The following is a 115,343-nucleotide window of genomic DNA, read 5'->3' on the forward strand; positions in this document are numbered from 1 at the left end:
AGTACCCCTTACCAATCCTGACGGGACACCGATTGTAGACCCTGATAGCGGTGAACCGGTAATGGGTCAGGTGCCAACTGAAGTTACTCGTGAGTTTAAGGCGCATTTTGCTCTGAAACGATAGGTCTTTATACTTTCTTAAATTGATGCCGCAGCATGCTGCGGCATTTTTTTAATATTATTAGTTTTAAATTACCAACCTAACGCAAAAATTTATATATTTGACCGCTATGCAAAAGCAAATGCAATAAATATTGCTTTCATAGAGTTATGATATTGGAAAAGATGCAGTAATAATGTTAATAAGTGGTATTTTTTATCCACACTGCTCGATAGAAAAGCGTATTTCTCATTAAACGATAAGCTTAACATGAATTTTAAAAAGATTTATTTAATTTTTGGACTTTTAGCGGCTCAGCTTTCTTTTTCTCAGGAAGGTATAGCTGTTTATTCCGATTATTTATCAGATAATTATTATTTACTGCACCCTTCTATGGCCGGAGCTGCAAACTGTGCTAAAGTAAGACTTACAGCACGTCAGCAATGGTTTGGTCAGGATGATGCACCTCAATTACAGACATTAAGTTTTAACGGTAGTGTAGGTCCTCAATCAGGTATAGGTGTAATTGCTTTTAATGATAAGAATGGTTACCACTCTCAAACAGGTGCAAAACTTACTTATGCTCACCACATTCGTTTCTCGAGAAGTGATTATGATTTAAATCAGCTATCATTTGGTATGAGTGCAGGTTTGATTCAAAGTCGTCTTGATGAGTCTGAGTTTGGTCCTGAATTTGACCCTATTGTTGATGGGGGAATGAAGCAAAAAGATTCTTATTTTAATATTGATATAGGTGCATCTTACCATTATCTTGACTTCTATGCACACTTTACTGTTAAGAATGCTATAGCTAGTAAGCGTGATCTTTATACGGATATTGAAAGTGATAACTTAAAGAAATACCTTTTAAGTGCAGGATATGTGTTTGGTTATAATGATGGTTTACAATGGGAGCCTTCTATTATGTTCCAGGCTGTTGATGAGACTAAAGAGAAAACAATTGATATTAACCTTAAGTTATATAAAGAATTAGACTTTGGTAGACTTTGGGGAGGATTATCCTACAGAAGAAGTTTAGATGGTGCTCAATATGTTGATAATGACGGTGGTGCTGTTGACCAAAACTTACAATACTTTACACCTATAATTGGTGTTAACTATAAAAACTTTATGTTTGCTTATACTTACTCATACTTAACGGGAGATGTTAAGTTTGATAACAGTGGTTTCCACCAAATTACTTTAGGTGTTAACTTATTCTGTAAGAGAGAGAAATATGACTGTAATTGTCCTGCAGTTAACTAATTATAAAGTAGATATTATTAATTCTGTCCCGATTTATTATCGGGACTTTTTTATTTCATAATGTTATGGTAATTAGAGAAGTAAATGGAAAATTTCCGCAAATACCTGATGATTGTTTTGTGGCTGAAAATGCTACAATTGTTGGTAATGTTACTTTAGGTGCTGAATGTAGTATATGGTTTAATGCTGTAGTAAGGGGAGATGTTAACTATATTAAGGTTGGTGACAGGGTGAACATTCAGGATGGTGCTGTAATACACTGTACTTATGAAAAGCATCCTACCGTTATAGGTAATAACGTTTCTATAGGGCATAATGCTATTGTACATGGTTGTACGGTTAAGGACAATGTACTTATAGGTATGGGGGCGATTGTGATGGATAATTGTGTAATTGAGAGTAATAGTATTATAGCAGCAGGTGCTGTCGTAACTCAAAATACTGTAGTGGAATCAGGAGCTATATATGCAGGTGTTCCTGCTAAAAAAGTTAAGAATATTGATGAGTCTGATTTTGCAGGTGAGATTAAGAGAATATCAGGTAACTATGTTATGTATTCTTCCTGGTTTAAATAAAGCCGGGCGAGACTAGAAATCTTTTTTTTCTGCAATGTATTCCTTGTCTAATATATTACTTAGTACTTCGGGACTACTGTTAGTATAAAATATGTTTTTTGCAGGCGTGTTACTATTATTAAGTAAGTTGTGTTTTTCTAAAACTGCTTTTGTTTGTCTTGCAACAGCTAAGCCTGAATCAATTATTTTAACGCTCTCCGGAAGTATTTTTTTTATTTGTGGTATAAGGTAAGGGTAGTGGCTGCAACCAAGCACCAGGCAGTCTATATTTGCCTGTATCATCGGGTTTAAATACTCTTCCAGTAAATCATCTATTTCTTTACTTCCTATTTTACCTTCTTCAATAAGCTGTACTAGATTATAACCAACCTGCTCTATGATAGTGATGTCTTCATAGTTGAGAACAGTGTTGTGGAATAACTCACTGTTAAGTGTACCTTTTGTGGCTAATATACCTATTGTTTTGGTTTGAGTTTGTAATGCTGCTGGCTTTATAGCCGGTTCTATACCTATAAATGGAATATTATATTTTTCTCTTAGTTCTTTTATGGCATTTGTTGTGGCAGTATTGCAGGCAATAACTATTATTTTACAATTTTGTTCTAATAAATACTCAGTATTTTTAATACTTAGTTCCAGTATTTCCTCTTTAGTTTTTTGTCCGTAGGGTGCGTTTTTACTGTCTGAAAGATATATAGTATTTTCTGATGGAAGGAGAATGTTTATCTCTTTCCATATTGATGTCCCGCCCAGTCCGGAGTCAAATAAACCAATTGGTTTTATACTGTTGTGCATTAAACAAAAATAATAAAAAAACGGCTCTGTATGGAGCCGTTTTTGTTATAGAGATTATAATCTTTCTTAGAAACCAAGTTCCTTTTTAACGTCAGCCATAAGGTCCGGACCGTCAGCAACTAAAACCCCGCTACCTACTGTGCTGTCAAGAACATAAAGGTAACCTTTAGCTCGTGCTACTTTTTGTATAGCAGCTTTAGCTTTTTCAAGAATTGGCTTTAAAATTTCTTCTTGTTTTTTCTGCATTTCCTTAGAAGCAGTTTGTTGGTACTCCTGTATTCTGTTACCCATTTCCTGTACTTCTCTGGTACGTGTTTCGTTTATCGCATCGCTTACAGTAGCAGCCTCCTGGTCGTATTTTTTTATTTTATTTTGGTATTCTTCTACCATTGCTCTGTACTCATTATCAAAAGTCTTTCCGTAGTCCTCTAATTGCTTATTAGCAGCCTTCATGTCCGGCATTGCACCCATAAGCTCAGTTACATTAATATGTGCTACTTTAGATTGTGCCGAAACAGCTTGAGTCATTCCAACAAAAAGTACTGCAGCGATTAATAAAGATTTTAAATGTTTCATCATTTTGAAGGTGTTAATATTAATTTTTGTTTTTGTATTTATTTTTATTCTTCGTTTGTGGTTTCGCTATTATTTTGTCTTTCTTCAATAGCTTTTTGCCTTTGCTCTTCGCGAGCTTTTCTGGCAGCTTCTCTTTCAGCTAATATTTTTTCGCGCCTTTCCTCTGCCGCTTTTTTACGCTCTTCAGCTTTCTTAATTCTTTCCTGACGTGCTTTTTCGGCAGCAGTCATTTTAGTATCGGTTTCAGCATCTCCTACTTCAGGCTTTTCAGTAGCAGTAGTTTTTACTTGTGTACTGTTTTCGCCCGGTACTGTTTGTTCATCATCTGTTGTATCAGGGGTTCCTGCTGCAGGACGGTTGCTTTTCTCGTTATTATCTTCTTCTGCATCATCAGTAGAAGTATTTCTGTTTCCTGATCTTGCCGCCTCACGTGCTGCTTCTCTTTCTCTGCGTTTTTGCTCTCTTTCTTCCAGTAGCTTAGCACGTCTTTCTTCGTATTCTTTTCTTTTAGCTTCTCTGGCAGCTTTGCGGTCTTCTAAAAGTTTTTCTCTCTGCTCTTGTCTTTCCTGAAGCTTCTCCTGTCTTGCTTGGTAGGCAGGGTCTGCCTCTAAATCTTCCTGAGCTTCTTGCTTTTCCAGTTTTTGTAGCTGCTTGTTTGTCATACGCTCTCTTTTAGCAGCGCTTGTTATACGACGCACTACAAGATCACTTATATCGTGCCTTTTAGCAGCAAAAAGTATGGTAAGGTCAGAAGACTTATCAAATACAAAATCATATTTTCTTGCTTCAGATAAATCTTGTATTACATTAAATACCTGATCTTGTATAGGTTTTACTAAAACTGATTTTTGAGTAATAAGGTCGCCGTTAGGCCCAAACTTTTCCATTTGGTAGTCTATAAGCTCCTTTTCCTGAAAAGCAATTTCTTCTTCTCTTTCCTCAATAAGTTCTTTAGTAAGTAAAGCTTTCTCTACTTCAAGACTTTCTTTAAGTTTATCAATAGCATTTTGCTTAACCTGAATTTCCTGCTTCCACTTTTGTGCTTTTTGCTCCAGTTGGTTTTTTGCTTCCGCATAATCAGGTACTTTATCGAGTATGTACTCCATATCAATATAAGCAACTTTTATACCTCTCTGTGCGGTAGCAGTAATTGCTGAAAATGCTATTAATACTACTAGAAATATTTTTTTCATAACTGTAATAATTACGTATTAGAAAATATCATGCCAGTTTTTTTAGAACTGTTGTCCGATGATGAAATGCGTTTCCCATCCGTTCTTTTGTGTTGCTCCCGGTAGTGGGTCGAAACCATGACCGAAATCAATACCTAACAACCCGAAGGCAGGCATAAATACTCTAAGGCCAAAACCTGCTGAACGTTTAAGTACGAATGGATTATATTCTGTAAAGCTGTCATACGAAGCTCCGGCTTCTGCAAATGTAAGCAGATAAATTGAAGCTTGTGGCTTTAATGTTATCGGATAACGAAGTTCTAACGAAAATTTATTATATACAGTACCACCATTATTTGATGAAAGCGCCTGGTTAGGGTAACCTCTTAACTGAATAACCTCTCTACCATCAAGTGCGTAGTTAGCAAGACCGTCACCACCTAAATAGAATCTTTCAAACGGAACCAAACCTCTTTCAGAGTTATAAGCTCCCATAAATCCGAATTCGGCTAATGAACGCAGTACTAATTTTTCGTATAGTCTGGTATACCAGTCTGCCTTAAACTTCACTTTGTAGTACTCCAGCCAGTTAAATCTTTTCTGGTCTACTTTAGCAGGGTCAGCTGCTGCAAGTGTATAGTCGTCTACACGGCTAGGTGTAGGGTTGTTAGTTGTTGGTAATTCTGCAAGATAGTCACCCGGGTTAACCTGTAAACCGTCGTTACCTGTATATGGTTCTGTACCTTGGTACGTATATTTATATGCTTCCTGATTACCTAAGTCACCATAATCAACACCATTTACTAATGAGTAAGGGAACGTAGTCCTGAAACTTACACTCATTAATGAACCGTACATTGGGTATATAAGGCTGTTACCTCTGTTATCACGACTTAACTCAATTTCATAAGCTAAGTTTCTTGATGTACCGTCACCAAAAGTAAACAGACCGTTATTGTAATTATTAAGGTTGTAATACTGGAAGGTTAATGAGTGCGATAGTGTAACCCTGTCACTAATACCACTTAACCTTTTTGCAATACCAAGCGTAACTGATGATATAGTGAAACTTTGCGATCTGTCTACATCTCTCGTTCTGAAGTTGTATAAAAATTGCTTACTGTGCGAGAATGATGTAAAGAACTGTATTGGCTTTTTACCACCTAACCAAGGCTCGGTAAACGAGAAGCTATAGGTTTGGAAATAGGTACTACCTTGTGCTCTTAACGATAGTTTTTGACCATCACCCATTGGTATAGGCTTATAAGCATCTTTATTAAATATATTTCGTAATGAGAAGTTGTTAAACGATAGTCCCAGTGTACCGATGAAACCACCGCCACCGTAACCACCTTGTAGCTCTATCTGGCTGGAACCTTTCTCGGTAACGTGCCATTCTACATCTACAGTTGCACTGGCAGGATCCGGATCTAAATCAGGACGAATTGTTTCAGGGTCAAAGAACCCGAGAGTACCAAGTGCTCTGATAGTGTTAATAACCTCTTCCTTATTCCATTTTTGTCCCGGTCTTGTAGTTAATTCTCTGTAAATAACTCTGTCGTTAGTTCTGTCGTTACCTACAACTGTAATATTGTTGAAGTAAGCCAAAGGTCCTTCGGTAACTCTTATTTCAAAATCAATAGTATCATTATATGTTTTTACCTCTACAGCGTTAATGTTAGAGAATAAATAACCATTGTTTTGGTATAGGTTGGTTAAATCTTCACCATCCGGTTTTTCAGGGTTTGCAATTCGTTTTTGTAACAGCACCCCATTATAAACATCTCCCTTTTTGATGCCTAGCATTTTGCTTAGCTCTTGGTTGGTGTATATTGAGTTACCAATAAACTTAATGTTACCAAAGTAGTATTTATTACCTTCTTCAACATTAATATCTATAGCTACCCTGTTTTTTTTAGGGTCATATACAACAGTATCCGATGTTATACGGGCATCACGGTATCCTTTTTCTTTATATCTGTCTATTAAGTTAGTAAGGTCTTCCTTATAACGCTCTTCTATAAATTTAGACGGAGTGAATATACGCAATGGATTAGGAAAGCCTCTTTCCTTAGTTTTTTTCATTGCCTTTTTCAGCTTACGGTCAGAAAGTTTTTCATTTCCGTGTATTTCAATATCCGATATTCTTACCTTTTTTCCACGGTCTATATTAATAGCCATGTTTACTGTATTGGTAGAGTCAGGGGTAACGTTGATGGCAACTTTTGTATTATAGAAACCGTCTTTTTTATACTTGTTTTCTATGTAGTTTTTGGTATTAGTAACAAGATTTTCGTTTACTATTTTACCTTTAGTAAGCTGAGTATCTTTTATAAGTGTTTCGCGTTTACCTTTTTTAACACCTCTTATTTTAACTTCATTTAGTTTAGGAAGCTCATTAATTTCAAGCTCTATGTAAAGGCTGTCGCCTTCTACCTTGTTTGCGTAAAAGTTAATATCGCTGAAAAGCCCCAGTTTCCATAGCTTTTTAATAGCATTACTTATTTCTTCTCCGGGAACTCGCACTGTTTGCCCTTTTTGAAGTCCTGTAAACGTAATAATGGTTTGTTCGTTATAACTAACCTTGCCGGAAACAGCAATGTCAGCTATAGTATATTCTTTGCCTGCTTCCAGCCCGTTTGTTTCCTGTGCTTCTGCAAAATCGGCTATAGATAAGAATAAAATGCTAAAAAGTAGCTTAATGCTATTGCGTAGCATTGAATTATTTAATTTGTTCACTGGTTTTTCCAAATCTGCGTTCTCTTTTTTGGTAACTGATGATTGCTTCATTTAAATCTTTTTCCCTGAAATCAGGCCATAGTACATCTGTAAAATAAAATTCTGCATAAGCAACCTGCCATAAAAGGAAGTTGCTTATACGTTGTTCGCCGCTTGTTCGTATTACTAAGTCTACATCCGGCAAGGTTTGAGTATACAAATGACTGTTTATTGTCGATTCACAAATATCATCTATCTCTAATTTATTCTCTTTTACTTCCTTACTTATTTGTTTTATTGCTGTAATAAGTTCCTCTCTGGCTCCGTAACTTAAAGCCAGTGTAAGGGTCATTCTGTTGTTGTTTTTGGTGAGCTTTATTACCTCCTTAAGCTGCTTTCGAGCGTTTTCGGGTAATAACTCTATATTACCAATAGTGTTTAGCTTTATATCGTTTTCCTGTAGTGTGGGAAGTTCTTTTTTTAGTGAACTAACCAAAAGTTTCATTAAGGTGTCTACCTCAAGTTTTGGTCTGTTCCAGTTTTCTGTAGAAAATGCATATAATGTTAAGCATTCTATACCCATTTTCGCACAACTTTCTACGGTTTCTCTAACGGCTTTTGTGCCGTTTTCATGACCAAACGCCCGCAACATTCCCTTTTGTTTAGCCCAACGCCCGTTACCATCCATAATAATGGCTAAGTGTTTAGGAAGGTTGTCTTTATTTATAGTTGTTTGATTCATATAATTAGTTGCTGCAATAACAAGGTTTGTTACCAAAGGTATAGGTTAGGGTAAAGCCGGTAAATACATACCAGTCGTTACTCTCTAAGTTACCAAAGCGGTACGGTTCATAAGCATCATCTGTTGGGTTACTTCCGTCAAGGTTATCACTAAATGTATAGCGTGCTCCTACTTCAAACCCCAAAACAAAACTATCGGCTATGCTTGCTTTTATACCCACTGTCATAGGTATGGCAAGTCCTCCTTTAGCATCTTCTGTGTAAACCCTGCCGTTGTTTATGTACTTTTCATCATACCTAAAGTAACTTACACCACTGTATACGTATGGTGTTGCTTTAAAACCTGATTCATGCAGATTAAAATCGAAAAAATTAAATTCAAGCCCTAAAGATAATTCTTTTACGCTATTTTCAATTTCATAACCGCGTTGTTGCCTTCCTGAAGCATCAGAGTCAGCGTCTTTTGCACTAATCTTTCCATAGGTATACGATACTCTCCAGGAGTGTCTCGGGCTTCTGTTCCACTTGTAAACTAAACCTAATGCAAGATCTTTAGGTGCAATATAATCCGTAGGTCCTACATCACCAATATAATTACTCCCTCCGGCAAAAACACCTAACTCATGTATCTGTGCTTGTGTTTTTGCGGTGGTTACAATTAGTATTATTGCTAAAAAGATCCTGTTCATTCTTGTTAAAATTGGGTGCAAATATAATAATATAGATTTCTAAAACCTTTCAGAATAATTATTTTAGGTGTCTAAAATCTAATTTATTTAAATTATACAGTCTTGAAAACGAAAGAACCGACAGTGTAGTATATTTATAATGATAAAAAAATTGGATTTAATTTCTTTTGTCTTCTCCCCAAAGTAGTTTTTTTCTTAAAGTATCAAGGAATTTTTCATGGGGAAATTCAACCAGATTTATCTTGAAGTCAGTCTTTTGTATTTTTAAAATAGTCTCTGTCTCCACTGCTATTATTCTGGAGTCTAACGAAACTAAATGTTGTTCCTCTCGGCTGGACACTTTAAGCTCTATATAAGTGTCATCCGGTATTACCAATGGTCTTGCATTGAGGTTGTGCGGTGCAATAGGAGTAATAACCAAACTATTTGCCCCCGGAGTTAATATTGGTCCTCCGCAACTTAATGAATATCCTGTAGAACCGGTAGGTGTAGAAATAATAAGTCCATCAGCCCAGTAGGAGTTAAGGTAATCGCCGTCAAGACGTGTCTCTACCGTTATCATAGATGTAGTGTCTTTTCGGCTAACGGTTATTTCATTAAGGGCATAGTCTAAATTATCCAGTGATTCATCTTTACCCTCATAATCTAAAGAAAGAAGTGTTCTTGATGAAATGTTGTAATTTTTCTCAAATATAAGCGGAAGCAGTTTTTCTATACTCTCCTGCGGAACTGTAGCTAAAAAGCCTAATCTTCCTGCGTTTATACCAAGTATGGGAATGTTTTTATCGCGAACAAATGTAGCTGCCCTTAACATAGTACCATCGCCCCCTATGCTAATAAACATATCAAAGCTACCATCTAAATCTTTATGTGAGTTGAAAATAGGAAAAGGTTGTTGAAGTATTTTTTCTTCTTCTATAACTTTATAGAAGTTAGATTCAAAAACAATTTCGACAGTATAGTTTTTAAAAACAGTAAAGATTTTAGAGATAATCTCTTGTGTGTTTTCTTTATAGTATTGTCCGTAAATTGCTATCTTCATAAAAATGGCAGGGATTATATATTTAGGTATTTGTCTAGGTAATCGCTTCGGTCTTTTAAGGTATTCAGATAAGTATCTTCCTGATGCTCGGATATTATTTCATAATTATACCTTCTGAAAGTTTGTATTATTTCACTCAACCCACCCAGACTTATCTTCATGGTAATCTGTATTTTCTCAGTATTTGTTTCCGAAACAAAAAGCCCTAAAAGTCTTCCGTTATTGCTTTCTACTATCTGTGCAGCTTCACTCATGCTGTAATCTACCAGATTTTTTTCTACAACCAGTATGCCGCCTTCTTCTTTCATAAAAGGCGTTTCATGAAAAAAGTTGATAATATCATTTATTTCATAATAGCCCAAATATTTATTATCATCGGTAAGTACAGGTAATATATTCGTATGGTTTTTGGCAAATACTCCCAGTACATCAAGCCATATAGTGTTTTCTCGCACAAAAAAACGTTCAAAACTAAAGCGATTTTCGCCAAGTGATTTTTGTATTTCCATAAGTTCGGTGTCTTCAGAGCCTGCGCAGCCCATATAAACACCTTCTTCTAAAACAGGGAAATGAGAGAAAGGATATTCGGCAAATAAATCCTGAGCGGTAGCTACAGAATCGGTTGTTCGAAGTGGTTTAATATCGTTATTGATAAATTCTGTAATATCAATCATATAAGGAGTACTATTTTTACTAATGCAAAATAATTAAAATTTAAGGATATTATGCCGTTTTAAGTTTTGTATTTTTGTGTACCGAACCCATATTTAACAAACCTATGGCAAAACTTAGCGTAAATATTAACAAAATAGCAACATTAAGAAACTCAAGAGGGGGTAATGTGCCTAACCTTTTAACTGTTGCTGCCGATGTGCAAAAATTTGGAGGAGAGGGTATAACCATACATCCAAGACCCGATGAAAGACACATACGCTACCAAGATGCACGCGACCTTGTGCCTGTTGTGTATACAGAATATAATATTGAAGGTAACCCAATAAAAAAGTTTATAGATTTAGTGCTTGAGGTAAAACCTACTCAGGTAACATTAGTTCCTGATGCGGATGATGCCATAACATCAAATGCGGGTTGGGATACTATAAAGCATAAAAGCTTTTTACAGGAAGTGATACAGGAGTTTAAAAATAATGGTATACGTACGTCAATATTTGTAGACCCTGTAGCGAAAATGATTGAAGGAGCTAAGGAAACAGGAACTGACAGGATAGAACTTTATACAGAGGCTTTTGCTAGCCAGTATGGTGAGGGTAACAAAGAAGAGGCTATAAAACCGTATGCGGAAGCTGCTAAAGTAGCTAATGAACTTGGGCTTGGTATAAATGCAGGGCATGACCTGAGTTTAGATAATATACAATATTTTAAAGAAAATATTCCGGGACTACTGGAAGTATCTATAGGGCATGCGCTTATATCTGAATCACTTTATTTAGGTTTAGAGAATGTAATTAATATGTACCTGCGTAAATTGAAATAATATATGATGCTGGAATCAAGAATTGAAGGAGAAGGAAAACCATTAATAATAATACACGGCTTTTTAGGGATGTCCGATAACTGGAAAACGCTTTCAGGCGAATATGCCGAAAAAGGTTTCCAGGTGCATGCTGTAGATATGCGTAACCATGGCAGGAGTTTTCATTCCGATGAGTTTAACTATACTGTTATGGCTAAAGATATTTACGATTATTGCGTAGGGCATGGCTTAGATAAAGTAAGTGTTATAGGGCATTCTATGGGAGGAAAAACGGCAATGCTGTTTGCTGTGAATTATCCTGAAAAACTGGATAAGCTTATAATAGCCGATATTGCGCCTAAATACTATACGCAGCACCATCAGGATATATTGGCGGGGTTAAATGCTGTAGATTTTTCCCGTAAACCATCGCGTAGCGATGTAGAAACTGTACTGGAAAACTATATTAAAGATTTTGGTACACGTCAGTTTTTAATGAAAAGCCTTTATTGGAAAGAAAAAGGGCAACTGGCTTTCCGTTTTAACTTGGATGTTTTTAATGAAAAAATTGAAAACATAGGTGAAGCATTACCGGAAAATACAGTTTATAATGGTGAAGTGCTTTTTTTGAGAGGGGAGAAGTCACCATATATAAGAGATAAAGATTTTGAACTTATTAAAAAACACTTTCCAAAAGCTGAAATAGTGGATATTAAAAAAGCAGGGCATTGGCTGCATGCCGAAAACCCTAAAGACTTTTTTACAGCAACAATAAACTTTTTACAGGCTTAAATTACTTTTTGCCTACTCCGTGTAAAATTTCGGGGAGTACTGTTTGTTTAAGTCCCTGATTGATAAAACGCCACAGGAAGTTAAATGTCGATTTGTATTTAACCCTGCTGGCGGTTACATCAGTTTGTTTAAGTTCTCCGTTGCTGTTGTTTTTTACAGCTAAATTGCCCACAAAAGAAAGAAAGCCGTTTTCTTCTTTGCTCTCTTTTTTAAGAAAATTAACTTCTAAATTATTATAATTCATAGCAAAGCTACCGTGCGATTGTTCACGATTACCATGAAAAGTAAATACTACATTTTTAATATTTCCTGATGTAGTAGCATTCATTAACGGTGCGGAAATACTGTTTAAATTTTTAGTGTTTATACTGCCTAAATTACCTTTTATAGTGAACTTGTCGCTTTCATCGGTAATGTTAAACGTCCAGTTTACTTTAAGAGGGGTAACCTCCATAAAGTTACATTTCACATCAATTTGAGTTTCAGGGTGCTCTTGTTTATTTATAGGACTGTACAGGTTATAAATACTGGCGTAAAACTTTGAAAATTCCAGTTTACCAGGAGGTTTTTCATAAGTGCGTTGCTCTTCATATACAATTTTACTGTCTTTAAGTTCTACCTCGTCAATCTTTAAATCAAAGTCCAGTTCCCGAAGCATTTGGCTATATAATTTTTTAGTAGAAAAGTCGTCTGCTACCATTTTACCTCTGTATATATTAGCATCAACTTCATTAAGTATAACCTTTGGGGAATGTACAAATAAAGTGTCATCTTTAAACCCCCATTTTACATTTGGTAAGGCTATTTGTTTTGCTTTTACAGTAAACTGGTCTTTCTCTACAGTAAGCATACTGTTAAACTCCATACGTTTTTGCAGCGGAATCATTTTAAAATTATCGGCGACAAAACTGGTATCGGTAGTTTTTAGGTTTGCAGCAGTTAAATTGTAAAATTTACTGGCATGATAAAAAATACTGTCACACTCTAAGTTATAATTTTTATAACGGAGCGGTATTTTATTTTTCATAGAGTTGCTGTCAATAGCAATATCATTCATGCTGAAACTAATACCTTTAATATTGGCTTTGGGCTTTTGTAAAGTATCCAGTAGCATAAAGTTTCCGTTTTCTATTTTTACAGTCTTTGTGGTTATTAGCTTTTTAAAAGGTTTCTTGCTCTCCTCTTTAACCGTATCTTGTTTTGTTTGCTGATATAGCATAACGGTGGGCTTGGTTATTTTAACAGAGTTCGCACTTATCTCGTCACCAAAAAGAATAGACCATATGCCTATCCCTTTTACAGCTATTTTTTTAACCTTACAAAAAGCACCTTTTTTTAATTCGTTAGTGCCGCTGTCTTTCGGGGTTATATAAGCATCGTGAAAGGTAATGTTACCGGAGTATAATAAAACATCTGCATCTTTATAAGTAATGTTATATGGAATATCTTTTTTATCTTCAATTAGCTTTGGCAAATTGTTAGAAATCCAATAACCGGCTCCGAAGTTTATGAGTAGAAGGACAATAAATATGATAAAAAGAATTAAGGATATTTTTTTTAAGCCACGCATATAGTTTTGGTTTAATCCTGAAAAGGTACAACTTATATGCTTTAACTGTTTGGTCTTTAAGTTTTAATTAGTAAAAACTAAAAAGGCTGTTTAGTGATATTTATTAAATATGTTATTATGTTTAAATAATTAACAGTTTTTATTGATAAATATATAATTTATAAATTATTATTTTAAATAATAAATATTATGAGTGCATAATAAAATACCCAAAAATATTGTGTAATTCATATTTTATGCTAATTTTGATAAATGAATTTTTAAAAGAAAAACTAACACAAATTATAAAGATGAGAAAACTATTATCCTTAACAATTGCCGCCTTAACAGCTTCGTCTGCCTTTGCGGGAGGATACCGTGTTGCCTTGCAGGGACAAAAGCAGCTGGCTATGGGGCACACAGGTGTAGCTGTAGTAAACAGTGCGGAAGTATTATTCTTTAACCCGGCAGGGATGGCTTTTTTAGAAGACCGTTTTAACGCATCGGTAGGAGCAAATGCTTTATTTGCCCGTACTAAGTTTCAAAACGAAACGTATAACTGGAGTGCATCAACCGAAAATATGGGAACGCCTTTTAACGCCTATATTTCCTATAAGGTTACTGACTGGCTTTCTGCCGGTATAGCTGTATATACGCCTTATGGTAGTGCGGTAGATTGGGATCAGGATTGGCATGGCTCTCATCTTGTAAATAATATAGATCTTAAAGCAGTATATTTTCAGCCGTCAGTGTCTATTAAACTAAGTGACAGGCTTAGTATAGGTGGTGGTCCTATATATGTGAACGGAGCTGTAGAGTTTAACAGAAACATAAGCAGAAGTATAACTAATGAAGAAGGACAAAGAGCTGACCTTACTATAGAAGCAACAGGTGTAAACGCATGGGGTTGGACAGCCGGTTTTATGTTGGAGCCGTTTGATGATTTTATGTTAGGGTTTAACTATCGCTCGGAAATTACGATGGAAGCCAGAGACGGAGATGCTACATTTAATGACCTGCCTGCATTTTTACAGGCAAATTATACAAACACAACTTTTAATGCCGACTTACCATTACCTGCTGAAGTAACAGTAGGTATGTCGTACAAACTTAATGATAAGTGGATGGTGGCATTTGATTATAACAGAGCCTACTGGAATGTGTATGAATCCCTGACAGTGAGCTTTGCTAATCCGGCTGTGCCAACTTCTGTAAACCCTCGTAACTATAAAGATGCAAGTACATACAGGCTGGGTACTCAGTTTAAACCAAACGATAAGTTTGCATTCCGTGCAGGTTGGTATTTTGATGAAAGCCCTGTACAGGATGGGTATTTTGCGCCTGAAACGCCAAGAAATGATTCTATGGGCTTTACAGGAGGTTTAACATATCAAATAAACAGCAAACTGGGTGTTGATGTATCATTCCTATACTTACACTTTGATGAGGTTGATAACTCTTACGATCACTACACAGAAGATGGTAATGACGGTATAACTTTTGGCGGAACATACAAAAATGTTGTGTTCTCTCCGGGTGTTGGTTTAACATACAGTTTCTAAAAAAATATGAAAATGAAAAATAAATTTATATATCTATCAGCACTGGCAGTAGTTTTTGCCAGTTGCGAACCGGAATTTGATAATGAATTAAGCAATAGTACTTATAGCTCTGGAGAGGCAGATTTTAGCTCTTATGTAGCAGTTGGTAACTCGCTTACAGCGGGGGTTATGGATGGAACTGTTTCCAGAGTAGGGCAATCATACTCATTTCCTAATTTATTAGCACAGCAATTTGCAGTAGCAGGTGGAGGAGAGTTTACACAGCCTCCGTTTGATTCAGATGTTAATAATTATGGGGGTCTTATATTAGGTGGTACTGTAATACAGCCTACAAGATTAATTATAGATGCAAGTGCAGGAGGACCTGAGAATATTGCAGGTATGCCAACTGTAGATGTCTCTAACCAGTTTGCTACAGCCTATAATAATATGGGTGTGCCGGGAGCGAAATCATTTCACTTATTAGCACAAGGCTACGGAAGTTTACAAGGAGTGCCTCTGGGGTTAGCCAATCCGTATTTTGCACGTCATGCTACTTCTCCAACCGCTACAGTTTTAGGAGATGCTATGATGAAAAACCCAACCTTCTTTACTAACTGGATTGGTAATAACGATGTGTTGGCATTTGCAACTTCAGGAGGTACAGGAGTAAATCAGGCAGGTAATTTAGACCCTTCAACCTACGGCTCTAATGATATTACTGACCCAAATGTTTTCGGTTCAGTATATTCTCAAATAACCACAACTCTTATGTCTGGCGGAGCTAAAGGTGTAGTAGCAACAATACCGGATGTTACAGCTATACCATACTTTACTACTGTACCTTACAACCCGCTTACACCGGAATTAATAGGAGGTGGTGATGCAGCAGTAGGAGCAGCTACAATAGAGGCGTTAAACGCACAATTATATGGTCCAATATCACAGGCACTGGCAGCATTCGGTCAGCCGGGCAGAATTTCTTTAATGTCAACATCAGGAAACAGTCCGTTATTAATAACAGATGAAACGTTAACTGATATGTCTGCACAGATAACAGGAGCATTAACACAAGCAGGTGTTCCGGCAGCACAGGCACAATTTTTAGGAGCTGTATTCGGTCAGGCAAGACAAGCTACTGCAGATGATTTAGTGTTATTACCAACAAGATCTGTAATTGGTACAGCGCCTGATGGGGCTCCTGCACCAATAAATGCATTCGGTATTAGTTACCCGTTACAGGATGAGCATATATTAATCCCTTCAGAATCTGCAATGGTTGCTGAGGCTACTGCAACTTTTAATGCTATTATTAAGCAAGTAGCAGCGGCTAATGAAATAGCTGTGGCTGATATGAATGCTATAATGAATCAGCTTGTAACAGGTTTGCGAGTGGAAGACGGACAAATATATACTGCTGATTACTTCAGTACGTCAGCTATAAATACAGTGTTATTCTCGCTTGACGGTATTCATCCTAATGCAAGAGGATACGCAGTTGTAACTAATGAGATAATTAAAGTTATCAATGAGTTTTATGATGCTAAGTTGCCATTAATAAGCGCAGCAAATTATCCTGGTGCTACGGTTTTGCCAAGTAACTAGCAGGTAATAAACACAGAATAATTGTATTTTTTAGAATAAATTTTTCATAAAAGCATCCCTGAAAAAGGATGCTTTTTTTATTTTTACAATAAGGCAAAAATTTCAGCTATATGAAAACTGTTATTAAAATTATATTCACTACAATATTTGTACTTATACTCTCGCATTTATTGCCGGGGGTTGCAGTGCAGGGGTGGGCAGCAGCTTTGCTTGTAGCGCTGGTGCTGGGTTTGCTTAATATTTTTGTAAAACCCATACTAATACTTTTTACACTGCCCGCAACTATATTTACTTTAGGGCTTTTTCTATTGGTAATTAATGCTGTAATAATACTGCTTTGCGATGAGCTTGTACCCGGTTTTGCTGTAGAAAACTTTTGGAGTGCCCTGCTGTTTAGTATTGTTTTATCATTTTGCCAGTCACTGGTTTCAGGTATGTCCGAAAACGAGCAGAAATAACCCTACAACTCTTTTTCAATCATTGTAATACAAAATATCAAAAACTTGTAAGGCTTGTAAAAAATCTATACTTTTGCAAGCCATAATTTTATGGTATTTAAACAATTTTATTAGATAATGAACATTACAAAAGAGCAAGTAGATGCATTAAATGCTGTTGTTACAGTATCTATTACAGAAGAGGATTACAAACCACAGGTAGATAAAGTATTAAAAGACTACAGAAAGAACGCTAATATACCGGGGTTTAGAAAAGGAGCGGTGCCAATGAGCCTTGTGCAAAAGCAGTACGGTAAAGCAGTGCTGGCTGATGAGGTAAACAAGTTACTGCAAAACTCACTAAACGATTATCTTAAAGAAGAAAAGATAGATATATTGGGTAACCCGCTACCAAAGGTTGATGAAGGGTTTGACTGGGATGCTAATGATTACACTTTTGAGTTTGAATTGGGTCTTGCACCTGAGTTTAGTGTGGACCTTGCTGCAAAAAATAAAATTGTAAAGTATGATATTGTTGCTGACGATGAAATGCTTAATGAGCAGGTAGAGCGCATACAAAAGCAATACGGCAAATTAATATCTAAAGAAGAAGTAGAAGAAGGTGACGATATTAAAGGTGTTTTCTTTAATGAAGAAGAAGGTATTAATAACGAAGTAACTATTTCTACTGATATATTTAAAAGCAAAAGAGCTTCTAAGAAGTTTATAGGTAAAAAAGTTGGTGATGTTGTTACTGTACCAACAAAAGGTCTTTTTGATGACGACCATAAACTTATGGAGTACTTAAAAGTAGACCACGATAAAGCACACGGTCTTGAAATTAATGTAGACTTTAAAATAGAAGAAATAAACACTACAGAACCTGCTGAACTTAACCAAGAGCTTTTTGATAAGTTATTTGGTGAAGGTGTAGTAACATCTGTAGAAGATCTTAAAGGTAAAATTAAAGAGGATGCTGAAAAGCAATTTGCACAACAGGCAGACCAAAAATACCTTAACGATGTAACAGAATGGTTAATTGAGGAAACTAAATTTGAACTTCCGGCTGAATTCCTTAAAAAATGGATACAAACAGCAGGCGAGAACCAATTAACTCCTGAGCAGGCTGAAGAAGAGTACGCGAAATCAGAAAAAGGACTTCGTTACCAGCTTATTGAAAACAAAGTAATGACTGAAAACGATCTTCAGTTAAACATTGATGAGCTTAAGGCTTATGCAGGTAACATTATCAGACAGCAAATGGCACAGTTCGGGCAGATGGACCCAACTGATGAAGATGTTGATAATATTGTAACAAGAGTACTTTCTAACCAAGATGAGGTTAAAAGACTTTCTGAGCAGGTTATGAGCCAAAAAATGCTTGAACTTTTCAATGAAAAAGTAAAACACAAGTCGAAAGAAATTACCTACAACGATTTTATTAAACAAATCCAAGGGTAAATAAATATCATAAAAATTGAGTATCTTTGAGCGTCATCCTTCGTGGTGACGCTTTTTGTTTCTTAATAAAATTCGACAATCAAAAAAATTGAATATGAATTACGGTAAAGAATTTAGAAAGTACGCTACAAAGCATCATGGCGTAAATAATTTATATTATGATAAACTGGTAACCCGTGTTACCCCAACAAACCTTACCCCTAACATTATTGAAGAACGCCAGATGAACGCTGTTGCAATGGATGTTTTCTCTCGTTTAATGATGGATAGAATCATCTTTTTAGGTACAGGTATAGATGACCAAGTGGCTAACATTGTTCAGGCGCAGTTACTGTTCTTAGAGAGTACAGACTCATCTAAAGACATTCAGATATACATTAACTCACCGGGAGGTAGTGTATATGCAGGTTTAGGTATGTATGACACTATGCAGTACATTAAGCCTGATGTAGCAACTATTTGTACCGGTATGGCAGCATCTATGGGTGCAGTATTACTTTGTGCAGGTGCAGAAGGGAAACGTTCAGCATTACCACATTCAAGAGTAATGATTCACCAGCCATCAGGAGGTGCGCAGGGTGTAGCTACGGATATGGAGATAAACCTTCGTGAAATGCTTAAACTGAAAGAAGAGCTTTATAATATAATCTCTAAACATTCAGGAAAAAGCTACGAGCAGGTTTATAAAGACAGCGAAAGAGATTACTGGATGAAAGCCAATGAAGCTAAGGAGTACGGAATGATTGATGAGGTACTTGTTAGAGGTGAAAAATAAAAAATAAGAAAATGGAATTTTTTAAGTTTTCTATATACAGGCAGGGCGAAAGCCCTGCTTTATGAATAAAGAAAAATTGAATATGGCGAAAGAAGTTTTAGAATGTTCCTTTTGCGGAAGGAAAAAGCCCGAAACCAATCTGCTTATAGCCGGGATAAGTGCCCATATATGCGACAGGTGTATAGAGCAGGCACACGGCATTGTACTGGAAGAGTTAAAACAAAGCGGAGTATCATCTACTAATTTAGACCTTGAGCTTAAAAAGCCGAAGGAAATACGCACTTTTCTTGACCAGTATGTTATAGGGCAGGACCAAACCAAAAAAGTACTTTCGGTAGCGGTATACAATCACTACAAAAGACTTATGCAGGAGCAGGGCGATGATGATGTGGAAATAGAAAAAAGTAATATACTTTTAGTGGGGCAAACAGGTACAGGAAAAACCTTAATTGCTAAAACTATTGCCCGTATGCTAAACGTGCCGCTTACTATAGTAGATGCTACGGTACTTACTGAAGCAGGATATGTTGGGGAAGATGTAGAGAGTATATTAACCCGTTTACTACAGGCAGCAGATTACGACGTAAAGAAAGCAGAGCGCGGTATAGTATTTATTGATGAAATAGATAAAATTGCCCGTAAAAGTGATAACCCGTCTATTACACGAGATGTATCAGGGGAAGGAGTGCAACAGGCTTTATTAAAGCTGCTGGAAGGTACTGTAGTGAACGTTCCGCCGAAAGGTGGGCGTAAGCACCCGGATCAGAAGTTTATAGAGGTAAATACACAAAACATACTGTTTATTGCCGGTGGTGCTTTTGATGGTATTGACAGAGTTATCTCCAAAAGACTAAATCATCAGGCAGTAGGGTATAGTGCATCTAAAAGTAGTGACGGTATAGATAAAGAAAACTTACTACAGTATATTATTCCTAAAGATGTAAAAGACTTTGGGCTTATTCCTGAAATTATTGGTAGGTTACCGGTATTAACACACATGGACCCATTAGACAGGGAAACATTACGCTTAATACTTACAGAGCCTAAAAATTCATTAATTAAGCAGTATAAAAAACTGTTTGATATGGATGATATAGAACTTACAATATCAGATGATGCGCTTGATTATATTGTAGATAAAGCATTAGAGTATAAGCTGGGAGCAAGGGGACTACGTTCGCTTTGTGAAGCTATACTGAATGAAGCAATGTATGAGCTGCCAAGCTCTGAAGAGCAAGAACTGTTTATAGACAGTGATTATGTAGAACATCACCTGAATAAAAACTTACTTAAAAGGCTTAAAGCAGCTTCTTAAGCAGGTTTTTCAGTATCAGAATAAGAAAAAGCTACCTCGTTTGGTAGCTTTCTTTGTTTTTGTATTTCTTCTTGTTTTTCAACTATACAGCGTCTTTTGTTGCAACCATATCGTTTGGGTCCGCAAGATGATAGTAATAAAACCGCAACAACTCCCAGTGCTAAAAAGTAATTCCTCTTCATTATTCCTTTTGTTTTTGGTGTTATATCTTTATAATTAATTGTAAATCTGTTTGTTATTATATTTACAACTATTGTGCCATAACACTTTTGCTTTGCATAGCTTTAAGTTCTTCAAGATAATCACGCTCGTTAGAAAGTCGCGGTATTTTGTGCTGTCCGCCCAGTTTATCTTTCTTTTTCAACCAGTCATAAAACAGTTTTGGGCGTGCTATATTTAATACCAATGGGTTTAACGTCATGTTATTATAGCGTTTCGCTTCGTAGTCAGAATTTACTTCCTGTAGCGCTTCGTCAAGTGCCTGTCTGAATTTTTCGGCATCTTCCGGCTCTTTCTTAAATTCAACTATCCATTCGTGTGCACCCTTTTCTTTACCTTCCATAAAAATAGGAGCAACGGTATAATCTAAAACCTCGGTATTGGTTAGTTTGCAGGCTTTAGCTATTGCTTTATCAGTATTTTCAACCATTAGTTCTTCGCCAAATACATTTATATGGTGCTTGGTACGCCCTGTTACTTTTATTCGGTAGGGGTTAACCGATGTAAACCTAACCGTATCGCCTATCAGGTAACGCCATAACCCCGAATTGGTAGTGATTACTACGGCGTAGTTTTTATTCAGTTCAACTTCTGCAAGACGAATAACTTTTTGGTTAGGTCTGCCAAAGGTGTCCATAGGGATAAACTCATAAAAAATACCGTAATCCAGCATTAATAAAAGCTCATTACTATCGTTACTGTCCTGTATAGCAAAGAAACCTTCGGAAGCATTGTATATTTCGTAATATTTAAAATCAGGGTGCGGCAGTATTTTTTTGTATTGTTCGCGGTAAGGTTCAAAGCTTACCCCGCCATGAAAATACACCTCTACATTAGGCCAAAGTTCGTGCAGGTTTGTTTTACCTGTGTCTTCCAGTATGCGGTTCATTAATACCAGCATCCACGATGGTACACCTGCAAAACTGGTAACATTTTCCTGAGAAGTTTCTTTTACAATAGCATTAAGCTTCGCTTCCCATTCGCTCATTAAAGATACTTTGTTGCTTGGCGTACTGCTAAATTCTGCCCAAAAAGGCATATTATCTATCAGTATTGCAGAAAGGTCGCCAAAAAAAGAGTTATTATCTTCATACAACTCTTTACTACCACCTAATCGCAGGCTTTTACCTGTAAAGAGTTGAGAGTCTTCGTTGTTGTTTAAGTAAAGGCATAATAAGTCTTTACTGGCTTTGTAATGGCAATCTTCCAGTGCCTGGTTACTAACAGGTATAAATTTACTTTTAGCATTAGTGGTGCCACTCGATTTTGCAAACCACTTTATTGGTTCATGCCAAAATACGTTTTGCTCTCCTTTACGGGTTTGTTCAATTAAAGGCTCTAAATCCTCGTAAGTAGAAATAGGAACTCTTTCAGAAAAAGTAGTGTAATTTCTGGCAGAAGAAAAATCGTATTTTTTACCTATAACAGTATGTTCTGCTGCTCGTATCAGGTTCATTAAAAGTTCTTCCTGCACTTCGTTAGGATATTTAAGGAAAAGCTCCATGTCATGGATGCGCTTTTTAAGAAACCACGAAGCAATAGAATTGATTATGGGTAACGGCATATTTATATGTATCTTTATGCCTATAAAAATACTAAATTTTTTATGCTATACGAAGGCGTACTAACAAAAATGCAAACAGAATCAGGAAGTCCTATTCAATACTTTTTGGTATTTGAAAACAGCTTTTTGAATATGAACCAGTTATTGGATAAAGAAATTGAAATTAACTTTCAGGGCTTTCAGTGTTTAAACTGTGGGAAGAATAAAAAGATATTCCGCATGGGGTATTGCTATGACTGCTTTAACGCCATACCACAGGCAGGTGACTGGATTATGAAACCGGAATTGAGTACGGCTCATTTGGATATTGAAGACCGTGACCTTGAATATGAAAAAAGGGTACAGTTACAGCCACATATTGTGTATTTAGCATCGTCCAGCGATGTAAAGGTCGGGGTAACCCGAAAAACACAGGTGCCTACCCGCTGGATAGACCAGGGAGCAACTCAGGCAGTGCCGATAGTAGAAGTACCTAACCGCTATTTGGCAGGAGTAGCCGAGGTGGCTTTAAAAGACCATATGGGTGATAAAATAAACTGGAAGCGTATGCTGCTTAACCATGTGGATAAATTTGACTTATTAGCAAAGAGAGATGAAGTTAGAGAATTATTGCCGGAAGAAGTTAAGCAATATTTTGATGCAACAGACTCTACAGTATATGATTTGGATTACCCTGTTGTGGAATATCCTGTAAAGGTGAAAAGCCTTAATTTACTTACTACTCCTGCTTACCAAGGGAAGCTGAAAGGTATAAAAGGACAATACCTAATTTTTGCTGACGGTACTGTTTTTAATGTTCGTTCGTCAGAAGGGTATGTGGTGCAAATAAATGTTTAGTTTTTAAGCTATAACCGATATATAAATAAAAAGCCCTGTATTAACAGGGCTTTTTTATGTTTATGAGAATTTAATTTACTCTTTCTTCTTTTTACCGAATAAGTCTTTAATAGCATCTTTAACCTTATCTTCTGGTTTTTCTTCTTTTTTATCGTCAGTAGATTGGTTGTTGTCGGTGTTATTATTTTCTTCTTCTTTTTTACCGCCTCCAAGTATATCATTCAACTTGTCTTTAAGTTTATCTTTCCCTTGATTGATTAACTTATCTTTTTGTTGTTGAATAAGCTGCTGGGTAAGGCTGGTAACAGAACTTTTAATATCGGTGCTTACTTTAGGATTGTCAAAACTACCTGTAATTACAGCATTAACAGGAACAGTTATTTTACTTGCATCGGTATCATTAAGTGATGCTATAAGATTGTTTACTTCTTTACCTAAGTATTTAGCAGGAACATCAAAAGTTACTGTGTAATTCATGGTTTGGTCAAAGCCATGCTGTCCGCCTACTGTAATGCCCACATCTTTATAATTAAGATCTATAGGCTTAATGTTTACTTTACCGTCATCAAAAGTAAGGTTAGCTTTTACGTTGTCAAGGTTTAGTTTACTCATGTCAATAAAATCAACATTCCTGTCAAGTGAACTTAACAGTTTAGAGTTTTCCGCTTTTACAGCAGTATTTAATAACTGCCCTGTTAAACTACCGGTAAGACTGTTTAACACAGGGGTCATTTCTTTATTATCTAAATTACCCGAAAGTACAATATCAGTACTTAATTTACCTGTAATTACATTAGCAATAGGTGCTATAGATTTAAGCATTTCAAGTTGAGTAAACGTACTTGGTATGTCAACCTTATTAAGGTCAAGACTCATGGTAAAGTTAGGTACGTTAGTTTTTGTAGAAACATTACCATTTGCTGTTATTACCCCTTGGAACATATCTGTTCTCAGGTTTTCCAGTGTTACGGTTTCATCTCTTATTATAAGTTTACCCGCAACGTTTTTAAGGTTAAGGTCGTCATACACTACGGTATTAGCTTTAGCAGTAATGGTACAATCTAAAAATGCAGGTATTTTTACAGGCTCACTTGCTTGTGCAGGCTTGCCAGTTTGTGCGGTCTCTTTAGTGTCCTCTTTTTTGGTACCTTTCGTAGCCTCTGGGGTTTCTGCTGTCATAAAATCAGACACCATTAGTTTATTGGAGCTAAGGTTAAAGTTCCCTTTTAATACCTGATCTTTAAATAAAAATCCGTAGAAATTATTTAATGAACCACTCATTGCAAGGTCAGAACCACCTGTTTCAGCATTAAATTCGCTAAGATTTACGCGAGTAGGATTAAACTGAAGGTTTGCCTGATTTATTTTTATAGGGTTTGGTAAATCATCACCCGAATATGTAAAGCCTGATAAAGCAAGGCTACCGCGATTATCAGTATTCTCATACTTGTTCTCCTCAATTGACTTCATGTCAAACTTAGTAGAAATATCTGCTTTAATAATACCTGCTAGCGGAATATCTAAATCTACAGGGTATGCCTGCCCTAAATTGCCAAGGTTTATAGTCCCTTTAAGGGCTGCATTAACCAATGGATTTTCTGCTACGTTTTTAATAGTAGCATTTGCGTTAAAAATATCTTTATCAATACGGAAACCTAACTTATCAACGTTTACATAGGTGTCATTAATAATTCCTGTTTCGTTTACCACTTTAGCATCAATTACAATATTTTGTATTGATTTTGGTAAATCAGGATATTTAAACGAAGCGTTGTCAGAAAGTATGGTAATATTAAATGCAGGTATGGTGTCATCAGTCATCACTCCTTTTACCATACCGGTTATAGAACAGTCGCCTTGTGTTTCTACACCTTCCAGGTTACCCGAGTATGATTCCGGTACTAAACCTAAAAAGTTTTTAAACGACGATGTTGGTGTTTTAAAAGTAAGGTCAAATTTTTGTCCCTCTTCTAAAAGAGCCAAACTACCGTCAAACTCTAAAGGAAGCTGGTTGATGTGTGCTTTATTTTCTTTAAACGTATAAACACTGTTTTCTAGGTCTATGCCTAAAATAGCATCCAGTTTTAAATGAACATCACGCATATAATTAGTGCCATCCATATCAAAGGTAAGGTTGGCAGTAGTTTTGGTATCAAGGTCAAGTACATTTTGCTCAAAATTACCATGCCCCTCATGGTACAGGCTGTCTATAACCATACTCATTTTAGAGCCTGCATCATAATAACGGAAACGTAAGTTCTCTACCTGATAGTCTTTTAAATCAAGTGCGAAAGGTTTACTTTCCGATGCGTTGTCTTCCGGTTTCTGGCTGTCATCTTTAATAGCAATATCAAAATTCCCTACACCATTTTCATTAAATAAAATATTTACAACACCATCTTTAGTATGCAGGGTTTCTAAACTCATGGCTTCACCTTCACCTTTAAAAAGTTCGTTTAAAGACATACTTGCATCTATACGCCCCATGTACACAAGTGTGTCGCCCTCAAAAGGTGCTTTGTTGATGATACTAAGCTTATCAATAGTTACACTTGCCATTGGGAAATTGCTAAACAGGCTAAGGCTTACGTCTTCAAAAGCTACAGTAGCATCTACCTGTTCGTTGATTGCTTTAGCAACCATTGATTTTATTTTGTCTTTAAATATAAAAGGTGCAGTAACAAGCAGTATAATAAGTACTAACAGTACAATACCTACCCACTTTAAAATTTTCTTTGCCATAATTATTTTTTACGGATAATTTTTACGTTTTGCTATAAAGATACAAATTAAGGTAAAAACGCTGTTAATGTATGTTATTTAACAGTTATTTCATATGGCATAATTACTTGTGCTCCCCTTAGTTGGCTTGCACGACGTATACGTTGTATAACCTGATAGTTTTCTTCGCCTACCTCTTCTTTAATAAAGCTTTCTTTTGTTTTGGCAAAAGGCATGCTTGTAAGGCTGTTTAAAAGGTCTTCAAAGTTTCTTTCATATTCAGGGTAGTTAACTATACTGTATTTGCTTGTTTCTCCCAATTTTGCAGCATGTGCAATAGCTTCATCAAGCCCGCCCAGTTCGTCAGCAAGTCCGTTTTCAACAGCATCTTTACCCGACCATACACGACCTTGACCGATAGCATCAACTTGCTCTTTAGTCATGTTACGTCCTTCGGCTACTCTGGTAATAAAGGTATCATAAACACTCTCTACACTTTCTTGAATAATAGCACGTGTATCATCTTCCAGCGGTGTAAACACACTGTAGCCTGAAGCATTAGCGTGTGTGCTAACCTGTTCTGTATGTACCCCTATATTATTAGCCAGTTCGGTAAAGTTTGGCAGTACACCAAATACCCCTATTGAACCTGTAATAGTGGTAGGCTCAGTAAATATTCTGTTTGCGTTACAAGAAATATAATAACCGCCCGATGCAGCCAGGTTACCCATAGATACTACTACAGGCTTCTTTTTCTTAGCCATTTCTATTTCTCGCCAAATTAATTCGGAAGTTAAAGCACTACCACCCGGAGAGTCAACACGAAGTACAATAGCTTTTACATTTTTATCATCAGCAGCTTCTCTTAGCGATCTTCTCATTGATTTTTCGCCGATGTAATTTAGCCCGCCTTCGCCACCGGTTATTTCTCCCTGTGCGTATATTATGGCTATTTCATCATCACTGTCTATAAGAAGATCCGCCATGTTACCGGACTCAGCGTAATCTAATATAGAAACCGTGTTTATTTCTTCGTCTTTTTTAATGCCCAGTGCTTTACGTATTCCGCTTTGGTATTCATCTATATACGCTACTCTGTCAATAAGTCCTTTTTCTTTAGCCATTTGTGCAGTACGTGCCGAAAGGTTGTTAGCTATACTGTTAAGGCTGTCTAATGGTATTTTTCTGCTTTCAGAAATATCGGTAGCTATAGTACTCCACATAGCATTAAGCAGTGTGCTTATTTGCTCCCTGTTTTCAGGACTCATTTCATTACTAAGGAAAGGTTCTACGGCAGCTTTAAACTTACCGTGGCGTATTACCTCCATTTTTATACCTGTTTTTTCCTGTAAGTCTTTATAGAACATTACTTCAGATGAAAGTCCTTTAAACTCTAAATCCGCTACAGGATTCATATAAATAGTATCCGCTACAGAGTTAAGGTAGTAGTCTTTTTGTCTCAGCATATCAGAATAAGCCACTACAAACTTCCCAGACTCTTTAAACTCGTTAAGTTTATCTCTCAGCGCTTTACTTTGTGCCATACCTAAACCGGAAATACTGTTGGTAATGGTTATCCCTTTAATTTTATCATCAGTTTTGGCATGTTCAATGGCTTTAAGCACATCAATAAGTCCGTCTTGCGGTTCTGAATTCAGGAATTGGAATTCATCATTATAGAAAATTCCTGAGTAGTCATTTGTCACTTCGCTAATGTCAAGCTCTATAACAGAGTTGTTTTTTACTTTAACAACATCTTTGTCGCTACCTCCTGCGGCAGCAATACCTATTATTATAAGTACAAAAAATGATAAAAGGCAAAACAGGAATAAACCTATTATTGTAGCCAGTATGTTTTTTAAAAATTGCATAAGTATTAAAAGTTGATTTTTAATATAAGTAGCAAAAGTACAGATATTGTTACAGTATAAAACAGATTTATAAATAGTAAGGTTAAAAAAGTATTTATAGCTATTTCATTATTCCGCTTTACAATTGTTTTGTTTATTTTGCACCCCTTATGGAATTTCAAAATCAGGCTATTTTATCGTTAGGGAGCAATCAGGGGAACAGGTCACTAAATCTTACTTCCTGTATAGACTATATTCATAATAATATAGCTACTGTAGTAAAAACATCTGCCGTATACGAAACGCCTGCATGGGGTTTTACAGGAGATGATTTTTACAACTGTGCTATTATAGTACATACCCATAAATCGCCTGAAGTTTTACTGGAAGCACTATTAAGCGCAGAACTACAGGCGGGACGTATTCGTGCCGATGTAGAAGGCTATCAGTCACGCGTTATAGATGTTGATATTATAGCGTATAACGATGAGGTAATAAATAGTGAAAGCCTTATAGTACCACACCCGCGAATGCAGGAGCGTAATTTTGTATTACTGCCCCTTCGCGATGTTGCCCCACAATGGGTACACCCTGTTTTGCACAAAAGTATAAATGAACTAATTGCAATAACTCCCGATGATAGTTTGTGTAAAAAAGCAGGAAGCCTTAACGTGCCGCTGCAACATACTTTTGGCGGAATAAACTATATTGCCATAGAAGGTAATATTGGTGTAGGAAAGACAACACTTTCAGGAAAAATAGCAGAGGATTTTAATGCTAAACTGGTATTGGAGCGTTTTGCAGACAATCCGTTTTTACCAAAGTTTTATAAAGACCAAAACCGTTATGCTTTTTCATTAGAAATGTCCTTCCTAGCAGACCGTTACCATCAACTGTCTGATGATTTGGCACAATTTGATTTATTCAGAGATTTTGTAGTAGCAGATTATCATATTTTTAAATCGCTTATTTTCTCTAAAGTTACACTTAGTGAAGATGAGTATAGGTTGTACCGCAAGCTGTTTGATATTATATATAAAGAAATGCCTAAGCCTGACTTGTATGTGTATTTATACCAAAATACAGATAGGTTATTGGAGCAGATAAAGGAACGCGGACGAGCGTATGAACAGGATATAAAATCAGAATATTTAGAAAAAATAAACAGAGGGTATTTGGATTACCTGAAAATGCAGCCTGATTTGAATGTGTTGATTATAGATGTTACAGATAAAGATTTTGTGAGAAATCAGGGTGATTATATTTGGGTTCTAAATAAAATTAAGGAACGCTTACAGCAATCATAGTAAATATGAAAATAAAATACTTCCTTTTTGATTTTGACGGTACTCTGGTTGATTCCAGAATGATTATTGTCTCTCTATACAATAGTTTAGCAGCAAAAAAAGGATACAAACTTATTACGAACGATAATATTACGTACCTGAGAACACTTTCAATTAAAGAAAAATGTAAAGCCTTAGGAGTACCAAGGTATAAAGTTCCTTTTATTGTAACTTGGTTTTCTAAGAGGTTTTATAATGAAGTTACAAAATTGTCTTTTAATGAAGGGATGAAAGCATTACTGCATAGCCTTAATGATAAAAATGTTCCTTACGCAATACTTTCCAGCAATGCACAAAAAAATATTCAGGCATTTTTTGAGTATCAAAATGTAAATGTTCCTGCTATATACACTTCCGGCAGATTGTTTGGTAAAGACAGATTGCTTAAAAAGTTCATGAAACAGCATAACGCTAAACCTGAAGAAATACTTTATATAGGTGACGAAGCAAGAGACATACTTGCCTGCCAAAAGTGTGGTGTGCCTGTAGTTGGAGTAAGCTGGGGGTATGATGCTGTTGAAGCGATACAAAAAACACAACCTGATTATCTTATTAATACTCCTGAAGAGCTAACAAAGCTACTTAAAGGGTTTTTTAACGAATAAGACTAACGTGCCCTTTTATTTCGGGAGAGGTTCTGTCCAGTTTAATTACATACCAATAGTCTGTTGCAGGTAACTCATTACCGTTAAAAGTACCATCCCAATTACGATTTCTTTTGTTTAATTGCGTTATTAACTTCCCGAAACGGTCAAAAATAGTAACCGAAGCACCGGGGTAATGGTCGAATCCTGCTATGGTAAACACATCGTTTATCATATCATTATTTGGGGTAAAGAACTTTTGTACCAGTAATACTCTGAAATTTCGTGCATCAGTACCACAGCCGTTTAACGACCTTGCCTGTGCAATGTGCATACCATCTCGCAATCCTCTGAAAACAGGTGATGATTGATACGCGCCGCCATCAACAGAATATTCATACTCCTGAGAGTTATCTTCCATTATTATAGTAGCTTCGTCTGTATTACTAACATTTACGTTTGTAATTTCAGGAGCATTAAGCATTTCGGTTTCAAATACCTGTGTAGCTTCACAGCCATATTCATTTGTAATAGTAACGGAATAAGTACCTGCTTCACTCACACTAATTGCAGGTGTGGTTGCTCCCGTACTCCATAAATAGTTTACATTGTTATCATTAATTTCAGCATCCAATACTTGAGAAGTGTTTTCACAAAACACAATAGACTCATCAGCATTTGCTACAGGTAGCGGAATAACGGTTATGGTTACAGCCTCCCTTGTTGCAGCAATACAGCCGTTATGCTCAACTTCTGCATAGTAGGTAGTGTCTTCCGTTATGCTATCAATAAAAAATTCATTGCCTGTTGCTGTTGGTGTACCTCCTGTAAGCTCCGTATACCAGTTTACAGTTCCCGCCGAAGGGATAGCCTCTAGGGTAACACTACTGCCAAAGCAAACATTAATGTTTTCATCTACAGTTAGTGTAGGTATGCTTTGTACTGTAACCGTTACTGCCAGCCTTTCATTTGTTGTACATCCGTTACTGTTTTCAGCTTCGGCATAATAAGTGGTACTGGTAGTTAGGTTAGGGGTTGTGTAAGTGTTTCCTGTAGCTATAGGTGCTCCTCCTTCTGCTTCAGTATACCAACTAATACTATCGTTAGTATTATCAGTAGCAACTTCCAATACCGCTACGCCTTCTTCGCATAAAAATACTTCTGTTACATCAGTGGTAATATTTGGAGCAGGTTGTACGGTAACTGTAACAGGCGTTCTGTCTGTTGAGGTACAGTCTAAATGTATAGCTTCAGCGTAAAAAGTTGTGGTGGTGGTTACTTCAGGGCTTGTAATGTTTTCTCCTGTACCAATGAGGTTGCCGTCTGTAGCTGCATCATACCAATTTATTTCCCCTGCCGAAGGCGTTGCACTAAGTGTTGCAGTACCCGAACCGCATAATGCAGGAGGGGTAGTTATAGTTGTTACCGTAGGTGGAGTGTTTACTGTTACGGTAACCGCTGTTCGTGTTGCAGAGGGACAGCCGTTATTTACAGCCTCTGCATAAAAAGTTGTTGTGCTACCTATAAAAGGGCTTGTAATAGTTTCTCCTGTATCAATTAAGTTGCCGTCTGTAGGTGCGTCATACCAGTTTATAGTACCTTCGGAAGCAGTGGCTTCCAGTGTAGTGACACCTTGACCGCAAATAGGGTCAGGAGTGTTGACAGATGCAACTACTGGTAATGGGTTAACAATAGCATCAACAGATGAACGTGTTGCTGTACTACAGTTTTCATCATGAGCAGAAATATAATAAGTGGTAGTACTGGTTAGGGTAGGGGTTGTATAGGTGCTGCCCGTAGCTATAGGTGTTCCGCCTGTAGCATCGGTATACCAATACACTATGCCGTTGCTGGATGTTGCTCCTAATGTAACACTACCACTACCACATAGTATTGATGAGGTAGTTCCTGTTATTTCTACGACCTCTATAGTGGTAGTAGCCGATATATTAAGTGTGGGGTCGCCGGGCATACCACCATATTCTACAATGTACCCTTGCGGGGCATACTCATTAACCCCTCCGTTTAGTTGTAAATCGTTCCAAGAACCTTGAATGCCTACCCCGGGAGCGGTAATGTGTGCGTAGTCTTCATTGTCTTGATTGTTGGGTTCGCCTGTATTCCAGAAAGCAAAATTAGGAGTAGAGCCATTTACTCCTCCATTCCAAAAAACAGTTCCGGTTTCAGGGCCTGTGGCCCATTTCCACACCCCTTCGGTTTCTTCGTCTGTTCCGCCTATCCATCCGGTGCCTTGTGCCTGCTCACCTATTAGTTGTGCTTCGTCTTCTGATAATATTGTAGCTAAATAGCCCTGTAAACCATAATAGTCACTGGCTTCGGCAGCATTTTTAGCAGCTAACCAGTTAATACCTACAGAAGGTATATAAAGGTAGTAATGTCCTGTAGACTCTAAATAGTTTGCTTCTCCAATAGTTATAGAAAAAGTACGTGTACCTGTTGTAGGAATAGTAGCAGTGTTAGTATATACAACATCTTCCACTAAATCTACAAGGTCGGTATAAGGGATGTCTTCCCCTGTGCTTATTATAATTTTAAGTTTTCCTGTTGAGGCATTAAAAATGTTGGTTGTATTGGGGTGAACTCCGCTTAATGATAAAATATCCTCTCCGGATACATATCCTGATGATATTTGTATGTATACTGCTTGGGTACCTACATCATCGGGGTCGTTAATAGTAAAAGATGTTGCTATAGGGGTGTCGCTTCCTGTACAGTATATTTGGTCACCTGTAGCATTAAGTTCCGGTGCTATATTTGTTTGCGAAAAAACACAACACGGTAGCAGTAAAAAATACAGTATTAAAAAAAATAGCTGCTTAAAATTGAATGAATTAAAATGTGGGCGGATAATGTTATTCATTTGATAAATATAGTGGATTAAAACTATACATCATTGTTTGTATAGTTTTTTTGAAAGATATCCCACACTACTATACCGGTACTTACCGAAATGTTGAGGGAATGTTTAGTTCCCAATTGTGGTATTTCTATAGAACCGTTGCATAATTCTATTGCTTTTTGCGATACTCCCTTTACTTCATTACCGAAAACGATAGCGTATTTTTTGTCCTGCTCCGGCATAAAGTCGTTAAGGTAAACAGCGTTGTCAACTTGTTCTACAGCCCATACCTCTGTCTCTTCATTTTGCAAGTTAGTGATAACTTCAAGTACATCTTTATTGTACTCCCACGCAACAGTATCGGTAGCACCTAAAGCCGTTTTGTGTATTTCTTTATGGGGTGGGGTGGCTGTAATACCGCACAGGTAAATTTTTTCTACTAAAAAAGCATCGGCAGTTCTAAAAACAGAGCCTATGTTGTGCAGGCTTCTAATATCATCAAGAATAATAATAAGAGGTGTTTTTTTTGCACTTTTAAAATCTTTCACGCTTTTTCTTCCCAGTTCGCTGTTTTCAAGTTTTCTCATAATCCGTTTTTAGTAAAAAGCAAAAATACATATTCTGTATCAGCTTTTATAGTTATGCACCAGTTGCTAACATTACTATATATTTTTTGGTATTTTGTGTAACTTCGCCAGTTAGTAACTAAAAAATATTTTCTCTTGGCGGCTAAAGAAAAGAAAGCAAAAGAAACTCCTTTAATGAAGCAATATAACAGTATAAAGGCTAAATACCCTGATGCCTGTTTACTGTTTAGGGTAGGGGATTTTTATGAAACTTTTGGAGAGGATGCCATTAGGGCTGCCGATATTTTGGGTATAGTATTAACCAAAAGAGGCTCAGGTAGTGAAAAAGAAACTGCTTTGGCAGGTTTCCCGCACCACTCGCTGAATACTTATTTGCCTAAACTGGTAAAAGCAGGCTTGCGTGTTGCAATATGCGACCAGCTTGAGGATCCTAAAATGACCAAAACCATTGTAAAGCGTGGTGTTACCGAGTTGGTTACTCCCGGTGTTTCGCTTAATGATGAGGTGTTACAATCCAAGTCGAATAACTTTTTGGCATCAGTATATTTTGGCAGGAAATGTTTGGGTATTTCTTTTTTAGATGTTTCTACGGGAGAGTTCCTTACTTCGCAGGGAAATGAAGAATATATTGATAAGTTATTGCAAAACTTTAGTCCGAGTGAGGTGCTGATACCGAAAAATGAGAAAAATAAATTCAGAGAAGTTTTCGGGGAAGATTACCATACCTATTATCTGGAAGATTGGGTGTATAAAGAAGATTATGCCTATGAAAGCCTTACAACCCATTTTGAAACCAATTCTTTAAAAGGTTTCGGGGTAGAGGAACTGCATGAAGGTATAATAGCATCAGGGGCAGTGTTATATTATCTTTCGGAAACACAGCACAATAAAGTACAGCATATAACTGCCATACAGCGTATAGCCGAAGACGCTTATGTATGGATGGATAGGTTTACCAGCCGAAACCTGGAATTATACCACAGTACAAACCCTAATGCGGTAACGTTACTGGATGTAATTGATAAAACCCTTTCGCCAATGGGAGGAAGGCTTTTAAAGCGTTGGTTGGCATTACCACTTAAAGATGCTAACAAGGTAAAATCACGCCATGAGGTAGTGGCATATTTTAAAGAGCATACTGATACAAAACGGCAAATACAGGATCAGATAAAACAAATGTCTGATCTTGAAAGGTTAATATCTAAGATAGCAACAGGAAAAGTATCCCCTCGTGAGGTGAATCATTTAAAAGATTCCCTTGATGCTATAGTGCCGGTAAAAAAACTGGCTCTGGAGAGTGATAATGAAGCACTGAAAGCTATAGGTGATAGTTTGCACAATTGCGACCTTTTACGTGAAAAGATAAAAGATACTCTTAATCCCGAAGCACCTGTTTCCATCAATAAAGGGAATGCTATTGCTAAAGGCATACATAAAGAACTGGATGAACTTCGCGATATAGCCTATTCAGGTAAAGAGTTCCTTGACGGTATTGAAAAACGCGAAGCTGACCGCACCGGAATTACATCACTTAAAATAGCCTTTAATAATGTGTTTGGGTATTATATTGAAGTGCGTAATACCCATAAAGATAAAGTACCTGCCGAATGGGTGCGTAAGCAAACCTTAGTGAGTGCAGAGCGTTATATTACCGAAGAGCTTAAAGAGTATGAAGCAAAAATATTAGGAGCAGAGGAGAAAATTCAGCAACTGGAAAGCCAGATTTTTGAACAGCTTGTAGCTTGGATTTCAACGTATATAAAACCGGTACAGCTTAATGCGGGGTTAATCGCTCAGATAGATTGTTTGGCATCGTTTGCCCAATTGGCGACTGAAAACAATTACGTTCGCCCTGAAATTGATGATACCTTTGAACTAGATATTAAAGAAGGGCGTCACCCTGTAATTGAAAAGCAATTACCTGTTGATGTGCCTTATGTTACCAACAATGTGTATTTAGACAGGACTACCCAGCAAATAGTAATGATTACAGGTCCTAATATGTCGGGTAAATCGGCTATACTAAGGCAAACGGCTCTTATTGTACTGTTAGCGCAAATGGGAAGTTTTGTGCCTGCCGAAAACGTTCGCATGGGTATAGTAGATAAAATTTTTACCCGAGTAGGAGCTTCGGATAATATTTCGATGGGAGAATCTACTTTTATGGTAGAGATGAACGAAACGGCGAGTATACTAAACAACCTGTCTGACCGTAGTTTAATATTACTTGATGAAATTGGGCGTGGTACCAGTACTTATGATGGTATATCTATAGCCTGGGCTATTGCCGAATTTATACATGAGCATCCTGCAAAACCTAAAACGTTGTTTGCTACACACTACCATGAACTAAACGAAATGCAGGATATTTTTGAGCGTATTCAAAACTATAATGTATCGGTAAAAGAGCTTAAAGATACCGTGCTGTTTATCCGTAAGTTGGTAAAAGGTGGGTCGGCACATAGTTTTGGTATTCATGTAGCTAAAATGGCAGGTATGCCACAAATGGTAGTGCAAAAAGCGCAAAAACTACTTAAAAAACTGGAAAAAGACCATTCAAGTGAAGCGCTGGCAAATGTAAAAGCTACTGAGAAAGATGAAATGCAATTGAGCTTCTTTAATCTGGATGACCCATTATTGGAAGAAATAAAAGAGGAAATAGTTAACCTGGATATTGATACTCTTACCCCTGTAGAAGCTTTAATGAAGCTGAATGAAATAAAGCGTATGCTGGCAGCAAAATAAAGCACTGTAATAATTTTCATTTTTAGTTACAGTAAAGCCTGTTGTTTGCGTACTTTTACAGCTTAGTTCTTTACTTTATTTCTTTTCAAATAGTACAGGTTTTTGGCGAGAGCCAAAATTAAGAGGGAATCGTGTGTAAATCACGAACTGTCGCGCAACTGTAAGTAACCCTAAAAGTTTTTACCCGTGTTGCCCACTGTTTTTTATAAAAATGGGAAGGGCGGTAAAAATGTTACAAGTCAGGATACCTACCTATATTACATTGACAATGCTTTCGCGGTTTGAAGTTATTGGTTGAAAAACAACATGGGCGTGTTATGCCTTTTTGCGTTCTTTTCTGTCTGTATATACTTTTTAAAGCATTGTGAAATTCGGTAAGAACTTTACAAACAGATAACAATTTAAATAATAAGTATATGACACTGGAAGAAAAAATTAAGCAGTCGGAAACCCATATTTTTAAAGCAATATTCCCGAATACTACTAATCATTACGATACTCTTTTTGGAGGTACAGCCATGCAGTTAATGGATGAAGTGGCTTTTATTACCGCAACCCGGTTCAGCCGTCAGCGTGTGGTAACGGTAAGCAGTGACCGTATTGATTTTAAACAACCCATACCTGCGGGTACTTTTGCCGAATTTATAGGTAAAGTAGTTAAAATAGGGAATACCAGCTTGCAGGTACATGTTGAGATTTATGTAGAGGATATGTATTCGGAAAGTAGGGAAAAGGCAATAAGCGGTAACTTTACTTTTGTAGCACTTAATGAAAATAAAGAACCTGTGCCGATTAATAAATAGTGCAGCGTGTTGTATAAATATGTAAAGTGAATTTCTTTAATTTTTAAGTTTAACGTTACCAGAAAGTTATGAGTTAGACTTAATTTTTTTGATAAAAACACTTGCAAAAATAAAAATATGTGCTACATTTGCACTCGCAATAACAAACAAAGTTTGTGGTTGCAAAATGCGAAAATAGCTCAGCTGGTAGAGCGCAACCTTGCCAAGGTTGAGGTCGCGGGTTCGAACCCCGTTTTTCGCTCTAGGTACTACCTAATGCTCGAGTGGTGGAATTGGTAGACACGCTGGACTTAAAATCCAGTGGGCAGTAATGTCCGTGCGGGTTCAAGTCCCGCCTCGAGTACAAAAAACCTGTAACATATAGTATATGTTACAGGTTTTTTGCTTTTATATGCTTTTATTATTTAAACGGAAGGTGTGAAATAACTATTTCGGTATTTTGGTCTTCGTAGTTTTGTTTTAGGTAGTAGTTAAAAGTTGAAGCCCACTCTTCTGCTTTTTCTATTTTAGGACCAAGTGTTATTTGGTGTAGTGCGGGGCGTATATCAACCAGTTCAATATATACTTTTGGTGTTTCGTTATCTATTCCTTTTTTAAAACCTACACCGTCTATTATAAGGCGTACCTCGTGTTCATATAAATAATCGGTGCTTTTAAATAGGTAAGCTATCTCGTTTAGCTTTTCAGTAATAATAACTTTATCTTCTTCGTTAATTTCATTTTCCTCTATGTGTTTCGCTAACTCTGACATTAAGTCGTTTAATTTCATTTCTTTATCATCATCAGTTGGTCCGGGTATTGTAAAGCATGTATTTCCCTCTTTTTTATCTAAATAAGCGACTCTGTAGAAAGTAAAATCGCTATTTGTTATTAATGAGTTTTCAGGAGTAGTTTTAGTTTCTTTATTTATAGATTCTTTTATTGCGTTAACAAATTTTTCCCTATTAATAGTAAGTGCACAACCTTTTGCTTCTATGTCATTTTCTTTACCATACATTCGCCAAAGTGTAAGGTCATCATGCTTGGCTTTCGGTACAAAACTACCTATAAATGGTTTTTCGGTAAAAGGTTCTGCTATTGTTCTGTCATTGGTTTGCTCCGTAATATGAAAGTTGTTTAAAAAATTAAATAAGGCTCTCCCTTCGGAAGTATCATTTAAAAAAGCACCTTCTGAAAGCCTGAATGTACTTTTTTCTTCTAGGATTAATATTTTAGCAGTAGAAAGGGATGTATAATGGGTTACACAATCTTCTTCAAAAACTAATATACTTTTTATTTGTTCAACAATGTTACTAACGGCGCTATAAGATGGTATTTTAATTGCAAACTCTAGCTCTTTAATATTTTCTTTAGCTTGTTTAGCCCAATAGTCATTTTTATCAGATACGAGTTTTAAATATTTTTCAAAATCATTTATTGCATCTTTAAAATTTCCTTTTATTTGCCAAATATTTCCTCTGTTATAATAGGCTTTTGCATGTTTTGGATTTATTTTAATAGCTTTATTATAATCTTCAATAGCCTTATCAAATTTTTCTTTTTTATACCAAGAGTTTCCACGGTTTAGATAAAAGATTATATTCTTGGGATTTATTTCAATAGCTTTATCATAGTCTTTTATAGCCTTATCGAGCTCTCCTTTATTATGCCAAGCAAGCCCTCTATTATTATAGGGATCTGAATACTTAGGGTTTATTTCTACAGCTTTGTTGTAATCCTCTATTGCTCTATTGTATTCTTCTTTTTCATTCAAGGCGTTTCCCCTGTTATTATAGGCATTTGCATCTGTAGGGTTTATTTCAATAGCTTTATTATAATCCTTTATAGCTTCATCAAGTTCTCCTTTTTTATGCATAGAGAATCCTCTATTTTGGTAGGCATCTGCATCCTTAGGATTTATTTCAATAACTTTATTGTAATCCTCTATTGCTCTAGTGTATTCTCCTTTTTCATGCCAACTATTTCCTCTGTTAAAATATAAATTTGCATCTGTAGGATTTATTTCGATAGCTTTATTGTAGTCTTTTATAGCCTTATCTAAATCATTTAGCTTTTCAAATATTACTCCTCGCAACATATAGAGGTAAGCATTATTATGTTGTGCTAATAATTCGTCGGGTAGTAGCTCTATTATTTCTTGATACTCTTCCTCTTTAAAAAGCTGTTCGGCTTTTTCTATTAGTTCTTCGGTAGTCATTATAGTAATAGTAATTTTAAGTTGGTAGGACTAATATAGTTATAAAATAAATACAAATAAAAAACCCCGCTATTGCGGGGTTTTATGCTTTTTACTAATTTGTTATTAGTGAGCGTGATCTTCATGAATTTCTTCATGAGCTTCGTCAGATACAGAATCCATCTTAGCTTCAGCTTCGTCAGCAGTTTCTTCTACTTCAGCTTCTACTTCATTAGCAGTTTCTTCCATTTCGTTAGCAGCTTCGTCAGCAGTAGCTTCTACTTCAGTTTCAGCTTCGTTAGCTTTCTCTTTGCATGATACGAAAGATACGCTCATCATAGCAACAAGTGCCATGCTTAAAACAACTTTTTTCATCTTACTAAATTATAAAGGTTAATTATTAATTCCCGACAAAGATATAAATTTTTTGATATCTTAAAATATTTAGTGCTAAATTTTTAAAAAATATTTCAGTATTGATATACAGTACTTTACATTGTAAAATTAAAGTTTTTTCTTAAACTTTTGTGCTGGCTTTAAAAACACTGTCTTAAAATACATCTTTTATTTTACCTGTAATAATGCTAAATATATTTTATTGACAGATTGCCAATTTACCTTTTCTTAACGTTAACTAATTCCATCTCGTCAATAAGGCGTTTAGCACCGGCATATTTATCAATTATAAACAGTACATAACGTATGTCAACCATAATATTACGGCAAATGGCAGGGTCATAATAAACGTCGCTCATAGTACCTTCCCAAACACGGTCAAAGTTCAGCCCTATAAGGTTACCCTTAGCATCTATAGCCGGGCTACCCGAGTTACCGCCTGTAGTGTGGTTAGTACCCAGGAAACAAACAGGCATTTTACCATTTTCGCCATAAGGACCGTAGTTTTTAGTATTGTACAGGTTTATCAGCTTTTGCGGAACGTCAAACTCATAATCACCCGGTACATATTTTTCAATTACCCCATCAAGGTAGGTTACAGGCTGGTAGTAAACGGCATCTCTTGGTTCATACCCTTTAACCTGACCGTAAGTAACACGCATAGTACTGTTAGCATCAGGGAAAATACGAGCGTCTTTAGGGCTTAGTTCCAGTATACCCTTCATGTAGGTACGCTGTAAAGCATCCAGTTCTAAAGTTAACTCTTCATACTTTGGTGCTACTTTTTCAATGTAAGCATTCATCATGGCTTTTATAAGTTCGTAGCCCGGGTCAGCATTAAGCGTTTTAATAATTTCCTCCGGTTCGTTGCTTGTATTCAATAACTCTTTAACCCCATCATATGAAGTCAGCTTTGAGTTCGTATAAATATTTTGAGTTAACTCCTGTGTGTTTGCATTTTTCAGCATATCCGGCAGGAACTGCTCAGGCGATTTTTCAGCATACAGTGCAATAAGCTGCTCGAATACTTTTTCATCAACCTTTTTGCTGTAATCTTTATAGGTACCTTCAAGTGACTTTACGGTATTGTTTTTTCTGTCGGTAAACGACTGCGCCCCGCGAGCATTATAAATTTGTTCTAACTGGTATAACCTGTACCCGATAGTTAATAGCTCCACATTACGAATGGCAACCTCAATAAAGTAATCTCTGCTTAATTGGTATGGCTCAATTTCATTATAATATTTTTCAAAATCATTGAATAAGTTACCATACTCATCCATTTTACCTGCCTTTTTAGCATTGGCAAGAAAAGCCTTTTCAAAAGTCTTTTTAGCCGCTACCGCATTGGTTTTTTTAAGCCCCTGCGTTTCGCCAATCCATTTTTTCCAGTAGTTAGCAATACTAGCGTATTTTGATGCATACTGAATTTTAATTTGCTTGTCCTTACGCATAAAAGCGTCGGTTACTTTTAAGGCTGCATCACGCACCTCAATTTTAGCAGGGTTGATAACATCAATCAGTTGCTCTACAGCTACCGATGGTAAATACTCCTGTGTTCTACCCGGATAACCGAAAACCAGTGTAAAATCGCCTTCTTCAATACCGCCTAACGAAATTGGGAAGTAATGTTTCGGTGTATACGGTACGTTATCCTCTGAATATTCAGCAGGAAGGTTGTCTTTATTCGCGTAGATACGGAACAGCGAGAAATCGCCCGTGTGGCGTGGCCATACCCAGTTATCAGTATCGGAACCGAATTTACCGATTGACGATGGCGGTGCACCCACCAAACGAACATCTTTATAGGTTTCGGTTACAAAAAGCATGTATTGGTTGCCCTCGTAAAAGGTACGGATACTATTTTCCTGGTAACTTTCTTTAGGCGACGATTTTGTTACCTGTGCTATATTATCCTGTATTTTCTTCTGTTTGTCCTCTTCACTTTTTAGTATGCTTACGCCTTCCAGTATTTTGTTGGTAACATCTTCAATGCGTACTATAAAAGTAACTTCCATACCGGGGTTTGGTAGTTCTTCTTCAAGACTCATAGCCCAAAAGCCGTCGGTAAGATAATCGTGCTCTACAGTTGAGTGCGCCTGAATTTCGCCATATCCACAGTGGTGGTTGGTAAGTAACAGCCCTTTAGGTGAAATAACCTCCGAGGTACATCCGCCGTTAAAATGCGGAACGGCATCTTTAAGGCTGGAATGGTTTACATCATAAATATCCGAAGCCGACATTTTCATGCCAAGGCTTTTCATTTCTTTTTCGTTCATTCCCTTTAGTAAAGAAGGAATCCACATACCGCCCTGTTGTGCATAGGCTGGTATAATAAGCAGTAATACGAGTAAGCGTAATAGTTTGTTCATGATAATTGAGTTAGTTGGGTGCAAGATAGGAAATTTTGGAACGGGGTCGAAATCGAAACTTATTGAACAATTTTTTTAAATTTGAATATATTTAAATTATATTAAGATGATATTTGATGATGAACCTCAAACATGGAGTCAACTACAAAACTATGTTGGTAAAATGTTTACAGAATGTGGGTTTGAAACTGAGGTTTCTAAAGTTGTAGAACTTGTTAGAGGACAAAAAGAGATTGATGTAATTACCCAAGATTTAAGGAGCGAATATAAGCCAACTATATTAATTGAATGTAAATTTTGGAAAGAGAAAGTAAATCAAGAAATAGTCCATTCTTTCAGAACTGTAGTTAACGATTTTGGCGCAAATTTAGGATTTATAGTCTCAAAGAACGGGTTTCAGTCAGGATGTTATGAAGCAGCTAAAAATACAAATATTAGATTAGTTAGTCTTAAAGAATTAGAAGCAGAGTACTATAAAAAATGGTTGCAAGGAATGGTTGAGAAATATATGCCCTATGCAGATAAACTTTTTCCTTATTGGGATTATACTGGAACAAAAATGCCAAATGATGGGGGAAAAATAGACTTTGAAAAACAACAATTAATATTTTCGGCATATAAACCAATTTGTGCTATTGGTCCAAGTGACATAATGTTGCCTCCTTTAGGTTTTATTCGTGAATATCCTATTATAGTTCCTATTATTGATGATCGTTTGATTCAAATAGGAGAGAAGAGTATAGAAACGGATCGACAATATTTTGATTTTGTAGAGGATAATAAAGAGAGAGCATTAAAACATTTCAAAATACTTTATAGAGAATAATGTGTTATGAGTTTATATAAAAATTACTTTTTGTTTTTTTATTGTATCTAAATCATTTTTTCATAATAAACAACACTATGTTTTCCTCAATCCTTGCCCATATACGCCGATTTGTTCCTCTAAATTCAGAAGAAGAAGCCCTGCTTGCTTCGTTACTCGAAGTACGGGAAGTAAAAAAGAAAGAACATTTGCTACAGGCAGGCGAAATATGCAAGGCAAATTATTTTGTGGCAAAAGGCTGTTTCCGGCTGTACCTTATAACCGATAAGGGTGCAGAGCAGGTAATTCAGTTTGGTATTGAGGACTGGTGGATAACTGATTATGCCGGGCTGAAAAGCGGTAAGCCTTCAGGGTTTTATGTACAGGCTGTTGAACCTTCTACCGTAGTAGTACTAAACAAAGAAGCCGAAGAAGAACTTTTTGATAAAATACCGCAGTTAGAGCGGTATTTCAGGCAGGTACTGGAACGTGCCTATTCGGCACAGCTTACCCGTATTCACTACATTTTTAACATGACTGGCGAGGAACAGTACAAACTTATGAACAAGCATTACCCTGAATTTGTGCAGCGTGTACCGCAGTATATGCTGGCTTCTTTTCTGGGAATCACTCCTGAGTTTTTGAGTATGCTTCGGGCAAAAAAAGACTAAGAGTAGTCATAAAGCCGAAAAGATTGCCACGCTTCATTGCATTACGCTCGCAATGACAAAGGATGGTGCGACTGCCAACGAAGCAATCTCTTTCTTAAACTACTTTAAGTTTTTTGCAGTTTGTATGGCGGAAATTTGCTGTGTAAACAAAAAACAGGTAGCATGAAATCACGATTTAAACTTAACGAAGCAGAACCACAGGCGTATAAAGCCATGTTGGCATTTGAAGATTATTTTGCCAACAGCGAAATTACCAAAACCCACAAAGAACTTATCAAGATAAGAGCATCGCAAATAAACGGTTGTGCTTTTTGTTTGGATATGCATACGAAAGATGCCCGTAAAAACGGCGAAACCGAACAGCGTACTTATGTTTTAAACGCATGGCGTGACACCACCCTTTTTACCGAGGAAGAAAGAGCTATTTTAGCCCTGACCGAAGCGGTAACCAAGATTGCGCAAAACCATGTACCCGATGATGTGTACAATAATGCTGTAAACGTGTTGGGCAAAAAATATACGGCTCAGGTGCTTATGGGTATTATAGCCATTAACGGCTGGAACAGAATTGCTATTACTACAGGTATGATGCCTGCTTAATAAAGAGTCTTAAAGTCGAAAGTTTATAAAGTCTTTAAAGGAGATTCCTTCCCTACGTTCGGGATGGCATTACGGTTTTGTCATTGCGAGCAGAGCGAAGCAATCTTTTTTACTTTCCAACTTTCGACTTTAAAAACTTTACGACTATACTATTAGTTTCATTAGGTTGCGGGTATGTATGGTGTAATTTTTAGATAGGTACAGGTTGCGGGCGGTTTCATTATGGTGCTCTACTTCCAGATAAATTATTCTAATACCCAGTTTTTGAGCCTCGGTATGGATAAAATCAAGTGTTTTTTTGCCCAGCCCAAACCCTCGTGCTTCGGAGCCGATAAACAGTTCATCCAGAAAAGCAATGCGCCCGCCATACTCAAAACTAAATACAAACGTGAGTATTACATAACCTACGGGTTGCCCGTTGTGTAATATCAGCCAGGCACTACCCAGGGAGTCATTTACAATAAACTCCTTTAATAACCTTTTCGATTTTTCTGCATCCATAGGGTAGTTGTCAATGCCGTAAAATTCCTGCATCATACCGGTAACTACCTCTATATCCTGCTGCGCTATGGGTTTAAAATCAACCATTAGTATGCTATCTTTTTCATAATTGTGTCAACTGCTCCCCGGTTCATACTGACGAAGGTGCCCGCTATGTGTCCTTTTTCAGTTCGGTACACTTCATCATAAGCTAAAAGGCTCAGCGTTTCTTCCATCTCCTGTTTGTTATTTACCGAAATACAGCCTCCCATTTGTACCAATGCCACTGCTTCGGGGAATTTTTGGTGGTTAGGGCCTATAATTATCGGCACACCGAAAGCAGCGGGTTCTAAAATATTGTGCAGTCCTGCTGTGCCAAATCCTCCACCTACATAGGCAGCATCTGCATAGCTGTATATTTTACCGAGTATGCCTATGGTGTTTACAATAAATACATCATACTCCGCAAGATTCTTGTCTTCCATTTCAGTAAATAGTACTGTTTTTTTGGTAATAGCATTTTGCAAGTCATTAATATGGCTTTCACCTATGGTATGGGGTGCGATAATAAATTTTACATCCTCTGACTTATTGATGAAGTCCGTAAACAGGGCTTCGCCTTTAGGCCATGAACTACCAAACACTATGGTGGTTTTTCCATTGATGAACTCCTCGATAAAAGGTAGCGTGTTGTCACGTTCCAGTATTTCGCTTACGCGGTCATAGCGGGTGTCGCCGCTAACGGTTATATTATTGAAACCAATGTTTTGTAATAGTTTTTTAGAACTTTCATACTGCACAAACAGGTGGTTGAAGGCTTTTAATGCCTTACGGTAAAAACCACCATACCACTTAAAGAATATTTGCTTCTCCCTGAAAAGCCCCGATATAAGGTAGGCTTCGATGTTTCTCTTTTTTACTTCGTTAAGGTAGTTAGGCCAAAACTCATATTTGATAAAGAAAACCAGCTCGGGGTGTGCCAAGTCCATAAATTTTTTAGCATTGGCTTTGGTGTCCAGCGGTAAGTAGACCACTACATCGGCATCCTTAGTGTTTTTTCGTACTTCATACCCTGACGGCGAAAAGAATGTTACCAGTATTTTATGACTGGGGTATTTATCTTTTATTTTTTCCATTACGGGTAGTCCCTGTTCGTATTCGCCCAATGATGCGGCGTGAAACCATATTACTTTATCAGAAGATTGAATTTTCTCTTTTAGGGTACTAAAAACAACTTTTCTGCCCGATACAAACAGTTTCATTTTCGGGCTGAAAAGCGCTGCTATCTTTAGGATAGGTGCGACTATATGGGTGAGTATATTATACAGAAAAAACATTGTTATAGTATTGAGGTGCTAAAATACAGCAATTTTTCGGCATTATATTTTTAATAAAAATTGCCTGACCTCCTTTATTTAAATTATAAATAATCACAAGGCATGCATTTCACGATATTTTTAGTGCAATTCACGACATTTATTTTTTTAGAACTCTGATATACAGCAATTTTGAGGTGGGATTCCAAGAAAATTATTAACCTTAAAAATTATTAGAATGAAGACAAAAATTAGCATTTTTATGCTGCTCTGTATAGGAGCATCGTATGCACAGATACCTACTATTAACCCGACTTTTAAGTCTTATAAGGCTTCCAATTTTACTATTTTGGAAACTTTAGATGTTCCTAGAGCTGAAAAAATTAACAAATTAGGTTTTAGTGATAGTTTAGTTTCTGATGAACTATTTAATCAAAAAACTGATGGATTTACAATAGCTGATTACTCTTATTACATTGATAGCTATACTTTAGAACTTCATAAGTTGAGAGATTCTATTTCTGCATATGAAGAGAGGCGACTTGAAGCTCAGCTTGATGCAGCCGGTGTATTAACAGATTCTATAAAAATTAATCGTGCAAGAATAATTTTATTGAGGAAGAGGATTTCAAAACTAAGAAAGGAAAAGAATAAAAAAATTCGATGGCTTCCATCATGGGAGCGTGAACAACGATTGTATTTTTTTAAAGAATTTTATAATGAAGATGATGCACATACCAATTATTTAAACGGTTTTTCTTTACTTTTTGGGAGTACTACTGTACAAAGTGAACTTTTAAGTGATTACGCCGGACCTTTTAGATTTTCATTTGGAACTGTAATTACGGCTGAAAGTGATGATGAAACAGAGGGTGCTGAAAACCCTGAGGCGGATGATGAAAGTCAGGAAAATGATTTACAACGAATAATAAATGGGGGAGGAAATTTCTATTTAACTACTCAACTTCCCGTATATACACATACGGATAATACACTTTTGAATTTAACCAGTCTAAATGCCCGTATAGCGTCTGATATTGAAGGGGTTGGGGCAGATGTAGAAACCAGCGATGTAAAGTATGGTATTAATCTCTCCAGTTATTTAGCACTTACTACAGACCAAAAAAAATTCAACTTTTTTGTTAATGCTGAATACGGTTGGATAAATGGCTCAGGTAATTTTAGAGATGATTTTGGATTACAAGATGTTTTTAAAAAACCTGCTTTTATAGGTAAAGCCATAGTGGGAGTTATGCTCGACAACAAGGTTACTATTACAGTTACATCAAAGTCTTTTTCAAACTATAACAGCCTCGTTTCAGAGAAAGTTATGGTAGGAATACAATTATTAAACTAAACAATAACAAATATTTATTAATTTTAAAATCAAATAATTATGGGAAAAAATCAAGCATCTAGCAAGTTAATACACGCTATCGAAGGTAATTTATATTTAGTTAATAGCGATACTGATATCCAAGCTGACATGGTGTTGTTGGCTTCTGAAAAAGAATATCGTTATGGAGGACATAACTATGTGGTTGAAGAATTTGTAGGTAGTAATAAATATAAAGGTATTGTATTTAATTATTATCATAGTTTGATTTCTACAAGGGTTGATTATGGGAATCCTGATGAATCAATTCATATTAGTTTCATGCTCGATAATCCCTCGTCTTCTTGGAAAGATGGGGATAGAATAAGAATTATGTTATTAAATGAGGTGGATGAGCATGAGTTTATAAAGATGAAGCCTTATTTTCAAGAATATTTAAGAGAATTTAAAGATAGAGATAATGTTTCTTCAGAAGAATTTGATGCTTTTAATAAAAAATGGAATGACAATAATCAGAATTATAGAGTTAATTATCGTTACAATATTAATGCTATTATTGACAAACCTAGACTTATGAGTGTTTTTTCTATATCTGACGATTTCGTTAATGTTGATGATATAAAAAATAAGTTAGTTCCTCGTTACACTAAAGATGGCGGAGTTTTAACTTTAAAACTGAAAAGCTAAATGGTTAAAGTAACAAAAGTAATATTAGTATTTTTATTTTGTTGTTTTAGCTATGGACAGCAAATAAATACCTTTATTACCCAAACTATGAAAAACAATCCCGGTAAGGCAATAGACAGCCTTACCGGGGTTACTGTTACAACACCTTATGAAGTTGCAAAAAATTATTTTCTATTAGGTAAATGTCATGAGTTCCTTAATCAGGAAGAAATAGGCTTTAATTATTTTATTACTTCAAAAAAAGCATTTGAAGCATTAGGTGAGGTTCATCTTGAAAAACAAATTGCTCTTGAAGCTCATAAGGCGATAGCTTCTCAGGAACATTATGGTCAATACGGTAATACTCTGCTGGAAGAGTACTCTCAGTATGCTGATAGTATAAACTCATCATTACATAAGGCATATGCTGTTAGTGAGTTTGCTAAAAATGACTATTACACTTATGATGACACAAGGGATATTAAATACTTACGTAGTGCTTACTCTTTGTTTAGGGAAGCTTTAAGTCATGCTAAGAAGACAAATGATGATTTAATCAAAGCAAAATTATATTCTAACATAGGTTCATTAAAAAATACAATGCGTCAATGTGATTCAGCTCGTTTTTACCTCGATAAAGCTAAAGTACATATTGATGAAATAGATGATGATTACGAGAGGTATGCCTATTATCATAATTATGCGAACTCTTATTTTTTTGAAGAGAACTATCAAAAAGCAATACCCTATTTTTTAAAAGCTAAAGAAGTAGTGCCCTATTATAAAGGAAAAGCACTACGAGCACTCTATCGTCAATTAGAAGAAGCATATGATTTTTTGGATGATGATGTGGAGCGAAGAAAATATCAAAGGTTACATGACTCTATAGATACAATTATAGAAGACAGGCTTCAGAATATAAAAATGAATGAAAGTTATATTAAGCATGATGTAGAAAAAAAGGATGAGGAGATATCTACGCTTCAAAAAATAGTAGATAACTTCAAAAGACATAAGCTGGTATATGGTATAGCTTTATTTCTGGTGTTTTTATTGGCATTATACTCATTTGTTAGATGGAAAAAAGTTGATGCTAAGCGTAAAAAATTACAATCGGAGCACGAAACCGTACAGGCAGAGCATAAAGAAACAGTTAAGCAGCTGGAATCAGTAAAACAATTGGTTATTGAAGACCATTTAGTTTTAAAGAATAAAACCAAATTGTATATAAATAATTTGCTTTATATAAAGTCAGAAGACCATTATCTTAATTTTATTACTACCGAAGGGAAACAACATTTTTTAAGGGGGAAGCTTAAAGAAGTTGCAGAACAGCTTCCCCCTAACTTTAAAAAATGCCATCGTTCCTATATAGTGAATACTAACTTTATAAAGAACAGCAGTTCAAAAGGTATTACGCTTATCAATAATGAACTCATACCTGTTTCCCGAAATTTTAAGATATAAAAAACATTTACATTTTATAAGGCATAAACCTATAACTTCTCTATTTTTGTATTGCATTTATAATGCGGTAATTAATTATAATATGAGAAAACTACAAATGGTTGACCTTAAGAGTCAGTACGATAAAATAAAAGATACAGTAAATGCTTCCATTCAGGAAGTGCTTGATAATACAACTTATGTTAACGGGCCGGAAGTACATAAATTTCAAAAGAATTTAGAAGAATATCTGGATGTAAAACACGTGATTCCGTGTGCTAACGGAACGGATGCTTTGCAAATTGCCATGATGGGCTTAGGCTTACAACCGGGCGATGAGATTATTACCGCTGATTTTACGTTTGCCGCTACGGTTGAAGTTATAGCGCTATTAGGTTTAACTCCGGTGCTGGTAGATGTTGACCCTAATACGTATAATATTTCTGTTGAGGCGGTGCGTAATGCGATAACGCCAAAAACCAAAGCCATTGTACCGGTGCACCTTTTTGGTCAGGTTGCCGAAATGGAAGATATTATGGCGCTTGCAGAAGAACATAATTTATATGTTATTGAAGATAATGCCCAGGCTATAGGTGCCAATTATAAATATGCCGATGGTAGTAAGAAAAAAGCGGGAGCTATAGGTCATGTGGCATCAACATCATTCTTTCCGTCTAAAAATTTAGGAGCTTATGGCGATGGCGGGGCAATATTTACCAACGATGATGACCTGGCGTATAAATTACGTGGTATAGTGAACCACGGTATGTATGAGCGTTACCACCATGATGTGGTAGGGGTAAACTCTCGATTAGACAGTGTGCAGGCAGCAGTATTGAATGCTAAATTGCCACTGCTTAATGACTACAACAAAGCAAGAAGAGAAGCTGCGGATAAATACAACAAGGCTTTTGCAGGGCATGCTGATTTAATTATTCCTTTTGTACAGGGTGATGATGATAGCCATGTGTTCCACCAATATACATTACGAGTGCTAAATGCTGATAGAGATGCGTTATTAAAACATCTTCAGGAGAAGGGTATACCGTGTGCTATATATTACCCAATACCGTTACACAAGCAAAAAGCGTATGCAGACGAACGTTATAATGAAGATGACTTTATAATAACCAACCAACTGGTGAAAGAAGTAATATCGTTACCAATGCATACCGAGCTGGATGATGAGCAAATAGACTATATAACAAGTACTGTGCTTGAATTTTTAAGTGTTTAGATAATAAAATATGCTTTTACTGGTTGCTTTTATTGTCATACAAATACTGATCAGTTTACTGGTAAAATATTTTGCTGCTTTGCACTGGAAGAGGATATTCAGGATATTATTTATACCTCTTTTTATTGTTTTAATGGCAATGTGCCCTATATGGGCAGTAGATATTCTTTTTGCTCGAAGGGAGTCCGTGATGTGTGGTTTACCTTTAATAGCAATGATGTTTTTCTTTTGGGTAATAGGTATCCCGGTAGTTATAATAACACAGTTATTATTAAATAAGTATATATTAAAACTTAAACCAACAAATACCAAATTATAAATGAAAGTATTAGTAACCGGCGGGTTAGGCTTTATAGGCTCGCATACGGTAGTAGAATTACAAAACGAAGGTTTTGAAGTAGTAATAATTGATGACCTTTCCAATTCATCTGTTGATGTGCTGGAAGGTATTACAGCCATTACGGGAAAAGAACCTGTTTTCGAACAAATAGACCTTCGTGAAAAAGCATCCGTTCAGGAGTTTTTTAAAAAATATGCTGATGTTTCAGGAGTGATACATTTTGCAGCTTCAAAAGCAGTTGGAGAAAGCGTTGAAAATCCGCTACTTTATTATGAAAACAATTTAGGTACGCTGGTATATCTTTTACAGGAATTACAAAAGAAAGACAAAGCACATTTTATATTCAGTTCATCGTGTACAGTATACGGGCAGGCAGAAAAAATGCCTATTACAGAAGATGCACCTATTCAGCAGGCAATGTCACCTTACGGTAACACCAAGCAAATAGGTGAGGAGATTATAACCGATACTGCTAAAGTAACCAATATCAACGCTATATTATTACGTTACTTTAACCCTGTAGGTTCACACGAATCGGCTGAGATAGGAGAGTTGCCAAAAGGAACTCCGCAAAACTTAGTTCCATTTATTACCCAAACCGCTATAGGGCTAAGGGAGCAACTTTCTGTTTTCGGAGATGATTATCCAACAGCTGACGGTACTTGTATTCGCGATTACATTCATGTAGTAGATTTAGCAAAAGCACACGTAAAGGCGCTAAAAAGACTAATTGATAACAAGAATGAAAGCAATGTAGAGACGTTTAACCTTGGTACAGGTAAAGGAAACTCAGTATTAGAAGTAATAAATACTTTTGAGAAAGTGAGCGGAGAGAAGCTGAACTATAAAATAGCACCAAGAAGAGAGGGTGATATTACAGAAGCTTATGCCGATACCACAAAAGCAAATGATGTTTTAGGTTGGAAAGCGGAGTTGACTATTGAAGACGCTTTGGCTTCTGCTTGGAAATGGGAAAAGAAAGTAAGAGGTAAAGAATAGAAGATAATACTTTAAAAAGAGTTGATGTCGTGGGGAGTTTTGAGAAAAATATAGAGCCATTAGTAACTAAAAAAAGAGCTGTTATATTCACAGTTTTATGGGTAGTAGGTGGGTTGTTATCTATACTTGCAATGACAGATCTTTTTGAGGAAACACCATTTAAAAAGAAATATACCTTTTTCTTATTAATGATTGCTGTAAATACTATTTTTATGGTAAGAATATGGAAAGTATACCTTACTAAAAAAGCCCGTAATTAACGGGCTTTTTTATAATGACTTCCACATGTTTTCATTAAAGTAACTAAACCCATGTTTATCGAAAAAGCTACGGGCATCATTATTCATTGTCCAATGATTTAACCGTATCATTTTGAGTTGTTTTTCTCTCGCTGTTTCAGTGGCTTTGTCTAATAACAGTTTCCCGATACCATTTTTACGGAATTCGCTTTTTACCCCTATTTGGTCTATTAATATAAACCTTTGTGAATACTGAAAAGGGTTTTCCGGTACTTTTTTGAAAAACAATATTGTATAGCCGGTTGCTTCTTTACCAGCATACGCAACAAATGCTTTTGCATTTTTTTGAGCTAGAATTTCTTTAAAAAAAGAAACTACATTTTGCTCGTTGTATGGTTTAAAGATATTTGGATATAAGGAACAATGAAGCTCTTGTACTTCTTTATTAAGGGATGCTAATAATTTATAATCGTTAGTTTTGCTTATTTGTATTTCCATACTATCATGTATTATCGCCATTTACTTACTTTTTCAATCTTATTGTCATCAAGTTGGTTTGCCAGAGCTTTTACTTTTGATTCTAACAATATTTTTCTGCCTTCAGGGGTGCGTGTAAAAACTAACTCACATTCACCAACAAGTGTTTGCCATTGTTCAGCAAAATATTCTGATGGCTTTTTATTCTTAGCAATAGTCTCCGGTACAGCATGATAATCCTGTTGGTTTATAAAGTATAGTTTACTTTTTCGGATAATAATATAGCGCGGATTATTAATAGGACTTATAACCTCTGTAAGAGAATTAATAAAAATTGATTTTTCGTAGGTTGTGGCACCATCTAAATGGCAGGATACAGCTCCTGTTTCAGATACATTAGTTGTAATTTTAAGATAATCGTATTCTGTTTCAATGTGTCCTTCTTTGTATAATGAGCGTAGTACAACTTCGGCTATAGCTTTTATGTCTTTACTTATATCTCTATATTTTATATACAGGCGAAATGAGGTATATATTTTACTGCCAAAAAAAGTGAGTCCTGCAATAGTAATAATTCCCAAGTAAATATTTATCTGCTCCCACGACCTTGCTCTTGCCAACCCTTTAAGACCTTGTAACAGATAGGCTAAAAAGCCATATAATAGCTCTGCTATTATATAAGCAATGGTGCGATTATAATAAAAATTTTTAGCTTGCCTGTACGTTTTTTTATGTCTTCTTTCTTCAAATGGAATTTTTACCTCTTCAACCATTTGTACACCTTTGCCTAAGGCTTTATCCCATTTTTCTTTCAGCTCTTTTCTGTTAGCAGCAAGGGTAAGAATCTCTTTGTTTATTTTATCAACAGTGTGCTGTTTACTAATCGTAAATAATGGTATGTTAAGTCTTTTTGTTCCGTTTTCAATCCCTTGTTCTTCGTTGTATGATACTCCTAAAAAACCTTTAAAACGACGCTCTAATAATTGAAAATCTTCGCCACCTGTCCAATCATCTTTATCAATACATACCAAATGCCATATATTTCCGGTTTTATTAGCATTACCATTCTCAGCACGCATAGCCCTGCCACGCATTTGATTAGATAATACAAACGAACCTACAGAACTGGCGATGATTAGAGCGTTAACGGCAGGGGCGTCCCAACCTTCACCAAGAAGCGATTTAGTACCTATTAAAACTTCTATATGCCCTTCTTCAAAAATATCAGTAACAAGCTGTACAATATTATTTTTAAGCTGGCTGTTAACATCTATGCAAATATAGTTAGAGTCGAATGGTACAGGGGTAGTACTTATCTCATTAATACCATACTGTGTTTTGGCTATTTTCTGTAATACGGTAAGTGCTGATTTAGGTATGATTACAATACTACCCGAAAGTATGCCAATTTTTATATTTTTTGGGTTATCCCTGCGCAGTTTTTCGAAAATAGGAATAACCCCAACTTTTCTTAGATAAAGTGTGTTTTCTTCACTTTCTACATAATATTCTTTCCTGATATAATCTGTAAGGATTACCAGTCGCAAATCGCTACCCAGTTGCTCATACTCAAAATCTGTAATTGACTTTACAGATTCCAGCTTACTGATACTGGATATTAGTTTTTTACTGGTTCTTTCATTATGCTGTAGCATTATTCGCCTTTTCAGCAAAACACCGTTTTCCCGTAATAACTTTTTTAAAGTAAGTTTATGCTCGTTATATACTTCAAAGTGAACTTTTTCTTTAAACAGATAAAACTCCAGTAAAGTTTCCATCCATTCAAAATCAAGTTCGGGTATTTTTATATCACTATTACCAATTACCTCTAAATGTTGAGGAGTTATTTCTTTTCCGTTTGCATTTAAAAATATCAGCATGGCAGAATAACACTCCAGATTATTGTAAACCCAGTCTGTATCACTTTCGGGGTTTACCCACATCGGGTGTTGTCCTATAGCTTGCATTAGTGTTTTATCGTGTTTTACAGTATCAAAAGTTCCCTGTATTTTCAGCTTTATATCATCAATACTATTTTTTTCCTCTATTGTAGGTAGGCTATAATAGATGTAGTCCTGATGCGGGCATAAATCACCTTCGCTCACCAGCTCCGGAACACTTATTTCGGCATCTACAGGACCGTTAAGCTCACAATAGCGTTGCCATTCTGCCGAACTTACATCATAGGGCGGGGTTGCAGTGAGTGCTACAATTACAGGGTCAATACCTTCTTTAATTTTGGTTAATGTACTCCACCATTCATTTTTTAAGTGATGTGCTTCATCCAAAACTATAGTATTTACGCCTTGTTCTTTTAGTCCAGCTATTACAGCATCAATATTTTTATTTGATGTGTCCTTACTTTCTTCACTGTCATTATCAGACTCTTCTTCAATAACTTCCGCTATAGAGGTGTTGTTACAGGCAGCATGTACCCCTTGGTAGGTACTTACCGTCATAAACTTAGGATTTCTGATGTCTTTTGAAATCCAGTCAGGAACAACTTCCGACTGAAGGAATAATTCACAAAAGCGTTGTATCCATTGGTTGCGTATGGCAATAGTGGGTGTAAGTATTACTACAGGTTTGTTTAGCCTTAGCATTACTTCTAACCCTAATACGGTTTTACCTGAACCGGGAGGAGCAATAACATGTAAATGTCGGTTTGATAGGTGCTGTGAAAGTTCTTCCAGTACACGGTTTTGATATTTACGCCAAGGATATTTAAAGCTAATGCCTTCGGGGAAATTCTTCAATGGAAATGGTATTTTTGAGATGGCAATATATAAAAAATCCCCACTAAATAATTAGCAGGGATTTTATGAATGTTATATTGTAATTAACTAAGCAGCACTTGTTGCTACTTCTTTATTAATTTTCTTTACAAGCCCTTGTAAAACATTACCGGGACCTACCTCTGTAAATTCAGTAGCTCCGTCTGCTATCATGTTTTGTACACTTTGTGTCCATTTTACAGGAGCAGTAAGTTGCTTTATTAAATTCTCTTTTATTGTTTCCGGTTCTGTTACTGCTGTTGCCGGTACGTTTTGGTATACAGGGCAAACCGGTTTTGCAAAAGTTGTTGCCTCTATTGCAGCAGCAAGCTCTTCGCGTGCAGGCTCCATCATAGGCGAGTGGAATGCACCACCTACAGGTAGTTTAAGCGCTCTTTTCGCACCGGCTTCTTTCATAGCCTCGCAAGCACGGTCTATAGCTTCGGTTTCTCCTGAAATTACTAATTGCCCCGGGCAGTTATAGTTAGCGGCTACCACTACGCCTTCGGTAGCTTCGCATACTTCTTCAACAGTTTTATCATCAAGCCCTAATACAGCAGCCATAGTAGATGGAGCTGCTTCGCAAGCTTTTTGCATTGCCATGGCCCGTTGTGAAACCAGCTTAAGTCCATCTTCAAAACTTAAAGCTCCTGCCGCAACAAGCGCCGAAAATTCTCCAAGAGAGTGACCCGCTACCATATCAGGCTTAAAGTCTGCTCCCAACGTTTTAGCTAAAACAACCGAATGTAAAAAAACAGCAGGCTGTGTAACCTTAGTTTGTTTTAGTTCATCAGCAGTACCTTCAAACATAATATCCGTAATACGGAAACCTAATATTTCATTTGCCTTTTCAAAAAGTTCTTTTGCTTCGGCAGAGTTTTCATATAGTTCTTTACCCATTCCGGTAAACTGAGCTCCCTGTCCGGGAAATACATATGCTTTCATGTTTTGTTTCAGTTTTTGTTTGTAATAGCAAAAATAGGTAAATTTCCAGCAGTGCCAAGTTTTGTTTATTGTAACATTTTTTACTATTTATATACCTATAGTATAAACACCAAACAATTTTTATGAAAAAATCAATTACTATATTTTTATTACTATTTGTAACATTTTGCATTTTTTACTTTGGCATGCCTGTGATTAACTATGGTTTTGTAGGGTTGCCATTCGGTTTCCTGTTCCTTATTATTTTGTGGATAGTATTTACCATGCGTGCCGAATCTAAAAAGGAAAAGATTAATGTAAAATTTAAGCCTTTCCACCGTGCGTTAGGCATTATAGCATTATTGCTTTTACTGTATGTAACCTTATTACCGTTGTTAACCAGTTCGGCAATGTTTTACAGTAAAGACTATCGTGAAATAATTGGCGAGGTAAAAGATGGTAAAGAAATATCTAACCATATAGCGCCATTAGCTATAAATAAAGTTAGGGTAGTGGATAGGCAACTGGCATACCTGCTTGGCGAGAAAATATTAGGTTCAGACCCTGCGCTGGGTAGTAAAACAGAACTGGGACACTTTACAGTACAAAAAGTAGGCGATGAGTTGTACTGGGTAGCCCCGCTATTGCATTCCGGTTTTTTTAAGTGGATAAATAACAGCGAAGGGACTGATGGGTATGTATTAGTTTCGGCTACCAATGAGCGCGATGTACAGTTAGTACAAAGTATTAATGGCAAGCCACTCAAAATAAAATACCAAAGCGAGGCTTTCTTTATGAGCCAAATGCAACGCTACCTATATTTTAATGGTTACGCTACTACAGGCTTGGAAGATTATACTTTTGAAATTGATGATAACGGTATGCCGTATTGGGTAGTTACCAAGTATAAAAAGCGTATTGGTTTTGGTGGTAATGATGCTGTAGGAGTAGTAGTGCTTGATGCACAAACAGGGGAAATAAAAGAGTATGATATTGATAATACTCCTGATTGGGTAGACCGTATACAACCGCAAAGTTTTATAGAAGATCAATTAAACGATTGGGGTGAGTATGTGCATGGTTACTGGAATTTCGCCAATGAAAATAAACTACAAATAACCGAAGGACTTACCTTGGTATATGGAGAAGATGGAAGACCATACTGGTACACAGGGTTAACATCGGTAGGAAAGGATGAGAGTGCCGTTGGTTTTGTACTGGTAGATACCCGTACTAAGGAAACCACTTACTACCACCAAAGTGGTGCAACCGAATATGCAGCGCGCCGTTCAGCAGAAGGTAAAGTACAGGAAAAAGGGTATAATGCCTCTATGCCTGTTCCTTATACTATAAATAATATTCCTACCTATGTAATGACATTAAAAGATGGCGGCGGGCTGGTAAAAATGTATGCTATGGTTGCTATTAACGATTATACCATAGTAGGAGTAGGTAACACGATGAGAGAAACCATGATGTCGTTTAAAAATGTATATAACATGGCTGATAACCGAATAGACCCTAATGCCATTTCGGACAGAAAAGTAATTAATTCGGTAGTGGCACGTATACAAAGCGATATTAAAAACGGGAATAGTTTTTACTATTTTACGGTTGATGGCTCACCTAAAATATTTATAGGATCATCACAACTTTCTAACGAGTTACCTGTTACCGAAGCAGGGGATAGTATAAGTATATCTTTTGATGCAGATATTGAAGATGTAATAAACGTATCCAGTTTTGATAATTTAAATCTGGGAGATAAAAAATAAAAAGAAATTAGATAGCATGAATAAAAAAAGCAGCCCATCAGGCTGCTTTTTTATTTAGTTTACTAATAGTTATTGCTTTTAGGATACACTTACTAAAGCAGCAGCCTTCTTAGCTCTCTCAACTATCTCTTCTATAGAGGTGTCCAAGCTATCGTACGTTAATGATACCCCCATGCGGCGGTATGGTCGTGTAGTAGGCTTACCAAATATCCTGAAATCAGTTTTTGGTAATGCAGCTATTTTATCTAAACCTGTATATTGTGGATTTGTTCCGTTTTCTGTTGCTGCTATTACAGCACTTGCGCCTGCTTTTTCCAGAGTAATCTCTGCAATAGGCAGGCTTAATATAGCGCGAAGGTGCAGCTCAAACTCATTAAAGTTTTGTGTGCCTGCCAGTGTTACCATACCAGTATCATGTGGGCGTGGAGAAAGTTCCGAGAAATAAACACCTTCATCGGTAAGGAAAAACTCTACACCAAAAATACCGGCTCCGCCTAAGGCTTCAGTAACTTTTTTAGCCATATCCTGTGCTTCGGCAATATCCTTGTCAGATACTCTTGCGGGCTGCCAGCTTTCCTGATAATCGCCGCGTTCCTGTCTGTGTCCTATAGGAGAACAGAATAGGGTTGGGTTGTTATTTTGAGTAACCGTAAGCAGTGTAATTTCCGAATGGAAGTTTACAAAAGCCTCAACGATAACTTCAACAACATCGCCACGGGAACCCTCTACTGCATAGTTCCATGCTTTTTCAATATCGCTTTCCGTTTTTATAGTAGATTGTCCTTTACCTGACGATGACATTAATGGTTTTACTACACATGGCATCCCTACTGCTTCAACTGCTTTTTGTAATTCTTCGGCTGAGGTTGCATAACGATAATCAGCAGTTCTTAACCCAAGGTCTTTTGCAGCAAGGTCGCGAATGGCTTTACGGTTCATAGTAAAGTTAGCAGCCTTTGCCGAAGGTACTACAGTTATACCTTGTTTTTCATAATCGTAAAAACGTTCGGTGCGTATGGCTTCTATTTCAGGGACAATAAAATCAGGTTGGTGTGTAGCTACTACTGCATCCAGCGCGTCGCCATCAAGCATATTGATAACTTCATACCCATGTGCTACCTGCATAGCAGGAGCATTTTCGTAACTGTCTACCGCTATAACGGTTTGCCCTATACGTTGTGCAGCAATTACAAACTCTTTTCCTAATTCACCTGAACCTAGTAGTAATATTTTTTTTGTCATTATGTTGTGTTGTTGTTTAAAGAGCAAAAGTACAAAGATTTACTCTTGGTGTGTTGTAATTGCTTTTACTAAAATCAAAAAAGTCCCGCCATTGGGCAGGACTTTTAAGTATTATATTTTTTTAAGCTAATGCTTCTTTTATTCTTTTTAGTGCTTCGGTAAGTTGCTCCTCACTTGTAGCGTAAGATATGCGTAGGCAATCCGGATTTCCAAAAGCCTCGCCTGTTACCGTTGCTACATTAGCATATTCCAAAAGGAACATAGATAAATCATTCGCATCTTTAATTTCTACACCTTTTATGGTTTTACCAAAGTATGATGAAACATCAGGAAAAAGGTAAAAAGCACCTTCCGGGATGTTTATTTTAAAGCCCGGTATGTCATTCATCATATTGATAACAAGATCCCTGCGCTGGTGGAAAGCCTCTACCATGTGGCTTAATACACTAGGATCTGCCTCTACAGCAGCAATTGTAGCACGTTGTGCAATACTGTTTGCTCCGCTGGTTACCTGTCCCTGCAGTTTAGTACAAGCCTTTGCAATAAATTCAGGAGCGCCAATGTATCCTATTCTCCAGCCTGTCATGGCAAATGCTTTTGCTACACCGTTTACGGTAATAGTTCTTTCCAGCATCCCCGGTACTGCTGCAATACTGTAGGAACTTCCTGAGAAATTAATATGCTCGTATATCTCGTCTGATACTACATAAATATCATGTTTTAACAGTACTTCTGCTAATGCTTCCAGTTCTGCTTTGCTGTAAACCGAACCACTTGGGTTACACGGAGAGCTAAACCATACCATTTTTGTTTTTGGCGTTATAGCTGCTTCCAGTTGCTCGGCAGTCATTTTAAAATCAGTATCTACACTGGTAGCAACTACTACGGGTACACCTCCCGAAAGTTTTATTATTTCGTGGTAGCTTACCCAATATGGTGCAGGCAATATAACCTCGTCACCATCATTAAGCATTACCTGTGCAATGTTATATAGCGATTGTTTCGCTCCTGTAGAAACTACAATTTGAGAAGGCTTATAATCCAGCCCGTTATCCCTTTTAAACTTTTTGCAGATGGCTTCTTTAAGGTCAGCGTATCCATCTACAGGCGGATAAGCGCTATAATTATCATCAATAGCCTTTTTGGCTGCTTCTTTAATAAAATCAGGAGTGTTAAAGTCAGGCTCGCCTAAACTTAAGCTTATAATGTCTATTCCCTGTGCTTTTAATTCTCTGGCTTTTGCAGCCATAGCAAGGGTTTGCGAAGTAGATAGATTATTAATTCTGTCAGAAAGCACGTTCATAGCTTAATATATGAATTTATGGTGTTTTTTATGTGATTAATTAAGTGCCGGTTGTGAAGGCTTCATTCCAAGTTCTTTCAAGTGCTTGAAATGTGCTGCTATAGCTTCCGTCATTGTGTTGAACTCATGGTAAGGTAAATTATACTCACGAGCCGTTTCTTTTACAATTTTAGCTATTTCGCTGTAATGTATATGGCTTATGTGCGGGAAGATATGGTGCTCAATCTGGTGATTTAAACCTCCCGTAAACCAGTTTATAATTTTGTTTTTCGGAGCAAAATTAGCTGTAGTGTGTAGCTGGTGTATTGCCCATGTGTTTTCTATTTGTCCGCTTTCATCCGGTATAGGGTTATCGGTTTCTTCTACCACGTGCGCCAACTGGAAAACAATACTTAATATTAACCCTGCGGTATAATGCATAATAAAAAAGCCTATTAGTACCTTCCACCATACAATACCTAAAAGCATAGGTACAGCAAGCCATACTAAAGCATATAATAACTTTGTAACTACAAGAACGGTCCATTGCTTTACAGGGCTACGGAAATCTCCGTATGATAAACCTCTTTTTATATAACGGCGCATCTGCTTAATATCGGTAGTAATAGCCCAGTTAAAAGTTAGTAATCCGTATAGGAATACAGAATAGTAGTGTTGAAACTTATGGAACCTTCTCCACTTTGCACTTTGTGTAAACCGAATAATTCTGCCGGCATCCAAATCCTCATCATGCCCGTGAATATTGGTGTAAGTGTGGTGCAATACATTGTGTTGTACCTGCCAGTTATATACATTACCTGCTAAAAGGTACATACTGCTTCCCATAACTTTATTCAGCCATGTTTTAGAAGAATAAGAACCATGATTAGCGTCGTGCATTACATTCATACCTATACCTGCCATACCAACTCCCATAAGCACCGTTAACAGTAATTGTGCCCATACAGGTATATCAAGCGTAAGTAATATAAAGTAAGGCGCTAACAGGGCACCAAACATTACTATGGTTTTTATATGGAGTTTCCAGTTTCCGGTTTTTTTAAGTTTATTTTCTTTAAAATAATTGTTTACACGTTTATTTAGCGTCCTGAAAAACCGCATAGAGTCGTTTTTTGAAAAAACAGGAGGGGTAATGTTCATTTTGTAATAAATTTTAAGAAATCCAAAGATAATTATTAATGCGCTAGTAAACGCTAAAATTACCTTTAAATTTCTATGTTGAAATGCTTACTTTTGCCAAAAGTATAAATGATGGATGAGATAATCAATCAGTTCCCTGAACTTACCCCGCTGCAAAAAGAGCAATTTGCTCGCCTAGAGGAACTTTACAAGGACTGGAATGCAAAAATAAATGTTATTTCCCGTAAGGATATAGATGCTTTATATACCAAGCATGTATTGCACTCTTTAGGTATTGCAAAGGTTATGGAGTTTAAGCCCGGTGCCAGTGTTATGGATGTGGGTACAGGTGGTGGATTTCCCGGAGTGCCGCTGGCGATACTTTTTCCTGAAACTGATTTTTATTTAATAGATGTTATTGCCAAAAAGATAAAGGTAGTGCAGGAGGTAGTGGATGCTTTAGGTTTAAAAAATGTAAAAGCAGAACAAAAAAGAGCCGAAAAGGTAGACCAACAGTTTGATTTTATTGTAAGCCGTGCCGTTACCAACATGCCCGATTTTGTAAAATGGGTAAGAGGTAAAATTAAAAAAGACCAAAACCACGATTTACCAAACGGTATATTGTATTTAAAGGGTGGTGACTTGACAGAGGAACTAGAGGTTTTTCAGAAAGTAACGATTTACAACTTGTCAGATTATTTTACTGATGAGTTTTTTGAAACTAAAAAAGTAGTACATCTGGCGATGAAATATAAAGGGAATTAATCAATTCCCTTTTTTATTTTTTTACTGAAATAAAGTAAATGTAATTCCAGTGTTTTACTCCAATACTCTGTATTATGATTACCGGGCTGAGAAATAAAAACATAGGGTATTTTTAATTGTTCGGCTTTTTTAGCAATAGCAGTATTTGTGTTATAAAAAATGTCCTCTCGACCACAATCCATAATAAATTCTGTTGACTGTAAAGACTGTTTAATAATGTTGCTAATGCTATATTTTCCCCAATCATTTTTTTTGTAGTTGCCTAAAATAAATGTAATGTCGTTAGTAATGCGATTGTTATTAAAGAATAGTGAGCTTACTTTTTTTAGTAGGTTGTAATCTAAATTTAATGCTCCGCTCATGCTGCCGAAACTATTGAAATATTCGGGATGTAATAATCCGTAACGCATTGCGCCATAACCACCCATGCTTAAACCGGTTATGAAAATATTTTTACTATTTATAGAAAGGTTATTGTGTACTTTGGGAACTAGTACTTTAAAAAAGAAACTTTCCATTTGAGATTCTTTTTTATAGGGGCTGTCAATATACCAAGACACAAACCCGTCAGGGCAAACAAAAACCATATTATAAGTATTGGCAAGTTTTTTTAAGTTACAAGTTTTATTCCACTGCTCATAGTTTTCGCTATACCCGTGTAATAAATAAACTAAAGGATATTTTTGTGATGATGTGTAACTGTCTGGTTTAAAAATTAAAACAGTATCATTTTTACTTAAGTATTCTGATTTTATAACCCATTTTTCCTGTGCAGAAAGTAAAAGACTGGCTAATAACGTAATTGTAACAAGTATAGTTTTCATAATTATTATCTTTGATACAAAGGTTAAAAGCATTACTTTTTTAAGCAATACCTAACAAAATTGTTAGTAAAGAGGGGTTTAAATTATGAGGAAAGAACAATCAACAAATTCAATAAATGAGAAGTTTCTATTTGGGGTTTGCGAACTCAATTCCGCCGTTAACATTATTAGCGGAAGATGGAAGTCTCAAATAGTGTATTCAATATCAGAAGGTAATAATCGTTTTAATTTATTAAAAAAAGAGTTGCCTAATATAAGCGATCAGGTTTTAGGGAGGCAATTAAAAGAACTTGAAACACATGGAATATTAATAAGGCAAAATATACCTGATACTGTTCCTGCGGGAATAATGTATGTATTAACACAAAAAGGAATAGATTTAGTTCCTGTTCTTAAGGATTTATGTGAATGGGGAAAGCGTTATGAAGGAAAAGAGATAAAATTACCTGAAAGTAATTTGTAATAAAAAAGGCTTCCTAATCAGGAAGCCTTTTTTATTATGATTTATTCTCCTAAAAAAGGATATCTGTAATCTGTTGGCGGAACAAACGTTTCTTTAATTGTTCTTGGCGATACCCAACGTAATAAGTTAAGTATAGAGCCTGCCTTATCATTAGTTCCTGATAGCCTTGCACCACCAAATGGCTGTTGCCCTACAACGGCACCGGTTGGCTTGTCGTTAATGTAGAAGTTACCTGCACAGTTTTCAAGTGCTTTAGTAGCTTGCTCTATTGCATAACGGTCTTGGCTGAATACAGCTCCTGTTAATGCGTAAGGCGATGTGCTGTCTACTAACTCAAGTGTTTCATCCCACTTCTCGTCTTCATATACATACACTGTAAGTACAGGACCGAAAAGTTCTGTCTCCATAGTTTCGTAGTGTGGGTTTGTGGTTTCGATAACCGTAGCATCAACAAAGTATCCCACAGATTTATCGTAATTACCACCTATTATAATTTCAGCATCTTTAGCACCTTTAGCATTGTCTATATACTTAGCTAATTTGTCGAAAGAACCTTCGTGTATAACTGATGAAAGGAAGTTTGATAAATCTTCAGGAGAACCCATTTTCATAGATGCTACATCTTTAGTCAATTTATCTTTAACTGCTCCCCATATCGATTTTGGTATGTATGCTCTTGATGCAGCCGAACATTTTTGTCCTTGGAACTCAAAAGCACCTCTTGCAAGTGCAGTAGCAACCTGCTCAGGGTTTGATGAAGGGTGTGCAATAACAAAGTCTTTACCACCTGTTTCACCTACAATACGCGGGTATGTTTTGTAAATACCTTTACCCATGTTTTGCCCTATTTTAGACCATATAGCATTAAATACTGCTGTTGAACCTGTATAGTGAATACCTGCAAAATCAGGATTTTCAAAAACAATATCGCTTATCATAGCAGCATCACCACTTACCATGTTAATAACACCATCAGGCAGTCCTGCAAGTTTAAATACTTCCATAACTACATTGGCGCTATACATTTGGTGTGGGCTTGGTTTCCATACTACCACGTTACCCATTAATGCAGCAGATGATGGCAGGTTTCCTGCAATTGCCGTAAAGTTAAACGGAGTAATAGCATATATAAAGCCTTCTAACGGGCGGTGTTCCATTCTGTTCCATATACCGTCAGAAGATACAGGCTGTTCAGCATAAAGCTGCGTCATGTATTCTACGTTAAAACGAAGGAAGTCAATAAACTCACAAGCAGCGTCAATTTCTGCTTGGTGTACTGTTTTAGCCTGAGCTATCATGGTAGCAGCATTTATTTTTGCACGGTAAGGACCGGCAATTAAGTCGGCTGCTTTAAGGAAAATAGAAGCTCTTTGTTCCCATTTCATAGAAGCCCATGCTTTGCGTGCTTCAAGTGCAGTGCTTATAGCTTTTTCTACATGCTCCTTTTCAGCTTCGTGATAAGTACCCACAGTTTTTTTGTGGTCAAAAGGAGGGTTTATCGTCTTTGTTTTACCGGTTCTTATTTCTTCTTTACCAATATATAAGGGTACGTCTACTGTACTATTATACATTTCTTTAAAAGTAGCAAGTACCTGCTCTCTTTCTTTAGTACCCGGGGCATAAGACAGTACCGGTTCGTTTATAGCATCCGGCACATTATAAATTCCTTTTGGCATGATTTATTAGTTTTTAAAGTATTAAAAAATTTAAGTATCACAAATATACAAGAAAAAGGTGTACTTGTAATTGCAAATACTTTAATAAAAACCGATAAATATCAACATATTGTTAATTGAGTGCGAAGGGAGCACTTAGCCTGAACGACGGTACAAAAACCCTGAATGAACGGGTAGAGGTGAAGTTAACCATATTGAAGTAACCGCGCATTGCACCAAATGGTGAAGATAGTAAACAACCTGAACTGTATATGTGTTTTTCACCCGGTTTTAAAACAGGTTTTTTACCTATAACACCTTCGCCGTCTACAACTTCCAAATCATTAAGTGAGTCGAAAATTTCCCAGTGGCGGGTGTTAAGTTGTACAGAATCTTTACTTTGATTTTCTATAGTAACCTCGTAACTAAAGGCAAACTGAATTCTGTAGTTCTTAAAGTAAGTGCCTTCAAAACTAGTTGAAACAGAAATTTTAATACCCTTGGTTATTTGTGATACCATATACATAATTTGGTTTTACTTCTCAAATATACAAAATTATAAAACGTTGTGTTGTGCTTAAGATATTAAATTAAACATAATACAAGTTTAAGTATTTGGTTTTTAGTTGGTAATATTTTCAGAGTTTGCATACCCCATGCCTATTACTCTGTCATAACGTTCATTATTCATTCTGTAGTATACAAATACGTTATAATCGTTTTCTGTTTGGTAAAAGTTTCCGTCAATAGCATCTTTACCATTTATATTACCACGCTTGTCTGCCAGTATATACATATAATTAGTAAAGCCCTGTTTTATCATTACAGCTTTTTCGTATACAGCTCTTTTTTCATCATACTCCATTTTGTATTCATCTGTTTTGGCATAGTTGTTAAACATACCGCCAATATAAATATCTTCTTTACCGTAATAAGCAGGTGCACTAAGGCTAAAAAATACCCATGCGTAGTCAGACTCCAGGTTAATATCAGTTACATTTAACCTGATGTTGTTTACTACAAAGTTACCGTTAATATCCGGATAATAAGTATAAGGCTCATTAGCCCTTGCCTCGTCCATATAAAGGATGTTGTTGTAAATTTCTCCTGCGGTAACTCTTACAATGTTATTTACGGCATTACGTATGTCTTTATTATCAAAATAAAGATATTCATTACCTGCCCAAAATTGGGTTTCTTTATTATAACGGTAAATTAAATCGTTACCAATAGTATATTGTGGTTTTACATTATAAATAGCATTATTAAACCTGCCATTTTGGAAAAGTGCTACTTTAACATTTTGCAGCGGACTCTGGAAAACGAAAGCATCTGTTTTTACCGAAAACTGTAAATTGTGCTTTTCGTTCACTACATCCATATTTCGTGCTCTTTTTACTTCCACAGGAACACTTACCTGTTCTTCATATACTATAAATCTGCGGGTAAATACCACATCACGATTTTCATCCAGTATTTTAAGGATATAATTCCCGGATAATAATATGCGTGTAAATTTATTCGGAAATGATAGTGTATAGCGAGAATAGATCTGTAATGTGTTAAATGAGTTTTGATAGTTTTGTATACGCTGGTTATCAAAGCCTTCAATATAATCATTAATGCTAAGTTGCGATGACGGAGTCCAGTCGTAATTACAATGTGTTAATGAATAATAATAGTCTGCCTCATTGCCAAAAAGGTCGTCAAACTCTAATGTAAAACGCTCTCCAAGCCTGAAATAAGGATATACATTTTCGTTATTTACCCTAAAAGATACTGTTTTAATATTATAAGGCGGTGCAAGCTCTTGTTGCACCTGCGCACTGGCAATAACAGAGATAAGGAAAAGAAAAACAGTAACCTGAACTGACCTGAAAGGGGTATTAACCATTCTGTAAGTGTTTAGTTTTATTGCTCGTAAATATAAAAAATATAATAGATGTACTAACGTACCTAAAAAATTATAGTACTAAAGTAATGCCAAACTAAACAGAAACAGAATTAATTTTTAAAGCAAACCGGGATAATTTCACCCTGTGCCAAGCGGTAACGATCTACTTCCTCAGAGGATAGTTTTTTAGTGTAATCTTCTTCGGTTACAGTAAAACCTATACTGCGAAGTTTATCAAAATAATCACGCCCGTATACACGTACGTGGTCATACTGCCCAAAAATACGTGCGCGCTCTTTTGGGTCAGTAATACTGTCGTCTTCAAAAGTTTTTTCTCTGCTTAAATCCTGCGGAATTTGAAATATACCCATGCCGCCCGGTTTTAAAACTCTGTAGAGTTCCTGCATGGCTTTGGTATCATCAGGAATATGCTCTAAAACATGGTTGCATAAAATAATATCGTAACTGTTATCTTCAAAAGGCAGGTTACAAATATCAGCTTTTACATCAGCCAGAGGAGAATATAAATCGGTAGTAGTATAATCCAGATTTTTCTGCTTGCGGAAACGTTTGTAAAAAGCCTGTTCCGGTGCTACATGCAGAAACTTTTTAGGTGCCGTAAAAAAGTCAGTTTCATTTTTTAAGTACATCCACAAAAGCCTGTGGCGTTCTAACGAAAGTGTACTGGGCGAAAGTACATTTTCGCGCTGCTGACCGTACCCATACGGCAGAAATTTTTTAAAACTTCTGCCGTCAATAGGGTCAGTATATGTATTGCCTTTTAGTGCTAAAGCCAGCATGGGGCGTGCCACATAGCTAAGCCTTATTAATAAAGGTCTTGGTATTGTGTTAAGAATGAGCTTAAATAATTTTTTCATTAAAAATTATATAACAAAAGGCGTTGCTCTAAACTCATTTTCTTCATCACTTTCTATACCCAGTGCCTGGTACACATAAGCAAAGGTAGAAAGTAACTCAGGCTTACCGTCAACTAAAGCTACATCATGCTCAAAGTGCGCACTTGGCTTACCATCGCGGGTAACAATAGTCCAGCCGTCTTTAAGCTGTTTTATATTTTTAGTCCCCATGTTTATCATAGGTTCTATGGCAACTACCATACCTTCTACAAACTTTTTACCCCAACCGCGTTTACCGTAGTTAGGCATGTTTGGTTCTTCGTGCATTTTTTTACCTAAACCATGCCCTACAAGGTCACGTACTACACCATAGCCATGTGCTTCGGTATATTTTTGTATTGCGCTGCCCACATCGCCTACACGGTTACCCATTTTAAACTCACGGATACCTACGTATAAAGACTCTTTGGTTACTTGTAGTAATTTGCGTGTTTCTTCTGCCACTTCACCTACTTCAAAAGTATAAGCGTGATCGCCGTAGTATTCATTTTTTAAAGCACCACAATCGACAGAAACAATATCGCCCTCTTCAATAGGTTTGTTAGTTGGCAGCCCGTGTACTACTTGTTCGTTTACACTGGTAAGCAGTGTGCTTGGGCAACCGTATAAACCTTTAAACCCCGGTACTGCACCATGGTCGCGTATAAATTCTTCCGCTTTTTGGTCAAGCTCTAAAGTAGTAACACCCGGTTTTATTTCAGCTGCTATCATGCCCAGTGTTTTAGAAACTATAAGGGCACTTTCGCGCATTATTTCTATTTCTTCTCTTGTTTTAGATATAATCATTCTCAATATTTTTCGCCCAGTACAGATATTGTTATACAAATTATATACTGAGTGTTTTCGAACTGCAAAAGTACAACTTTCAACGGATTATTTTAAATATCCTTACTACCTGAGAAATATCATGTTTTGTAACTTTATGGAAATATAATTTTGCAATTAAAATTTTAGGTATGAGTAAATATGTAACAGCAGCAGAAGCTGTAAAAGTAGTTAAGTCAGATAACCGAGTCTATATACAAGCCGCAGCAGCTACACCGGCAGTTTTAACGGCAGCTTTAACAGAAAGAGCAAATGAACTTAAAAATGTTGAAATATGCCATTTACATACTGAGGGAGAAGCACCGTATGCAAACCCTGAACTGAAAGACAGTTTTCATGTAAACTCCTTTTTTATTGGTAAAAATGTGAGGCATACTCTTACAGTAGGTAACGGGTCATACACTCCGGTGTTTTTAAGCGAATTGCCGTGGTTGTTTCGCAGGAATGTGTTACCGCTTGATGTAGCTTTTATTCATGTTTCTCCACCCGATATTCATGGGTATTGTTCTTTGGGAGTATCGGTAGAGGCTACCGTTGCTGCTATTGAAAATGCAAATTATGTTGTAGCACAGGTTAACCCGCAAATGCCGAGAACTTTTGGAGATGGTATTTTACATATTTCCGAAATAGATTTTATGGTAGAGGTAGATGAACCTATTTACGGGCATGCACCGGATGCTATAACGGAGCAGGAGGCAAAAATAGGTGAGTATGTGGCATCGTTAGTCGAGGATGAGAGTACACTGCAAATGGGTATCGGTTCTATACCAAATGCCGCCTTGACAAACCTTAAAAATCATAAAAACTTAGGTTTGCATACCGAAATGTTCTCTGATGGAGTTATTGATCTTATAGAAAGTGATGTGATAAATTGTGACTATAAAGGCACTGTTAGAGGTAGAGCATTGGCTACCTTTTTAATAGGTTCCAAACGATTATATGATTTTGTAAATGATAATCCGTTTATAGAAATGCGAGAGTCATCTTTTGTAAACGATACTGCAAACATACGCCGTAATAAAAAAATGGTAGCTATAAACTCTGCTATTGAGGTTGACTTAACAGGGCAGGTTTGTGCCGACTCTATAGGTTGCCGTATGTATTCGGGTGTTGGCGGACAAATGGATTTTATAAGAGGAGCATCATTAAGTGAAGGCGGTAAAGCTATTATTGCATTGCCTTCGGTTACCCGAAAAGGGCAAAACAGGATAGTACCTTTCCTTAAGCAAGGGGCAGGGGTAGTAACTACACGTTCGCACGTGCAGTATATAGTAACCGAATATGGTATTGCTAACCTATATGGTAAAACATTAAAGCAAAGAGCGAAAGCTCTTATAAATATTGCACATCCTGAACACAGGGAGCAAATAGAAAGAGACTATTTTACAGAAATAAATAAATGTTAGAAAGTTAAGTTTGAAAATAGTAGTTGTGTTAAGCCTGTGGAGGATGCCATAGCTCTGCGGGCTTTTTTATACAACTTATTTGATTGGTTTTTGTGTAAAAAAGTAAAAGCACTGCTGGTAAAGGCAGTGCTTTTATTTTTAATAAATGTGATTTTTTAGAGTAGCGAATGCCTTGTCATGGCTTCCGGTTGCGGTATGCCCATAAGTTGTAATATGGTTGGGGCAATGTCGCCCAGTACACCGTCTTTTATTTCTTTAAGTTCTTTGTCTACCAGTACAATTGGTACAGGGTTGGTAGTGTGTGCTGTGTTTGGTGTGCCGTCAGGGTTTACCATAGTTTCACAATTACCGTGGTCTGCAATTACAATAGTAGTATAATCGTTTGCCAAGGCAGCATCTATGACTTGTTTAGCACAATCATCTACTGCTTCGCAGGCTTTAATTGCAGCCTCCATAACACCTGTATGCCCTACCATGTCGCCGTTAGCAAAATTTAGGCATACAAAGTCAACGTCTCCTTTTTGCAGCTCCGGTATAAGTGCATCTTTAAGTTCGTAAGCACTCATTTCAGGCTGTAGGTCATACGTAGCTACTTTTGGTGAATTACAAAGTATACGGCTTTCTCCTTCAAAAGGTTCCTCTCTGCCACCCGAAAAGAAAAAAGTAACGTGCGGGTACTTTTCTGTTTCGGCAATACGTATTTGTTTTTTACCGTATTTAGAAACTACTTCACCCAGTGTTTCGGTAATATTATCCTTGTCGTAAATTACATGAATGTTCTTAAAGTTTTCATCGTAATTCGTCATGGTAACGTAGTACAAGTTCATTTTGTGCATGTTGAACTCATGTATATCAAACTGAGATAATGCCTCGGTAAGCTGTCTGCCTCTGTCAGTCCTGAAGTTGAAGAATATTACAACATCATCTTCTTCTATAGTTGCTATAGGTGTTTTACCGTCTTTAGTCATTGCTATAGGCATTATAAACTCATCAGTAACATCATTACCGTAGCTTTTTTCTATAGATGCTACTGCATCAGTAGAAGGTATTCCTTCTCCGTTTACAAGCAGGTCATACGCCAGTTTTACACGTTCCCAACGCTTATCTCTATCCATTGCGTAGTAACGCCCTACAATAGAAGCCAGTTCTACAGAGGTTGCCTTAATGTAATTTTCTATATCGGCTACAAAAGTTTTTCCCGATTTTGGGTCAACATCACGACCGTCGGTAAAAGCGTGTATATATACTTTGTCTAAACCATATTCCTGTGTGGCGTTAACCAGTCCTTTTAAATGGTCTATATGCGAGTGCACCCCACCATTGGAAAGTAAACCCAATAAATGAACTTTTTTATTGTTTTGCTTTGCATAAGCAAGTGCATCGGCAAGTGCTTTTTCTTTAGCTAAAGTGTTTTCCTGTACTGCCAGGTTTATTTTAACCAAATCCTGATACACAATACGCCCTGCGCCCAGGTTCATATGTCCTACTTCACTATTACCCATTTGCCCGTCAGGTAGCCCTACATTAAGCCCGTCAGTACGAAGCGAGGCATTAGCGTAGTTTTTATACAGGCTATCAATAAACGGTGTGTTGGCGTTGTCTATAGCCGATACTTTAGGGTCTGGCGATTTTCCCCATCCGTCAAGTATCATTAAAATTACTTTTTTGTTCATGACAATTGTATTAAATCCAGTTTTTAGCAGTATTGAAATCTATATAATAGCGTAAGCTTAAAGAAAAAATACTGTTTAATTTATTATTAAATAAAAAGTCCAGATTTTTTCTGTAATTACGGTTTACATTATCAAAACGGGCTACTGCGTTGTTACGGTATAAAAACGACAGCTGACTTCCCGGTGCGAACCACCATGTATAGGAAAGGTCAAAGTTCCAGTTGTTGTATGTAAAATCTCTATTTTCGTTAAAGGTACTGTTTTCGGTTAATTCACCTGTATTTTGTAATGATAAATATTCTAAATTTTCCCCGTAAGTCCAATAGTGCCTAGCAGTAAGATTTATAGTCATTTTATTGTTTACAGAGTATTTCCCCGTAAGCGAGTTAGTAATAGTTGTCCTGTCCCGGCGGGTAAATATAATATCATCTTCCTCAAAAGCTATCCAACCTTTATTGTTGGTGTCTAATCCATAGTTAAAACTATATATCATTTGCAGCTTGTTACTAAAGCGATATCGGGGACTAATGAACATACCGTAATAATTACGTCTTTCCTCATCGCTAATCCATATTTCCGGCTGAATGTCGAGAGCAAATTTTCTGTTGTAGTTAGATGAGAAGTATATATTACCGTATATACTTTTGGGTATTTTTACAAATCTGCCTTCTATTCTTGGTTCGTAAAAATCATAAGTATCAAAAGGTTTAACTTCTAAATTATAACCTATATAATCATTTTTAAGTGTCGTAGAGTTTACAGATATTTCAGCATAGCCATCCTGTAGCCTGTTTGTTTCATTATGAAATTCAGAGTATACATTGCCTGTTACAGTAAAAGTATTATAATGCTTGGTGGGATTTAGTATCCTGTAACTCACTTCGCCATTAAGGTTGTAGTAATTAGTAGTGAACAATATGCCTAAATCGTTATTATTAAAATCTTTTGATATGTAATAGCTTGAAAAATTATAACGGTACTTGCCGCTGGTTTTACCTGCGCTTATGTAGGAACTATAACCTGTTTTATCTTCAATATCGTTAACCTGACTAAATTTAAAATCACCTGAAAGGTTATAACTATTATCACGCGTGTTGAGGTCATAAACTAATGCACTAACATTAGCATCGCGAAAACTACCGTTGCGGGTAACATTGGTGTTTACAAAGGACACGGATGAGTTTCTGCGGAAACGCTGGTCAAGAACCAAAACATTGTAATTTGTAACAGGTTCTATTAATACTTTTCTGGATTCATTACTATTTGTGTTCTTTATTGTAGCATACGTTCTTTCGGTAATGGCATTCATAATACCAATACCCAAACCTTTTGCAGTACGTCCTGATACTTTTACTGCATTAATAAGGTTAACTTTGCTGGGTAATTCCGTTACTTCTTCGCTTTCTGGAATTGTAATTGTACCTGAAGGTGCTCCGCCAATTCTTCGGGTATACAGTAAGTCGCCTTTGTTGAAAATATCAGTCCCTTCTGTAAAGAAAGGTCGGTTTTCATTGAATTGTTGTTCAAAAGGACCTAAGTTTAATACTACTTCATCAAAAGCAGTTTGCCCAAAATCAGGAATTAAAATCGCATCAAGTGTAAAGGAGTCATTAATACCATATTTAATGTCCATACCCGCTTTAAAGGTAGTTTCTTTTCCATCCTCGTTATCAGAATAGTAGGCAGAAGTATAGGGTATAAAAAATAATCGGGTAGGAGGGGTTATATTTTTAATGCCTTCAAGTAGACCGGTTTGTACTATTGATGAGCCTACATTTTTATCTACAGGGTTCCAGTAAAATTTTTGCCTGTATTTACGCACTTCTCTGTAAAAGTTAATACCCCAAAATTGTTCTTCTTTTTCCGAAAAGCGCAATGCAGCATAAGGTATCTTCATTTCCACTACCCAGCCTTTGTCGGTAATTTTTACACTGCTGTACCATATAGCATCCCAAGAGTAGTCTTCGTTATTTTGTGTGGCAAGGCAGTCCATTTGTGTACCTGCCGCACTTACATAAAACCTGAAATCCTGTTGTCCGTCGTTATACCCGTTTATAAATACACCAAAGTGGTCGGCTGTTTTAAAATCATCGCGCAAAGCAATTTCACGCATTATATTTTCAGGGTTGTCTTGCAGTATAGCTCCAAAATATACTGCCTCGTCATCATATAATACTTTTACAGTGCTTTGTTTTTCAGGAGATTCCTTTTTGCCGTTATCAGGCTCATACATTACAAAGCCGGTAGCTTCCGGTGCTAAAGACCAACTGTTTTCATCCAGTTTACCATCTATAGTTATCTTTTCGGTTATCCTGATAGCGGTTGTAGCCCGTTTTTGAGCGTATAATGAAGTGGTAAATGTTAAAATAACAAATAATAGTCTGTTTTTCAGTCTATTGCGTGTTAATGGCATAGTGTTTGTACTATATATAGTGAACGTTTAAATTTAACTTTTCTTTATTAAGAATACAATAGTACTAAATTTATACGTTATTGAAGGAGAGAGCGTAAGAAGGTTATACACCTTTTTTACATATGAAAATGTTAAACTACTGATTTTAACAGTATTGTAATTTTTAGTTTAAATTTAACTTTACTAAATTTAGCAGCTTTTAAAATCGAATAAAAACACAACTGGAGGACTGATTATGATAAACAATTTTTTAACGTCGATTTTTGTAATACTACTATCGTTTACCAGCCCTGTTACTACTAATTTCTCAGCATCACCTATTACATCGCCAAAAACGTTGGCTGCTGTAGCTGAAACAAAAGAGGCTACCGCAAAAGATGTATATAACAGCATAGATGCTAATTCTTTTTCGTTACCTGCATTTGAGTGTTTTTCTAAAGCACTTAGAGGGTATGAAAAACTGAAAGAGCAAGGAAAAATAAAAAAGAACTATTTAACCGTAATTGATTTCAGTAAATCATCTAACACCAAAAGGTTATGGATAATTGATATGGAATCTGAAAAAGTGCTGTTTAACACGTATGTTGCACACGGTAGAAACAGTGGTAATGAGTTTGCTAAAACCTTTTCTAACAAACCAAGTTCATATAAAAGTAGCTTAGGTTTTTATACCACAGGTGAAATATATACAGGTAAACACGGTGAATCACTTCGTCTTGACGGGGTAGAAAGCGGTATTAACAGTAATGCTCGTGCAAGAGCCATTGTTATGCATGCTGCCGACTACGTAAGTGAAAGTTTTATAAAGCAAAACAGCCGATTAGGTAGAAGTTTAGGATGCCCTGCATTACCTAACCACCTTAACAAAAAGATAATTAATTTAATTACAGGTAAATCTTGCTTGTTTATATATCACCCTAATAAAACATACCTTACTTCATCAAAGTTATTGTCGTAAGAGTATAGGGTAAAAAATTAAAGGTGCTTATACATTATGTAGTGCGTGCCTATACCGTCAATATTAAACGGGTTGCCATAAATTTGGTAGCCCGTTTTTTTATAGAAGTCTATAGCAACTTCGCGGGCATTCATCCATATTGTTTTACCGTTTTGTTGAGCAATATATTCTTCTGCTTTTTCAATTAATTTTACACCTAAACCCTTTTTTTGATGTCCGTGTAATATAGCCATACCTCTTATCTGGTATTGTTTTTCTTCATTAAAAACATCATTATTGCTTTTAAATACTGAGATAACCCCAATTAAAGCATCATCTTCAAAAACACCGAAATGAGCTGTAGTGTTAAGGTCATCACCCGGAAACATACAAGACTCTACAGGTTTGCCCGGGCGTAATACAGGTTGCCGTACAGCAAAGGTTTCCTGTGAGCTAATTATAGCGGTATGCAGCATTATTTTTTATTTTGATAACAAATTAATAATAAATAGTTTAAGTTAAATTATGTTTTGAGGGTGAAATTTTTTTGAAAAAAGTCTTGCAAGTAAAAAAAGTTATTGCTTATATTTGCACCACGATAAGCGGAAGTAGCTCAGTTGGTAGAGCTCCAGCCTTCCAAGCTGGTTGTCGCGAGTTCGAGCCTCGTCTTCCGCTCTACAAACCCAAGCCCTAAAGGTTTGGGTTTTTTGTTTTTATATCCTGAACTTTTACTAAAAAGGCTACGTACACGTAGCCTTTTGCTTTTATTACTGCCAATCATTAATAGTTTGATACAGCTTACTTATTTTGTCAATATCAATTTTATATTGAGCTGATGTTTTAGGTAAATTGTCTTCTGCTATATTTTTATCTTCATCTGTGTTTGCCCAATAAGACTCTTGGTCGTGTGTTGTTAATTTACCGTCTAAATCGTCGACTATAAGTTTTTGAATTTTTCTTCCAAGTTTAATAGTGCTTTCTCCTTCCTGTTTGTTGTTTTTGCGCAGCCATAATATTAATTCATCTGCGCCAATAGTAATTTTAGTTGACATAGTTTTTGGATTTTCATTGTTTAGTGTCCAATATAATATTTTGGAAATATTCTTAGCGTCATCTACTCCTCTGTGGTGTGTGCCTTCCAGCGGAATATTTAGTTGCTCTAATGCTCCTGCCATTCCAACTTCATGATTGAGTTTATGTTTAAGAGCATAAAGCGTTTTTACATTAATGTGCGATGGTCCGAAGGGGTAGCCTACTCCCATTGCTTTACACTGCCTGTCAAACTGTTTTTGGTCATACGCACCAAAACTTGCCCATGCTCGGCTTTGGGAAAGGTATTCTTGTTTAAGTATGCGGCAAGCCTCTTTAAAGCTCACGCCTTCATTATCTAGCATTTCTTGTGTTATGGTAGTAAGTTCTGTACAAAAAGGGCTTACAGTAGAGCGTTCAGGCTTTACCATTATGCCTCTGTTATCACTTATTTCTCCCGTTTGTACATCCAGTAAGCAAATACCAACTTCTATAATGTCGTTACTCATTCCTTCGGGAGGAGTACCTTCCCAGCAGGTTGCTTCAATATCCACAACCAGTATCTTGTCAAGTTTTTTAGCCATAATTTATTTTAATCCCGATAAGTCAGCACCCGTCTTAATTTCTTCAGCTTCTTTACCCTGGCGGAAAAGCCTTGCTTGTAATTCGCCTCTTAGGGTTATTTTATCACCCAGTACCTCCAGCCAGCTACCTTCGCGTAAACCTAATACCGGTTGTGTATTAAATTTATGGAATTCTTTTATGCGGGTTTCTCTTGTTTCTCCCATGTGTTTAGAGTCCGGCATCGGGTCAAGGTAATGTGGGTTAATATTAAAAGGGATTAACCCCAGTGTTTTAAAGCTGGGCGGATATATAATAGGCATGTCATTCGTGGTTTCCATAGTTAAACCGCAAATATTACTGCCAGCACTTGTGCCTAAATACGGAGTGCCGTTTTTAACTGCTTCCTGTATTGCTACAATAGCATTTGTTTTATATAGCTGAGTGACTAATAAAAAAGTATTACCGCCTCCTGTAAATATACCTTCTGCATTTGCTATTGCCTTAGGAACGTTTTCATATTCATGTAAACCTTTTACATTAATACCAATTTGAGCGAAAGCTTCTTTTGCCTTTTCGGTATACTCATCGTGTGTAATACCTCCCGGTCGGGCATAAGGTATAAACAGTATGGTTTTACAGTTTTTAAAATGTTCTTTTAGTGTTGGTAGTATATATTCTAAATACTTTCCTCCGTGTAAAGTAGAGGTGCTTGCAATAATTATTTTTTTCATTCGTTTGTTGTAATTGTAAGAAAAAGTAAAGTTACAAATAATTAATACTTTATTTTTTCTGCCAATCATCAATCAATTAAATGAACAGTTTCTGCGTTAAGGATATTAAATTATTACTACATTTAAGAGACTGAAAAATTATTTCTCATCACATGTGTTTGCTGAGGAATATATTAAAAATATTATCTAATGACTAAAAGGTTACTTTTTGTAGTAGTACTGCTAACATCATTATCACTGTTTTCTCAGGAAAGAAAAATGCTTACGGGTAAAGTACTTACCGATGGTATAGGGCTAAAAGATGTTTACATTATAAATACTACAGCTCAGGATGAAACTAAAACCAATGCAACGGGTAGTTTTAGTATTACGGCTGCTGCGGGAGATGAAATAATAGTGTACAACCCTGACATAATGAAAAGGAAGTTTGTTTTAAACGAAGATTCTTTTAAAAATATGCCTTTAGTAATAACAGTTACTAAAAAATCATACGAACTTGACGAGGTAGTTTTAGATAAAGACATGTCGGTAGATGAGGTGTCGTTAGGTTTAGTTCCTGCAGACCAAAAACAGTACACTTATGCGGAGCGCCATGTATATGCTGCTACAACAGGGCTTATAGGACCGCTTATTAATGCTATTACAGGGCGTACTAAAATGCTGAAAAAAGACTTAGCTACAGAAAAGAAAAAAGGTGTGATGGAGGATATAAGGTATATATATCCTGAAGATGAACTGATGGAAAACTTAAATATACCAAAAGAGTATGTTGACGGCTTTTATTATTATGCTGCGGAGAACAGCAGAATGGCGCAGGCAGTAGCAGCTAAAAGTAACGGTATGGTACGCTTGTTAATGACAGAACTTGCTGCGCAATATTTAAAACTGCAAAAAGATGAGTAGTATAAAGTTTTGGTTACTGCTTTTACCTTTTATTGTTCTTGCACAGCAAAAAGAACTAAAAGGTAAAGTACTCGCGAGTGATGCCCCATTACATGATGTGTATGTAATAAACGCAACAAGCGGAGAAGAAACCAAAACAGTATATGGTAATTTTTCTATTTCGGCGCAACCCGGAGATAAGCTTGTAGTATATAGCCCTAAAATAAATACCCGAAAATTTATTTTGCATGAAGATGCTTTTAGCGATACCCCATACATTATAACTGTAAACGTAATGCCACAAGAGCTGGAAGAAGTAATTATTGATGAATATCAGGGGGTAGATGAAGTTTCGCTGGGGTTAGTGCCTGCAGATCAAAAAAAATATACTTATACAGAACGACAACTGAAAGCAGCACGTCAATTTAAAGTAGAACCTCCTTATTTAGGAACGTTAATCTTACCGATAGACCCACTTGTTAATCTTATAAACGGGAGAACAAAAAAACTTAAAAAGCAATTAAGAGTAGAAGGTAAAGAACAGCTTATAATAACGTTAGAAGATTTATACCCTACAGAAAAGTTAGTTAATGAATTATATATTCCTAAAGAATATGTGGCGGGGTTTTATCATTATGTTGCAGAGAACAACAGCATGGCACAGGCAGTAGCAGCTAAAAATGATGATATGATAGGTTTATTAATGACAGAGCTTGCTGAAGAATATTTAAAACTACAAAAGGATGATGAATAGTCTAAAGCTTTTGGTTGTATTATTTCCGTTCATTGTTTTTGCACAGCAAAGAGAACTGAGAGGGCGTGTACTCGCAGGGGAAGTTCCGCTGCATGATGTGTATATAATAAATGCTACAAGCGGACAAGAAACTAAAACAGTATATGGTAGTTTTTCTATTTCGGCGCAACCCGGAGATAAACTTGTAGTATACAGCCCTAAAATAAATACCCGAAAGTTTATTTTACACGAAGATGCTTTTAGCGATACACCATACATTATAACAGTAAACTTAACGCCACAAGAGCTGGAAGAGGTTGTTATTGATAAATATCAGGGTGTAGATGAGGTTACGCTGGGCTTAGTTCCCGCAGATCAAAAGCAATATACTTATGCAGAACGCCAGTATAAAGCAGGCGCAGGATTTAAAGCATATCATTTAGCATATATACTGGTAGGAGGAATGCCTTTAGACCCTCTTATTAATGCTATGACAGGAAGAGCTAAAATGTTGAAAAGCCAACTGGAAACAGGCAAAAAGGAGCAGCTTATCGCATTGGCAGAGGAGTTATATCCTACAGATAAAATGGTTAATGATTTACATATTCCCGAAGAATATGCTCAGGGTTTTCTTTTTTATGCTGTTGAAGACGAAAGTTTGGCGCTGGCTTTAAAAGAAGGTAATGAAAAACAGGTTACTTTTTTAATGCTAAAGCTATCAGAAGAATATTTAGCGTCAATGCAGGTAAATGAATAAACTACTTATCATATTATTTTTATTGCTAACAACCTTAGTTAGCGCGCAAAACAGGCAGCCTTTACAAGGTTTGGTCATTAGCGACACTTTAAAAATAGAATACCTGTCAGTTATTAACTTAAGCACTAAAAAAGATACAATTACTGATGAAGCAGGGAATTTTATGATTGACGCTAGAGTAACTGATACATTACGTTTTGCAGGAGCTTTGGTACAAACAATAGACTATGTTTTACAGGAAAACGATTTTAAAGAAGAATTGTTTATTATACGTGTTTCGCCTGATGCTACAATGCTAAAGGAGGTGGTAATAAGTGGTCTTACAGGAAACTTGGCAACTGACAGTAAAAATACAGAAGTAACATTGTTAAACTCCCAGTTTAAAACTGCGGAAATTAATGAACACGTATATAATAGCCCCGGCTTTGTGGGACTTTTTAAAATGATTTTTAAAAAGAAGCCCGGAACTAAAAAAGCGACAAGGTATAAATACAAACAAACAAATTCATTCCCTATTGAGGTGCGAAACAGGTATGATGATAACTATTTTACAGAAACACTATCAATACCTCAGGAGGATATTATGAAGTTTCTATATTATGCTGATACTCGCACTGCATACCACTTACTGGAACCCAATAAAGAATTAGAATTGCTACAGTTCCTTCGTGAAAAAAGTATGGAATATCTTAAGCATAAAGAGGAAAACTGATAAGTTTTATTATTTTTGAAAAATGAAGCAGATTAAGAGTGTCATTTTTCTTACACTTATTGCGTTTACCCTTATGGCAGCAGGAATGCATAAGTTTTATGTAGCTATTTTTCAGATGGACTTTGTGCCCGAGAAAGAAGTTATACAGATGACATCCCGGGTTTTTATTGATGATTTAGAATTGGCTTTTGAAAAAAAGTACGGTAAAAAGTTTTATTTCGGTACTAAAAAAGAAATTCCCGAAGCTAAAAAATACCTTGTAGACTATTTTGATAAAAACATTAAGATAACCATAAACGAGGAACAAAAAGCAATTAAGTATTTAGGCAGAGAAATAGAAGACGATGTTTTAGTGTGCTACTATACTATACCTGCCAAAAAAGTAGAATCAATTGAAATTGAAAATACTACTCTTTTTGATGCTTACAGAGAGCAGCAAAATATGGTGCACACCAATGTAAATAATACTAAAAAGAGCCTTTTGTTAACTTACGATAAACCAAAAGGGAAACTGGAATATTAAGATGAAGAAAGTACTATACATACTATCACTATTTACAGCTGTAACAGTAACCGCTCAGGAAGAAACCAAGCAACGAGAGCCGGGGCATACAAACCAAAATAAGTTTAGGCAAATGTATGACCTTATGGCTACACCAAATATGTTCCGTACAGCATCAGGCGCTCCGGGTCCTGCTTATTATCAGCAGCAAGCCGATTATAAAATTGATGTGGAGCTGGATGATGAGAATACAAAACTTTACGGTACGGAGACCATTACCTACCATAATAACTCACCTGAAAATTTAGAATATTTATGGGTGCAATTAGACCAAAACCGAAGAGCAGCAGACTCTGAATCGCCATTAGCTAATAGCGAAAAGGTAAACCAATCCTATACATCAGAAGGTTTTAGTCGCAGGTATATGGAAGAGGCTTTTGATGGTGGTTTTAAAATAGAGTACGTAAAAGATGCCAATGGTAAACCAATGAGCTATACCATCAACAAAACAATGATGCGTATAAATCTTGCAGAACCATTAAAATCAGGAAGTAAAATATCATTCTCTATAAAATGGTGGTATAATATTAACAACTACTTTATAGTAGGAGGGCGTTCGGGGTACGAACATTTTGAAGAAGGAAACAATAACATATATGTAATAGCACAGTTTTACCCGCGTATGGCAGTGTATAACGATGTGGAAGGCTGGCAAAATATGCAGTTTTGGGGCGGAGGCGAATTTGCGCTGCCATTTGGTAATTTTGATGTGAATATCACCGTTCCTGCGGATCATATTATGGAGGCAACAGGAGAGCTGCAGAACAGAAAGGGTATTTTCACTAAAAAACAATTAAAGCGATACGAAAAAGCAACCAAAACTTTTGATGACCCTGTAGTAATTGTAACTGAAGAAGAAGCACGCGAAGCGGAAAAAGAGCATAGTACTAAAAAGAAAACATGGAGTTTTAAAGCAGAAAATGTTCGTGATTTTGGTTTTGCTACATCACGAAAGTTTATGTACGATGCTATGGCGGTGCAACTTTCGGGCAAAACAGCAATGGCAATATCAGTCTACCCTAAAGAAAGTAACCCGTTATGGGGTAAATACTCTACTCGTGTAGTAGCACATACACTAAAAACATATTCCAAATATACCTTTGATTACCCTTACCCTAAAGCAGTTTCGGTATCTGCTGAATCGCAGGGTATGGAGTACCCAATGATATGCTGGAACTACGGTCGCCCTGATAAAGATGGCTTTGTAAGTGATCGATTAAAATACGGAATGATAAGTGTTATTATTCATGAGGTAGGGCATAACTTCTTCCCGATGATTGTAAACTCTGATGAGCGCCAATGGACGTGGATGGACGAAGGTTTAAATACCTTCCTGCAATACCTTACAGAACAGGAGTTTCAGGAAAATTACCCTTCACGCCGAGGTCCTGCTGATAAGATAGTACCGTACATGAGCGGAAACCAGGAGTTTTTAACGCCTATTATGACGAATTCCGAATCGTTATACCACTTTGGTTCTAACGCTTATGCTAAACCTGCAACAGGGCTTAATATACTTCGTGAAACCATAATGGGCGAGGAACTGTTTGATTATGCTTTTAAAACCTATGCAAACCGCTGGAAGTTTAAGCATCCAACTCCGGAAGATTTTTTCCGTACTATGGAAGATGCTTCAGCAGTAGATTTAGACTGGTTTTGGAGAGGTTGGTTTTATAGTACTGATTATGTAGATATAGGGATTGAAGAAGTAAAGCAGTATCATGTTTCAAGTGAAAAACCAAAATCACAACAAGAAGAAACAGAAAAAGACAGGTTTTACAGGCATAACCCTAATGCTAAATATGTTTATATGATTCCTGAAGCGGAGGAAGAAGAACTTACTAAGCCATTAGATATAAATAGTGTAAAGGAATTAAGCGAGTATTTAGATGAAAATTTTACACCGCAGGAAAGAGCAAGGCTAAAAAGCCCTAAATATTTTTATGAAGTAACCTTCAACAAGCCCGGCGGCATGTTTATGCCTATTATTGCAGAGCTTGAATTTGCTGATGGTACTAAGGAGGTACATACTTTCCCTGCGCAAATATGGAGAAAGAATAATAATACCGCTTCAAGGGTTTTTGCTACAGATAAAGAAGTGAAAAAAATAACAGTAGACCCTGAGTTAAAAACTGCTGATATTGATGTAAGTAACAATATTTGGCCCGCTCAGGAGGCTAAATCAAAATTCGATCAGTTTAGTGAATAGTTAAATTAGCGTAAAAGCGGGTTAAACTAAACACCAAATATGCTTTAGCATCGTAAATATCTGTACATTTGTATAAAATTATAGAGTTATGTTTGGAATAGGAGGAGGAGAAATTTTCTTCATCATACTCGTAGTATTAATGCTTTTTGGCTCTGATAAGGTTCCTGAAATGGCAAGAACCTTGGGGAAAGGTATGCAGCAACTTAAAAATGCAACTAACGACATTAAGCATGAAATACACAATAGTGCTGATGTAAAAGAAATGAAAAACACTATCAACAAAATTAAGGCTGATAATATAACTAAAGAGATAACTCAAGATATTAAAGGCGAGGTTGATAAAGTAAAAGAGGACGTGAAAAAGGGTACTGAAGATATAGAAAATATATCAGGTCCTGTAAAAAGAATGAGATAAAGAATGCTTGACTGGCTTTTACAACTGGACAGAGATGTCTTTGTATTTTTAAACGGATTAGGTTCGGAAAACTTTGATGGTTTCTGGCTTTTTATTACCAAAAAATTTAACTGGATTCCTGTTTTTGCAATAATACTCTACCTTACTTTTAAGAGACTGGGGTGGAAACACGCCGTATTACTTATACTGCTTATAGCGGCACTAATTACCCTTACAGACCAAACTACAAATATATTTAAAAGAGGTTTTGAGCGCTTGCGCCCAAGTAGTGACCCCCTTTTAGCTGACTTAATACGTGCAGTTCAAAAAAGGAGGTCATTTAGCTTTATTTCTGGTCACGCTTCTAACTCTATGGCGGTAGCCTATTTTTTATATAGGGTTTTAAAACCTTACTTAAAATACATGGGCTTTATTTTTATATGGCCATTGGTTTTTGCTTACAGCCGTATATACCTTGGGTTGCATTATCCGGGTGATATACTTATGGGGTATGTATGGGGTATTTTAATGGCATCTGTAATGTTGGTATTGTACCGCTATTTAAGAGACCGATTCTTCCCGCAACAAAAAGAGCAGTTAGATAACCCTACTAACAGTGAGCCCATCTCTGATGGGGAGTAAAACAGTTTCCAGCCTTGGGTCTTCTTTAAGTAAACGGTTGTACTCCATTAATATTTCTGTGCTTTCATCGTTAGGCTTTAAAGGCTCTAATACTTTGCCACTCCATAAAACATTATCACTTAGTATAACTCCGCCTTTATTCATCATAGGCATAATCATTTCGTAATACTTAATATAGTTAGGCTTATCAGCATCTATAAAAACTAAGTCATATTTTTTGTTTAGTGCAGGTATAATATCAATTGCACTGCCAAGGTGTTGTTTTATTTGAGGACCCCATGGCGAACGGTCAAAATACTTTCGTTGAAAATCTACCAACTCCTCGTTAATATCTATAGTATCAAGTGTGCCATTGCTTTGCATTCCTTCTGCTAAGCATAAAGTAGCATAACCGGTATAAGTCCCTATTTCTAAAATGTGTTTGGGGTTTATCAGTTTCGCAAGCATACTAAGTACTCTGCCTTGTAAGTGACCGCTAAGCATACGCGGTAGCAGTATTTTTTGATTTGTTTCACGATTAAGTTCCGCCAGAAGTTGCGGTTCGTCCTGGCTGTGTTTTTCTGTATAATCTTCCAGTTCTTCAGATACAAAATGCATAAATTCTAAATTTTAAGTAAAGTTAAAAAACATAAGTGTAAGTTGTGTCGTATATATTAATATAGGCTAAAGTTTCGTTTAATATATATTAACCTTAAATTTACGGCACATAAAGAATTTTATAATGGGAAGAATTATTACAATATTTCTACTGCTTTTTGCAGTAACAATGCAAGCCCAGGTAACTAACCAAGGGAAACCTAAAAGCTGGGAACTTAAGAATGTTCAATTTGAGCAGGTGCGTCCTGTAGAAATGCCTTCGTTTGATCTTAAAGCAATACAAGCGGAAGATAAGGCTAACGAAGGAAGAAAAGATATACCATGGCGTTACGGTTATGAGTTTATGGTAGACTACAGTCTTAACAACAGCGGTAGCTGGCAAACTTTACCTGACGGTAGCAGAGTTTGGAGAATACGATTTCACTCGGAAGGTGCAAAAACAATGAATTTCCTTTTTAGTGATTTTTATATGCCAAAAGGGGCTAACCTTTATCTTTATAATAATGACCGTACAGACCTTTTAGGAGCTTATGACTCAAAACAAAATAATGAAGAAAGAGTTTTGGGTACATGGTTAGTAAAAGGAGAAGATATTTGGTTAGAATACTACGAGCCTGCTGAGGTAGCAGGACAAGGTAAACTGGAAATTTTCAAGCTGGTGCATGGTTACAGAACTTCGGAGAGTTTTGCGAAATCAACTAAAGCGCTTAATGATTCTGGTTACTGTAATTATGATGTAGATTGCTACATGGATGGTATCGAGCCGCTTAAAGAAATCAATAAAAAATCAGTAGCTCTTATAATCTCCGGTGGGGCAAGTTTTTGTACAGGAGCTCTTATAAATAACACAAGTAACGACGGTACACCATACTTTTTAACAGCCAATCACTGTTACAGTAATCCAAGCCAATGGGCATTCCGTTTTAACTGGATAAGCCCTAACCCTGTTTGTGCAGCAACTGCAAATAGCCAGAGTAATAATGATTTTAATCAAACAGTAAGTGGCGCGGTACTTAGAGCAAGACGTGCAGCGACTGATTTTTGCCTTGTTGAAATTACAGCCAACCTGCCAAGTAGCTGGGATTTAATATGGGCAGGATGGGACAGGAGCGATATAACACCACCATCAACTTTTGGTATACACCATCCATCAGGAGACATAATGAAAGCTTGCCGAGATTTTAATTCGCCTACAAAAACCAATTCGGGTGGAGAATATATGTGGAGAGTTAATGATTGGGATGTAGGGGTAACCGAAGGAGGCTCATCAGGTTCACCTTTATTTGATAATGAAGGTAGAATTATAGGGCAGCTATACGGAGGTTTGGCAGCTTGTAACGGAACTACTGATAACGGACAGTATGATGAATATGGAAGACTTGGAATTTCATGGGCGCAGGGTACATCATCTTCACAAAGGTTAAGAGATTGGTTAGATCCTATAAACTCGGGTGCGTTTACAGTTGACTATTATCCGCCTACAGCAATATACCAATATGATGCCTCTGTAGAAGTTGTTAATTTAAATCAGGATGAGTGTGGTAAAAATATAGTTCCTGCAATTAAAATAACCAATAATGGTACAGCACAGTTAAATACTCTTGCTATAACATATCAATTAGATAGTAATACGCCTGTAGTATATAACTGGGGAGGTTTCTTAAATTCAGGGCAAAGTGAGGTTGTTAACCTGCCACAGTTAACAGGAAATGCCGGGAATAATACTTTTACAGTAACAGTGAGCCAGCCTAATGGTAATACTGATGAGTTTGAAGAGAACAATACAGCAGCAGCAGATTTTACAATAAATGCTTTCCCTGTGGGAGATGTTAACTTTACATTACTTACTGATGGATATGGAAGTGAAACTTCTTGGGAACTGCAGGAAGTAGGAGGCTCTGTATTATATTCAGGAGATAACTATGGCAACAATCAGCAATATAACGAAACTTTCGACCTTACTGCCGGATGCTATACATTTACAATATTTGATGATGCTAATGATGGTATTTGCTGTGCCTGGGGTAACGGTAACTATTCTTTAACTACAATAGAAGGCGACGTTATTATTTCGGGAGGGGAATTTGAAACATCTCAATCAATAACCTTCTATTTAGACCCATCTATGGCTGTAACAGGTCAGAAATTTAGTGATATCCTTACAGTATACCCTAACCCTTCAAAAGGAGTATTTAATGTATCAGTAAATACAGCAGGTGCTTTAAACTACCAAATGTACAATATGCTTGGGCAGGTAGTAACAGCAGGTAAACTTGCATCAGGTCAATCACAATTAGATATATCAACGGCTGCTAACGGAGTTTATATATTACAGGTAACTGATAATTCAGGTAAAACAGCTAATATTAAACTGGTTAAGGAGTAATAGCAGTTAGCGTGTTAATTTATAAATAGTTACTACCTTTGCCGAATGCAAACGGAGAAGAAAGATATCAGGGCTTTAACAAAAGAACAATTACGTGATTTTTTTGTAGCCCAAGGCGATAAAGCATTTAGGGGTAACCAGGTGTATGAATGGTTGTGGAACAAAGGGGCACACTCTTTTGAAGATATGACTAATATAGCTAAGGTTACCCGTAATTTGCTGGAAGAGCATTTTGTAATTAATCATATAAAGGTAGACCAAATGCAGCGCAGTGCTGACGGTACGGTGAAAAATGCTGTACGCCTGCACGATGATTTGGTTGTAGAGTCTGTGCTAATACCTACCGAAACCCGTACTACCGCTTGTGTGTCCAGTCAGGTAGGGTGTAGTTTAGATTGTAACTTTTGTGCAACTGCACGTTTAAAACGTATGCGAAACCTGAATCCTGATGAGATTTACGATCAGGTTGTGGCAATAGATAACGAAAGCCGTTTGTATTATGACAGACCACTGTCAAACATTGTGTTTATGGGTATGGGTGAACCGCTTATGAACTACAATAATGTATTGAAAGCTATCGACAAGATAACCTCTCCTGAGGGGTTAGGGATGTCGCCTAAGCGTATTACAGTATCAACATCAGGAGTGCCTAAAATGATTAAAAAGCTGGCGGATGATGAAGTTAAATTTAAACTTGCTGTTTCATTACACTCTGCTATTGATGAGGTTCGTTCGGGTATTATGCCTTTTAGTGCTAAGTTTCCTTTAAAAGATTTAAGAGAGTCATTAGAATACTGGTACAGTAAAACTAAAAGCCGTATTACGTATGAATATGTAGTGTGGAAAGGAATAAATGACCGTAAGGAAGATATTGATGCTTTGGTTAAATTCTGTAAATATGTGCCGAGTAAAGTAAACCTGATTGAATATAACCCGATTGATGACGGGGAGTTTCAGCAGGCAAACCCGGAGGCTATTGATAACTATATAAAAGCATTAGAACAAAACGGTATTGTAGTAGTGGTGCGCCGTAGCAGGGGTAAAGATATTGATGCAGCCTGCGGACAGCTTGCAAATAAAAATGAAGCGGTATAACTTGATTTTACATTTACACTCTTTGGTTCTTTGGAGAGTTTATATATAATAAAAAAAGCGGCTAAATGCCGCTTTTTTTATTATATATGTTTTATATGCTTAGTATTTAATACCAAGGTCTGTAAAAATAGTTTCAGCAGGAATTGAGAAACCAAGACCTTCTACACCTACACCAAATACTTTTGCGTTAACAACACCAATAAAAGAACCTTCTTTATTTACGAGAGCTCCTCCACTGTTACCACCGTTTACGCTGGCATCAGTTTGTATTATTTGTCTGTTTTCGTATGTTCTGAAACCAGATATAATACCTTTACTTAATGATTGCCCAAGTTCTATAGATTTTGGAGTACCAATAGCAAAAATATCTTCTCCTATTTCGTAATTCTTTTCGCTTGGTAATGTAAATGCAAATTCATTCTGAATGTCTATCTTGATTAATGCTAAATCAGAAAATTCATTTTTGCGTACAATAGTTGCAGGATATTCCTTACCGTCTTTAGTAACTACAGTAATATCATCACTTGCTGATACTACGTGGAAGTTTGTTACAATATAGCCGTTATTAGTAATAAAGCAACCACTACCGTGTCCTTCTTTTACTTTTATAGTAACAGTAGCCTCCATAGCTTCACTTAGGCTGGTTACCGGCTGGGGCTTAGAAATTTGGAGGTTATCAAGCTTAATTTCTTTCTCTTTACTTTGCTCTATAAGCTCTTTCACTGTTTTAGAGTCCATAAATTCGAAGAATGAAGATGATATTGCATCTTCAAGACTGTTTTTAAAGGCTTCCTCTCTGTTGTTGTTTCTAAGTGCAAACTCTCCTGATTCCGCTTTATAAGTATGCTTATATTTAGACTGGTTATAAAGGTCAAATATTTCCCACTCTATATCCAGTTTAGTAATAAGGTATCTCATGTATGATTTAGCTTCAAAAGCATATACGTTTTCAAACTTAACTTTAGAGACTTTAGCTGACAGGTATAAAGAGTTTGTATTACTTCTAAAAATAGTATTTGTAGTATCTATATAATTGTTGTTCTTTAATATTTCAGATACAGCATCACTAAAAATAGAGTTGTCAAACTTCAAGTCTTCTTTTGCATTACCTTGGTCTTTATACTTATCTTTCTTTTTCTTAAAGTTTTTGTGCTTTATTACAGTATACTTAATATCTTCTTTCTTTACATCAAAAGCAGTATTCTTTAAGTAAACATATTTTTCATTTTCAGCTCTGGTATGTATTTCAGGCATTTTCTTCCCAACACTTATTTCTTTAGGATAGTTATACGCTTTTGGACCATGATCCATAAAAGGAGGGTAGAAAAGTACACCGAAAGGTACCCAGGACATGATGTAAAGAGGCGATTTACGATCTTGAAAATGAACTTTGTAGTCCGTTTTGTAACCTTCGCGCTCTACTTTTATCTGTTTTACGCTAGCATCTCTTCTCATTTTTGCTACAACAGTTTTACCGGTACCCTGTAGTTCATCGTTTACATAAACCTTAGAATCTGAAGATGCGGTTTTAACCGTAACTTTTTGATACTTACCGTTTAGTATAGAAGCACAACTGGTAAACATAAGAGGAGCTACCATTACAATTAAAGCCCTCTGTAAAAATTTTTTCATAATTAGTTTAGTTAAAAATTTGTTAACGGTAAAGATAAATATTTAACTAACTTTTCAAATAAAAATATTTATAGTTTTTAACTTTTTTAAAAAGTATAATTTTTGAATTGTAGTATCTTTGGGCGAAATGAAAATTGTTGAGCAAATAAAGCAGCCCATAGTTCGTGAAATGGAACTTTTTGAGAAAAAGTTTCACGAATCAATGTCCTCTAAAGTAGCGTTGTTAAACCGTATAACATATTATATAGTTAACCGTAAAGGGAAACAAATGCGCCCTATGTTTGTGTTTCTTACCGCTAAAATGGTGAGTGATGGCAATGTTAATGAACGTACTTACAGAGGGGCATCGGTAATAGAGTTAATACATACAGCCACCCTTGTTCATGATGATGTGGTTGATGACAGTAATCGCAGGCGCGGTTTTTTCTCTATAAATGCGTTATGGAAAAATAAAATAGCAGTACTGGTAGGCGATTATTTGCTTTCAAAAGGACTTTTACTTTCTATTGATAATGGTGATTTCGATTTATTGAAGATTATATCCGTTGCAGTACGTGAAATGAGCGAAGGAGAACTTTTGCAAATAGAAAAAGCACGCAGGCTGGATATAACAGAAGATGTGTATTACGAAATTATCAGACAAAAAACCGCAACGCTTATAGCTGCTTGTTGTTCCTTAGGTGCCTGCTCTGTAGCACCTGAAAGTAATGATGTTGAGAAAATGCGCAAGTTTGGCGAACTTATAGGTATGGCTTTCCAGATAAAAGATGACCTTTTTGATTATAATGACGGTCCTATAGGTAAACCTACCGGAATTGATATTAAGGAACAGAAGATGACATTACCGCTTATTTATACACTTAATAACTGCTCTAAAGAAAAAAGAAAGTGGCTTATCAATTCTGTAAAAAACCATAATAAGGACAAAAAACGTGTAAAGGAAGTTATTGCTTTTGTAAAAGAAAGCGGAGGCTTATCGTATGCTGAAAAACGTATGGCAGCGTTTCGCGAAGAAGCTTTAATGATACTAAATGAATACCCATCTTCTCCTTATAAAGACGCACTTACCCTTATGGTAAACTATGTAATTGAAAGAAAAATATAATATTACCTCACATTTAGTACAAAACAACTATACATTACCACAACAACAACGTTGTAGGTTGTATATTTTATAGTGCTATTGTTTTTCTGCAGATACTTGATTTTATTAGGATGTTTGTTTTTTATAAGCTAAAAAAATAAATATTTCACAATTGTATAGTCTTTATATTATCAATTTTTAATCCTGACGTGTTATTTGTTGTAGTTTACAAAACTTAAACCATTAAACTTACAATAAATGAAAAAAATTTACGCTGGACTGTTTTTGCTGGGTGCTATAGCAATTACCCAAGCACAAGAGAACATTAATTTTGAAACAGGTGGTAACGGATTGGATTATACCTGGAATGTTTTTGAGAATGATACTAACCCTCCTTTAGAGTTTGTAGCCAACCCTTCCCAATCAGGAATAAATACCTCTGCAACAGTTGCAAAATATACAACTCTTGAAACAGGTATGCCTTGGGCAGGATGTGAAACATCGCATGATGTAGGCATGGCAGATTTTGTATTGGATGCTGAAAATGCTACCATAAAAATTATGGTGTATAAATCGGTTATTAGTGATGTAGGGCTTAAACTGGTAACACCTACAGGGGCAGCATTACCGGAATTAAAAATACCTAATACTGTTATTAACGAGTGGGAAGAATTAACTTTTGATTTTTCTTCTCAAATAGGCGCCTTTACAGAGCCGTTTGACCAAGTTGTTGTTTTTCCTGATTTCTCGCCTAACCCAAGAACATACGGAACGATAAGCTACTTTGATAATATAACCTTTGGTACTGCTGAAGTTATGGATGATGTGCCAATGGTTGCCGCACCGGACCCTACTATACCCGAAGAACAGGTTATCTCTATGTTTAGCGGGGTATATACTGATGTGGCGGTAGATACATGGTTAACACCATGGTCTGTAGCGGTGCTGGCTGAAATTGAGATACAAGGTAATGCAACTAAAAAATATACCAATCTTAATTATGCAGGTATAGAAACAGTAGCACAGCAGCTTGATATTACTGAAATGACACACTTTAACTTTAATGCATGGTCTGCAGATTTTACTGAACTAAGAGTTAAACTGGTTGATTTTGGTGCTGATGCTGCTTTTGGTGGCGGAGATGATACCGAACATGAAATAACGTATGCAGCTCCGGCACAAGGCGAGTGGTTAACCTATAATATTCCAATGTCAGACTTTGTAAACTTGGTAAACAAAGACCATATAGCACAATTAATCATTTCCAGTAACGGTACATCTACAGTATATATAGATAACGTTTATTTTAGTGATGAAAGTGTGGTGGTAATAGAAGGACCAATGGTTGCTGCACCAGACCCAACAATACCAGAAGAGCAAGTTATTTCTATGTTTAGCGGTGTGTACACTGATGTAACTGTTGATACATGGCAAACTAATTGGTCTGTTGCCGTGCTGGAAGATGTTGAAATACAAGGTAATCCTACAAAAAAATATTCTACATTAGATTATGTGGGTATAGAAACTATAGCTGAACCTATTGATGCCACAGAAATGGAGTTCTTTAATGTAGATGTTTGGTCGGCAAACTTTACGCAGTTAAGAATTAAACTAGTTGATTTTGGTGCTGATGCTGCCTTTGGCGGAGGTGATGATACGGAACATGAAATAACATATGATGCCCCTGTTCAAAATGAATGGATAAGCTACAGCATCCCGTTATCAGATTTTACAGGCTTGGTAAATAGAGATCATATATCACAGCTTATATTCTCAAGTGATGGTGCTTCTACAGTATACATTGATAATGTATATTTCCATAAAACTACAACAGCAGGTAATGAAGTTTTTGAATCTGAAGTGTTTACAATATATCCTAACCCTGCTACTGATGTAATTAACCTTCAGGGTTTTACTATTATAGAAAGTGTTGCAGTATATAACCTTTTAGGTCAGGAAGTAAAGCATATTTCGCCTAATTCAGCTACTGCTACAATAAATGTATCAGGTCTTCAAAAAGGTGTATATGTAATAAAAGCTGTAATAGAAGGAAAAGAAACTTCGCATAAATTCATTAAAAATTAATAGTTATAATCATAATGTTGTTAAAGGCTGTCTTTAGTAAAGGCAGCTTTTTTTATTCAGTTATTTGTAGCCACGCTACTATGTTTTGAAATATTTTTTATTAATCATGCAACTATTTTTAATTTAGGTTCGTCTATGATAATAGAAGTCAGTTTTAAAAATGCGAAATTGGCTTTGCATCAACTAAAGAAAAAAAAAGATTTTGAAAGTTATAACCTTACATGAGGAAGAACAGAATATAATTAGGCAGGCAGCCGAAAACAACAGGCATGCCCAGCAAAAAATATATTCTAAACACTCGCCGAAAATGCTGGGGGTTTGCAGGCAGTATATAAAAGATATACAGCAGGCAGAAGATATAATGATTACTGCTTTTATGAAGGTGTTTACTAACCTTAAAAAATTTGAACATAAAGGTAGCTTTGAAGGGTGGATAAGACGTATAATGGTAAATGAATGTATTTCTTATCTACGGGTACAAAAAAAGGTAGGCTTTCTGGAAGATGAGTTTTATGTAGAAGACACTTTTAATAATATAGAGAGTCATTTTTCTGTAGATGACATACAAACGTTAATAGATGGTTTGCCGGACGGATATAAAATGGTGTTTAACTTATATGCAATAGAAGGATTTAAACATCAGGAGATAGCGAAAATGTTGGGGATAAGTGAGGGAACATCTAAATCGCAACTCTCTCACGCAAGAAGAATGCTGCAAAAGCAGATAAACGAATTAAAAAATTATGAAAACGGAACAGAATAAACTGGAACAGGAATTTAAAAGCAAACTTGAGGAAAGAACCATTCAGCCCAGTAGTGCAGCTTGGGATAGGCTGGATGCAATGCTTTCTGTTGCTGAAAATGAAAGTATACCTGATACGGATGAAAAGAAAAAGCCACAAAGACTATGGTTATATATAGCAGCCAGTTTTGTAGCCTTTTTGCTGGTAGGTGTACTTTTACTAAACATGCAGCCGGAAGTAAATAACCCTACTATTACTATAGATGAAAATGCAGTTGTAAATAATCAACAAAACAATGCTACTCCAACAGAGGGAAATAATGTTAGTAATGTTACTACAAACAATACTACTGGAAACGAGATAATAAATGAAAGTAGTATTCCTGTGCAAAAACAGGCTGTTACAGCGGTTACTACTAAAGAGTCAAATGCTACTAGTACCCAGTCTTCAAAGGGAGCACAGCACCCGGTAAATAAGATTACTAGTAATAGTATTGAAAATATAACTCAAAACGATAAGTTGTTGGCTACAGTAAATGAATCACCTTTAAACAAAAGGGGAAATGATGATATTACTGTAGGCGAAACAAAAATAAAAACAAATGGTATTACTGTAGATGCTAATAAACTTTTAGCTTCTGTAGAGGTAGAAGAAAATAAAAAGCAACAAATAGAATACACAATTAATCAGGGAAAAACAAAAATAGATTCCAAGCAACTACTTTCCTCAGTTGAAGAAGAGCTAGATCAATCATTCAGATCAAAAGTTTTACAATCAGCCGTAAAACAATATAACGTTATAAAAACATCTGTGGCCAACAGAAATTATCAATAATCAATCAAAAACAAAAATTTACACTAAAATACCAAGAACATGAGAACAGTTATTTTTTATGTAGTGGCATCGCTATGCTTATTTGTAAGTCAGCTTAATGCACAAACATTTAGAGAAAGAGCAGAGAAAATTTCTAACAATATTGAAGAAATTACCAAACAGGAAAAAGATTCCCTTAAAATGGAAGTTGATAGCGTAAATGCAAGACTGGAAGATGGGGATATATCAAGTGAAGAAGCTAAACGCTTAAAACAGGAGTATGCCGAAAAAAGAGCATCTAATATAGAAAGCAGAATAGCAGTTGAAGAGGAAAAATTAACTCAACTGGTAAAAGATAAAGTAGACGGTAAAATACCCGAAGGCGACAGGAAATATATAGAAATCAATATAAGGAATAAAAAAGTAGATACTACAAAAACAGGTTGTAGTTCTAAACCGTATGAATATAAAAGAACAACATCGCAGTTTGTATTTGCCATAGGAGCTAACAGAATAGTAGCTGATGGTGAAATAGATGATGATGAATTTAAAGGGCGTTCTGAATTTTATGAGTGGGGAATATCATGGAACACACGTTTATTGCAGAATAATAACTTATTGCATTTAAAGTACGGAGCATCATTACAGTACAATAACCTACGTCCTGATAATAATAAAATGTTTACTGCAGAAGATGGCAAAACCTTTTTAGTAGAGTCAGATAAAGACCTTGACGTATCTCGATTACGATATGTAAACCTTGTAATGCCGGTACATTTAGAGCTTGATTTTACTAAAAAGAGAGCCACTGAGGATAAAGTATACTATCCTACACACGAAAGTTTTCGTATAGGTTTTGGGGGTTACGTTGGGGTAAACGTAAAAGAAAAACAAATATTGAAGTATAATGAAAACGGGCATAAGGTAAAGCATAAAGAAAAAGGAGACTTTAATGTAAGTGACTTTGTGTATGGCGTTAGTGCCTATGTAGGTTACGGTCAGGTAAGCCTTTATGCTAAGTATGACCTTCAGCCGTTATTCTCAGATAATGATGTAGACCATAATAACCTCTCTATGGGGGTGCGATTCGATTTTAATTAATTACAAATTTGGGTTAGTTTTGTATTTAAGTAAGAAAAGCGCTCCTGTAAAGGGCGCTTTTTGTTTATAGAGGTTTTACTTTTTCTAATAACTATAACACTTGTTCAGTTAACAAATTATTCATTTATACGTATATTTAAGTAAAATACTGTTAAGGAATGAAAATATTAGTTACAGGCACTACAGGTTATATAGGCAAACGACTCATACCGTTCCTGCTGGACTTAAATTATGAACTTGTGTGTTGTGTGCGTGACCTTAACCGTATTCCTGAGCAATTTCAAAATAACCCTGCTATAAGTTTTGTAGAAGTTGACTTTTTAGAATATAACGAGGAAATAAAAATACCTCAGGATATTGATGTTGCCTATTACCTTATGCACTCAATGTCATCATCAGATGATTTTCAGGAATTGGAAATTACCTGTGCTGAAAACTTTAAAAAGTATGTAAAAGATACTGCAATACAGCAAACTATATATTTAAGCGGTATTGTAAATCAGGATGCGCTGTCCAAACACTTAAACTCCCGTAAACAGGTAGAAGATAGCCTGGCGCAAGGTAACTATGCCTTAACTACATTAAGAGCAGGTATTATAGTAGGCAGCGGAAGCGCATCATTTGAGATAATTCGTGACTTAGTAGAGAAACTCCCTGTAATGGTAACGCCAAGATGGCTTAATACCAAAACGCAACCTATAGCCATACGCGATGTTTTGGCATACTTGTCTAAAGCAGCAGGAAAGGAAGAACTCTATAATAAAAACTATGATATTTACGGACCTGATGTATTAACCTATAAGCAAATGCTTTTAATTTTTGCTGAGGTTCGAGGTTTGAAGCGTTTTATTTTTACACTCCCTGTAATGACGCCACGATTGTCATCCTACTGGTTGTATTTTGTAACATCTACGTCCTATAAACTGGCAGTTTCGTTAGTAGATAGTATGAAGATTGAAATTATAGCCCGTAAAAATAATTTAGGTGAACTTTTAGGAGTGCAGCCAATAAGTTATAAAGAAGCCGTAAAAAAAGCCTTTACAAAAATAGAAGATGATAGTATTATTTCCAGTTGGAAAGACTCAACAGTAAGCAGCCATTTTAGAGGTAAATTATCCGACTATATTAATGTGCCTGAATATGGCTGCTTAGAAGACAGAAAAGAGCGGGAAATAACTGATGAAGAAGCTGTATTAAATCGTATATGGGCATTAGGTGGAGAAACAGGCTGGTATTACGGTAACTTTTTATGGAAAACCAGAGGTTTTCTGGATAAGATATTTGGTGGCACAGGCTTACGCAGGGGCAGAACTCATGTTACAAAGCTACAGGCAGGAGATGCTTTAGACTTTTGGCGTGTACTACTGGCTGATAAAGAAGAAAAGCGATTGCTGTTATATGCCGAAATGAAACTACCGGGAGAAGCATGGCTGGAGTTTAAAGTAGGTAACGGTAAGTTATGCCAACGCGCAGTATTTCGTCCGAAAGGATTAGCAGGCAGGTTGTACTGGTATTCGGTATTACCATTTCATTATTTTGTGTTTAATGGCTTGATTGATAACTTAGCAGGGAATAACAAAAAGAATTCACAGTAGAATAGCGTTTTACTTTTCGTTAAACTGTTTATCTTTGCTAACCTTATTCAGTTTAAAACTCCCTGTATTTTGATAGCTAAAAGTACTATAGACGCCGTATTTGAAACCGCTCGGGTAGAGGAGGTAATAGGTGACTTTGTGCAGTTAAAAAGGTCAGGTAGTAACTTAAAAGGGCTCAGTCCTTTTAGTGATGAAAGAACCCCGTCTTTCATGGTTTCCCCTGTAAAACAAATATGGAAAGATTTTAGTTCGGGTAAGGGAGGTAATTCAGTAGCTTTTTTAATGGAGCACGAACATTTTACCTATCCTGAAGCAATACGCTACCTCGCTAAAAAATATAATATTGAAATAGAGGAAACCGAGCAGACTAACGAAGAAAAGGAAAAAGCAGACGAGAAAGAAAGTATGTATCTGGTTGCAGAGTATGCTCAAAAATACTTTAGCAATACTATGATGAATACTGATGAAGGTCAGGCTATAGGTTTTTCCTATTTTAAAGAAAGAGGTTTTACTACCGATACTATTAAAAAGTTTGGTTTGGGTTATTCACCACAAGCATGGGATGCTTTTTCAAAAGATGCTTTAGGTAAAGGCTATAAGCAGGAATTTCTTGAAAAAACAGGCTTCACTATAGTAAAAGAAAACGGGAGTTTAATAGACCGTTTCAGGGGTAGAGTAATGTTCCCAATACAAAGTATGTCCGGTAGGGTACTGGGTTTTGGTGGTCGTATACTGGATAGTTCTAAAAAAGCAGCGAAATACCTAAACTCTCCTGAGAGTGATATTTACCATAAAAGTAAAGTGCTGTATGGTATATACCATGCTAAGCAGGCAATAGCAAAAGAAGATAATTGTTATTTAGTAGAAGGGTATACCGATGTAATACAGTTCCATCAAGCAGGTATAGAGAGTGTAGTGGCATCTTCGGGTACTGCATTAACGCCGGAGCAAATTCGATTAATAAACCGACTTACAAAAAATATAACGGTACTTTTTGATGGTGATGCGGCAGGTTTACGTGCATCCATACGTGGTATAGACCTGATACTGGAGCAGGGAATGAACGTAAAGGTTTGTACTTTCCCTGAAGGAGAAGACCCTGATAGCTTCGCTAAAAAGAACACGCATGATGAGTTGGTAAACTATTTAGCTACAAATGCTAAAGATTTTATACAGTTTAAAGCGTCATTATTAGTAGATGAAGCTAAAAACGACCCTGTGAAAAAAGCAGGACTTATACGGGATATGGTTACCAGTATAGCCAAAATACCTGACAGAATACAGCGGGAAATATACATACAGGAAAGTGCTAAAATAATGGATATATCCGAACAGGTTTTATCCAGTACATTGGCACAATTGATGCAGAAAGATGTTACCGAAGCAGGCAAAAAGCAAAAGCAGGAACAACAAAAACAAGCTATGCAGCCTGTTAAAGATGAAGTACAACAACCTCGAGAACGCATCAATATAAAAGATGCACTGGAGCGAAAAATTATAGAAATACTATTACTGTATGGCAATGCAGAAGAAGAGTTTAATGACGTATATATAAAGTATGATGAGTTTGGTAAGGAATACGAAGAAACCGAAACCAAATCATATAAAGTATACGAGCGCATTTACCTTAACCTGCAAGAAGATGAAATAGAGTTTACTAACCCTGTATTTCAACAATTGTATAACCTTATAATTAACCATTACCTGCAACACCAAACATTGGAGGTAAATACTTTTCTTAATGAACTTCCGCAAGAATTGCAGCAAATAGCTGCTGATATTTACATGCAGGACGAAAAATATAGCCTGCACGAGTGGGAAGAAAAAAAGCAAATACCGGTAAAGGAAAAAAAAATGTCGGTTGCTAACTACACAACAGAACATATTATAGACCTTCGTTGGCTTTTGTTAGGTAAATTGGTAGAGGACTTGAAGCAACAGGTTTCTCCTGAAGCAGATAATACAGAACTGTTGCTTTCGGTTAGGGATTATAACATGCTGATTAATTACCTTTCCAGAAAAATAAGCAGGATTAGGAGTAAATTTTACTAACCTTTAATGGGATGGAGCTTTCTATGCTTATATATAAGGTAACAACGTAATTTTTTACTATACTATTTCCAGTGTTTTTGCTTTATTAACCAGGTCTACCAAATTTGTAACGTGCAGTTTTGTAAGTAGTCTTAATTTATAAGTACTAATTGTTTTCTCATTCAGGTCAAGTAACTTAGCAATTTCTTTGTTCTTTTTACCTTCACTTAAGTAACGTAACACTTCTATCTCGCGAGACGATAGTTTACGGTACAATCGTTCAGACTTTTTGCCCTTGTTAAGTAAAGCAAGGTTCTTCTTTACAGCATCGCTGTATACTATTTCGCCATCCATAGCACGTTTTACAGCGCTTTCAAGTTCTTCCATTTTAGCCCCTTTATGTACATAGGCAGCTATACCCGCTTTTAATGCATTAGGGGCATATATTTGTTCCGAAAGGTTAGTAAACAGTATTATTTTTGTTTCAGGAAATTCCTTCACTAACGATTTTACGGAACTTATACTGTTAAGTCCTTCCAGTTCTAAATCTATAATTGCAGCATCTATACTTTTTTTGTGCATTGCATCGAGCAAGCTGTTAAAGTCATCCACAACACCGGTAAAATTAAATTCCGGTTTTTCCTTAAAATACGATTTCATCCCATAATGTACTACAGGGTGATTATCTGCAAGGCAAAGTTTAATCATAGTTTGCAATTTTATCGAGTTAAACACCAATAGTAAAGTTAAGGATTAAATTCCTATAAAATCTTAAAGTATTGTGAATGAAAGAATTTTATTTCAAATTTTTTGGAATTTTACAAACCGGAATGGGATTCATTTTGTGTTGGTTGGCAGTATTTAATCCTTTATAAATTGCAAAAACTTCCTTTTCACGACCTGTAAAGTCTTCCATTTTACTTCCTTTTTCATCCTCTGTCATAGCCCACTCCAGTTCTTCATAAGTAGCCCCAAGTTGGTCTTCATCAGTACGATCGTCACCAAATAGCCCATCAGTAGGTTTTGCTTCTATTATACTCTGCGGAACTTGAAGATACCTGCCCAGTTCTCGCACTTCCGATTTCATTAAGTCAGCTATAGGGCTTAAATCTACGCCGCCATCACCATACTTAGTATAAAAGCCTACGCCAAAATCCTCTACCTTATTGCCTGTTCCGGCTACCAGAGCATGGTTTAATCCTGCCATATAATATAAAGTAGTCATGCGTAGTCTTGCTCTTGTGTTAGCTAAAGCAAGGTTATTAATGAAATCATCATCAGAAGAAGGTACTTGCCCCTGAAAAGTGGTAAATACAGGAGTTAAATCAACCACCGCTTCACTTACGTTACTATATCTTCCTTTTAATGCTTTTATATGCTCCTGCGCTCTGTCTACTTGGTTTTTTGCCTGATGTATGGGCATTTCTACACACAATGTAGGTAAACCTGTTTCAGCACAAAGCGTAGAGGTGACTGCGGAGTCTATGCCGCCTGATATGCCTACAACAAAACCCTTCATTCTTGCGTTAGTAGCATAGTCCTTCAGCCAGGCTATAATATGTTCGCTAACAGCTTGGGCATTAAATCCGCTATTGGTATTCATAATTAATTTGCTTTTAAATAGTTTTGGTTAATGTATCTTTGCAAGATTTACTTTATAGTATAACAAAGTTAACAAGAGGAGTTATTATTACTATTAAAAACAAAATAAAATAATATAGAAATGAAAAAGTTTTGTTTGCTTATTATTGCGCTTACTGCTTTAGTATCCTGTAACGACGGGGATAAAAAAGAGGGAGAAATTGCTGCCATACCTGTAGATGAGGTTAAAATAGATCGTTTTGATGAGAAGTTTTTTGGGGGCACACCACAAGATTTACCTCAGTTAAAGGATGAGTATGCTTATTTGTTTCCTCCCGGTAATGCAGATAGTGTATGGGTAAATAAAATGCAGGACCCGTTTCAGAATGAGTTATATAGTGAGGTGCAAAAAAAGTACAAGACTTTAGATAACCTTGAGGCTGACCTTGAAGATTTATTTAAGCATATAAAATATTACTACCCAAACTTTAAAGCTCCCGAAGTAGTAGCATTGGTGTCTGATGATATAGAAACAAAAGCTATTTATACTGACAATGTAATACTTATACCGCTTAGCCTTTATTTAGGAGCAGATAATTACCTGTATGAAGGGTTAACACAATATAAAGTAAAGCAATTTGAACAATCGCAAATTTTGCCGGATATAGTAAATTCATTTTATACCCAAAAGGCAATGCCGCCTAAAGACAGGAGTCTGCTTGGCTTAATGGTATATTACGGTAAAGAGTTATATATGCAGGACGCATTTTTACCAAATGCTACTGATGCTGCCAAAATAGGGTACACACAACAGGAAATAGACTGGGCAAAAGTTAATGAAGAAGAGATGTGGCGCTATTTTATAGAAAGAAACTTGCTATATAATACCGACCCTAAACTGTTTGACAGATTTATAGCACCTGCACCTTTTTCTAAGTTTTACCTTGAACTTGATAATGAGTCCCCCGGTAGGTTAGGGCGCTGGGTGGGCTGGCAAATAGTGCGTGCCTATATGGAAAATAATAAAGATGTAACTTTGCAGGAATTGCTGGAAACAGATGCAAAAACTATTTTTGAAAACTCTAAGTACAAACCTAAAAAAGAATAATTAATATTATAATGGCTGAAAAGAAACCACTTACTTCGCAAATAACACTTGATATAGAACTTGATGACAACCGCGTACCGGAAAAATTATTCTGGACAGCACCTGATGGTGGCGTGGAAAACGAGGAGTCAAAAGCAATGATGCTTTCTGTTTGGGACAACAATGCTAAGGAAAGTATGCGTATTGACTTATGGACAAAAGATATGCCTATGGATGATATGAAAATATTTTTTCATCAGACATTAGTTTCAATGTCCGATACTTTTGAGCGCGCTACAGGCGACCAAAAAATGAGTGCTACCATGAAAGATTTCTGTGATTACTTTGCAGAAAAACTGGAAATAAAAATGGATAAGTAAAACATAGGTATAGTAAATACTATGGAAATAAAGCTCAGGTATTATAGTGCTGCTGATATAAACAGTATAATAGAGCTTTTTAGAGGTACAGTACATGCTGTAAATAAAAAAGATTATACCGAAGCGCAGCTTAATGCCTGGGCGCCACAAAACATTCCTGCCGAAAAATGGAATCAAAAATTACTAAGTCATTACACTATAGTTGCTGAATGTAACGGTCAGTTATGCGGTTTTGGCGATATTGATGTTACAGGTTATTTTGACCACCTTTTTGTACATAAAGATTATCAAGGTTGTGGTGTCGCTACAAAAATTGTTACCGCAATAGAGACTCGTGCTCTTGAGCAAGATAATAAGCGTATTACTGTTAATGTGTCAATAACAGCTAAAACCTTCTTTTTAAAGCAGGGGTATAGTATAATAAAAGAGCAAAGCGTAGTGCATAACGGTGAGACTTTCACTAACTATGCTATGGAGAAATTAATATAGAGGGAAGTATTAAAAACCTTCTTGATTTTTAAATATATCCTGATTTATAGCATCTATATACTCCAGTACTTCGTCTTTACCTATTCCTTTTGATGATGAGGTAACAAAATAAGGAGGCATTTCTTCCCAGTTATTAGCATATAAAGAATCTTGGTATGCTTTTATATGCTGTTCAACTTTTGAAGAACCAATTTTGTCGGCTTTTGTAAAAACTATACAGAAAGGAACTTCTGTTTCTCCTAAGTAGTTAATAAACTCTAAGTCTATTTTTTGTGCATCATGGCGTATATCAACCAATACAAAAGCGCATATTAATTGCTCTCTTTGTTCAAAATAGTTAGTTATAAACTTTTGGAATTTCTGCTTTGTTTTTTTAGAAACCCTAGCGTAACCATAACCGGGTAAATCAACTAAAAACCAATTGTTATTAATTTTAAAGTGATTAATAAGTTGTGTCTTACCGGGTGTAGCAGAAGTCTTTGCAAGACTTTTTCTGCCGGTAAGCATATTGATTAATGATGACTTTCCAACGTTAGATCTGCCAATAAAAGCGTATTCCGGTATGCGTTCAGCAGGACATTTGCTAACTTCAGAATTACTTATTACAAACTCGGCAGAACTAATTTTCATGTTATAGGTTTATGAGGTTTCTTTCTAAATTTAAAGAAACCTTTATTATTCTTCGCTTTCCCCTTGCCCTTGTTGTGGTGTGTATGAGGCAAGGTCTGTTTTGTCTAACCATTCATGCATTAGGCGATTAAACTCATTAGGATGCTCCATCATAGCGGCATGCCCGCATTTATCTATCCAGTACAGGCTGGAGTTTGGTAGTAGTTCGTGAAACTCTTCTGCAACCTCAGGAGGTGTTACAGTATCATTTTTACCCCATATAATACAGGTTGGTACGTGCATTTTAGGTAAATCCTTAGCCATGTTGTGGCGAATAGCACTTTTGGCAATAGTAAGTGTTTTAACCAGTTTAAGGCGGTCATTTGCTACGGCATATACCTCGTCTACAATCTCCTTTGTAGCTACAGCCGGGTCATAAAACACATCGCCTGCTTTTTTCTTTATGTACTCATAATCACCTCTGCGCGGGTAACTGTCGCCCATTGCGCTTTCATAAAGTCCTGAACTACCTGTAATAACAAGTCCAAGCATTTTCTCTGGGTACATTTTGGTGTGGTATAATGCTATATGCCCACCAAGCGAGTTGCCCAGTAAAATAACTCTGTCAAAACCTTTATAGGTAATAAAATCTTTCACCCACTTTGCAAACGCCTTTACGTTTGTTTTTAGCAGGCTTTGTGTGTATATAGGAAGTTCGGGTATTACAACTTTGTAGCCTTGTTCAGGAAAGTATTTAGCCACACCGTCAAAGTTGCTCAACCCTCCCATCAGTCCGTGTAATATTATAATCGGGGTACCTTCTCCGGCTTCGTAATAGCTGTATTTACCCTCTTTATTAGTGCTTTGCATGTGTGTATCTAAACTAAATCAGGTAGCACAAATATATGACTTTATAGTTGATTTTAAAGTATTTTATATGCTTGCATTGTCTTTTTGTTATATCTCTGTGTTAATATGTTAATATTTAACAACTTAAACTGTGTAATGTTTATGTTAAGTTAAACCTGTATGTTTGCGGTTTATTTCTTTGAAAAATTTATATTTTCTCTGTTAAAAACGGTTAAAAAAATACATTTTTTAAACTCATTTCTTTTTTCTTCTGAAGATTTTCTATCCATTGCTAATTGCTTGATAATGTTGCTTTTTAGCGGTAGTGGTATACTTAAACTAAAACTTATTAACAAAGTGGTATGTAGTGGTAAAAAGTGGTAAATAATGTATATATTTGCTTTAAAAGCCATATAAACGTAACTGCTTGAACACCATTATAGGAACATATGAATGTAAGGTCGATTCTAAAGGAAGGCTCATGATGCCTGCTCCTTTAAAGAAGCAATTGGCTGTAAGTTTAGATGATGGCTTTGTGTTGAAGCGTTCGGTTTTTCAGCCTTGTTTGGAGTTGTATCCTATGGCTGAATGGCAAAAAATGATGCAAAAAATAAACAAGTTGAATCGCTTTGTAAAAAAGAATAACGATTTCATCAGGCGTTTTACGGCAGGTGTAAAAGTTATAGAGGTTGATTCTACCGGTAGATTATTGATACCGAAAGACCTTGTGGTTTTTGCAGGTATCGATAAAGAAATAGTTCTTTCTTCTGCAGTGAATATTGTAGAGGTGTGGGATAAAGATAAGTATGAAAAATCAATTGATGATTCAGTAGTTGATTTTGCAGACTTGGCTGAAGAAGTAATGGGAAATTTAGATGACGATGACGGAATATCATAATCCTGTATTATTAAAAGAAACAGTTGACGGGCTTAATATTAAGCCTGATGGTGTTTATGTAGATGTGACGTTTGGTGGCGGAGGGCATTCCAGAGAGATAATGGAGCGACTTGGTCCAAATGGGAAACTGTTTGCTTTTGATCAGGATGAAGATGCACAGAATAATGTAATTGATGACGACCGATTTATGCTGATACCTGAAAATTTCAGGTTTATAAAAAGGTATTTAAGGTTTTACGGAATAAAGGAGGTCGACGGAATATTAGGTGACTTAGGAGTTTCTTCACATCAGTTTGATGTGGCGGAGCGTGGTTTTTCTACTCGTTTTGAGGCTGATTTGGATATGCGAATGAGTCAGAAAAATGAAATGAATGCAGCCAGAGTCATTAATGAGTATAATGAAGTTGAATTAAGAAAAATGTTTTCTGAATACGGTGAGCTGAGAAATGCTGCTGCGTTGGCTGGTACTATAGTTTCTGCCAGAAAGGGAGGGACTATTACAAGTACGGAGCAGTTAAAAAAAGTGTTGGGGCGCTTTTTGCCGGCTCACAAGAGTAATAAAATATTGGCGCAAATCTATCAGGCTATACGTATAGAGGTAAACCAGGAGATAGAAGCGTTAAAAGATTTTTTATTGCAAAGCGAAGAGTTGTTAAAGCCCGGAGGGCGATTAAGTGTTATTTCATATCACTCGCTGGAAGACCGTCTAGTGAAACGCTTTGTGCGTAACGGAATGTTTGAAGGAGAACCAGAGCGCGATATTTTCGGAAATTTTGAAGTGCCATTTAAAATTATTGAAAAACTAATTGTGCCTACAGAGGAAGAGATAGCACAAAACAATCGCGCAAGAAGTGCTAAACTAAGAGTTGCCGAAAAATTATAGTGGTTAGTTAAGTAATACAGTTATGAAAAGCGGAGTATACAGTTTATTAAAAGCAAAATACCTGGTTGATGACGGGGCTATGAAAAACTGGGGATTCATAGTGTTTTTAATACTTATAGCTATGCTTATGATTGCTAATACGCACAACTACGAACAAAAAGTATATAGAATAAAGCAGCTTGAAAATGAAGTAAAGGTGTTGCGTTCGGAGTTTGTAGACAGACGTTCGCAATTAATGGAGTTGAAGATGGAGTCCACAGTGGCGAGAAAAATGAAGGAAAGAGAAATATACCCTTCGGATGTTCCGCCAAGAAAAATTAAAGTAGTTAAAAAAGAAGAAGAGAAAAGTATATTCAGCAAATTATGGGAGTAGAGAATAAAAAAATCTCTTACAGAATTTATCTGGTAGCCTTCGCAATTTTTGTGATGGCTATACTTGTTGCTGTAAAACTCTCTAATATACAATGGATACAGGGTGATTATTATCGCCAGTTAGCGAAAGAGCGTACTGTGAAACAGTTTGATATTCCGGCTAACAGGGGTAACGTGTATTCATCTGACGGTAGTTTGCTGGCTACATCTGTGCCTAATTATACTATTCGTTTTGATGCATTAGCACCTCAAAAAGAAGATTTTGATGAGAATGTAAAACCATTGGCAGATTCGCTTTCGGTTATGTTGGGTAAATCACCATCATACTATTATAGCCGATTCAGAAATGCAAGAGTAAACAAAAACAGATACCTGTTAGTTGCCAGAGGGTTAAGTTATACAGAGTATATACGTATTAAGTCTTTCCCTTTATTTGAAAAAGGCCCCTATCAAGGCGGAATCATAACCGAGCAAAAAACAGTAAGGGAGCACCCTATAGGTAAAATTGCTGCCAGAACAATAGGTTACGAAAGGATAAATAATAATGGAAGAGCACTAAATGTAGGTATAGAAGGAGCTTTTGCGGAATACCTAAACGGGACTGATGGCAAGCGCATGATGCAGAAAATCGCCAAAAACCAATGGAAACCGATTAGTGATAATAATGAAATTGAACCGGTTGATGGTTGTGATATAGTTTCCACTATAGATGTGTACATACAGGATATAGCACACCATGCCTTATTAAAACAACTGGAGTATTATGAGGCAGACCATGGTTGTGTAGTAGTGATGGAAACCAAAACAGGGTATATAAAAGCAATATCAAACCTTGGGCGTGCAAAGGATAGCTCATATTACGAAACGGTGAACTACGCAGTAGGAGAATCTCAGGAGCCGGGTTCTACTTTTAAACTGGCAGGGTTATTAGCCCTGTTAGAAGATAAAAAAGTAGACACCAGTATGGTGTATGATACTCAGGGTGGGGTAGTGAAATATTCAGGATATAAAGTAAGAGACTCTCACCGTGGTGGGTATGGTGAAATATCATTAGCTAAAGGCTTCGAAGTATCATCTAATACGGTAATGGCGCAGGCGGTTTACGAAAATTATAAAGATACCCCTGAGCAATTTATGGAACATTTAGAAGAGTTTGGGCTTACAAAGCCCTTAGGGGTTTCTATAATAGGCGAAGGCATCCCAGTAATGCCAAAACCAGATGAACCCAAATGGTCGGCACTCTCGCTTCCGTGGATGGGGTTTGGTTATGGTATTTCAATGACACCACTGCAAACACTGGCGTTGTACAATGCAGTAGCTAACAACGGCGAAATGGTACGTCCGCTTTTTGTGCAGGAAATAAGAGAGTGGAATAAAACCATAAAGCATTTTGATAAAGAGGTTATTAACCCTAAAATCTGCTCGCAGGAAACTATTGATAAAGCTAAGGAAGTACTTAAAAATGTGGTAAAACGCGGTACGGGTTCAAAGTTATATTCTCCTAATTTTTCAATGGCGGGTAAAACAGGTACAGCACAGGTAAATTATGGAGGCGGTAAAGGAGATAACATGTATTACTCATCATCCTTTGCAGGCTATTTCCCTGCTGATAACCCTAAGTATTCTTGTATTGTGGTAATACATAAACCAAGTATAAAAAAAGGCTATTACGGGGCTGATGTATCAGGACCGGTATTTAAAAGAATAGCACAAAAAATATTTACTGATGTTCCTTCAACCAACAGTGTTGATAAACTTCAGGAAAACATAGCAGAACAGGAAAGTTTATATGCTTCCTATTACGAGAAGGTACAGCAACCAGAAGAAGTAATGCCAAATTTAGTAGGCATGAGCGGTATGGATGCTGTAGCGCTTTTAGGAAACATGGGACTTAAAGTTCAAATTCATGGTGCGGGGAAAGTGAAAAAACAGTCGCTTGCACCGGGGAAAATATTTAAAAAGAATCAAACTGTAGTATTACAATTATCGTGATGATATTAAAAGACATATTATACAAAACTGCTATCGAGTCCGTAAACGGAACTACCGATATTCAGATTAGTAAAATAGAGTTTGATTCCCGAGAAGTTCAGTCGGGCGATGCATTCGTGGCGATAAGAGGAACACAGTCTGACGGACATAATTATATAGCAAAAGCAATTGAAAGCGGTGCTGTAGCAATAGTATGTGAGTCACTTCCTGATGCATTACAAAAAGGGATAACTTATATACAGGTAGAAAATTCAGCGACAGCTTTGGCACATATGGCGTCCAATTATTATGGAACACCATCACAAAGCATAAAGCTGGTAGGGGTTACCGGTACAAATGGTAAAACTACTATTGCTTCACTTTTATACCAGTTGTTTAAAAATGCAGGCTATAAAACAGGTTTGCTTTCAACGGTAAAGGTAATGGTAGGTGATACAGAGTATAAAGCAACACACACCACGCCTGACTCGCTAACCATTAACAAGCATTTAAGCGAGATGGCTGCTGAAGGTGTTGAGTATTGCTTTATGGAGGTAAGCTCGCATGGTATACACCAAAGCAGAACAGAAGGCTTGCACTTTGCCGGAGGGATATTTACAAACCTTTCGCATGACCATTTGGATTACCATAAAACTTTTGCAGAGTACAGAGATGTGAAAAAGCGGTTTTTTGACCAACTGCCAAAAACAGCTTTTGCTCTTGTAAATGTTGATGATAAAAACGGCTTGGTTATGATGCAAAATACAAAAGCTAAAAAGCTGACGTATGCATTAAAAACCTATGCTGATTATAAAGCGCAAATATTAGAGAATCAGCTTTCGGGCTTGTTGCTTAAAATAGACGGGCAGGAAGTATGGGTAAAACTGATAGGTACATTCAATGCTTATAACCTGTTGGCAATATATGCTACAGCAGTTAATCTTGGTTTGCAGGAACAGGAGGTACTAACCCTGATGAGTGAGCTGGAAAGTGTTTCAGGGAGGTTTCAGTACATAATATCAGATACTAATGTAACGGCAATTGTAGATTATGCCCATACACCTGATGCGCTGGAAAATGTTTTAAAAACAATAGAAAATATACGTACCCGTAACGAACAACTAATTACAGTAGTAGGTTGCGGTGGCGACAGAGATACAACCAAACGTCCGGTTATGGCAAACATAGCTTCATCATTTAGTGATAAAGCCATTTTTACCTCAGATAACCCAAGGACTGAGAACCCTGAGGCGATTATAGAAGATATGGAGAAGGGAGTAGAGCCTCAAAACTATAAAAAAACGATAGCAATAACAGACAGGAAACAGGCTATAAAAACAGCTTGCCAACTGGCTGAACCGAATGATATAATACTGATTGCCGGAAAAGGGCATGAAACGTATCAGGAGATAAATGGTGTGCGTAACCATTTTGACGACATGGAAACCGTAAAAGAATTATTAGCACAATTAAACAAATAAGCCTGTATGCTATATTATTTATTTGAATATTTCGACAAGCAGCTGGATATTCCCGGTACGGGGGTTTTTCAATACATAACCTTTCGTTCAGGTTTAGCAGTAATACTGTCATTGCTAATATCTACGGTATTCGGTAAAAAAATAATTAACTTTTTACGCAGGCAGCAAATAGGCGAAACAGTTCGTGAACTTGGTCTAGAAGGACAAAAACAAAAAGCAGGTACACCAACAATGGGCGGGCTTATTATAATAATGGCTACCCTTATACCGGTAATACTGCTTGCCAAGTTGGATAACATATATGTAATGCTGCTTATAGTTACCACTCTTTGGATGGGAACTATAGGTTTTATAGATGATTACATTAAAATATTTAAAAAAGACAAAGAAGGCCTTAAAGGTAAATTTAAAGTAGTAGGTCAGGTAGGACTTGGGCTTATAGTAGGTTATGTGCTTTACTTCCACCCGGGGGTTACCGTACGTAAAGAAACTTCTAAACCAGTAGTGTATGAAGTGGTAGATGGCGAAAGAACAGCGGTTAAACAAGAACCTATAGAAGAAAAATCGACTGCTACTACTATTCCGTTCTTTAAAAATAATGAGTTTGATTATGCCGAACTGCTTTCATGGGCAGGCGATAACTATAAAAGTTTTGCGTGGCTAATATTTATACCGGTAGTAATATTCATTATTACAGCCGTATCAAACGGTGCCAACCTTACTGATGGTATAGATGGGCTCGCGGCGGGAACCTCCGCCATCGCGGTGCTTACCCTCGGTATATTCGCCTTTGTATCGGGTAACATTATCTTTTCAGACTATCTGAATATAATGTACATACCCAACTCCGGTGAAATGACGGTGTATATCTCCGCTTTTGTAGGATCGTTAGTAGGATTCCTTTGGTACAATACCTATCCGGCATCTGTATTTATGGGAGATACGGGAAGCCTTACAATAGGTGGTGTAATAGCAGTATTAGCTATAGCAGTACGTAAAGAATTATTAATACCGATACTATGCGGAATTTTCCTTGCAGAGAACTTATCGGTAGTGTTACAGGTAAGCTATTTTAAATATACCAAAAAGAAATACGGCGAAGGGCGCAGGATATTCCTGATGTCTCCTTTACATCATCACTATCAGAAAAAAGGGTATCACGAAAGTAAAATTGTTGCCCGCTTCTGGATTGTAGCGATAATGCTTGCTATTTTCTCGCTGGTTTCATTAAAACTGAGATAAAAACAGATTGGTATGGCAAAGCGACTGGTAGTATTAGGCGGTGGAGAAAGCGGAGTAGGTACTGCTATATTGGGTAAGAAAAAAGGGTATGATGTATTTGTATCTGATTTCGGAAAAATAAAAGAAAATTATAAAGAAGTTCTTTCACTTAATAAACTGGAATGGGAAGAAGGTAAGCATACCGAAGCTTTGGTGCTGAATGCAGATGTAGTGATGAAAAGCCCCGGTATACCTGATAAAGCCCCAATAGTAAAACAACTAAGAGAAAAGGGAATACCCGTAATCTCGGAAATTGAATTTGCTTCCCAATATATGGCAGCAGATACCATAGGTATAACAGGGAGTAATGGTAAAACCACTACGACAATGTTAACCCACCATTTGTTGGAACAAGCAAGGTTAAAAGTGGGCTTGGCAGGAAACATAGGCAAAAGTTTTGCCTGGCAGGTAGCTGAAGGCAAATTTGAGAACTATGTGTTAGAGTTAAGTAGTTTTCAGTTGGATGGTATTGTGGAGTACAGACCGCATATAGCGGTAATAACCAACATAAGCCCGGACCATTTAGACAGGTACAATTATGATTATGAGCTGTACATAGCAGCAAAGTTCAGGATAGTAATGAACCAGACAGAGAATGATTATCTGGTTTATGATGCTGATGACGAAACAATAACAAAATGGCTTGAGAAAAACAGTATCAGGCCACAAAAAATACCCTTCTCGATTTCGGGTAACGTTACGGAAGGGATATATGTAGAAGAAGAAAATATTAAAAGCAATATTAATAACGACGGATTTATTATGCCAATAAGAGAGTTATCATTAGAAGGAAAGCATAATGTAAAGAATGCGATGGCAGCAACAGCAGTTGCGCAACTAATGCGTATAAGAAAACAAACAATCAGAGAGTCGCTTTCTGATTTTGACGGGGTAGAACACAGACTGGAAAAAGTACTGAAAATACAGAATGTACAGTACATAAACGACAGTAAAGCTACCAATACAAATGCAACCTTTTTTGCTCTTGACAGCATGACTGTTCCTACTGTTTGGATAGTAGGTGGTGTAGATAAAGGAAATGATTATGATGAGTTAATGCAATTGGTACGCGAAAAAGTAAAAGCTATTGTGTGCCTTGGTGTAGATAACCAAAAAATAATAAATGCCTTTGGTAATGTGGTAGATGTAGTTGTGGAAACAGGCAGTATGGTGGAAGCAGTACGAACTGCACAACAACTGGCAGAAAAAGGTGATGCGGTACTACTATCGCCTGCGTGTGCAAGTTTCGATTTATTTGAAAGTTACGAAGACAGAGGAAAGCAGTTTAAGAACGCTGTACAGAATTTATAGTTCAGATGTTGCGGGGAGTCGCAACGAGGAAAACTAAAAGAGAATAAAAAATGAAAAATTTAATCAAAAATCTGAAAGGAGATAAAGGGATATGGTCATTCGTGATGCTGTTAGCCCTTATATCGTTCATGCCGGTATTCAGCGCAAGTACCAACCTTGTGTATGTAATCGGCAAGGGATCTACTATCGGGTATTTGGTTAAACATCTCGTTCATATATTTATTGGTTTTGCACTAATATATTTTGTGCACAAAGTACCGTATCATTATTACAGAGCATTATCTCGAATTGCTTTGCCAATAGTAGCATTGCTATTGGTCTGGACATTTTTTCAGGGAACTGTAATAGATGGTGCTAATGCCAGCCGATGGATAAAAGTCCCGTTTATTGGGGTTACATTCCAAACTTCGGCACTGGCAATGATAGTGCTTATGATATACGTAGCACGTTATCTGGCAAAAATAGAAGGGAAGCAAATTACATTTAAATCCTCTTTTATAGAGTTTTGGGTTCCCGTGTTTATAATACTGGCATTAATACTTCCGGCAAACTTTTCTACGGCAGCACTTATATTTTCTATGGTGTGTATGCTGGTGTTTGTAGGAGGTTACCCTATACGCTACTTAGCAGCCATATTTGGTATGGGGGTAGTTATGCTGGGAATATTCATTCTGTTTGCAAAAGCATTTCCTGATGCCATGCCAAACAGGGTAGATACCTGGATAAGCCGTGTAGAGCGCTTTACAACCGACGCCCCTGATGAAGATGATTACCAAATAGAAAAAGCAAAAATTGCTATAGCAACAGGAGGTATATACGGGTTAGGTCCCGGTAAAAGTGTACAGAAGAATTTCCTTCCGCAATCATCTTCCGATTTCATCTTTGCTATTATAGTAGAGGAGTATGGTTTAGTAGGTGGGTTAGGAGTATTGTTCTTATACCTGATGCTGTTCTTCCGCTTTTTGGTTTCGGCACATAAAGCCAAATCATTATTCGGTAAGTTGTTGATAGTAGGGCTTGGTTTTCCTATTATTTTTCAGGCATTAATTAATATGGGAGTAGCGGTAGAGCTACTGCCTGTTACAGGGCAAACATTACCGTTAATCAGTAGTGGTGGTAGTTCTATTTGGATGACCTGTATTGCTGTAGGGATAATAATTAGTGTTACCAAGAAAGAAGAAGAAATTGCAGAAGAGCTTGAAGAAAAAGCAGCCAGAGATGCAGCACTGCAAAGCATAATAGATGAACATATACTTAGGGAAAAGCAAAAAGAAGAGGCTGGAGAAGCAGGTAATATTGCTAACCCGTCATACAGTATAGAGGGTGTTGATAAATAAAAAGAGGAACTAAAAAATAAAAGAGCATATAAAATGGGAAATAAAAAATTCATATTAAGCGGAGGCGGTACAGGAGGACATATCTATCCTGCTATTGCTATTGCGAATGAATTAAAAAAGCGTTTCCCTAATTGCGAAATACTGTTTGTGGGTGCAAAGGATAAGATGGAAATGCAGAAAGTACCACAAGCAGGTTATGAAATAAAAGGGCTTTGGATTTCAGGTATTCAGCGAAAGTTAACATTACAAAACCTAATGTTTCCTGTTAAGCTGATGAGCAGTCTTTTAAAGTCGCAAAAAATTGTAAACAAGTTTAAACCCGATGTAGTTATCGGTACAGGTGGGTTTGCCAGTGGACCGTTGTTACGAGCAGCGTCGTCTCAGCGAATACCAACCGTAATACAGGAACAAAATTCCTATCCGGGTATCACAAATAAATGGCTATCGTTTAAAGCGAGTAAAATTTGTGTTGCTTATGAAAATTTAGATAAGTTTTTCCCAGCGGATAAGATAGTATTTACAGGGAATCCTGTAAGACAAGACCTTATTTCGATAGATAAAAAAAGAGGTGAAGCAGTAAAAGAGTTTAACCTTGATCCTGAAAAGAAAACACTTTTAGTATTAGGTGGGAGTTTGGGTGCAAGACGAATAAACCAGCTTATAGCGAAAGAATTAAGCTGGATTGTAGCACAGGGTGTACAGATAATATGGCAATGCGGTAAGTTATACCATGAGGGATATAAAAAGTACGGTGAGCAGGAAGGTGTTACGGTACTTTCGTACATAGACAGAATGGATTTAGTTTATGCTGTGGCTGATGTAATAGTTTCTCGTTCAGGAGCTTCATCAGTATCGGAGTTATGTATAGTAGGTAAGCCAGTGATGTTTATACCGTCGCCTAATGTAGCGGAAGACCATCAAACAAAAAATGCACAGGCAGTTGTTGATAATGAAGGAGCAGTTATGCTGAAAGAAACGCAGCTTGATACACAGTTTGAACCTGAGTTTAAAGAACTTGTAGAAAATGAAGAAAAAAGACAGAAGCTAAGCCAAAACATAAAACAAATGGCTAAGCCAAATGCAACAAAAGATATAGTTGACGAAATAGTAAAATTGCTTAAAAAGTAAGAAGTAAAACAGATGCAGTTAGACAAAATACATAATGTTTACTTTATTGGGATTGGCGGCATAGGCATGAGTGCCTTGGCACGCTATTTCATGTTTTTAGGCAAA

At 36.5% G+C, this 115,343-nt stretch carries 103 protein-coding genes, 3 tRNA genes and 1 riboswitch (1 of these 107 running past the window's edge); of the genes, 62 read left to right on the plus strand and 44 right to left on the minus strand.

From position 1 onward, the window contains the following. Positions 1–370: 370 nt before the first annotated feature. Positions 371–1,366, plus strand: coding sequence for a PorP/SprF family type IX secretion system membrane protein (locus tag IEW45_RS11315; RefSeq protein WP_188621371.1), 996 nt, complete (start codon positions 371–373; stop codon positions 1,364–1,366). A 65-nt stretch (positions 1,367–1,431) separates the two neighbouring features. After that, entirely contained in the window at positions 1,432–1,941 is a 510-nt protein-coding gene (locus IEW45_RS11320; protein ID WP_188621372.1) for a gamma carbonic anhydrase family protein, read from the plus strand. Between the two features lie 12 nt (positions 1,942–1,953). Here IEW45_RS11320 and murI read toward each other — a convergent pair whose 3' ends face one another. From murI to IEW45_RS11360, 8 genes are all read right to left on the minus strand, one after another. Further along, positions 1,954–2,736 (minus strand): glutamate racemase, encoded by a 783-nt coding sequence (gene murI, locus IEW45_RS11325; RefSeq protein WP_188621373.1) that lies wholly within the window; start codon positions 2,734–2,736, stop codon positions 1,954–1,956. Between the two features lie 66 nt (positions 2,737–2,802). Further along, the gene (locus tag IEW45_RS11330; RefSeq protein ID WP_188621581.1) at positions 2,803–3,312 is read right to left on the minus strand and encodes an OmpH/Skp family outer membrane protein; all 510 of its coding nucleotides are present in this window, start codon (positions 3,310–3,312) and stop codon (positions 2,803–2,805) included. A gap of 44 nt (positions 3,313–3,356) precedes the next feature. Beyond that, entirely contained in the window at positions 3,357–4,505 is a 1,149-nt protein-coding gene (locus tag IEW45_RS11335; protein ID WP_188621374.1) for an OmpH/Skp family outer membrane protein, read from the minus strand. A 42-nt stretch (positions 4,506–4,547) separates the two neighbouring features. Beyond that, complete coding sequence (gene bamA / locus IEW45_RS11340) at positions 4,548–7,274, minus strand: outer membrane protein assembly factor BamA (protein ID WP_188621375.1); 2,727 nt, start codon at positions 7,272–7,274, stop codon at positions 4,548–4,550. Continuing rightward, positions 7,207–7,944, minus strand: coding sequence for an undecaprenyl pyrophosphate synthase (uppS, locus tag IEW45_RS11345; protein ID WP_188621376.1), 738 nt, complete (start codon positions 7,942–7,944; stop codon positions 7,207–7,209). The genes bamA and uppS overlap by 68 nt, the downstream gene beginning before the upstream one ends. A 4-nt stretch (positions 7,945–7,948) precedes the next feature. Next, a complete protein-coding gene (gene porG / locus IEW45_RS11350) occupies positions 7,949–8,632 on the minus strand; it encodes a type IX secretion system protein PorG (RefSeq protein WP_188621377.1) in 684 nt (227 codons plus the stop codon). Positions 8,633–8,789: 157 nt separating this feature from the next. Next, positions 8,790–9,674 (minus strand): NAD kinase, encoded by an 885-nt coding sequence (locus IEW45_RS11355; RefSeq protein ID WP_188621378.1) that lies wholly within the window; start codon positions 9,672–9,674, stop codon positions 8,790–8,792. Positions 9,675–9,688: 14 nt separating this feature from the next. Beyond that, positions 9,689–10,348, minus strand: coding sequence for a CBS domain-containing protein (locus IEW45_RS11360; protein WP_188621379.1), 660 nt, complete (start codon positions 10,346–10,348; stop codon positions 9,689–9,691). Positions 10,349–10,452: 104 nt separating this feature from the next. Between IEW45_RS11360 and IEW45_RS11365 the strand changes: the two genes are divergently transcribed. Together IEW45_RS11365 and IEW45_RS11370 are read left to right on the plus strand one after the other, a co-directional pair. Further along, positions 10,453–11,169, plus strand: coding sequence for a pyridoxine 5'-phosphate synthase (locus IEW45_RS11365; RefSeq protein WP_188621380.1), 717 nt, complete (start codon positions 10,453–10,455; stop codon positions 11,167–11,169). A 6-nt stretch (positions 11,170–11,175) separates the two neighbouring features. Then, positions 11,176–11,940, plus strand: coding sequence for an alpha/beta fold hydrolase (locus IEW45_RS11370; RefSeq protein WP_188621582.1), 765 nt, complete (start codon positions 11,176–11,178; stop codon positions 11,938–11,940). 1 nt (position 11,941) lies between these two features. Here the strand turns inward: IEW45_RS11370 and IEW45_RS11375 are convergent, their stop codons facing one another. Then, the gene (locus IEW45_RS11375) at positions 11,942–13,414 is read right to left on the minus strand and encodes a hypothetical protein (RefSeq protein ID WP_188621381.1); all 1,473 of its coding nucleotides are present in this window, start codon (positions 13,412–13,414) and stop codon (positions 11,942–11,944) included. A gap of 386 nt (positions 13,415–13,800) precedes the next feature. Here IEW45_RS11375 and IEW45_RS11380 point away from each other — a divergent pair, with 386 nt between their 5' ends. The 6 genes from IEW45_RS11380 to clpX all read left to right on the plus strand — a co-directional run bounded on the left by IEW45_RS11380 (position 13,801) and on the right by clpX (position 20,623). After that, positions 13,801–15,051, plus strand: a complete 1,251-nt coding sequence (locus tag IEW45_RS11380) for an OmpP1/FadL family transporter (RefSeq protein WP_188621382.1) — start codon at positions 13,801–13,803, stop codon at positions 15,049–15,051. A 12-nt stretch (positions 15,052–15,063) separates the two neighbouring features. After that, positions 15,064–16,635, plus strand: coding sequence for an SGNH/GDSL hydrolase family protein (locus tag IEW45_RS11385; RefSeq protein ID WP_188621383.1), 1,572 nt, complete (start codon positions 15,064–15,066; stop codon positions 16,633–16,635). A 110-nt stretch (positions 16,636–16,745) separates the two neighbouring features. Next, positions 16,746–17,093, plus strand: coding sequence for a phage holin family protein (locus IEW45_RS11390; protein WP_188621384.1), 348 nt, complete (start codon positions 16,746–16,748; stop codon positions 17,091–17,093). A 117-nt stretch (positions 17,094–17,210) separates the two neighbouring features. Then, positions 17,211–18,533: a trigger factor gene (gene tig / locus IEW45_RS11395; RefSeq protein ID WP_188621385.1), complete on the plus strand. Its 1,323-nt coding sequence runs from the start codon at positions 17,211–17,213 to the stop codon at positions 18,531–18,533. Positions 18,534–18,627: 94 nt separating this feature from the next. Continuing rightward, positions 18,628–19,308: an ATP-dependent Clp endopeptidase proteolytic subunit ClpP gene (gene clpP, locus IEW45_RS11400; protein ID WP_188621386.1), complete on the plus strand. Its 681-nt coding sequence runs from the start codon at positions 18,628–18,630 to the stop codon at positions 19,306–19,308. A gap of 82 nt (positions 19,309–19,390) precedes the next feature. Beyond that, complete coding sequence (gene clpX / locus IEW45_RS11405) at positions 19,391–20,623, plus strand: ATP-dependent Clp protease ATP-binding subunit ClpX (protein ID WP_188621583.1); 1,233 nt, start codon at positions 19,391–19,393, stop codon at positions 20,621–20,623. On the opposite strand, the gene IEW45_RS11410 is transcribed toward clpX, so the two are convergent. Together IEW45_RS11410 and IEW45_RS11415 are read right to left on the minus strand one after the other, a co-directional pair. Then, positions 20,620–20,805: a hypothetical protein gene (locus IEW45_RS11410; protein WP_188621387.1), complete on the minus strand. Its 186-nt coding sequence runs from the start codon at positions 20,803–20,805 to the stop codon at positions 20,620–20,622. The two genes, clpX and IEW45_RS11410, sit on opposite strands and share 4 nt — an antisense overlap. Before the next feature lie 68 nt (positions 20,806–20,873). Further along, positions 20,874–22,406: a GH3 auxin-responsive promoter family protein gene (locus tag IEW45_RS11415; protein WP_188621388.1), complete on the minus strand. Its 1,533-nt coding sequence runs from the start codon at positions 22,404–22,406 to the stop codon at positions 20,874–20,876. Positions 22,407–22,448: 42 nt separating this feature from the next. On the opposite strand from IEW45_RS11415, the gene IEW45_RS11420 reads away from it, so the two are divergent. Then, positions 22,449–23,243, plus strand: coding sequence for a DUF2797 domain-containing protein (locus IEW45_RS11420; protein WP_188621389.1), 795 nt, complete (start codon positions 22,449–22,451; stop codon positions 23,241–23,243). 75 nt (positions 23,244–23,318) lie between these two features. Here the strand turns inward: IEW45_RS11420 and IEW45_RS11425 are convergent, their stop codons facing one another. Further along, on the minus strand, positions 23,319–25,985 hold the full coding sequence (locus IEW45_RS11425) for an AsmA-like C-terminal region-containing protein (protein WP_188621390.1): 2,667 nt from the start codon (positions 25,983–25,985) through the stop codon (positions 23,319–23,321). Between the two features lie 74 nt (positions 25,986–26,059). Further along, a complete protein-coding gene (gene sppA / locus IEW45_RS11430) occupies positions 26,060–27,835 on the minus strand; it encodes a signal peptide peptidase SppA (protein ID WP_188621391.1) in 1,776 nt (591 codons plus the stop codon). 149 nt (positions 27,836–27,984) lie between these two features. Here sppA and folK point away from each other — a divergent pair, with 149 nt between their 5' ends. Beyond that, entirely contained in the window at positions 27,985–29,121 is a 1,137-nt protein-coding gene (folK, locus tag IEW45_RS11435) for a 2-amino-4-hydroxy-6-hydroxymethyldihydropteridine diphosphokinase (protein ID WP_188621392.1), read from the plus strand. Between the two features lie 5 nt (positions 29,122–29,126). Beyond that, positions 29,127–29,765 carry an HAD hydrolase-like protein gene (locus tag IEW45_RS11440; RefSeq protein ID WP_188621393.1) on the plus strand — a complete coding sequence of 213 codons (639 nt, stop codon included), beginning with the start codon at positions 29,127–29,129 and terminating at the stop codon, positions 29,763–29,765. On the opposite strand, the gene IEW45_RS11445 is transcribed toward IEW45_RS11440, so the two are convergent. Beyond that, positions 29,755–32,625 carry an Ig-like domain-containing protein gene (locus IEW45_RS11445; protein ID WP_188621394.1) on the minus strand — a complete coding sequence of 957 codons (2,871 nt, stop codon included), beginning with the start codon at positions 32,623–32,625 and terminating at the stop codon, positions 29,755–29,757. The two genes, IEW45_RS11440 and IEW45_RS11445, sit on opposite strands and share 11 nt — an antisense overlap. Before the next feature lie 23 nt (positions 32,626–32,648). After that, positions 32,649–33,191: an RNA methyltransferase gene (locus IEW45_RS11450; protein WP_188621395.1), complete on the minus strand. Its 543-nt coding sequence runs from the start codon at positions 33,189–33,191 to the stop codon at positions 32,649–32,651. Positions 33,192–33,326: 135 nt separating this feature from the next. On the opposite strand from IEW45_RS11450, the gene mutS reads away from it, so the two are divergent. From mutS to IEW45_RS11470, 4 genes are all read left to right on the plus strand, one after another. Further along, positions 33,327–35,936, plus strand: a complete 2,610-nt coding sequence (mutS, locus tag IEW45_RS11455; RefSeq protein WP_188621396.1) for a DNA mismatch repair protein MutS — start codon at positions 33,327–33,329, stop codon at positions 35,934–35,936. Between the two features lie 79 nt (positions 35,937–36,015). Further along, positions 36,016–36,206, plus strand: a riboswitch (cobalamin riboswitch). Positions 36,207–36,352: 146 nt separating this feature from the next. Then, positions 36,353–36,739, plus strand: a complete 387-nt coding sequence (locus IEW45_RS11460) for an acyl-CoA thioesterase (RefSeq protein ID WP_188621397.1) — start codon at positions 36,353–36,355, stop codon at positions 36,737–36,739. A gap of 168 nt (positions 36,740–36,907) precedes the next feature. Continuing rightward, positions 36,908–36,980, plus strand: a tRNA-Gly gene (locus IEW45_RS11465). Between the two features lie 16 nt (positions 36,981–36,996). Further along, positions 36,997–37,082 (plus strand) — tRNA-Leu (locus IEW45_RS11470). Between the two features lie 57 nt (positions 37,083–37,139). On the opposite strand, the gene IEW45_RS11475 is transcribed toward IEW45_RS11470, so the two are convergent. The 3 genes from IEW45_RS11475 to IEW45_RS11485 all read right to left on the minus strand — a co-directional run bounded on the left by IEW45_RS11475 (position 37,140) and on the right by IEW45_RS11485 (position 41,683). After that, positions 37,140–38,936, minus strand: coding sequence for a tetratricopeptide repeat protein (locus IEW45_RS11475; protein ID WP_188621398.1), 1,797 nt, complete (start codon positions 38,934–38,936; stop codon positions 37,140–37,142). Positions 38,937–39,041: 105 nt separating this feature from the next. Next, positions 39,042–39,290, minus strand: a complete 249-nt coding sequence (locus IEW45_RS11480; RefSeq protein WP_188621399.1) for a hypothetical protein — start codon at positions 39,288–39,290, stop codon at positions 39,042–39,044. 239 nt (positions 39,291–39,529) lie between these two features. Continuing rightward, the gene (locus IEW45_RS11485; protein ID WP_188621400.1) at positions 39,530–41,683 is read right to left on the minus strand and encodes a S46 family peptidase; all 2,154 of its coding nucleotides are present in this window, start codon (positions 41,681–41,683) and stop codon (positions 39,530–39,532) included. A 106-nt stretch (positions 41,684–41,789) separates the two neighbouring features. On the opposite strand from IEW45_RS11485, the gene IEW45_RS11490 reads away from it, so the two are divergent. From IEW45_RS11490 to IEW45_RS11500, 3 genes are all read left to right on the plus strand, one after another. Continuing rightward, complete coding sequence (locus tag IEW45_RS11490) at positions 41,790–42,509, plus strand: restriction endonuclease (protein WP_188621401.1); 720 nt, start codon at positions 41,790–41,792, stop codon at positions 42,507–42,509. Positions 42,510–42,586: 77 nt separating this feature from the next. Then, positions 42,587–43,159, plus strand: a complete 573-nt coding sequence (locus IEW45_RS11495; protein ID WP_188621402.1) for a Crp/Fnr family transcriptional regulator — start codon at positions 42,587–42,589, stop codon at positions 43,157–43,159. A 162-nt stretch (positions 43,160–43,321) separates the two neighbouring features. After that, entirely contained in the window at positions 43,322–43,759 is a 438-nt protein-coding gene (locus tag IEW45_RS11500) for a carboxymuconolactone decarboxylase family protein (RefSeq protein WP_188621403.1), read from the plus strand. A gap of 144 nt (positions 43,760–43,903) precedes the next feature. Here IEW45_RS11500 and IEW45_RS11505 read toward each other — a convergent pair whose 3' ends face one another. After that, on the minus strand, positions 43,904–44,347 hold the full coding sequence (locus IEW45_RS11505) for a GNAT family N-acetyltransferase (RefSeq protein ID WP_229665940.1): 444 nt from the start codon (positions 44,345–44,347) through the stop codon (positions 43,904–43,906). Then, positions 44,347–45,576 (minus strand): 3-deoxy-D-manno-octulosonic acid transferase, encoded by a 1,230-nt coding sequence (locus tag IEW45_RS11510; RefSeq protein ID WP_188621404.1) that lies wholly within the window; start codon positions 45,574–45,576, stop codon positions 44,347–44,349. Before IEW45_RS11510 ends, IEW45_RS11505 begins: the two co-directional genes overlap by 1 nt. A gap of 217 nt (positions 45,577–45,793) precedes the next feature. On the opposite strand from IEW45_RS11510, the gene IEW45_RS11515 reads away from it, so the two are divergent. From IEW45_RS11515 to IEW45_RS11540, 6 genes are all read left to right on the plus strand, one after another. Beyond that, positions 45,794–46,912: a hypothetical protein gene (locus IEW45_RS11515; protein ID WP_188621405.1), complete on the plus strand. Its 1,119-nt coding sequence runs from the start codon at positions 45,794–45,796 to the stop codon at positions 46,910–46,912. 39 nt (positions 46,913–46,951) lie between these two features. After that, positions 46,952–47,578 carry a hypothetical protein gene (locus tag IEW45_RS11520; protein WP_188621406.1) on the plus strand — a complete coding sequence of 209 codons (627 nt, stop codon included), beginning with the start codon at positions 46,952–46,954 and terminating at the stop codon, positions 47,576–47,578. An 87-nt stretch (positions 47,579–47,665) separates the two neighbouring features. Next, positions 47,666–49,024, plus strand: coding sequence for a LytTR family transcriptional regulator (locus IEW45_RS11525; protein ID WP_188621407.1), 1,359 nt, complete (start codon positions 47,666–47,668; stop codon positions 49,022–49,024). Between the two features lie 82 nt (positions 49,025–49,106). Next, positions 49,107–50,240 (plus strand): DegT/DnrJ/EryC1/StrS family aminotransferase, encoded by a 1,134-nt coding sequence (locus IEW45_RS11530; RefSeq protein ID WP_188621408.1) that lies wholly within the window; start codon positions 49,107–49,109, stop codon positions 50,238–50,240. A 319-nt stretch (positions 50,241–50,559) separates the two neighbouring features. Next, on the plus strand, positions 50,560–51,579 hold the full coding sequence (gene galE, locus IEW45_RS11535; RefSeq protein WP_188621409.1) for a UDP-glucose 4-epimerase GalE: 1,020 nt from the start codon (positions 50,560–50,562) through the stop codon (positions 51,577–51,579). Positions 51,580–51,608: 29 nt separating this feature from the next. Further along, entirely contained in the window at positions 51,609–51,839 is a 231-nt protein-coding gene (locus tag IEW45_RS11540) for a hypothetical protein (RefSeq protein WP_188621410.1), read from the plus strand. A gap of 9 nt (positions 51,840–51,848) precedes the next feature. Here IEW45_RS11540 and IEW45_RS11545 read toward each other — a convergent pair whose 3' ends face one another. The 3 genes from IEW45_RS11545 to fabD form a co-directional block, all read right to left on the minus strand. Then, entirely contained in the window at positions 51,849–52,337 is a 489-nt protein-coding gene (locus IEW45_RS11545) for a GNAT family N-acetyltransferase (protein WP_188621411.1), read from the minus strand. Continuing rightward, positions 52,328–55,051, minus strand: a complete 2,724-nt coding sequence (locus IEW45_RS11550) for a DEAD/DEAH box helicase family protein (RefSeq protein WP_188621412.1) — start codon at positions 55,049–55,051, stop codon at positions 52,328–52,330. The genes IEW45_RS11545 and IEW45_RS11550 overlap by 10 nt, the downstream gene beginning before the upstream one ends. Positions 55,052–55,138: 87 nt before the next feature. Beyond that, positions 55,139–56,014, minus strand: a complete 876-nt coding sequence (gene fabD / locus IEW45_RS11555) for an ACP S-malonyltransferase (RefSeq protein WP_188621413.1) — start codon at positions 56,012–56,014, stop codon at positions 55,139–55,141. Positions 56,015–56,136: 122 nt separating this feature from the next. Here fabD and IEW45_RS11560 point away from each other — a divergent pair, with 122 nt between their 5' ends. After that, positions 56,137–57,768: a hypothetical protein gene (locus IEW45_RS11560; RefSeq protein ID WP_188621414.1), complete on the plus strand. Its 1,632-nt coding sequence runs from the start codon at positions 56,137–56,139 to the stop codon at positions 57,766–57,768. A 78-nt stretch (positions 57,769–57,846) separates the two neighbouring features. Here the strand turns inward: IEW45_RS11560 and purT are convergent, their stop codons facing one another. The 3 genes from purT to IEW45_RS11575 all read right to left on the minus strand — a co-directional run bounded on the left by purT (position 57,847) and on the right by IEW45_RS11575 (position 61,453). Then, positions 57,847–59,010: a formate-dependent phosphoribosylglycinamide formyltransferase gene (gene purT, locus IEW45_RS11565; protein WP_188621415.1), complete on the minus strand. Its 1,164-nt coding sequence runs from the start codon at positions 59,008–59,010 to the stop codon at positions 57,847–57,849. A 121-nt stretch (positions 59,011–59,131) separates the two neighbouring features. Beyond that, a complete protein-coding gene (locus tag IEW45_RS11570) occupies positions 59,132–60,313 on the minus strand; it encodes a pyridoxal phosphate-dependent aminotransferase (protein ID WP_188621416.1) in 1,182 nt (393 codons plus the stop codon). A gap of 36 nt (positions 60,314–60,349) precedes the next feature. Beyond that, on the minus strand, positions 60,350–61,453 hold the full coding sequence (locus tag IEW45_RS11575) for a fatty acid desaturase family protein (RefSeq protein ID WP_188621417.1): 1,104 nt from the start codon (positions 61,451–61,453) through the stop codon (positions 60,350–60,352). A gap of 111 nt (positions 61,454–61,564) precedes the next feature. On the opposite strand from IEW45_RS11575, the gene rsmG reads away from it, so the two are divergent. Next, entirely contained in the window at positions 61,565–62,197 is a 633-nt protein-coding gene (gene rsmG / locus IEW45_RS11580; RefSeq protein WP_188621585.1) for a 16S rRNA (guanine(527)-N(7))-methyltransferase RsmG, read from the plus strand. Here the strand turns inward: rsmG and IEW45_RS11585 are convergent. After that, a complete protein-coding gene (locus tag IEW45_RS11585; protein WP_229665941.1) occupies positions 62,194–63,021 on the minus strand; it encodes an alpha/beta hydrolase in 828 nt (275 codons plus the stop codon). The two genes, rsmG and IEW45_RS11585, sit on opposite strands and share 4 nt — an antisense overlap. Before the next feature lie 85 nt (positions 63,022–63,106). On the opposite strand from IEW45_RS11585, the gene IEW45_RS11590 reads away from it, so the two are divergent. Next, positions 63,107–63,484, plus strand: a complete 378-nt coding sequence (locus IEW45_RS11590) for a winged helix-turn-helix transcriptional regulator (protein ID WP_188621418.1) — start codon at positions 63,107–63,109, stop codon at positions 63,482–63,484. A gap of 41 nt (positions 63,485–63,525) precedes the next feature. Here IEW45_RS11590 and pruA read toward each other — a convergent pair whose 3' ends face one another. The 5 genes from pruA to map form a co-directional block, all read right to left on the minus strand. Further along, positions 63,526–65,160: an L-glutamate gamma-semialdehyde dehydrogenase gene (gene pruA, locus IEW45_RS11595; RefSeq protein ID WP_188621419.1), complete on the minus strand. Its 1,635-nt coding sequence runs from the start codon at positions 65,158–65,160 to the stop codon at positions 63,526–63,528. A gap of 112 nt (positions 65,161–65,272) precedes the next feature. Continuing rightward, the gene (gene apaG / locus IEW45_RS11600) at positions 65,273–65,659 is read right to left on the minus strand and encodes a Co2+/Mg2+ efflux facilitator ApaG/CorD (RefSeq protein ID WP_188621420.1); all 387 of its coding nucleotides are present in this window, start codon (positions 65,657–65,659) and stop codon (positions 65,273–65,275) included. A gap of 102 nt (positions 65,660–65,761) precedes the next feature. After that, the gene (locus IEW45_RS11605; RefSeq protein WP_188621421.1) at positions 65,762–67,033 is read right to left on the minus strand and encodes a type IX secretion system plug protein; all 1,272 of its coding nucleotides are present in this window, start codon (positions 67,031–67,033) and stop codon (positions 65,762–65,764) included. A gap of 110 nt (positions 67,034–67,143) precedes the next feature. Beyond that, positions 67,144–67,911, minus strand: a complete 768-nt coding sequence (locus tag IEW45_RS11610) for a class I SAM-dependent methyltransferase (protein WP_188621422.1) — start codon at positions 67,909–67,911, stop codon at positions 67,144–67,146. A gap of 6 nt (positions 67,912–67,917) precedes the next feature. Beyond that, positions 67,918–68,736, minus strand: a complete 819-nt coding sequence (gene map, locus IEW45_RS11615; protein WP_188621423.1) for a type I methionyl aminopeptidase — start codon at positions 68,734–68,736, stop codon at positions 67,918–67,920. A 170-nt stretch (positions 68,737–68,906) separates the two neighbouring features. Between map and IEW45_RS11620 the strand changes: the two genes are divergently transcribed. Continuing rightward, complete coding sequence (locus tag IEW45_RS11620; protein ID WP_188621424.1) at positions 68,907–70,181, plus strand: acetyl-CoA hydrolase/transferase family protein; 1,275 nt, start codon at positions 68,907–68,909, stop codon at positions 70,179–70,181. Positions 70,182–70,336: 155 nt separating this feature from the next. Here the strand turns inward: IEW45_RS11620 and gpmI are convergent, their stop codons facing one another. Further along, positions 70,337–71,854 (minus strand): 2,3-bisphosphoglycerate-independent phosphoglycerate mutase, encoded by a 1,518-nt coding sequence (gene gpmI, locus IEW45_RS11625; protein ID WP_188621425.1) that lies wholly within the window; start codon positions 71,852–71,854, stop codon positions 70,337–70,339. 10 nt (positions 71,855–71,864) lie between these two features. After that, on the minus strand, positions 71,865–74,267 hold the full coding sequence (locus IEW45_RS11630) for a DUF5916 domain-containing protein (protein ID WP_188621426.1): 2,403 nt from the start codon (positions 74,265–74,267) through the stop codon (positions 71,865–71,867). Positions 74,268–74,502: 235 nt separating this feature from the next. Between IEW45_RS11630 and IEW45_RS11635 the strand changes: the two genes are divergently transcribed. Beyond that, positions 74,503–75,225 carry a murein L,D-transpeptidase catalytic domain family protein gene (locus tag IEW45_RS11635; protein WP_188621427.1) on the plus strand — a complete coding sequence of 241 codons (723 nt, stop codon included), beginning with the start codon at positions 74,503–74,505 and terminating at the stop codon, positions 75,223–75,225. A 17-nt stretch (positions 75,226–75,242) separates the two neighbouring features. Here the strand turns inward: IEW45_RS11635 and IEW45_RS11640 are convergent, their stop codons facing one another. Continuing rightward, complete coding sequence (locus tag IEW45_RS11640; RefSeq protein ID WP_188621428.1) at positions 75,243–75,680, minus strand: GNAT family N-acetyltransferase; 438 nt, start codon at positions 75,678–75,680, stop codon at positions 75,243–75,245. Between the two features lie 126 nt (positions 75,681–75,806). Between IEW45_RS11640 and IEW45_RS11645 the strand changes: the two genes are divergently transcribed. Continuing rightward, positions 75,807–75,879, plus strand: a tRNA-Gly gene (locus IEW45_RS11645). Between the two features lie 92 nt (positions 75,880–75,971). Here the strand turns inward: IEW45_RS11645 and IEW45_RS14865 are convergent. Then, a complete protein-coding gene (locus tag IEW45_RS14865) occupies positions 75,972–76,817 on the minus strand; it encodes a 3'-5' exonuclease (protein WP_308421053.1) in 846 nt (281 codons plus the stop codon). Between the two features lie 3 nt (positions 76,818–76,820). Further along, on the minus strand, positions 76,821–77,528 hold the full coding sequence (gene pepE, locus IEW45_RS11655) for a dipeptidase PepE (protein WP_188621429.1): 708 nt from the start codon (positions 77,526–77,528) through the stop codon (positions 76,821–76,823). Positions 77,529–77,717: 189 nt separating this feature from the next. Between pepE and IEW45_RS11660 the strand changes: the two genes are divergently transcribed. The 8 genes from IEW45_RS11660 (at position 77,718) to IEW45_RS11695 (ending at position 84,419) form a co-directional block, all read left to right on the plus strand. Continuing rightward, the gene (locus IEW45_RS11660) at positions 77,718–78,431 is read left to right on the plus strand and encodes a hypothetical protein (RefSeq protein ID WP_188621430.1); all 714 of its coding nucleotides are present in this window, start codon (positions 77,718–77,720) and stop codon (positions 78,429–78,431) included. Further along, positions 78,424–79,164, plus strand: a complete 741-nt coding sequence (locus tag IEW45_RS11665) for a hypothetical protein (protein ID WP_188621431.1) — start codon at positions 78,424–78,426, stop codon at positions 79,162–79,164. The genes IEW45_RS11660 and IEW45_RS11665 overlap by 8 nt, the downstream gene beginning before the upstream one ends. Beyond that, positions 79,154–79,900, plus strand: coding sequence for a hypothetical protein (locus IEW45_RS11670; RefSeq protein WP_188621432.1), 747 nt, complete (start codon positions 79,154–79,156; stop codon positions 79,898–79,900). The genes IEW45_RS11665 and IEW45_RS11670 overlap by 11 nt, the downstream gene beginning before the upstream one ends. After that, positions 79,893–80,612 (plus strand): BamP family beta-assembly machinery protein, encoded by a 720-nt coding sequence (locus tag IEW45_RS11675; RefSeq protein ID WP_188621433.1) that lies wholly within the window; start codon positions 79,893–79,895, stop codon positions 80,610–80,612. Before IEW45_RS11670 ends, IEW45_RS11675 begins: the two co-directional genes overlap by 8 nt. A gap of 22 nt (positions 80,613–80,634) precedes the next feature. After that, positions 80,635–81,135, plus strand: coding sequence for a DUF6702 family protein (locus tag IEW45_RS11680; RefSeq protein WP_188621434.1), 501 nt, complete (start codon positions 80,635–80,637; stop codon positions 81,133–81,135). A gap of 1 nt (position 81,136) precedes the next feature. Next, entirely contained in the window at positions 81,137–83,383 is a 2,247-nt protein-coding gene (locus IEW45_RS11685) for a M1 family metallopeptidase (protein ID WP_188621435.1), read from the plus strand. 88 nt (positions 83,384–83,471) lie between these two features. Further along, positions 83,472–83,798 (plus strand): Sec-independent protein translocase subunit TatA/TatB, encoded by a 327-nt coding sequence (locus tag IEW45_RS11690; protein WP_188621436.1) that lies wholly within the window; start codon positions 83,472–83,474, stop codon positions 83,796–83,798. A 3-nt stretch (positions 83,799–83,801) separates the two neighbouring features. Continuing rightward, complete coding sequence (locus tag IEW45_RS11695) at positions 83,802–84,419, plus strand: phosphatase PAP2 family protein (protein ID WP_188621437.1); 618 nt, start codon at positions 83,802–83,804, stop codon at positions 84,417–84,419. Here IEW45_RS11695 and IEW45_RS11700 read toward each other — a convergent pair. Then, entirely contained in the window at positions 84,375–85,016 is a 642-nt protein-coding gene (locus tag IEW45_RS11700) for an O-methyltransferase (protein ID WP_188621438.1), read from the minus strand. The genes IEW45_RS11695 and IEW45_RS11700 overlap by 45 nt on opposite strands. A gap of 124 nt (positions 85,017–85,140) precedes the next feature. Here IEW45_RS11700 and IEW45_RS11705 point away from each other — a divergent pair, with 124 nt between their 5' ends. Both IEW45_RS11705 and rlmN read left to right on the plus strand, forming a co-directional pair. After that, the gene (locus IEW45_RS11705) at positions 85,141–87,402 is read left to right on the plus strand and encodes a T9SS type A sorting domain-containing protein (protein WP_188621439.1); all 2,262 of its coding nucleotides are present in this window, start codon (positions 85,141–85,143) and stop codon (positions 87,400–87,402) included. A gap of 45 nt (positions 87,403–87,447) precedes the next feature. Beyond that, positions 87,448–88,497, plus strand: a complete 1,050-nt coding sequence (gene rlmN, locus IEW45_RS11710; protein WP_188621440.1) for a dual-specificity RNA methyltransferase RlmN — start codon at positions 87,448–87,450, stop codon at positions 88,495–88,497. 99 nt (positions 88,498–88,596) lie between these two features. Here rlmN and IEW45_RS11715 read toward each other — a convergent pair whose 3' ends face one another. Beyond that, positions 88,597–90,129 carry a S1C family serine protease gene (locus IEW45_RS11715; protein WP_188621441.1) on the minus strand — a complete coding sequence of 511 codons (1,533 nt, stop codon included), beginning with the start codon at positions 90,127–90,129 and terminating at the stop codon, positions 88,597–88,599. A 127-nt stretch (positions 90,130–90,256) separates the two neighbouring features. Between IEW45_RS11715 and IEW45_RS11720 the strand changes: the two genes are divergently transcribed. The 7 genes from IEW45_RS11720 (at position 90,257) to dnaG (ending at position 99,602) form a co-directional block, all read left to right on the plus strand. Further along, positions 90,257–91,234 carry a polyprenyl synthetase family protein gene (locus IEW45_RS11720; RefSeq protein WP_188621442.1) on the plus strand — a complete coding sequence of 326 codons (978 nt, stop codon included), beginning with the start codon at positions 90,257–90,259 and terminating at the stop codon, positions 91,232–91,234. Positions 91,235–91,471: 237 nt separating this feature from the next. Beyond that, on the plus strand, positions 91,472–93,298 hold the full coding sequence (locus IEW45_RS11725; protein WP_188621443.1) for a T9SS type A sorting domain-containing protein: 1,827 nt from the start codon (positions 91,472–91,474) through the stop codon (positions 93,296–93,298). A 202-nt stretch (positions 93,299–93,500) separates the two neighbouring features. Continuing rightward, on the plus strand, positions 93,501–94,061 hold the full coding sequence (locus IEW45_RS11730) for an RNA polymerase sigma factor (RefSeq protein WP_188621444.1): 561 nt from the start codon (positions 93,501–93,503) through the stop codon (positions 94,059–94,061). Next, positions 94,042–94,875, plus strand: a complete 834-nt coding sequence (locus IEW45_RS11735; protein ID WP_188621445.1) for a hypothetical protein — start codon at positions 94,042–94,044, stop codon at positions 94,873–94,875. Before IEW45_RS11730 ends, IEW45_RS11735 begins: the two co-directional genes overlap by 20 nt. A 39-nt stretch (positions 94,876–94,914) precedes the next feature. Beyond that, entirely contained in the window at positions 94,915–95,955 is a 1,041-nt protein-coding gene (locus IEW45_RS11740; protein WP_188621446.1) for a hypothetical protein, read from the plus strand. A 158-nt stretch (positions 95,956–96,113) separates the two neighbouring features. Then, positions 96,114–97,550, plus strand: a complete 1,437-nt coding sequence (locus IEW45_RS11745) for an SDR family oxidoreductase (protein WP_188621447.1) — start codon at positions 96,114–96,116, stop codon at positions 97,548–97,550. A gap of 69 nt (positions 97,551–97,619) precedes the next feature. Then, positions 97,620–99,602, plus strand: coding sequence for a DNA primase (dnaG, locus tag IEW45_RS11750; protein ID WP_188621448.1), 1,983 nt, complete (start codon positions 97,620–97,622; stop codon positions 99,600–99,602). A gap of 57 nt (positions 99,603–99,659) precedes the next feature. Here the strand turns inward: dnaG and IEW45_RS11755 are convergent, their stop codons facing one another. Next, positions 99,660–100,289 carry a LuxR C-terminal-related transcriptional regulator gene (locus tag IEW45_RS11755; RefSeq protein WP_188621449.1) on the minus strand — a complete coding sequence of 210 codons (630 nt, stop codon included), beginning with the start codon at positions 100,287–100,289 and terminating at the stop codon, positions 99,660–99,662. Between the two features lie 88 nt (positions 100,290–100,377). Next, positions 100,378–101,184 carry an NAD(+) synthase gene (gene nadE / locus IEW45_RS11760; RefSeq protein ID WP_188621450.1) on the minus strand — a complete coding sequence of 269 codons (807 nt, stop codon included), beginning with the start codon at positions 101,182–101,184 and terminating at the stop codon, positions 100,378–100,380. A gap of 120 nt (positions 101,185–101,304) precedes the next feature. Between nadE and gldB the strand changes: the two genes are divergently transcribed. Genes gldB through IEW45_RS11775 form a run of 3 tightly spaced genes read left to right on the plus strand, consistent with a single transcriptional unit; the run spans position 101,305 to position 103,118 of the window. Next, positions 101,305–102,270 (plus strand): gliding motility lipoprotein GldB, encoded by a 966-nt coding sequence (gldB, locus tag IEW45_RS11765; protein WP_188621451.1) that lies wholly within the window; start codon positions 101,305–101,307, stop codon positions 102,268–102,270. An 11-nt stretch (positions 102,271–102,281) separates the two neighbouring features. After that, positions 102,282–102,629 carry a gliding motility protein GldC gene (gene gldC / locus IEW45_RS11770; protein ID WP_188621452.1) on the plus strand — a complete coding sequence of 116 codons (348 nt, stop codon included), beginning with the start codon at positions 102,282–102,284 and terminating at the stop codon, positions 102,627–102,629. 21 nt (positions 102,630–102,650) lie between these two features. Beyond that, complete coding sequence (locus IEW45_RS11775; protein ID WP_188621453.1) at positions 102,651–103,118, plus strand: GNAT family N-acetyltransferase; 468 nt, start codon at positions 102,651–102,653, stop codon at positions 103,116–103,118. Between the two features lie 9 nt (positions 103,119–103,127). On the opposite strand, the gene yihA is transcribed toward IEW45_RS11775, so the two are convergent. The 3 genes from yihA to IEW45_RS11790 all read right to left on the minus strand — a co-directional run bounded on the left by yihA (position 103,128) and on the right by IEW45_RS11790 (position 104,989). Continuing rightward, complete coding sequence (gene yihA, locus IEW45_RS11780; protein ID WP_188621454.1) at positions 103,128–103,748, minus strand: ribosome biogenesis GTP-binding protein YihA/YsxC; 621 nt, start codon at positions 103,746–103,748, stop codon at positions 103,128–103,130. A gap of 45 nt (positions 103,749–103,793) precedes the next feature. Next, complete coding sequence (locus IEW45_RS11785) at positions 103,794–104,597, minus strand: alpha/beta fold hydrolase (RefSeq protein WP_188621455.1); 804 nt, start codon at positions 104,595–104,597, stop codon at positions 103,794–103,796. A 170-nt stretch (positions 104,598–104,767) separates the two neighbouring features. Continuing rightward, a complete protein-coding gene (locus IEW45_RS11790; protein ID WP_188621456.1) occupies positions 104,768–104,989 on the minus strand; it encodes a hypothetical protein in 222 nt (73 codons plus the stop codon). A 14-nt stretch (positions 104,990–105,003) separates the two neighbouring features. Here IEW45_RS11790 and mraZ point away from each other — a divergent pair, with 14 nt between their 5' ends. The 10 genes in view from mraZ to murC are tightly spaced (at most 50 nt apart) and all read left to right on the plus strand, a layout consistent with a single transcriptional unit that may run on beyond the window. Further along, positions 105,004–105,474: a division/cell wall cluster transcriptional repressor MraZ gene (mraZ, locus tag IEW45_RS11795; protein ID WP_188621457.1), complete on the plus strand. Its 471-nt coding sequence runs from the start codon at positions 105,004–105,006 to the stop codon at positions 105,472–105,474. Further along, entirely contained in the window at positions 105,452–106,357 is a 906-nt protein-coding gene (gene rsmH / locus IEW45_RS11800) for a 16S rRNA (cytosine(1402)-N(4))-methyltransferase RsmH (RefSeq protein ID WP_188621458.1), read from the plus strand. The genes mraZ and rsmH overlap by 23 nt, the downstream gene beginning before the upstream one ends. Positions 106,358–106,379: 22 nt before the next feature. After that, positions 106,380–106,730 carry an FtsL-like putative cell division protein gene (locus tag IEW45_RS11805; protein WP_188621459.1) on the plus strand — a complete coding sequence of 117 codons (351 nt, stop codon included), beginning with the start codon at positions 106,380–106,382 and terminating at the stop codon, positions 106,728–106,730. Further along, positions 106,721–108,721 carry a PASTA domain-containing penicillin-binding protein gene (locus IEW45_RS11810; RefSeq protein ID WP_188621460.1) on the plus strand — a complete coding sequence of 667 codons (2,001 nt, stop codon included), beginning with the start codon at positions 106,721–106,723 and terminating at the stop codon, positions 108,719–108,721. Before IEW45_RS11805 ends, IEW45_RS11810 begins: the two co-directional genes overlap by 10 nt. After that, positions 108,718–110,181, plus strand: coding sequence for a UDP-N-acetylmuramoyl-L-alanyl-D-glutamate--2,6-diaminopimelate ligase (locus IEW45_RS11815; RefSeq protein WP_188621461.1), 1,464 nt, complete (start codon positions 108,718–108,720; stop codon positions 110,179–110,181). Before IEW45_RS11810 ends, IEW45_RS11815 begins: the two co-directional genes overlap by 4 nt. Positions 110,182–110,187: 6 nt before the next feature. Next, positions 110,188–111,423, plus strand: a complete 1,236-nt coding sequence (gene mraY, locus IEW45_RS11820; protein ID WP_188621462.1) for a phospho-N-acetylmuramoyl-pentapeptide-transferase — start codon at positions 110,188–110,190, stop codon at positions 111,421–111,423. A gap of 12 nt (positions 111,424–111,435) precedes the next feature. Then, positions 111,436–112,773 carry a UDP-N-acetylmuramoyl-L-alanine--D-glutamate ligase gene (gene murD / locus IEW45_RS11825; protein WP_188621463.1) on the plus strand — a complete coding sequence of 446 codons (1,338 nt, stop codon included), beginning with the start codon at positions 111,436–111,438 and terminating at the stop codon, positions 112,771–112,773. A 50-nt stretch (positions 112,774–112,823) separates the two neighbouring features. After that, a complete protein-coding gene (locus tag IEW45_RS11830) occupies positions 112,824–114,110 on the plus strand; it encodes an FtsW/RodA/SpoVE family cell cycle protein (protein ID WP_188621464.1) in 1,287 nt (428 codons plus the stop codon). A 33-nt stretch (positions 114,111–114,143) separates the two neighbouring features. Continuing rightward, positions 114,144–115,238 carry an undecaprenyldiphospho-muramoylpentapeptide beta-N-acetylglucosaminyltransferase gene (murG, locus tag IEW45_RS11835; RefSeq protein ID WP_188621465.1) on the plus strand — a complete coding sequence of 365 codons (1,095 nt, stop codon included), beginning with the start codon at positions 114,144–114,146 and terminating at the stop codon, positions 115,236–115,238. A gap of 12 nt (positions 115,239–115,250) precedes the next feature. Continuing rightward, positions 115,251–115,343, plus strand: partial view of a UDP-N-acetylmuramate--L-alanine ligase gene (gene murC / locus IEW45_RS11840; protein ID WP_188621466.1) — the 5' portion only. Its footprint extends 1,260 nt past the window's final position; only the first 93 of its 1,353 coding nucleotides appear in the window; the start codon lies at positions 115,251–115,253; the stop codon falls past the right edge of the window.

The sequence above is a fragment of the Flavobacterium suaedae genome (assembly GCF_014642915.1).
Taxonomy (GTDB): domain Bacteria; phylum Bacteroidota; class Bacteroidia; order Flavobacteriales; family Flavobacteriaceae; genus Flavobacterium; species Flavobacterium suaedae.

Excerpts from the sequence above, each read along its gene's own strand:
- IEW45_RS11490 (WP_188621401.1), top strand. The coding sequence starts at position 41,790 with ATGATATTTGATGATGAACCTCAAACATGGAGTCAACTACAAAACTAT.
- pepE (WP_188621429.1), bottom strand. The coding sequence starts at position 77,528 with ATGAAAAAAATAATTATTGCAAGCACCTCTACTTTACACGGAGGAAAG.
- gldC (WP_188621452.1), top strand. The coding sequence starts at position 102,282 with ATGGCTGAAAAGAAACCACTTACTTCGCAAATAACACTTGATATAGAA.
- gpmI (WP_188621425.1), bottom strand. The coding sequence starts at position 71,854 with ATGAACAAAAAAGTAATTTTAATGATACTTGACGGATGGGGAAAATCG.
- clpX (WP_188621583.1), top strand. The coding sequence starts at position 19,391 with ATGGCGAAAGAAGTTTTAGAATGTTCCTTTTGCGGAAGGAAAAAGCCC.
- porG (WP_188621377.1), bottom strand. The coding sequence starts at position 8,632 with ATGAACAGGATCTTTTTAGCAATAATACTAATTGTAACCACCGCAAAA.
- fabD (WP_188621413.1), bottom strand. The coding sequence starts at position 56,014 with ATGAAAGCATATGTATTTCCCGGACAGGGAGCTCAGTTTACCGGAATG.
- IEW45_RS11365 (WP_188621380.1), top strand. The coding sequence starts at position 10,453 with ATGGCAAAACTTAGCGTAAATATTAACAAAATAGCAACATTAAGAAAC.
- IEW45_RS11355 (WP_188621378.1), bottom strand. The coding sequence starts at position 9,674 with ATGAAGATAGCAATTTACGGACAATACTATAAAGAAAACACACAAGAG.
- IEW45_RS11670 (WP_188621432.1), top strand. The coding sequence starts at position 79,154 with ATGATGAATAGTCTAAAGCTTTTGGTTGTATTATTTCCGTTCATTGTT.
- IEW45_RS11425 (WP_188621390.1), bottom strand. The coding sequence starts at position 25,985 with ATGGCAAAGAAAATTTTAAAGTGGGTAGGTATTGTACTGTTAGTACTT.
- rlmN (WP_188621440.1), top strand. The coding sequence starts at position 87,448 with ATGCAAACGGAGAAGAAAGATATCAGGGCTTTAACAAAAGAACAATTA.
- uppS (WP_188621376.1), bottom strand. The coding sequence starts at position 7,944 with ATGAATCAAACAACTATAAATAAAGACAACCTTCCTAAACACTTAGCC.
- IEW45_RS11755 (WP_188621449.1), bottom strand. The coding sequence starts at position 100,289 with ATGATTAAACTTTGCCTTGCAGATAATCACCCTGTAGTACATTATGGG.
- purT (WP_188621415.1), bottom strand. The coding sequence starts at position 59,010 with ATGACAAAAAAAATATTACTACTAGGTTCAGGTGAATTAGGAAAAGAG.
- IEW45_RS11315 (WP_188621371.1), top strand. The coding sequence starts at position 371 with ATGAATTTTAAAAAGATTTATTTAATTTTTGGACTTTTAGCGGCTCAG.
- gldB (WP_188621451.1), top strand. The coding sequence starts at position 101,305 with ATGAAAAAGTTTTGTTTGCTTATTATTGCGCTTACTGCTTTAGTATCC.
- rsmG (WP_188621585.1), top strand. The coding sequence starts at position 61,565 with ATGGATGAGATAATCAATCAGTTCCCTGAACTTACCCCGCTGCAAAAA.
- IEW45_RS11510 (WP_188621404.1), bottom strand. The coding sequence starts at position 45,576 with ATGTTTTTTCTGTATAATATACTCACCCATATAGTCGCACCTATCCTA.
- IEW45_RS11520 (WP_188621406.1), top strand. The coding sequence starts at position 46,952 with ATGGGAAAAAATCAAGCATCTAGCAAGTTAATACACGCTATCGAAGGT.
- IEW45_RS11545 (WP_188621411.1), bottom strand. The coding sequence starts at position 52,337 with ATGGCGATAATACATGATAGTATGGAAATACAAATAAGCAAAACTAAC.
- IEW45_RS11480 (WP_188621399.1), bottom strand. The coding sequence starts at position 39,290 with ATGAAAAAAGTTGTTTTAAGCATGGCACTTGTTGCTATGATGAGCGTA.
- folK (WP_188621392.1), top strand. The coding sequence starts at position 27,985 with ATGGAATTTCAAAATCAGGCTATTTTATCGTTAGGGAGCAATCAGGGG.
- IEW45_RS11830 (WP_188621464.1), top strand. The coding sequence starts at position 112,824 with ATGAAAAATTTAATCAAAAATCTGAAAGGAGATAAAGGGATATGGTCA.
- bamA (WP_188621375.1), bottom strand. The coding sequence starts at position 7,274 with ATGAAGCAATCATCAGTTACCAAAAAAGAGAACGCAGATTTGGAAAAA.
- nadE (WP_188621450.1), bottom strand. The coding sequence starts at position 101,184 with ATGAATACCAATAGCGGATTTAATGCCCAAGCTGTTAGCGAACATATT.
- tig (WP_188621385.1), top strand. The coding sequence starts at position 17,211 with ATGAACATTACAAAAGAGCAAGTAGATGCATTAAATGCTGTTGTTACA.
- IEW45_RS11700 (WP_188621438.1), bottom strand. The coding sequence starts at position 85,016 with ATGCATTTTGTATCTGAAGAACTGGAAGATTATACAGAAAAACACAGC.
- IEW45_RS11515 (WP_188621405.1), top strand. The coding sequence starts at position 45,794 with ATGAAGACAAAAATTAGCATTTTTATGCTGCTCTGTATAGGAGCATCG.
- IEW45_RS11570 (WP_188621416.1), bottom strand. The coding sequence starts at position 60,313 with ATGAACGTGCTTTCTGACAGAATTAATAATCTATCTACTTCGCAAACC.
- IEW45_RS11715 (WP_188621441.1), bottom strand. The coding sequence starts at position 90,129 with ATGAAAAAATTTTTACAGAGGGCTTTAATTGTAATGGTAGCTCCTCTT.
- IEW45_RS11475 (WP_188621398.1), bottom strand. The coding sequence starts at position 38,936 with ATGACTACCGAAGAACTAATAGAAAAAGCCGAACAGCTTTTTAAAGAG.
- IEW45_RS11735 (WP_188621445.1), top strand. The coding sequence starts at position 94,042 with ATGAAAACGGAACAGAATAAACTGGAACAGGAATTTAAAAGCAAACTT.
- IEW45_RS11440 (WP_188621393.1), top strand. The coding sequence starts at position 29,127 with ATGAAAATAAAATACTTCCTTTTTGATTTTGACGGTACTCTGGTTGAT.
- IEW45_RS11380 (WP_188621382.1), top strand. The coding sequence starts at position 13,801 with ATGAGAAAACTATTATCCTTAACAATTGCCGCCTTAACAGCTTCGTCT.
- IEW45_RS11590 (WP_188621418.1), top strand. The coding sequence starts at position 63,107 with ATGAGGAAAGAACAATCAACAAATTCAATAAATGAGAAGTTTCTATTT.
- IEW45_RS11445 (WP_188621394.1), bottom strand. The coding sequence starts at position 32,625 with ATGAATAACATTATCCGCCCACATTTTAATTCATTCAATTTTAAGCAG.
- IEW45_RS11725 (WP_188621443.1), top strand. The coding sequence starts at position 91,472 with ATGAAAAAAATTTACGCTGGACTGTTTTTGCTGGGTGCTATAGCAATT.
- IEW45_RS11785 (WP_188621455.1), bottom strand. The coding sequence starts at position 104,597 with ATGCAAAGCACTAATAAAGAGGGTAAATACAGCTATTACGAAGCCGGA.
- IEW45_RS11690 (WP_188621436.1), top strand. The coding sequence starts at position 83,472 with ATGTTTGGAATAGGAGGAGGAGAAATTTTCTTCATCATACTCGTAGTA.
- murI (WP_188621373.1), bottom strand. The coding sequence starts at position 2,736 with ATGCACAACAGTATAAAACCAATTGGTTTATTTGACTCCGGACTGGGC.
- IEW45_RS11585 (WP_229665941.1), bottom strand. The coding sequence starts at position 63,021 with ATGAAAACTATACTTGTTACAATTACGTTATTAGCCAGTCTTTTACTT.
- IEW45_RS11460 (WP_188621397.1), top strand. The coding sequence starts at position 36,353 with ATGACACTGGAAGAAAAAATTAAGCAGTCGGAAACCCATATTTTTAAA.
- IEW45_RS11745 (WP_188621447.1), top strand. The coding sequence starts at position 96,114 with ATGAAAATATTAGTTACAGGCACTACAGGTTATATAGGCAAACGACTC.
- IEW45_RS11810 (WP_188621460.1), top strand. The coding sequence starts at position 106,721 with ATGGGAGTAGAGAATAAAAAAATCTCTTACAGAATTTATCTGGTAGCC.
- IEW45_RS11450 (WP_188621395.1), bottom strand. The coding sequence starts at position 33,191 with ATGAGAAAACTTGAAAACAGCGAACTGGGAAGAAAAAGCGTGAAAGAT.
- IEW45_RS11330 (WP_188621581.1), bottom strand. The coding sequence starts at position 3,312 with ATGAAACATTTAAAATCTTTATTAATCGCTGCAGTACTTTTTGTTGGA.
- IEW45_RS11790 (WP_188621456.1), bottom strand. The coding sequence starts at position 104,989 with ATGGCTTTTAAAGCAAATATATACATTATTTACCACTTTTTACCACTA.
- mraY (WP_188621462.1), top strand. The coding sequence starts at position 110,188 with ATGCTATATTATTTATTTGAATATTTCGACAAGCAGCTGGATATTCCC.
- IEW45_RS11505 (WP_229665940.1), bottom strand. The coding sequence starts at position 44,347 with ATGGTTGATTTTAAACCCATAGCGCAGCAGGATATAGAGGTAGTTACC.
- IEW45_RS11675 (WP_188621433.1), top strand. The coding sequence starts at position 79,893 with ATGAATAAACTACTTATCATATTATTTTTATTGCTAACAACCTTAGTT.
- IEW45_RS11525 (WP_188621407.1), top strand. The coding sequence starts at position 47,666 with ATGAAAAACAATCCCGGTAAGGCAATAGACAGCCTTACCGGGGTTACT.
- galE (WP_188621409.1), top strand. The coding sequence starts at position 50,560 with ATGAAAGTATTAGTAACCGGCGGGTTAGGCTTTATAGGCTCGCATACG.
- IEW45_RS11640 (WP_188621428.1), bottom strand. The coding sequence starts at position 75,680 with ATGCTGCATACCGCTATAATTAGCTCACAGGAAACCTTTGCTGTACGG.
- IEW45_RS11485 (WP_188621400.1), bottom strand. The coding sequence starts at position 41,683 with ATGAACAAACTATTACGCTTACTCGTATTACTGCTTATTATACCAGCC.
- IEW45_RS11415 (WP_188621388.1), bottom strand. The coding sequence starts at position 22,406 with ATGCCGTTACCCATAATCAATTCTATTGCTTCGTGGTTTCTTAAAAAG.
- map (WP_188621423.1), bottom strand. The coding sequence starts at position 68,736 with ATGATTATATCTAAAACAAGAGAAGAAATAGAAATAATGCGCGAAAGT.
- IEW45_RS11775 (WP_188621453.1), top strand. The coding sequence starts at position 102,651 with ATGGAAATAAAGCTCAGGTATTATAGTGCTGCTGATATAAACAGTATA.
- murG (WP_188621465.1), top strand. The coding sequence starts at position 114,144 with ATGGGAAATAAAAAATTCATATTAAGCGGAGGCGGTACAGGAGGACAT.
- IEW45_RS11630 (WP_188621426.1), bottom strand. The coding sequence starts at position 74,267 with ATGCCATTAACACGCAATAGACTGAAAAACAGACTATTATTTGTTATT.
- IEW45_RS11620 (WP_188621424.1), top strand. The coding sequence starts at position 68,907 with ATGAGTAAATATGTAACAGCAGCAGAAGCTGTAAAAGTAGTTAAGTCA.
- IEW45_RS11720 (WP_188621442.1), top strand. The coding sequence starts at position 90,257 with ATGAAAATTGTTGAGCAAATAAAGCAGCCCATAGTTCGTGAAATGGAA.
- IEW45_RS11495 (WP_188621402.1), top strand. The coding sequence starts at position 42,587 with ATGTTTTCCTCAATCCTTGCCCATATACGCCGATTTGTTCCTCTAAAT.
- clpP (WP_188621386.1), top strand. The coding sequence starts at position 18,628 with ATGAATTACGGTAAAGAATTTAGAAAGTACGCTACAAAGCATCATGGC.
- IEW45_RS11530 (WP_188621408.1), top strand. The coding sequence starts at position 49,107 with ATGAGAAAACTACAAATGGTTGACCTTAAGAGTCAGTACGATAAAATA.
- IEW45_RS11660 (WP_188621430.1), top strand. The coding sequence starts at position 77,718 with ATGACTAAAAGGTTACTTTTTGTAGTAGTACTGCTAACATCATTATCA.
- murD (WP_188621463.1), top strand. The coding sequence starts at position 111,436 with ATGGCAAAGCGACTGGTAGTATTAGGCGGTGGAGAAAGCGGAGTAGGT.
- IEW45_RS11705 (WP_188621439.1), top strand. The coding sequence starts at position 85,141 with ATGGGAAGAATTATTACAATATTTCTACTGCTTTTTGCAGTAACAATG.
- IEW45_RS11320 (WP_188621372.1), top strand. The coding sequence starts at position 1,432 with ATGGTAATTAGAGAAGTAAATGGAAAATTTCCGCAAATACCTGATGAT.
- IEW45_RS11610 (WP_188621422.1), bottom strand. The coding sequence starts at position 67,911 with ATGAAAAAATTATTTAAGCTCATTCTTAACACAATACCAAGACCTTTA.
- IEW45_RS11665 (WP_188621431.1), top strand. The coding sequence starts at position 78,424 with ATGAGTAGTATAAAGTTTTGGTTACTGCTTTTACCTTTTATTGTTCTT.
- IEW45_RS11695 (WP_188621437.1), top strand. The coding sequence starts at position 83,802 with ATGCTTGACTGGCTTTTACAACTGGACAGAGATGTCTTTGTATTTTTA.
- pruA (WP_188621419.1), bottom strand. The coding sequence starts at position 65,160 with ATGCCAAAAGGAATTTATAATGTGCCGGATGCTATAAACGAACCGGTA.
- IEW45_RS11685 (WP_188621435.1), top strand. The coding sequence starts at position 81,137 with ATGAAGAAAGTACTATACATACTATCACTATTTACAGCTGTAACAGTA.
- IEW45_RS11560 (WP_188621414.1), top strand. The coding sequence starts at position 56,137 with ATGAAAAAATCAATTACTATATTTTTATTACTATTTGTAACATTTTGC.
- IEW45_RS14865 (WP_308421053.1), bottom strand. The coding sequence starts at position 76,817 with ATGGCTAAAAAACTTGACAAGATACTGGTTGTGGATATTGAAGCAACC.
- sppA (WP_188621391.1), bottom strand. The coding sequence starts at position 27,835 with ATGCAATTTTTAAAAAACATACTGGCTACAATAATAGGTTTATTCCTG.
- IEW45_RS11335 (WP_188621374.1), bottom strand. The coding sequence starts at position 4,505 with ATGAAAAAAATATTTCTAGTAGTATTAATAGCATTTTCAGCAATTACT.
- IEW45_RS11420 (WP_188621389.1), top strand. The coding sequence starts at position 22,449 with ATGCTATACGAAGGCGTACTAACAAAAATGCAAACAGAATCAGGAAGT.
- IEW45_RS11390 (WP_188621384.1), top strand. The coding sequence starts at position 16,746 with ATGAAAACTGTTATTAAAATTATATTCACTACAATATTTGTACTTATA.
- rsmH (WP_188621458.1), top strand. The coding sequence starts at position 105,452 with ATGACGATGACGGAATATCATAATCCTGTATTATTAAAAGAAACAGTT.
- IEW45_RS11370 (WP_188621582.1), top strand. The coding sequence starts at position 11,176 with ATGCTGGAATCAAGAATTGAAGGAGAAGGAAAACCATTAATAATAATA.
- IEW45_RS11575 (WP_188621417.1), bottom strand. The coding sequence starts at position 61,453 with ATGAACATTACCCCTCCTGTTTTTTCAAAAAACGACTCTATGCGGTTT.
- IEW45_RS11805 (WP_188621459.1), top strand. The coding sequence starts at position 106,380 with ATGAAAAGCGGAGTATACAGTTTATTAAAAGCAAAATACCTGGTTGAT.
- IEW45_RS11740 (WP_188621446.1), top strand. The coding sequence starts at position 94,915 with ATGAGAACAGTTATTTTTTATGTAGTGGCATCGCTATGCTTATTTGTA.
- IEW45_RS11500 (WP_188621403.1), top strand. The coding sequence starts at position 43,322 with ATGAAATCACGATTTAAACTTAACGAAGCAGAACCACAGGCGTATAAA.
- IEW45_RS11605 (WP_188621421.1), bottom strand. The coding sequence starts at position 67,033 with ATGGTTAATACCCCTTTCAGGTCAGTTCAGGTTACTGTTTTTCTTTTC.
- IEW45_RS11410 (WP_188621387.1), bottom strand. The coding sequence starts at position 20,805 with ATGAAGAGGAATTACTTTTTAGCACTGGGAGTTGTTGCGGTTTTATTA.
- apaG (WP_188621420.1), bottom strand. The coding sequence starts at position 65,659 with ATGGTATCACAAATAACCAAGGGTATTAAAATTTCTGTTTCAACTAGT.
- IEW45_RS11680 (WP_188621434.1), top strand. The coding sequence starts at position 80,635 with ATGAAGCAGATTAAGAGTGTCATTTTTCTTACACTTATTGCGTTTACC.
- yihA (WP_188621454.1), bottom strand. The coding sequence starts at position 103,748 with ATGAAAATTAGTTCTGCCGAGTTTGTAATAAGTAATTCTGAAGTTAGC.
- IEW45_RS11385 (WP_188621383.1), top strand. The coding sequence starts at position 15,064 with ATGAAAAATAAATTTATATATCTATCAGCACTGGCAGTAGTTTTTGCC.
- IEW45_RS11635 (WP_188621427.1), top strand. The coding sequence starts at position 74,503 with ATGATAAACAATTTTTTAACGTCGATTTTTGTAATACTACTATCGTTT.
- IEW45_RS11360 (WP_188621379.1), bottom strand. The coding sequence starts at position 10,348 with ATGATTGATATTACAGAATTTATCAATAACGATATTAAACCACTTCGA.